Here is an 82292-nt window from a genome sequence, read left to right as displayed (position 1 = left end):
TTTACCCGCGAAAGGGCCGGTTGACCCAACACATCAACCCGCAGATACCGCCGTGATCTCCGCCACACTGATCTCCCGCATCCTGAACTTCTGCACCTTACCCGTCACTGTCATAGGGTATTCGTCAACAAAGCGGATATGCCGCGGCACCTTGAAGTGTGCGATGCGTGCCTTGCACCAGCCCTGCAGTTCCTCGACCGTGGCGCTGTGCCCTGGGTGCAGCTTGATCCAGGCGACGATCTCCTCGCCATAGCGGCTGCACGGAATGCCGATCACCTGTGCATCGGCCACCGCCGGGTGAGTATAGAAGAACTCCTCGAGCTCACGTGGGTAAATGTTCTCGCCACCGCGAATGATCATGTCCTTGTTGCGCCCGACGATGCGCACATGGCCATGCTCGTCCATCACCGCCAGGTCGCCCGAATGCATCCACCCGGCCGGGTCGATGGCATCTGCCGTGGCTTGGGGGTTGTCCCAGTAACCCAGCATCACGCTGTAGCCGCGGGTGCACAGCTCGCCAATCTGACCGCGCGCGACGATGCAGCCGTCGGCGTCCACCAGTTTGTTTTCCAGCTGCGGCTGGGTGCGGCCAACGGTGGTCACGCGCAGCTCCAGGTCGTCGTCGGGGCCGGTCTGCAGCGACACCGGGCTGGTTTCGGTCATGCCGTAGGCGATCTGCACTTCAGCCATGTGCATCTGGTCGATGACCCGGCGCATCACCTCGATCGGGCAGGTGGCACCGGCCATGATGCCGCTGCGCAGGGTCGACAGGTCCATGCCTTGGCGGGCCGGGTGGTCGAGCATTGCAATGAACATGGTCGGCACGCCGTACAGGATGCTGGCACGCTCCTCGGCCACGGCGCGCAGGGTAAGCTCAGCGTCGAAAGCGTCGTTGGGGTAAATCATGGTGCTGCCGTGGGTGATGCAGCCGAGGTTGGCCATGACCATGCCGAAGCAGTGATACAGCGGCACCGGTATCACCATGCGGTCGTTTGCGGTCAGGCCCAGGCTTTCGCCGACCATGAAGCCATTATTGAGAATGTTGTAGTGGCTGAGCGTGGCCCCCTTGGGCGCCCCGGTGGTGCCGGAGGTGTACTGGATGTTCACCGGCTGGTCGAATTGCAGGCTTTGCTGGCGGGCAGTGCAGGCATCGGTCGAGGTCTGCCCTGCCCGCTCGGCCAATGCGTGCCAGGGCAGGAAGCCGGCAGGCGGGTTGGCGGCCAGGCTGATCACGCCGCGCAAGTCCGGCAGGCGCTCACTGACCAGTTCACCTGGCGTAGCGCAGGCCAATTCTGGCACCAGTTCCTGGACCATGGCGTGGTAGTCAGATGTCTTGAAGGCATCGGCGCACACCAGCCAGCGGCACCCTGACTGACGCAACACGTATTCCAGCTCACCCACGCGGTAGGCCGGGTTGATGTTGACCAGGATGGCGCCGACCTTGGCACTGGCCAGCTGCAAAATGCACCACTGGGCGCAGTTGGGCGCCCAGATGCCGACACGGTCGCCGGTGTTCACGCCCAGGGCCATAAGCGCGCGGGCATGCACCTCGACCTGTTCGGCCAACTGCAGCCAGCTGTAGCGCAGGCCCTGGTGGCGCGACACCAGCGCCTCGCCATTGGCACAGCGGGCCACCGTGGCATCGAAGGCCTGGCCGATGGTCTGGGTCAGCAAGGCTTGGTCCTGGCGACCGCGGGTATAGCTCGGTTGACTCATGGGTGTCCCTTCTTGTGGTTGTTCTGGGCACGACTGAAGCAAGCGGGAATACTCTGGCGCAGATTTACGTTTACGTAAAGGTGATGAGTGGATTGACAGTGACCCCATGCAGGTTTACGTTAACGTAAAGGTGATGAACGACACCGGTTTATCGGCACGGCACCGACCCTGTGGGAGCGGGTTCACCCGCGAATGCGACCAGTCAGGCAATGACGGTGGCCCTGCTGACGCATTCGCGGGTAAACCCGCTCCCACAGGGTCGGCGCAAAGCCCTTGAGCTACGGTACAACCCCATTTCAAGAACAAGAAGGTGCCCCAGCATGCATTACCCCTCCCTGAACTTCGCCCTGGGCGAAACCATCGACATGCTCCGCGACCAGGTGCGCACGTTCGTGGCCGCCGAGCTGGCACCCCGCGCCGCGCAAATCGACCACGACAACCTGTTCCCCGCCGACATGTGGCGCAAGTTCGGCGACATGGGCCTGCTGGGCATCACGGTGTCTGAAGAATACGGCGGCGCCGGCCTGGGCTATCTGGCCCACGTGGTGTCGATGGAAGAAATCAGCCGTGCCTCGGCCTCGGTGGCACTGTCCTATGGCGCGCACTCCAACCTGTGCGTCAACCAGATCAACCGCAACGGCACCCATGAACAGAAGCTCAAGTACCTGCCCAAGCTGATCAGCGGTGAACATATCGGCGCGCTGGCCATGAGCGAGCCCAACGCCGGCTCCGACGTGGTGTCGATGAAACTGCGCGCCGAAAAGCGCGGCGACCATTACGTGCTGAACGGTAGCAAGACCTGGATCACCAACGGGCCCGACGCCAACACCTACGTGATCTACGCCAAGACCGACCTGGACAAGGGTGCGCACGGCATTACCGCGTTCATCGTCGAGCGGGACTGGAAAGGCTTCAGCCGCAGCAACAAGTTCGACAAGCTGGGCATGCGCGGGTCCAACACCTGCGAGCTGTTCTTCGATGACGTCGAAGTGCCGGAAGAAAACATCCTCGGCCAGCTCAACGGCGGCGTGCGCGTGCTGATGAGCGGCCTGGACTACGAGCGCGTGGTGCTGTCCGGCGGCCCGACCGGCATCATGCAAAGCTGCATGGACCTGGTGGTGCCGTACATTCATGACCGCAAGCAGTTCGGCCAGAGCATCGGCGAGTTCCAGCTGATCCAGGGCAAGATTGCCGACATGTACACCCAACTGAACGCCAGCCGCGCCTACCTGTACGCCGTGGCCCAGGCCTGCGACCGTGGCGAGACCACCCGCAAGGACGCTGCCGGGGTCATCCTGTACACCGCCGAACGCGCCACGCAAATGGCCCTGGAGGCGATCCAGATTCTCGGTGGCAACGGCTACATCAACGAATTCCCGGCGGGCCGCCTGCTGCGCGATGCCAAGCTGTACGAAATCGGTGCCGGCACCAGCGAAATCCGCCGGATGCTGATTGGCCGCGAGCTGTTCAACGAAACCCGCTGAGCATAAAGGACGGGCGCACATGGCTACCTTGCACACCCAGATCAACCCGCGTTCGGCGGAGTTCGCCGGCAACAGCGCGGCCATGCTCGAACAGGTCCAGGCCCTGCGCGGCCTGCTCGCCCAGGTGGCCCAGGGCGGCGGGCCCAAAGCCCAGGAGCGGCACACCTCGCGTGGCAAGCTGCTGCCGCGCGAACGCATCGACCGCCTGCTGGACCCGGGCTCGCCATTCCTCGAAATCGGCCAGCTGGCTGCCCATGAGGTATACGGCGAAGACGTGCCCGCCGCTGGCGTGATCGCCGGCATCGGCCGCGTCGAAGGCGTGGAATGCATGATCGTGGCCAACGACGCCACGGTCAAAGGCGGTTCGTACTACCCGCTGACGGTGAAGAAGCACCTGCGTGCGCAAACCATCGCCCAGCAAAACCGCCTGCCGTGCATCTACCTGGTGGATTCGGGCGGCGCCAACCTGCCGCGCCAGGACGAAGTGTTCCCCGACCGCGAGCATTTCGGGCGAATCTTCTTCAACCAGGCCAACATGAGCGCCCAGGGCATCCCCCAGATCGCCGTGGTGATGGGCTCGTGCACAGCTGGCGGCGCCTACGTACCGGCCATGGCCGACGAAGCGATCATGGTGCGCCAGCAGGCAACCATCTTCCTCGCCGGCCCGCCGCTGGTAAAAGCCGCCACCGGTGAAGTGGTCAGCGCCGAAGACCTGGGTGGCGCCGATGTGCATTGCCGCACCAGCGGCGTGGCCGACCACTATGCGGATAACGACGAGCACGCCCTGGCCATCGCCCGGCGCAGTGTGGCCAACCTCAACTGGCACAAGCTGGGCAAGCTGCAGCGCCTGGCACCGGTTGCGCCGCTGTATGCCGCAGACGAGCTGTATGGGGTGGTACCGGCGGATGCCAAGCAACCGTTCGACGTGCGCGAGGTGATCGCGCGGCTGGTCGATGGCTCGGTATTCGATGAGTTCAAGGCACTGTTCGGCACCACCCTGGTGTGCGGCTTCGCCCACCTGCACGGCTACCCGGTGGCGATTTTGGCCAACAACGGCATCCTCTTTGCCGAAGCCGCGCAAAAAGGCGCGCACTTCATCGAGCTGGCCTGCCAGCGGGGTATCCCGCTGCTGTTCCTGCAGAACATCACCGGCTTCATGGTGGGCAAGAAGTACGAAGAAGGCGGCATTGCCAAGCACGGCGCCAAGCTGGTCACCGCCGTGGCCTGTGCCCAGGTGCCGAAGTTCACGGTGATCATCGGTGGCAGCTTTGGTGCCGGCAACTACGGCATGTGCGGCCGCGCCTACGACCCGCGCTTTTTGTGGATGTGGCCCAACGCACGCATTGGCGTAATGGGCGCCGAGCAGGCCGCTGGCGTGCTGGCGCAGGTCAAGCGCGAGCAAAGCGAGCGCAGCGGCCAGCCCTTCAGCGCCGACGACGAGGCCCGGCTCAAGCAACCGATCCTCGACCAGTACGAGCACCAGGGCCACCCCTACTATTCCAGCGCCCGCCTGTGGGACGACGGCGTGATCGACCCGGCACAAACCCGCGACGTGCTTGGCCTGGCGTTGTCTGCCGCGCTGAACGCACCGATCGAACAGAGCCGCTTCGGCATTTTCCGGATGTGACCCATGAGCGATTTCAGCACCCTTGAAGTGATCCATGACCCACGCGGCTTCGCCACCCTGTGGCTGAGCCGCGAGGACAAGAACAACGCCTTCAACGCGCAGATGATCCGCGAGCTGATCGTGGCCATCGACCGCCTGGCCGAAGACGCCAGCCTGCGCTTTGTGCTGCTGCGCGGCCGTGGCCGACACTTCAGCGCCGGTGCCGACCTGGCCTGGATGCAGCAGTCGGCGCAGCTGGACTTCAACACCAACCTGGATGACGCCCACGAACTGGGCGAGCTGATGTACGCCCTGCACCGCCTCAAGGCGCCTACCCTGGCCGTGGTGCAAGGTGCAGCCTTTGGCGGCGCGCTGGGCCTGATCAGCTGCTGTGACATGGCCATCGGCGCCGAAGACGCACAGCTCTGCCTGTCGGAAGTACGGATTGGCCTGGCCCCGGCGGTCATCAGCCCGTTTGTGGTCAAAGCCATTGGTGAACGCGCCGCGCGCCGCTATGCCCTCACCGCCGAGCGTTTCAGCGGCGTACGGGCCCGCGAGCTGGGCCTGCTGGCCGAGGTGTACCCGGCCAGTGAGCTGGACGCCCAGGTGGAAGCGTGGGTGAACAACCTGCTGCAGAACAGCCCGCAAGCGTTGCGCGCCACCAAGGACTTGCTGCGCGAAGTGGACGACGGCGAACTCAGCCCGGCGCTGCGCCGCTACTGCGAGAACACCATTGCCCGCATCCGCGTCAGCGCCGAAGGCCAGGAGGGCCTGCGCGCCTTCCTGGAAAAACGCCGCCCCGCCTGGCAAACCGAAGACAAGAAGGAACCGCGCCCATGAGCCGCCCCGCTTTGACCACCCTGCTGGTCGCCAACCGTGGCGAAATCGCCTGCCGGATAATGCGCACCGCCAAGGCCATGGGCCTGACCACTGTCGCCGTGCACAGCGCAACCGACCGCGACGCCCGGCACAGCCGCGAAGCAGATATCCGCGTTGACCTGGGCGGCACCAAGGCCGCCGAAAGCTACCTGCTTGTCGACAAGCTGCTGGCCGCTGCCAAGGCCAGCGGTGCCCAGGCTATTCACCCGGGCTATGGTTTTCTGTCGGAGAACGCTGGCTTCGCCCGTGCTATCGAACAGGCCGGGCTGATCTTCCTTGGCCCACCTGCCAGCGCCATCGACGCCATGGGCAGCAAGTCGGCGGCCAAGGCGCTGATGGACGCCGCTGGCGTGCCGCTGGTGCCGGGCTACCACGGCGAAGCCCAGGACCTGGACACCTTCCGCGCCGCCGCCGAACGCATCGGCTACCCGGTGCTGCTCAAAGCCAGCGCCGGCGGCGGCGGCAAGGGCATGAAAGTGGTCGAAAAAGAAAGCCAGCTGGCCGACGCCCTGGCCTCGGCCCAGCGTGAGGCGCAGTCGTCTTTCGGCGATGCGCGCATGCTGGTGGAAAAATACGTGCTCAAGCCACGCCATGTGGAAATCCAGGTGTTTGCCGACCAGCACGGCAACTGCCTGTACCTCAACGAGCGTGACTGCTCGATTCAGCGCCGCCACCAGAAAGTGGTCGAAGAGGCCCCTGCCCCCGGCCTGTCGCCCGAACTGCGCCGGGCCATGGGCGAAGCGGCGGTGCGTGCGGCCCAGGCTATCGGCTATGTGGGTGCCGGCACCGTGGAGTTTTTGCTCGATGCCCGTGGCGAGTTCTTCTTCATGGAGATGAACACCCGCCTGCAGGTGGAACACCCGGTCACCGAGGCCATCACCGGCTTGGACCTGGTGGCCTGGCAGATTCGCGTGGCCTGCGGTGAGCCCCTGCCGATCACCCAGGAGCAGGTGCCGCTGATTGGCCATGCCATCGAAGTGCGGTTGTATGCCGAAGACCCGGCCAACGAGTTTTTGCCTGCTACCGGTACGCTGGCGCTGTACCGTGAGTCGGCGCCTGGCGAAGGGCGGCGGGTGGACAGCGGGGTCAGCGAAGGCGACGTGGTGTCGCCGTTCTACGACCCGATGCTGGGCAAGCTGATTGCCTGGGGTGAAAACCGCGAACAGGCACGCCTGCGCTTGCTGGCCATGCTCGACGAGTTCGCCATTGGCGGAGTTAAGACCAACATTGCCTTCCTGCGCCGCATTCTCGCCCACCCTGCGTTTGCCGCGGCAGAGCTGGACACCGGCTTCATTCCGCGCCACCAGGATGTGTTGCTGCCGGCGCCCCATGCGCTGCCGGCGGGCTTCTGGGAAGCGGCAGCCGAAGCCTGGCTGCAGGGGCAGCCCGAGAATCAGCGCGATGACGACCGCAGTTCGCCATGGGGTGCGCGCAACGGCCTGCGCTTGGGCCTGCCGGCACGCAGCAGCCTGCATCTGGTAAGCGCCGGGCAGGACCAGGCGGTTGCCCTGGAGCGCAGCGCTGCGTCCACCTGGCAGCTAGCGGGTGAGCAACTGGTGCACGATCAGGCAGGTGTGCGCCGCCAGTACTTGGCCATGCGCCGCGGTGGCACCCTGTACCTGCACTGGGATGGCGAGATGCACGCCATTCAGGCCTTCGACCCGATTGCCGAAGCCGAGGCCAGCCATGGCCATCAAGGCGGCCTGGGCGCGCCCATGAACGGCAGCATCGTGCGGGTGCTCGTCGAGCCGGGGCAGGTGGTTGAAGCCGGTACGGCGCTGGTAGTGCTGGAGGCCATGAAGATGGAACACAGCATTCGTGCGCCGCAGGGTGGGACAGTGAAGGCGTTGTTCTGCCAGGAAGGGGATATGGTCAGCGAAGGGACTGTGCTGGTCGAACTGGCTGAGTGAGCAAAGCAGGGCAACTGCCTTGCTCAGATTGTGAAGGTTTGCGCGATCACTGTGGGAGCGGGCATGCCCGCGAACACCGGCAAAGCCGGTGCCATACACCGCGTTGGATTCTTCGCGGGCGCGCCCGCTCCCACAAGTGATGCGCCAACTTCAGCGCAACGCTGTACCTGTGGGAGCGGCTTTAGCCGCGAACACCGGCAAAGCCGGTGCCATACACCGCGTTGGATTTTTCGCGGGTGAACCCGCTCCCACAGGGCCAGCGCAATGCTTGAGGTCGGCACCGTACTTGTGGGAGCCTGGCTTGCCGGCGATGGGCTGCACAGCAGCCCCGGCAATCTAGAAGGCCCCATGCACCCGCACGACTACTCCCAGGATCTCGCAACCTTCTTCGCATAGTAGCGCCGGGTAGTTGCCATTCAATGCCTTCAAATAACGCTGCCCACCTTCCTCGGCCAACTCGCGGAAAATCGCCGGTTTGCCCGGCTGACGAGCGATGACCAACCGCCCAGCCTCAGCCTCCACACCCGGGTCGACCAGCATCCGCATGCCCTGTGGCACGCTCCGACCACTGACAGCGCTCATCGCGTCATTTTCAACCGTCAGCCAGAAAGCCTTGCCCTGGGCCAGGTAGTCCGTCTGCTCGAACACACCCGGCTCCTCACGCTCTTCAACACCTAGCTCGCTCCAGGCCAACACTGGGTAGCGGAAACACACGATGTATTGCATGAGGTCGAGATCGTCATCGGCGTCATCCATCTGATAAACGCCACGCTCCTCGCCAACCTGCCCCTGAATGCGCAGCTGCAGGCTGACGTTGTAGTGAGGCATGCCAATCTCGACGAACGTGCGGTTCATCGACTCGATCTTCGGCTGACGCCGCTTGTTCACCCAGTGCCCTACGCTGCCTTGAGACACGCCAACGCGCTCGGCAAGCTGCTCTTGAGTGAGCCCAAGCTCCTCCATCCGGTCACGGACGAGGGCAATCCATTTATCCATATTCATCGCTGGCACGATACGGACTGCCTTTAGCCGCTCAATAAACATTCAGTATTATTTATCAAAGGGCATGAAAATACCCTAGGTATTATTATCGGTCGGACCCCTTCCCCTACTGGCTCTAGCAGGTATCAGGATGAAACCACCGAAAAACGACGAAACAGATCTCGACAGCGAAGCCGCCCGCCGCGCCCTCGACTACTACCTCAATCCCAAACCGCAGCGCCCTACCTTGGACAACAAGATCTGGACCCTGCACGACAGCGTCACGGGCGACCAGGCCCAGGAACATGCCATTGCCCTGCTGCGCTGCGCCGCCGCAACGGCGCAGGAAACAGCTAGCCACCAGCACGGCAGCCAGCGCGAGCTGACCTACGCGTTGATGCACATGATGGACATGGCCCGCGCCCTGCTGGAGCACAAGCGCGCCGCAGATCCGGATTACTGAGTAAAAAAGGAGGGAGAGAACGTGATGGCCGCGAACGGCAGAAGCCCCAACTGCCGGGACAAGGAAGCGCATCGGTAAAACTTTTTTACCGAATTAGCGAAAATTCATTTGACTGGCAAATGATAACGATTATTATTGCACTCAGCTGATCGCGAGATCTGCTGGATAACCTGGAGCTTAGGTCGCTCTCAGATTATCTCCTCATCAGGCTAATCACGGTTTTTGACCCGGCTTTTTGCCGGGTCTTTTTTTTTGCTCTTCAGGCTAATGAAGATCGTGATGGCGCGCATGATAGCAAAGGTGTTTCAGGGCGTGAACGCTCATTACAAAACTTTGCGGAATCAGCACTTGAGAATCAATCTCGTTTCGCCTACGCTGGTCTCGCATCAAGGAAGATGCCCCCACCCCTCCCCCTTTCAAGCAAGGAGCTGTCCATGACCCGTCTGCTACTGCCGCTTGAACACCCAACGCCTGTTGCCGAACACGCTGCTGACCACGCCCTGCTGCATGCCCTGAAGCGGCTGCCCCGCCGCGTGCAGCAAGTATTCCTGCTCAACCGCCTCGACCAACTGGATTTCGCCACCATCGCCGCCCGCCTGGACCTGCCCCTGGCGAGCATCGAGCGGAACATGGACCAGGCGCTGCAGGCCGGTCGCTCGCGCCGTGATGTACTGTCGAGTGTGGCCGGACAATGGTATGTGCGCTTGCAAAGCCCACAGGTGACAGCTTGCGAACGGATCGACTTTCGTCGCTGGCTCGATGCGGACCAAGCGAACTTGCAGGCGTTTCACGAGACAGAATTGCGCTGGCGCAGCCTGCTGGCACCGGCTATGCAGCTTGGCCATGACGGCTGGTATCGGCAAGGCCGGGCGGCGCTGTCGCTGGGCGGCTGTTCGGTTGCGGTTGGGCTTGGCGTGGCGGCGTTGGTGCTGCTTGGCTTCTGGGCCTGAGCTACGCACTTCAGTTGTGAAGCGAAGCCCGTGCAGGCGATGGCCTGCCGCGCGAACCCGATCACATCTTTGAACCGAATCCGGCTAAATTCTGCCGAGGATTAGGCAAAACTTTGGGAGGCTTACCGATGAGGCTTTCTCATAGATACACTACTTGGCGCGTCACTCAGTATGATTAAACCCTGCACTGCAGGGCTGGTTGCATATTGGGGTCAAGCCTTTCATTCGAAGTTCTCGAGCATCCAGTCACGCAATCAACAGTAGGCGCTGTCATCTGTCTATTCGTTACCGAACAAAAAATGCGGGCTTTCTGTTTGCTCAAGCTGATTTTCAGCGGGCCTCACCAACAGCCAATGTTGCACCAGAGGATCGATCAGATAGTGCCAAACCAATGCGAGCCTCTAGTGTGCCAACGTCAACGTAATAATTGCATTTTAGCGGCTCACACTTAGGACATTGGCTAAATTACCAATGCGTGCTTTAAGGTTCAACCCACGCACTTCAAAACAGATAACTATTCGACGTGCTCTGCCACCTACGCACGCCCATAAGTGACCTTTTATGCCCTCTAGGATTTGGACTTCCGGGTGCAGTTTCAAGTGCTGCGACGTGCAAATCGGGTATATCATATTGCACACCAGTCTGCGGCTCTGATAACTATCGCGGATCGTCGGAACCTTGCTTAGAAAGATATCCGGGCGAACCCCCGCCAAAAGTCTTGCCCCCCCCGAAGCGAGTGAATTTGAACCAATGACTGATGGGCTCAATGTGCTAGACCACCTCTATACTTTGGATCGCTCACGCCCGCAGGCGTTCTACCCCGGCTGAGATCGCCTCAGAATGGATATCAAGAGTCGCTAGCGCAGCCATGACGTTCTCATGTATGTGGACTGAGCCGCGATGGCTCACCCACAGCGAGAGCTCCTCCAGAGCTGCTCTGATGGCGACTTGGTTCAGATGCAAAAGCTCAAGGGTGTCGGCTGTGGTTGAGGCTTGGTCATCCATGCGCATGCTCCAGATACGAGATTTCTAAGGGCAAATTTAGGGAAGCCCTAGCGTGTAAAGAATATACAGGACATCCGCTAGGGCGAGAATAGCCGTTTCTGCTGGCCTCGGGAGGTCTATTGAGATCGTCGGCGGGTTCAAATCCCTATCCCTAGTTGTGGCAGGATCAGTGATCCAGCTAGCGACCCCTGATCATCCTAGGTAGCGAAGTGGATGTTTCATATTAGTGCTGCATCTCGTAATCAAGGGGGGCAGAGCTTCGATGCTTCCAACAAACTCATCTACTTTGCCATTTAGCTTGCGAACCTTTTCTAGGAGCGGTGTAATCGGGACCATAACGATCTACCGCACGCCTCTGTATGCCAATTAAAACCGCTCGACCGGGTCTGTGGTCATGAGCATCTGCTGGAACCGCTCCAAGAATATCGACTCGGCCTGAGTCAACTTCTGCTCGCGGTTCCAGAGCAGGTACACGTTCACATCGATCACCCCGTCCCATGGCGGCAGACGCCAGAGCTCGTTGGCCTGCACATCCGCCGCAACAATGTGCTCCGGCAGGCAGCCGATGCCATAACCAGCCCCCACCAGCCGAAGAATTTCATCCAGGCTCGGAGACGACGCGACAATGCGCCCGGTAAAGCCCTGCTGATCGCGAAACACCGTAAGCGGCGACAGGTTACCGCCCATCTGGTCACTGGTGAAGCTTACGAAGTTCTCGCCTTGAAGGTCCGCGACGGTCAGGTTCTTGCGACCAAAAAAACGATGGCGCTTGCCACAGAAAAACGCGTAGCGCTGTTCGAGCAGCACCCGTTGCTCCAGCCTTGGCTGGGGTGTGCGACACAGGCTCAAACCGAATGATGCGGTCTTCTGCAACAGGCCACTGACCACATCCGAACTGCGCAGCACATCGATCTCCAGCTCCACCTGGGGGTAGTCACTGTGAAATTGCGCAAGAAAGTCATCGTAGGCGCGGGACTGGATACGGCTGATGCTCAGCAGGCGGATCTTGCCCGTCACTGTCTCGGCCGGGCTGTCCAGCGCAGGCCCCAGGCGCGAGACCGTGCCGTACAGCTCGGCCGCGATCTGCATCACCTCCTCCCCCGCCTGTGACAGGTTGATGCGTGGCCCACGACGTACCACCAAGGCACTGTCCAGTTGCTCCTCCAAACGCCGCAACGCCTGGCTGACGGCCGGCTGGCTCAGGTGCAGACGTGCCGCAGCCCGGCTGATGCTGCCCTCCTGGCCGATTACCAGAAAGGTCCGCAACAGGTTCCAGTCGAGGCGGTCGTTGAGGAAACGCTTGGCTTCCGGGTCTCTTGCCAGGGTCGCTGTCGTCGGCGTCATTATTTGTTGGTCTTATACTTGAGTATTTAAATTAGAAGCTTTTCCTAGCATAGGACTTGGCTCAACATCTAGCAACGCACCGCCAGAGTGCCTTTGCCCTGCCCGTGCAGGGCTCTCCTTCTCCTGCCTATAACAATGACGCCCAGGAGCCTCAGATGAAGAGCAATACCCCCACCCCGCGTCGTGCCGCGGCGGCTGCCTTTATTGGCACCACCATCGAATTCTACGATTTCTACATCTACGCCTTCGCCGCAGCCCTGGTGCTCGGGCAGCTGTTCTTCCCCAGCGAAAACCCGATGCTCAGCACCATGGCCGCGTTCGGCAGCTTTGCCGTGGGCTTTATCGCCCGGCCGTTCGCCGGCATGGTGTTCGGCCACCTGGGCGACCGCCTGGGGCGCAAGAAAATGCTGCTGGTGACCATTGTGCTGATGGGCGTAGCCACCACCTGCATCGGCCTGCTGCCGACCTACGCACAGGCCGGCATCTGGGCCCCCATCGGCCTGATCTTCCTGCGCCTGCTGCAGGGTATTTCAGTCGGTGGCGAATGGGGCGGCGCGGTGCTGATGGCCAGCGAGCATGCGCCCAAGGGCCGCAAGGTGTTCTTCGCCTCGTTCGCCCAGTGGGGCAGCCCGGCGGGCCTGCTGCTGGCGCTGATCGCCTTCCGTTTCATCACGGCAATGGAAACGGAAGACCTGATGAGCTGGGGCTGGCGCATTCCGTTCCTGATGAGCGGGCTGCTGATGATCGTCGGCCTGCTGATCCGCTTTGGTGTGCCGGAGTCGCCAGAGTTTGCCCAGGTCAAGGACAGTGACCAGACCAGCGCCAACCCGGTGCGCGAAGTGCTGCGCAACCACTGGCGCAACATCGTCTTCGCAGCCCTGGCCGTGACCATCGGCTCCGGCGGGTTCTTCTTCACCAACACGTTCATGATCACCTACGTCACCCAGTACCAGGGCATCGCCAAGACCACCATCCTCGACTGCCTGTTCGTGGTCACCATCCTGCAGTTTCTCTCGCAGCCCTGCTCGGCCATGCTCGCCGAGCGCCTGGGCGAAGGGCGCTTCCTGAAATGGGTGGCTGCACTGTGCATGGTGGTGCCGTACCCGATGTTCCTGCTGGTACAAACCGGCAATGTGATCTACATGACCGCCGGCATCGCCTTGGCCGTGGTCATGCTCTCGGCCCTGTATGCCGTGATTGCCGGCTACATGGCCGAAGCCTTCCCGGCCCGGGTGCGTTACTCGGGCATTTCGATCGCCTACCAGCTGGGCAGCGGCCTGACCGGTGGCCTCACGCCGATGCTGGGCACTTTCGTTGCCGGCCAGTTCGCCGGGCAATGGGTACCGCTGGCGCTGTTCTTCAGCGTGCTGGCCTTGATGTCGCTGGCCGGCGTGCTGGGGCTGTCCCACCTGCGTAACGCCAGCGCCAGGCCGGCCGCCCTCTCCACTTCGCAAGGAATCGCCTGATGAGCAAGCCTCACAACATGTCAGACACCGAGTGGCAATCGCGCTGCGAGCTGGCTGCGCTGTACCGCCTGATCGCCTACTACCGCATGACCGACCTGATCGATACGCACATCACCCTGCGTGTACCGGGCCCCGACCGGCACTTTCTGATCAACCGCTACGGCGTGGCGTTCGAAAAGATGCGCGCCAGCGACCTGGTGCTGATCGACCTGGACGGCAACGTGGTCGACAGCCATTTCAACGGCGGCAAGGTCAATGCGGCCGGCTTCGTCATCCACTCGGCGATCCACGAGGCGCGCCCGGACCTGCACTGCATCATCCACACCCACACGGCAGCAGGCATGGCGGTGGCAGCGCAACGTGACGGCCTGCTGCCGCTGACCCAGCACGCGCTGAAGTTTTACGGCAACCTGGCGTATCACACCTACGAAGGCATCGCGCTGTCACTGGAAGAACGCGAACGGCTGGTCGCCGACCTTGGTGCGCACAAGGCCATGATCCTGCGCAACCATGGGCTGCTGGCCGCAGGTAGCACCGTGGCGGCAGCCTTCCACGAGATCTACTTCCTGGAGCGCGCTTGCCAGGCGCAGATTCAGGCGATGTCTGCCGGCGTAGCGCTGAACATCCCCAGCGAGGAAGTGTGCCGGCACACCGCCGCCCAGTTCGGGCGCGATGGCATCGACGGCATCATCGACATGGCTTGGCAGGCCGCGCTCAGCCTGATCGACGAGCAGCGCAGCGAGTGGTGCAGCTGACATGGCCAGCCTTGTATTGCTTTGCCAGAACCCGGCGCTGACTGACTGGCTGGCCGCCCTGTTCGCCGAACACGCCCCACACCTCGACGTACTGCGTCCAGACGAAGCTCGCGCGCAGCACGCCGAAGTGGCCGTGTGCTGGTTCCCGCCCGAAGGTAGCCTTCGCCGCTTGCCGAACCTGCGCCTGGTGCACTCGATCGGCTCGGGCATCGATCACCTGGCGCAGGACAGCTCACGCGATGCGTCGCTGCCCGTGTGCCGGGTGGTCGACCCTGACCACACCCAGGGCATGAGCGAGTACGTGCATTGGGGCGTGCTGCACTTTCACCGGGGCTTCGACCGGGTGATCGCCGGCAATGCCAGCCAGCACTGGCAGCGCCCGGCGCAGCGCAAGGCGGGGGATTTCCGGGTTGGCGTGATGGGCCTGGGCGCGATTGGCGCACCGGTGGCGCAGCGGCTGGCGGCGGCGGGTTATGACGTGCGCGGCTGGGCCCGCACGCCGCGCCAGCTCAATGGCGTAACAACCTTTGAAGGCGCAGGTTCGCTGCATGACTTCCTCACCGGGCTGGATGTGCTGGTCAACCTGCTGCCCCTCACCGCCAGCACACATGGCGTACTGAACCATGCCGTATTCCGGCACATGGCCAAAGGCAGCGCCCTGATCAACTGTGGTCGTGGCCAGCACCTCAACCCGGAGGACCTGCGCCAGGCGCTGGCCAGCGGGCAGCTGCGCGGTGCCTTGCTCGATGTGTTCGAACAGGAGCCGTTGCCTGCCGATTCGCCGCTGTGGCACACGCCCGGGGTGTGGGTGACACCGCACATGGCCTCTGCCGCTTCCGATCTGTGCATCGCCCGGCAAGTGGCCGACAACGTGTCGCGCCTGAGCGCCGGGCTGGCACTGAACAATCTGGTCGATCCCGAACTGGGTTATTGACCGCACGCGTTACCAAGAGGTGATTCATGAAAACGTTTTTCCATCCTGCCCAACGCCTGCACCACCCCCGCTCCTACCTGTCGCGTGGGCAGATGCGCCAACCGCAGGAAGTGCCGGCACGCATCGACCCGCTACTGGCAGTAGTCGAAAAGCTCGGTTACCCGCTTTTCGAACCCGCCGACCACGGCCTGGCCCCGCTGGCGGCCGTGCATGGCCAGGCATACCTGGACTACCTGGGCAGCGCCTACCAGCAGTGGCATGAAGTGCCGGAAGACTGGGGCGATGAGGTGATGTCCAACATTTACATCCGTGAAGGCAACCCCTTGCGCGGCATCCTCGGCAAGACGGCCCGCTACCTGGCCGATGGCAGCTGCCCGATCGGTGAGCACACCTGGCAGGCCGCCTACTGGTCTGCGCAAAGCGCGGTGGCCGCGGCACATGCGGTAATCGAAGGCGATCAGGCCGCTTATGCCCTGTGCCGGCCACCAGGGCACCATGCCCGCGCTGAAGCGGCAGGTGGGTTCTGCTTCCTGAACAACGCCGCAATCGCCGCCCAGGTGCTGCGTGGCAAGTTCGGCAAAGTGGCCGTGCTCGACACCGACATGCACCACGGCCAAGGCATCCAGGAAATCTTCTATGAGCGGGACGATGTGTTGTACGTGTCGATTCATGGCGACCCGACCAACTTCTACCCGGTGGTCGCCGGCTTCGATGATGAGACCGGCGCTGGTGCGGGGGCTGGCTTCAACCTGAACCTGCCCATGGCCCATGGCGCCAGCGAATCGGATTTCTTTGCCTGCATGGACCAGGCGGCAACCGCGCTGCGCGCCTTCGCTCCGGACGTACTGGTGCTGTCGCTGGGCTTTGACATCTACGAAAACGACCCGCAGTCCAAAGTACACGTCAGCCATGAAGGGTTCCGCCTGCTCGGGCAGCGGATCAAGGCGCTGGGCCTGCCTTGCGTGGTGGTCCAGGAAGGTGGCTACGACATTGCAACCCTGGACGAAAATGCCTCGCGCTTCTTTGCCGGCATGACTGCCTGAGGCAAAACCCGATGTGCTCCGGGTTGCCTTAGGCAACCCGGCCTACCGAGCAATACAACAATAAAGAGCGCAACTTGCCGCACCCGCAAGTTAGCGATCAGCCCCCGGCTGCCCGCCGCAGACGCAGGGGCAATAACAATAAATCTTCACGCTGCCGTTCTTGAATCTGGCAATAAGGAAGTGTTCATGTCGCTTAAAACTTTCACCTTGGGGATGGCAGGCGCGAGTGCCTGTCTGTTTGGCTCGATTGCCTGCGCGGCTGAATCGGACCCTGGTTTTATTGAAGACAGTACCACCACGGTCGGCTTGCGAAACTTCTACTGGAACGCCGACAACCGCAACGGCAGCTACCTCAACCCGGCCGGTGAGCGGCAAAGTTATCGCCAGGAATGGGCGCAAGGTGTGCTGGCCAAGTTCAATTCCGGCTATACCCAAGGGCTGGTAGGGTTCGGCCTCGACTTGCATTACATGGGCGCAATAAAGCTCGACGGTGGCAAGGGCCGGGTGGGCGACGGTGTCGGCAATGGCGGCATCGTCGCGCGCGACAACCAGGGCGACCCCAAGCATGAGTACTCCAAGGCCGGTGGCGCGGTAAAGATGCGGGTTGGCAGCACTGAACTGGCCTATGGCGACCTCTTCCCTGATTCACCCGTACTCAAATACGGTGATATCCGCCTGCTGCCGCAAACGCTGCGAGGCTGGAACGTCACCGATCATACCTTCGCCGGGCTGGCCCTCAATGCAGGGCGCTTCACCTCCAGCAGCGACCGGGCAGCCAGCAATCACGGCGGCAAGCTGGGTACCGCTTACGGTGGTCGCCAGGCCGACAGTGACTTTGTCAGTTATTACGGCGGTATCTACACCGGCCTCGACAACGTGAAGGTCAAGCTGTTTGGGTCCGAACTGGACAATATCTGGAACCAGCAATTTGCATCCATCGAATACCGGGTGCCGTTGAAGGTGGGTGGCGTGTTCAATACCGGCGCCAATTACTACCGCACCCGCGACACCGGCACCTCGCTGCTTGGCGAAATTCGCAACGACGCCTGGAGTGCCCGGGTGGGCTACGCACGGGGCGGGCACAAGTTCGAAGTTGCCTATACCCGCATCGATGGTGACCAGCCTTTCGACTATGTATGGAACAGTTTCGACATCGAACTGGATGCGGCCTCACAAGGCAGCGACTTCAACAGCCCCAACGAAAGGGCCTGGAGCGCACGTTACGACCTGGACGCTGCCGTCTTTGGCGTCCCTGGGCTGAGCTTCACGGCGCGCTATATACGCGGTAGCGATATTGATGGCCGCGATGCCGGCGGAGCTTATTCACGGTTCCAGGCGGTGCGCGACGGGTCGCAATGGGAACGGGACTTGTGGGTGAAATACGTGGTGCAGTCAGGGCCTGCGAAAAACCTGTCCGTGCGGGTGCTGCATGCGTCGATGCGCACGGGCGGCGACTACGGCGCAATCGCCAATGACCTGGACCAGACCCGGATCATTCTGGACTACCCACTGGACCTGAACTTTCTGAAATAGCCCGGCAACCCTGCGCGGGGCTATCGGAGCAACGGTCTTGCACCATCACTCAGGCCAACGCATCAACCTGTAGGAACAGCCTTGTGCTGCGAAGAGGCCGGTAAGGCTGAAGATTATCTTCGGCTGCAATGACCTCTTCGCAGCACAAAGCTGCTGCTACAGGGCTTGTGTTTGCCTTGAGAAAGGAGAACATCAATAAAATGCAGGCATAAAAAAAGAGGCCCTATGGCCTCTTCTTTCTTGATCCCAGCGACGCACTGAGGATCGAATTTGGAGCGGGAAACGAGACTCGAACTCGCGACCCCGACCTTGGCAAGGTCGTGCTCTACCAACTGAGCTATTCCCGCGTCGTGATGGGTGCCATTCTAGCGATTTCTAAAACAGCGTCAACCCCTTGATTCAAAAAAAGTTTATTTCTGCTCGGAGCCTTCGCGCAAGTGCGGCCAGGCGGCCAGCAGGTAGTGCACCATCGACCACAGCGTCAGCCCCGCCGCCACCAGCAGCAGCCCGTAGCCCAGAATCACCCAGAACGTTACCGCTGGCGGGTTGGCCAGCAGGATCACTAGCGCCAGCATCTGCGCCGCGGTCTTCCACTTGCCAAGATTGGACACCGCCACATGCGCCCGCGCCCCTAGCTCGGCCATCCACTCGCGCAGGGCCGACACCACGATTTCGCGGCCGATGATGACCGCCGCCGGCAGGGTCAGCCAGAAGTTGGCGTGGGTCTGCACCAGCAGCACCAACGCCACCGCCACCATCAGCTTGTCGGCCACCGGGTCCAGGAACGCACCAAACGGCGTGCTCTGCTGCAGGCGACGCGCCAGGTAGCCGTCCAGCCAGTCGGTGGCGGCGGCAACGGCAAACACGCTGCTGGCTGCCATGTAGCTCCAGTGATAGGGCATGTAGAACAGCAGAATGAAGCACGGAATGAGCAGGACGCGTAGAACGGTGAGCAGGTTTGGAATATTCATCGGTACGACTGGCTGCAAGTTGAGCCCGGCATTCTACTCGCTATGCAGGCTGGCATAAATCGACTCGGCAAGCTTTTTACTGATGCCGGGGGCTTTGGCGATTTCATCGACACTGGCGCGGTTGAGCTCCTGCAGGCCGCCGAAATGTTTCAGCAGGTCGCGCCGGCGTTTGGGCCCTACCCCGGCCACATCCTCCAGGCTGGACACCCTGCGGGCCTTGCCGCGGCGAGCGCGGTGGCCGGTAATGGCGAAACGGTGGGCTTCGTCGCGGATTTGCTGGATCAGGTGCAGGGCCGGTGAATCACCTTTCAGCGTGAACTCGTGGTGCACGTCGTTCAGGTACAGGGTTTCGAAACCGGCCTTGCGGGTTACGCCCTTGGCTACACCGAGCAAGGTCAGGTCGGTGAAGCCCAGTTCCTGCATCACGTCGCGGGCCATGTTCAGCTGGCCCTTGCCGCCGTCCACCAGCAACACGTCGGGCAGCTTGCCCTCACCGTCCTTGATGCGCCCGTAACGGCGGGTCAGGGCCTGGTGCATGGCGGCGTAGTCATCGCCGGCCGTGACGCCTTCGATGTTGAAGCGGCGATAGTCGGACTTCAGCGCGCCTTCTGGGCCGAATACCACGCAGCTGGCCACGGTGGCTTCGCCACTGGAATGGCTGATGTCGTAGCACTCCAGGCGCTGCGGCACTTCGTCCAGGCCCAGCACTTCGGCCAAGGCCTCGAAGCGTGCAGCCATGTGCTGGCGGTTTGCCAGGCGGGCATTCAGCGCCTGCTCGGCATTGGTCACTGCCAGCTGCTGCCAGCGGGCGCGCGTGCCGCGTACCCGGTGGCTGATGGTCAGCTCGCGGCCCCGCAGCGTGTGCAGTGCTTCGGTGATGGCGTCGAAGTCTTCGTGAACAACGTTGACGATCAACTCGCTGGGCAGTTCGCGTTCGGCATTGCCCAGGTAGTACTGGGAGAGGAATGCGGCCATGACCTCGGCCACCTCCTCCTCGATGCCCACCTGTGGGAAGAAGTTCTTGCTGCCCAGCACCCTGCCGCCGCGCACGCTGATCAGGTGCACGCAGGCACCACCCGGGTTGACGAAGGCGGCGATGACATCGACGTCGCCGCTGCCGCCCTCGATGTACTGCTGGTCCTGCACGCGGCGCAAAAGGGCGATCTGGTCGCGCAGCTCGGCAGCTTTTTCGAAATTGAGGGCCATGGCGGCCTTCTCCATCTCGGCATTCAGCTCGTTGCCCAATTGCTGGCTACGGCCTTCAAGGAACATCACCGAATGGCGCACGTCGTCGGCGTATTCCTCGGCGGTGACCAGGTCGGTGCAGGGCCCTTTGCAGCGTTTGATCTGGTATTGCAGGCATGGCCGGGTGCGGTTGGCGTAGTAACTGTCTTCGCACTGGCGTACCGAAAAGGCCTTTTGCAGCAGGCTGAGGCTTTCGCGGATAGCCCCGGCGCTGGGGTATGGGCCAAAGTAGCGGCCCTTGGCCTTCTTCGCCCCACGGTGAATGCCCAACCGCGGAAACTCGCCGTCGGACAGGAACACGTAAGGGTAGGATTTATCGTCGCGCAGCAGGATGTTGTACGGCGGCCGCCATTCCTTGATCAGGTTCTGCTCCAGCAGCAACGCCTCGGTTTCGTTGGCGGTGATGGTGGTTTCAACCTGAGCGATACGGGCTACCAGCGCGGCGGTCTTGGGCGCCAGGCCGGTTTTGCGGAAATAGCTGGCCAGGCGTTTTTTGAGGTTCTTGGCCTTGCCCACGTAAAGCAGCCGGGCTTCGGCGTCGAACATTCGGTAAACGCCCGGGCGACCACTGCAGGTCGCCAGGAATGCGCTGGCATCAAAAGCTTGGGACATGAGGTTTTACAGGCTTGCGTCGACCATACCGTGGCGAACGGCCAGCAAGGTCAGTTCGACGTCGCTGGTGACCGAGAGTTTTTCAAAGATCCGATAACGGTAAGTATTGACGGTCTTGGGCGAGAGGCACAACTTGTCAGAGATGATCTGCACTTTTTGGCAGCCGACGATCATCAGGGCAATCTGGATTTCCCGCTCCGACAATGTGTCGAACGGTGACCCCTGCGGCTGGAACGGCTTCAGCGCCAGCTGCTGGGCGATCTGCGGGCTGATGTAGCGCTGGCCGGCAAATGCCAGGCGGATGGCCTGGACCATTTCGTCAAGGCCTGCGCCCTTGGTCAGGTAACCGGCGGCACCGGCTTGCAACAGGCGGGTGGGGAACGGGTCTTCCTCGCACACGGTCACGGCCACTACCTTGATGTCCGGGTGGCTGCGCAGCAGTTTGCGGGTGGCCTCAAGGCCGCCGATGCCGGGCATTTTCACGTCCATCAGCACCACGTCAGGCTTCAGCTCACGGGCCAGCTTGAGCGCGGATTCGCCCGAGTCACCCTCACCCACCACTTGCAGGCCATCGATGTCGGCCAGCATGCGGGTAATACCGGTTCGTACCAGATCGTGATCATCGACCACTAAGACCCTAATCAAGCACACACCTCGTCAGCAGGGCGATTGGATCCCGCCACCTTAACAAAATTTTTCCAAGCGGGTCTAACGCATTGCTTCTGTAAGAAACGCCTGACGCTCAACAGTGACAGGCCTCACTGTTTGCCGGGGCTTTCTGTCGCTGCTCAAGCGGCCCAGCAGGTGCCAGATGGCCGCCTGGTCGTCGATCGGCAATTGCCGGAAGGCGCCCAGCAGCCCCGACTCATCCGTGCTCAGGCCCTCCAGCGGGGCCGGCGTGCGGATGCCGCTAAGCACGTACAGTGCATCCACCCCCCTGACCGCGAGGGCTGCCAGGTAATCGACCCGTGGCGTGCGCTCGCCGCTTTCGTACTTGCCCTGGGCATTGGGCTCGACCCCACCGATATCGCCAAACACGCGCTGGGTCATGCCCAGGCGCTCACGCTCTTCCCGCAGTCGCGGACCAATCCCGTTCATTGTGGGCTTCTCCTTATCCCCTGATCACGCTCATTCCTAACCGCCCCGTCTGCGGGCGACCGTGAGCGCCTGGGTTTACTATGCCCCTGCGCTTCGGTCGCGACAAGCCATCATTGCGCTACTAGCCAATCGTGCGCTGCATGCGCACAAAGCACCCGTCCTCACCCATTTCGACAAAGCCGTGGCGCTGGTACAACCCGCGCGCCGGGTTGCTGCGAAACACCATCAGCCTCAGCAACGGCAGGCGCCGCTGGCCGGCCCACCACGCCAGCTCCTCCAACACCCAGCTGCCGACACCGCGCCCGCGATGCTCGGGCAACAGGTGCAACTCGCGGATAAACAGTGCCTGACGGTCCTGGCTGAGGCTGCAGAAACCCAACAGGCTATCGCCATCGCTGATCAGCCACTGCTCGCGCCAACCCCAGGCCTGGTCGAAGGCGTCCTCGATCCACAGCAGGTCAAATTCACGGTAGTACGGCAGCATGGCGCGCCGCGTGAGGTCGCGGGCGAACGTACGGTGACTGTCATTGGCGGCAATCAGTTGCAGGGGCATTACCACATCACTCATTGGGCATAGCACACGGGTGAACTGCCAGGCCCACGCCGGTCCAGTTCGCTTTCCAGCCATTCGGCCAGCACTCGGGCATTGTTGTGCTCGGTGTCCTTGCCTGCATAAAGCAGGGTCAGCGGGCCCTTCCCGGCGAGGTCCAGCAGCGGATACCAATACTCCGGGTGAGCGGCGAGCTCTCGTTGGTAGCGCTGGGTGAAACCGGCAAAGTCCACCTCCCCCTGGTGAAACGCCTTACGCAAATCATCCGAGGGTGCCACTTCGCGCAACCACTGCGCGTGGAGGCTTTCCTTGCGCAGGTTGCGCGGCCACAGGCGGTCTACCAGCACACGCTGGCCATCGTCGGCTGCGGCTGCATCGTAGACACGCTTGCAGCGGATCATGGCGTTCTCCTGCATTTACCGTCCGTCTTGAGCCTAGATAAATCATTGATCGAGGTCACGGTCGGGTTACGAATTGTTTCTATGCTCAAGGCCTTCGGCAACTTGCCCAACGCCAACCGGAGCCATCATGGCAACCCCGTCACTGGCCAGCCAGCCGCACCTGGCCCAGCGCGACGCCCGCCCGCAGCTTGCCCACAAGCCTGGGCGCGCCACCCTCGTGTTGTTCTTCGGCCTGCTGCTGGCCGGTATCGCCTACACCGCCTGGAGCCTGAAGCAGGATGTAAACGCCAGCGGCACGGTGATCACCACAGTCACGCCGTTTCTGCTGTTGGGCCTGGCACTGTTGATTGCCCTGGGCTTCGAATTCGTCAATGGCTTCCACGACACCGCCAACGCGGTGGCCACCGTGATCTACACCAACGCGCTGCCGGCACCGGTCGCAGTGGTGTGGTCCGGGCTGTGCAACTTCCTCGGCGTGCTGCTCTCCAGTGGCGCGGTGGCATTCGGCATCATCGCTCTGCTGCCGGTGGAGCTGATTCTACAGGTGGGCTCCTCGGCCGGCTTCGCGATGGTTTTTGCCCTGCTGCTGGCGGCGATCATCTGGAACCTCGGCACCTGGTGGCTGGGGCTGCCGGCGTCATCCTCGCACACCCTGATTGGCTCGATCATCGGTGTGGGTGTGGCCAATGCGCTGATGCATGGGCGTGACGGCACCAGCGGCGTGGACTGGGCCCAGGCCAGCAAGGTGGGCTACGCCCTGCTGTTCTCCCCCCTGATCGGCTTTGCCTGCGCCGCCTTGTTGTTGCTCGCCCTTCGAGCACTGGTGAAGCGTCAAGCGCTATACCAGGCGCCGCAAGGCCAGACACCGCCGCCCTGGTGGATTCGTGGCGTACTGATCCTGACGTGCACCGGGGTGTCTTTCGCCCATGGTTCCAACGACGGCCAGAAAGGCATGGGCCTGATCATGTTGATTCTGGTCGGCACCCTGCCAATGGCGTATGCGCTGAACAAGACCATGCCCAATGAGCAGGCCCTGCAGTTTTCCGCCGTCGCCGAGGTGACCCGCCAGGCGCTGGTGCGCAACGACCCGCAAGCGGCCCCGGCTGACCCGCGCCAGACCCTGACCGCGTTCATCGGCGAGCCCAAGGCCAGCCCGCAACTGGTACCGGCGCTGGCGGCGCTGACCGGGATGATCGGTGAAGAGGTCAAAGGCTACGGCTCGCTCAAGCGTATACCCGCCGAAGCCATGGCCAATGTGCGCAATGACATGTACCTGACCAGCGAAGCCATTCGCCTGATCGAAAAAAACCGTTTGGTGGCATTCGACGCCGACACCCGCAGCCATGTGCAACTGTTCAAGACCCAACTGGACGACGCCACCCGCTACATTCCGCTGTGGGTCAAAGTGGCCGTGGCCATCGCGCTGGGGCTGGGGACCATGGTTGGCTGGCGGCGCATCGTGGTGACAGTGGGCGAGAAGATCGGCAAGGCCCACCTGAGCTATGCCCAAGGCGCCTCGGCGGAGGTGGTTGCCATGTGCACCATTGGCGCAGCGGACATGTTCGGGTTGCCGGTCTCGACCACCCACGTGCTGAGTTCGGGGGTGGCCGGGACTATGGTGGCCAATGGCTCAGGGATTCAGAAGCGCACGCTGTTCAACTTGCTGATGGCCTGGGTGCTGACCCTGCCGGCGGCCATGCTGTTGGCTGGGAGCCTGTACTGGCTGCTGAGCCACATTTTCTAAACCTGTACTGCGCCCTTTGTAGGAGCGGCCTTGTGCCGCGAAAGGGCCGCAAAGCGGCCCCGGCATTTTGTGCATTTTGCTGAAATCCCGGGGCCGCTTTGCGGCCCTTTCGCGGCACAAGGCCGCTCCTACAGGGACCGGTGTACGTGGCTGGTTCTGCGTTATCAGCTCGGGATTTTCAGGCCGCGCTGTACTGCTGGCCGTTCTAGGAAGGTGGCCAGCACCCGCTGCACTTCCTTGAACTGGTCAAAACCCACCAAGTCCCGTGCGTTGTAGCGCTCCACCAGGTTGCGCACCCAAGGGAAGATGGCGATGTCGGCAATGCTGTACTCGTCCACCATCCACTCCCGGCCTTTCAAGTGCCGGTCCAGCACACCCAGCAGCCGCTTGGACTCGTTGACGTAACGGTCACGCGGACGCTTGTCTTCATAGTCCTTGCCAGCAAAGAAATGGAAGAACCCGACCTGGCCGAACATCGGCCCGATACCGCCCATCTGGAACATCAGCCACTGCAGGGTCTGGTAACGCTGCGCAGGCTCCTGGCTGAGCAGTTGCCCACTTTTCTCCGCCAGATACTGCAAGATCGCCCCTGATTCAAACAGCGGCAACGGCTGCCCGCCCGGGCCGTTGGGGTCCAGGATGGCCGGGATCTTGTTGTTGGCGCTGAGCGAAATGAACTCGGGGCTCAACTGGTCGTCGTTGTCGAAGATGACCTTGTGCGCCTCGTAGGCCAGGCCGATTTCTTCGAGCATGATGGACACCTTGACGCCATTGGGCGTGGGCAGCGAATACAGCTGCAGGCGTTCGGGGTGTTTGGCGGGCCACTTGCGGGTAATAGGGAAAGCACTGAGATCGGTCATGATCAACCTTGCCTGGGGAATGAACCTGTCACTCTAGACACATCCCCAGCCGCTGACCATCACCGACCACTCATCAGCGCTGGCTACTCAAGCCTGGCCGTGGGCCTTGAGCTTGAGCTTTTCGGTATCGACACGGACGAACACCGAGTCGGCGGTCACGGTCAGCACATCCTCGGCCCAGACTTCGCAAATCACCCGGCTCTTGCGCCCCACTTCCCCTTCCACTCGGGCCTTGAGCAGAAGCTCGACGCCCATCGGCGTAGGTTTGTGGTAGGTCAGGTTGAGCGTGCCGGTAACGCAGTCGATACGCGGCAGGCTGCCCGGCTCGCGGCCTTCGTTGCGGTAGTGGTAGGCCATGGCCGTCCAGTTGGAATGGCAATCGACCAGCATCGCCAGCAGGCCGCCGTAGACCAGGCCGGGCCAGCCGATGAAGGTGCTGTCGGGTGCATGCCGGCACACCAGGTGGATGCCGTCGGTGTCCCAGTGACTTTGCAGGTGCAGGCCACTGGGGTGGGCGCAGCCGCAGCCGTAGCAGGTGCCTTCAGGCGCGGCGAGGGCCTGAAGAGAAAGTGGGTGATCAGTCATACGCTACCTGTGCTTGTTGGAATGGGGCGCGCAACGCCCCCATTAGAGCAGATACATCAGGCCGCCTGGGCAACTACCTTGGCATGCCGCTGGGTCAGCGAAACCAGCAGGATGAACGCGGTCACCCCAGCGGTCATCAGGGTTTCATAGCGGTAGGCATCGCTGAACAGCATGTAGCCCAGCACCATGACGATGGTACCGATCACCAGCCAGGTCAACCATGGGAACAGCCACATCTTCAGCTCCAGCGGGCGCCCTTCACGGTCGGCGCGGGCACGCATGCGCAGCTGCGACACGGCAATCACCAGATACACCAGCAAGGCGATGGCGCCGGTGGTGGACAGCAAGAAGCCGAAGACCTTACCCGGGAACACATAGTTGACCAGGCACCCGGCAAAACCAGCCAGCGTCGAGAAGATGACCGCCACGGTCGGCACGCCCGAGCCGGAGATACGCTTGGTCATGCTCAGTGCCTGGCCGCGGGCACCCAGCGAATACAGCATGCGCGACGCGGTGTACAGGCCCGAGTTCATGCAACTGGTCACCGCCACCAGTACCACCAGGTCGACCAGCAGCTTGGCGCCCGGCACGTTCAGCACTTCCAGCACGCGCTGGAAGGAACCGACCGCTTTCAGCGCGGGGTCATTCCAGGCTACCAGCGACACCACCAGGAAGATCGACGCCAGGTAGAAGATGGCAATGCGGTACACCACCAGGTTGGTGGCACGGCGGATCTTGTCTTTCGGGTTGGCGGTTTCGTCAGCGGCAATGGTGACGATTTCGGCGCCGAAGAACGAGAAGATGGTGATCAGCACGCCACCGAGCACAGTGCCGAACCCGTTGGGCATGAAGCCGCCGTTTTCCCACAGCCGGCTGACCCCGGACACCTCGGCCAGCGGCCAGAAGCCGAATACCGCCAGGCTGCAGACCACGATGAAGGCAATGATCGCCACCACCTTGACCAGCGCGAACCAGTACTCGAAGGCGCCAAAGTTCTTCACGCTGATCAGGTTGGTACCCGACAGCACCAGCATGATCAGGAAGGCGAACAACCAGGACGGTACGCCTGGGAAGTAAGCATGCAGGATGTCGGCGCCGGCAATCGCCTCGACCGGAATGATCAGCACCCAGAACCACCAGTACAACCAGCCGATGGTAAAGCCCGCCCAAGGGCCGATGGCCTCGGAGGCGTAGGTGGAGAACGAGCCGCTGTTAGGGTTGGCGATGGCCATTTCGCCCAGCATGCGCATCACCAGCAACACCAGCAGGCCGGTCATGGCGTAGGAAATGAGAATGGCCGGGCCGGCGGTGGCGATGGCGTTTGAGGAACCGATGAACAAGCCAGCGCCGATGATACCGGCAATGGAGATCATGGAAACCTGACGGGAAGTCAGGCCGTGCTGCAGGGAACGCTGTTTCTTGTTGTCTTGCGAAGCCATGAAGAACCCTCGAATGGGTCGGCCGCGACAAAGCGGCTGAAGGTCGGAGCAGAATTCTTGTAAATTTCTGATAGTCGTTTTTGTTGTTTTGCAGATGCCGGAAGCGGGTACTGACCTCCTCTTCACATGACCGGTTGTAATCGTTGATCCAGGTCAGTATTAATCTATAGGCCGGGGTCAACAAACGACCTTTTCGAACCACATGATTCCGCTTTGGAATGAACTCCTTCCTTTTTTGCTCGGTATTTGCCTGTCATGTCCAAACGCCTGATGCCTTCGACCACCGCCCTTCAGTGCTTCGAAGCGGCCGCCCGCCACCTCAGCTTCACCCGCGCGGCCCAGGAACTGCACCTGACCCAGAGCGCCGTCAGCAAGCAGGTGGCGCAGCTCGAAGACATGCTGTCGCACTCGCTGTTCCAGCGCATTCGCCGGCGCCTGCACCTGACCCCGGCCGGCGCGCTGTACCTCACCGAAGTGAACAAGATCCTCACCCAGATCGATATTTCCAGCCGCTACATCCTCAGCTACGGCGACGAAACCGAAGTGCTGCGCATCGCCACCCAGCCTACGTTCGGTGCACGCTGGCTAGTGCCCAAACTCAAGGGTTTCGGCGATCGCTACCCACGTATTCACCTGGATGTGCGCAACGAACTGGAGCCATTCGACCTGGTGCAGGCCAAGGCCGACGTGGCCTTTTTCTTCGGCCAAGGCACCTGGCCTGGGGCAACCTGCATCGAGCTGTTCAGCGAAGAAGTGGTGCCGGTGTGCAGCCCGCAGTTGCTGGCCAACCACCCCTTTGAAAGCGCCCAGGCACTGACCGAGCACCGCCTGTTGCAGTGCGTGTCGCGGCCGGAGGCCTGGCATGAATGGTTTCTGGGGCTGGGGCTGCACAGCCAGAACAGCTACCACGGGCCGCGTTTCGACACGTTCTACCTGTGCATTCGCGCGGCGATTGCCGGTTGCGGCATAGCCCTGATTCCGCGCTACCTGGTGGCCGAGGAGCTGAGCGAGGGCAAGCTGGTGGTGGCCTGGGACCACCCGGTGGCGAGCAACGGCAAGCACTTTATCGCGCATGCCGAGCATGCTGCCGAAGTGCCCAAGATCAGGGCCTTTGTGCAGTGGATCCGGGAGCGGGTGGCTGAGGGGGGTTGATATAGCCTGAGCAGACCTCTTCGCGGGTAAACCCGCTCCCACAGGGATCGCACAATGCTCAGGTCCATGGTGAACCTGTGGGAGCGGGTTTACCCGCGAAGAGGCCGGCACAGGCAACACACATTCCGGCCAGATCACGAATTCAGGGAATGACCGCAATCGAATAATTCGTTTGCGGCATAACCCCTCAACACGCTTGGATAATAAGAAACTTGAACAAAGGTCCCGCGTGCCCATGAACCAGGAAAGTATCAGCCAGTCCATCGCCATCGTTCACCCGATCACACTTTCCCATGGCCGTAATGCCGAAGTCTGGGACACCGACGGCAAACGTTACATCGACTTTGTCGGCGGCATCGGCGTGCTCAACCTGGGCCACTGCAACCCCGCCGTGGTCGAAGCGATCCAGGCTCAGGCCACCCGCCTGACCCACTATGCGTTCAACGCCGCGCCCCACGGCCCATACCTGGCGCTGATGGAACAGCTGAGTCAGTTCGTACCGGTCAGCTACCCGTTGGCCGGCATGCTCACCAACAGCGGTGCGGAAGCGGCAGAAAACGCCCTGAAGGTTGCCCGTGGCGCTACAGGCAAGCGCGCCATCATTGCCTTCGATGGCGGTTTCCATGGCCGCACCCTGGCCACCCTGAACCTCAACGGCAAGGTGGCCCCTTACAAGCAACGGGTGGGCGAGCTGCCTGGGCCGGTGTACCACCTGCCCTACCCTGGCGCCGATACCGGGGTTACCTGCGAGCAGGCACTCAAGGCCATGGAGCGCCTGTTCAGCGTCGAACTGGCCGTGGAAGACGTGGCAGCGTTCATCCTCGAGCCGGTGCAGGGCGAAGGCGGTTTCCTCGCCCTCGACCCGGCTTTCGCCCAGGCCCTGCGCCGCTTCTGCGACCAACACGGCATCCTGATCATCATCGACGAGATCCAGTCCGGCTTCGGCCGCACCGGCCAGCGCTTCGCTTTCCCGCGCTTAGGGATCGAGCCCGACCTGCTGCTGGTGGCCAAGAGCATCGCCGGCGGCATGCCGCTGGGGGCGGTGGTCGGGCGCAAGGAACTGATGGCAGCACTACCCAAGGGCGGCCTCGGTGGCACCTATTCGGGCAACCCGATTGCCTGTGCGGCGGCGTTGGCCAGCCTGGCACAGATGACCGACGAGAACATCGCCACCTGGGGTGAGCGCCAGGAGCAGGCCATCGTCAGCCGCCACCAGCGCTGGAAGGCTTCGGGCCTGAGCCCCTACATTGGCCGCCTGACGGGCGTGGGCGCTATGCGCGGCATCGAATTCGTCAATGCCGACGGCAGCCCGGCGCCGGCGCAACTGGCCAAGGTAATGGAGTCGGCACGGGCCAAGGGCTTGCTGCTGATGCCCAGCGGCAAGGCGCGACACATCATCCGCCTGCTGGCACCGTTGACCATCGAGGCCGAGGTGCTCGAGGAAGGGCTGGATATCCTCGAGCAGTGCCTGGTGGAGCTGAACTGAGGCTTACAGGCCCAGTTCTTCAGGGGTCAGCATGTCGGATTCGAAGGCGATCCAGCCGCCTTCGAGTTCGGCGTGGCCGTTGACGATCGGGCCGTAGTAGGTCAGGCCGTTCTCCAGGGTCACGCAGATGTGCGTGGCCTGTTTTTCAGGTGCCGCGAGCGTACCGACGAAATGCACCTTCTTCAGGGTTTCGGTCACCGCTTCCAGCCCCACGCGCATGCTGGGGTTTTCCGAAGCTTCGGTATCTCCGCCACGGTCTTCGGCGCTGATGGTCACGGTGGCGGTGTACGGGTACTTGGTGCTCAAGCGGGGTTACCTCAGTGGGTGTGTAGGCGTAAGGGCGCGTAGAGTACGGCAGGCGGTCTCCGTTGTCTCTACAGGTGATCTGAATGCCCCGATCTGTTAGGGTGCCCGCCGATGCACGCCACACCACACGAGGATCCCGAGTGAGCGCCGAAGAACCCCTGATCGCCGACCTGTTCGATGTCGACAAACGCCTGTCCCTCAAGCCCGTCGTGGACTTCAACAGCTACCTGCGCAACGCCTTCGGCGAAGGCCCGTGCCGCTGCCACCGCTGCACTGAAGGTGGCGACGAAAGCACCTACAGCCACGCCCACACCTTCACCTTCGACAGCCGCCAGTGGCACCGCCGCTTCGCCAGCACCTCGGGCAGCGATGTCGCCCAGGTACTGAAAAAGGCCTGGCTGTCGTACACCAAGGCCGACCTCAACCTGGTCGGCACACTGGACCTGACCACCCTCAAGACCTTTACCGAAGCCGCCCTGCACTCGCGTCTGCTGGCGCTGCTGACGGCCAGCGGGGTAGCCCGTGAAGTGGATGGCCAGTGGATGCTGCAAGCCCAGGCCGACTGACGGCCCGGCGGCAGGGCAGGATTCCACCGGTCTGCTAACGTGGTGGAATCCGCCCATTCGCAGGTAGTCCGCCATGGCCCGCACAACGCCCATCGAGCTGTACCGCAATATCGGCATCGTCGCCCACGTGGACGCCGGCAAGACCACCACTACCGAGCGGATCCTGTTCTACACCGGGGTCAACCACAAGATGGGCGAGGTGCACGATGGCGCCGCGACCATGGACTGGATGGCCCAGGAGCAGGAACGCGGTATCACCATCACCTCGGCGGCGACCACCGCGTTCTGGCAAGGCTCGACCAAGCAGTTTGAGCACAAGTACCGCTTCAACATCATCGACACCCCCGGCCACGTCGACTTCACCATCGAGGTGGAGCGTTCGTTGCGCGTGCTCGATGGCGCAGTGGTGGTATTCAGCGGTGCTGACGGGGTAGAGCCACAGTCCGAGACGGTCTGGCGCCAAGCCAACAAATACCATGTGCCACGCCTGGCCTACATCAACAAGATGGACCGCCAGGGTGCCGACTTCCTGCGTGTGGTCAAGCAGATCGACCAGCGCCTGGGGCACCACCCGGTACCGATCCAGCTGGCCATCGGCAGCGAGGAGAACTTCATCGGCCAGATCGACCTGGTGAAGATGAAAGCCATTTACTGGAACGACGCTGACCACGGCACCAGCTACCGCGAAGAAGACATACCCGCCGAACTGCAGACGCTTGCCGACGAATGGCGCGCGCACATGATAGAAGCAGCCGCCGAGGCCAATGACGAACTGCTCAACAAGTTTCTTGAAGGCGAAGAGCTAAGCATCGAAGAGATCAAGGCCGGATTGCGCAAACGCACCATCGCCAACGAAATCGTGCCGACCATCCTCGGCTCCTCTTTCAAGAACAAGGGCGTACCGCTGATGCTCGATGCGGTAATCGACTACCTGCCCGCCCCGTCGGAAATCCCTGCCATCCGCGGCACCGACCCGGACGATGAAGAAAAGCACCTGGAACGGCACGCCGACGACAAAGAGCCGTTCTCGGCCCTGGCTTTCAAGATTGCCACCGACCCGTTCGTCGGCACACTCACCTTTGCCCGCGTTTATTCCGGCGTGCTCAGCTCAGGCAACGCGGTACTCAACTCGGTCAAAGGCAAGAAGGAACGCATCGGCCGTATGGTGCAAATGCATGCCAACCAGCGTGCCGAAATCAAGGACGTGTGCGCCGGCGACATCGCCGCGCTGATCGGCATGAAGGACGTGACCACCGGCGACACCCTGTGCGACATGGACAAACCGATCATCCTCGAACGCATGGACTTCCCTGACCCGGTGATTTCCGTGGCCGTGGAGCCCAAGACCAAGGCCGATCAGGAAAAAATGGGCATCGCCCTGGGCAAGCTGGCCCAGGAAGACCCGTCATTCCGCGTGCGTACCGACGAAGAGACCGGCCAGACCATCATCTCGGGAATGGGCGAGTTGCACCTGGACATCATCGTCGACCGCATGCGCCGCGAGTTCAACGTCGAGGCCAACATCGGCAAGCCGCAGGTGGCCTACCGGGAAAAGATCCGCAACACCTGCGAGATCGAGGGGCGTTTTGTGCGCCAGTCCGGCGGCCGTGGCCAGTATGGCCATTGCTGGATCCGTTTCGCCCCCGGCGACGAAGGCAAGGAAGGCCTGGAGTTCATCAACGAAATCGTTGGCGGCGTAGTACCGCGCGAGTACATCCCGGCGATCCAGAAGGGTATCGAGGAGCAGATGAAGAACGGCGTGCTTGCCGGTTATCCGCTGATCAGCCTCAAGGCCGCCGTGTTCGACGGTTCGTACCACGATGTCGACTCCAACGAAATGGCCTACAAGATCGCGGCTTCAATGGCCACCAAGCAGCTGTCGCAGAAAGGCGGCGCGGTGTTGCTGGAACCGGTGATGAAAGTGGAGGTGGTGACGCCGGAGGAATACCAGGGCGACATTCTGGGCGACCTCAGCCGGCGCCGCGGGATGATCCAGGACGGTGACGAAACACCGGCCGGCAAGGTGATCCGTGCCGAGGTGCCGTTGGGCGAGATGTTCGGCTACGCCACCTCGATGCGTTCGATGACCCAGGGCCGGGCCAGCTTCTCGATGGAGTTCACCCGCTATGCCGAGGCACCGGCGAGCATCGCCGATGGCATCGTCAAGAAAAACCGCGGGGAGTAAGCGGTTCCCCTGTACCGGCCCCTTCGCGGCTAAAGCCGCTCCCACAAGGGATCGCATACCCCTATGGGAGCGGCTTTAGCCGCGAAGTGGCCGGTACAGGCCACAATCAGGCTCAGTGCTGCTCACCTGCCCGCTTCAACAGCTTCTTGCACCGCTCTGACAAATGCACCACGCGCAAATGCTTGCCCGCCTTCGCATACCGCTCTCGCAAGGTCTTGAGCGCCGCAACCGCCGAATAGTCGACAAAACTCAAATGCTGGCAATCCAGCGTGACCTGGGCCGGGTCCTGGGCCGTGTCGAACTGGTTGAGGAACGAGGCGGTAGAGGCAAAGAACAGCGTGCCATGCACCTGATAACGCTTGCCGCCTTCCCCGTCCTCATGGCTGTCGGCGTACAGCTCCCGCGCATGCTGCCAGGCAAAGTTGAGCGCCGCGATGATGATGCCGAACAGCACTGCCATGGCCAGGTCGGTAAACACCGTCACAACGGTCACCGCAATGATCGCCAGCACATCGTTCACCGGCACCTTGTGCAGCACCCGCAGCGACGCCCAGGCGAAGGTCTGCTGGGCCACCACGAACATCACCCCGACCAGCGCCGCCAGCGGGATACGCTCGATCAGCGGCGACAGGAACAGCACGAACAGCAAGATCATCACCCCGGCCACCACCCCCGACAACCGGCCACGGCCATTGGAGCTGAGGTTGATCACCGTCTGCCCGATCATCGCGCAACCGCCCATGCCACCGCACAGGCCCGAGACCATGTTTGCCGCCCCCAGCGCCACGCACTCGCGGTCCGGGAAGCCACGGCTCTCGGTCACTTCATCGGTCAGGTTGAGGGTGAGCAAGGTCTCCAGCAGGCCGACCATGGCCATCAGCACCGCATAGGGGGCAATGATCTTCAGGGTTTCCAGGTTCCAGGGCACATCCGGCAGCGCCAGCCCCGGCAGGCCACCGGCGATGTGCGCCATGTCGCCCAGGGTGCGGGTAGGCAGGTCGAGCAGGTACACCAGCAGGCCAACGCCCAAGATCGCCACCAGCGCCGGCGGCACCGCACGGGTCAGTTTCGGCAGCACGTAGACCACGGCCATTGTGAGTGCCACCAGGCCGATCATCAGGTACAGCGGCGCGCCACTGAGCCAGTGCTCACCGTCCTTGAAATGCTCCAGCTGCGCCATGGCAATGACGATGGCCAAGCCGTTGACGAAGCCGAGCATGACCGGGTACGGCACCAGGCGCACCAGCTTGCCCAGGCGCAACAGGCCAAACAGGATCATCACCACGCCACCCAGCAGCACCGTGGCCAGCAGATACTGCGCGCCGTGCTGCACAACGAGTGCAACGATCACCACCGCCATCGAGCCGGCAGCGCCGGAAATCATCCCCGGTCGCCCCCCAAACAGCGCCGTAAGGGTACAGATGATGAAAGCGCCATACAGGCCCATCAGCGGGTTGAGGTGAGCCACCAGGGCAAAGGCGATGCACTCGGGCACCAAGGCGAACGAGGTGGTCAGGCCGGCGAGCAGGTCGGCGCGTAGTCGGGCGGGCTTCATGGGTTTCCTGTGGTGCAGTCCTGGCGGACGTTACAAAAACGAGGGGCGCGATGTTACGGAATTTGTCTGACAGCGGCCACCGTTCAGCGCACCCGCTCCCGGCTCTGCACTGCCAGGTCCAGCGCGCGCTGCATGTCCAGGCGCGCCGAACGCCCCAGGTCGGGGTGGTTCAGCCGCCCCCCACGCTCCGAAGGCAGGATCGGCGCCGTCAGGTCTTCGGCATCCATCGCCTCGAAATCCTGCTCGGTGCCCAGGGTCAGGGCACTGCGCCGCAACAGCATGCGCACCTGTTCCGGGGTGAGCGCCGGGTTGATCGACAGCATCGCTGCCACGGTGGCAGTCACCAGGGGCGTTGCGTACGATGTGCCACAATGCGCAGCCGCGGCAGCCGCCGGGCGTATACAGGCAGCAGCACTGACATCCACGCGCATGTCGATGTTGGAACTGTGGCGCTTGCGCACATGGTCAGGGGCTTCGACCGAAGTCGCCTTGTCGCTGCGTTGGTGCCCGCCCACCACCAGCAGTTGTTCGGTGATGAACGACGACGGCAGGCGGTATTCATCGGTACCTGACCACGACGCACCGTTGCCCGCCGAATTCACCACCACCACGTCCGGGTGCTCTTTGCGCAGCCAGAGGAAGAACTCCTCAAGCAACTCCTCGTAGCCACTCATCGCCAGCCCGGAACGCACCAGCGAATCGACCTCATCACCGTTGACGTCGCGTGCGCCAACCCGGTGGATGCCCCAGCTCCAGTTCAGCACCCGCACGCCATCCTCCACCAGGTTCACCGATGCAGCGATGTTGGCGGTGATACCTGCATCCGAATTGCGCTCTACAATCACCTCGAAGCCAGGGCTGTGCTTGCCCAGCCCAGGCAAAAAACCCTCACCCTGCGCGGCGAGAATGCCTGCGACATGGCTACCGTGGCTTGTCGGGCGATCACCGTCGCGAGCATACACGCACGTCTGACCCTGTTCGCAGCCGCCTCGGTATTGGCTGAACCCCGGGGCGTCAAAGTCCACTTCCCGCTCGATTACCCCGACCCGCACGGGCTGCACCGGCAAGCGCGAGGCGCCAATCCGTCGCTGGTAGAAATACAGCGCGTCCATGAAGCGGTTGGCGGCCCATTCATCCGCTTGGTCGATGGCCTTGGTGTCGCGCCCACTTCCCTCTTCCCCACGCTCTGGGGCGGACTCCTCGACAATCACGGCATCCACGCTGACCTCACTGCCCATGCGCAGGATCATCGCGTCACGCTGCACCAGGTCGTCCACCGGCAAGCGCAGCTGGTAGACATTCAGCGGCGGTATGGCACCGACAACCTGGGCGCCGTATTTACCGGCAATGCGCCGGGCCTCGCCAAGGCCGTCGTGTTTTTCTTCGATCAACAGGCTGACCAGGTCGACATAGGTAGTCAGCCCATCCATGTTCTTCGCCACTGCATCAGGCCTTGCGGCAACAACATGACTGCGCTGGCGGGTCAGCCATATCGGGTTGCTGGTGCGGCCATCATATTCCAGCCACAGGGGCGCGCTGCGCTGGGCTTGTTTCGCCAGGTTCAGGGTAAGCCGGTCACCTGTCCGTTCAATATCGGCTGTTGGCAGTCGCACACCGCCCAGCCATACCTTTGGCACATCTGCACCGAGCCCCTCGGCACGCAGGCACCATTGCTGCCCGCCTTCGCCGAGCAGGTCGCCGCAACGCTGCAGTTGCTTGATGCGCAGCGTATCCGGTGCCGCCTGTGCACCAAGGCTGCAAAGCCATAACAGCAGGATCAGGCCACCCTTCATGCAATCACCCCACACGCTCCCTGTGAGTGCGACTGGCGGGACAACTCAAAGGTTCATCTACGGCCACCAACTGCCTTGTCGCGTGCAAGCCATTCAGCCATGGAAGCATCCTCCAGCGCGTACTCGCCACGATTTGCCTTCCACACCAGCTCCTTGTCGCGCAGGGCATCGAGGGCCTTCTGTACGTTAGGCGTATTGGCGTTGACTTCTGCCTGGGCCTGCTCCAGCTTGCGTCTGATGTCGATCAAGGTCTGCTCTGTGAACGGCGAGAATGAATGTCGGCTTAGCGTGCGTTCAGCCATTACCTCAAGCACCGCCTGCTGCAACGGCGAAAGCTCGTTCCAGGCACTTTCGTAGTCACTCCAGACACCAGCCTGATGGTTGAGTGCCCCAGTTCGCAGCAGATCGCCCAAGTTGCCCGCCTCACCCAGGCCGACGCTGACTTCGGCCAACAGCTTGTTGAGCATTTCCGGGCGACGGCCGACCAACTCGAAAGCGTATGCCAGGTCCTCTACCTTGAACTGATTGCTATCGGCCAGGCGCCGGTTCCACAAACCCGTGATGAATTCGACATATTCACGCCCCAGCAACGGGAATGGCGTGATGGTGGCACCAAAGAACGGCTGCTTGCTCTTGAGTACCAGGTTGGCCAGCTTGTCGCGGCTGGAGCCTGTGAACACCAGGCGCAAGCCGTCCGGACGGTCGCCACGGTTGAGGTGGTCACGCGCGGCTTTCAGCGCGAACATGGCATTAAGGCCATCTTCGCTGTTTAGGGCGTGCTGAGCCTCGTCGATGATCAGCACTACCATCTGCCCTGACACTTGATGCAACACGGAAAGTGCCTGCGCCAAGGTAGTACCCGCAGGCAGTTGCGGGCGGGTGAAATCCCAGCTCAGGGTGCGCAGCAGGTTTATTTTTTCGATACCGGCCTTTTTCGCGGTCCTGGCCAGCGCCCCTTCGAAACTGGCCAGCGCAGTGCCGATGGCGCCACTGATGAGCTGCGCCGGGGCCGCGTCGCGGTCCGACCACAGGTCCACGTAAACCGGTCGCCAGCCGCGCCGTACGCATTCCGGTATCAAGTCGTTGTTGAGGAAGGTGCTCTTGCCCGTGCGCCGGGGCGCGGCCAGGAACATGCCAGCGCTGTAATCGATCAGCGACTCACCTGCCAGGTCTTGGGCCAGAGCGTTGGCCAGTTGATCACGGCGCAGGAGCGGGCGAACAGGAGCCATGTCATTATCCTCAATTATCTTGCCTACTATAATTTATAGCTTACAAGATAAATAAGGATAATACGACCTTCTGAACAGCGCCGGCGTGATCCAGATCCGGCAGGAAGCCGGCAAATTTGCCATCATGTTGATTCCACCTGCGGAGATCATGGACATGCCGCTACGCCCCCTTTTCATTTCCCTGCTACTGCTTGCCAGCCTCGCCGCCCAGGCCGCTACCGAGGTGGTGCCACTGCAGCACCGCGCCAGCGCCGAACTACTGCCTGCCGCGCAGGCATTCATCGGCAAGGACGGCACGGTCAGCGCTTTCGAGAACAAGCTGATCGTCAACGCCAGCCCCGAGCGCATCGACGACCTGCGGGCCTTGCTCCAGCAACTGGACACCGCTCCCAAGCGCCTGCTGATCAGCGTCGACAACAACGACAGCAACTTCCAGGACAACCGCGGCAACGCACGCGTCATCCACTACGGCACCAGCAACCGCGACGGCGGCATGCAGCAGGTGCAGGCCAGCGAAGGCCAGCCTGCGCTCATTCAGGTAGGCCAGAGCATCCCGATCACCAGCACCAGCACCGACGGCTACGGGCGCATCCAGAGCAACACCGAATACCGCAACGTGACCCAGGGTTTCTACGTCACGCCAAGCTTGAGTGGTGACACGGTTCGTCTGCAAATAAGCACCAATAATGACCGCATCAGCGAGGAACGTGCAGATGTAGTGAAGGTGCAGAGTACCGACACGACAGTCACCGGCAAGCTCGGTGAGTGGATCACCCTGGCAGGCTACAACCAGCAGAGCCAAGCCGACCGCAGCGGGTCAAGCCGCAGTTACAGCACCCAGCGCGGTGAAAACATGACTTTGCGGGTAAAAGTCGACCTTCTCGACTGATCCCAGGCAATTCAAGGCCTCGACCAAAGGCCTTGAAACTGACTGACAAGTCGCATTAGACCAAAGATGTAGTAAGCGAAAAAAACCACTACAAAACATTTGACAGGGTCTTTTTCCCAAGGGCATGATGGCCTCGCTCCCGCTAATCAGGGGCCCTGGCAAGGGCCTTCGAGGCGTGCTCCTCCCACCCCTGGAGGCGCCTCGTGTCTATACGGCCCACAAGGCGGTTCGACGGGATTGCGACTGCAACGAAGAAGTTGTCCCGAGGGACGGAAGCGCATCACCGCAGTACTGGCAATCGCGTAGCACCGCAGCAAGGCAACCACGAGCCGACCTGCCGGAGCACACCTTCGCCTGGCCTGCCCACCCTTCCCCCTTCGAGCCTTCGCGTTCGCCGCCGCACTCCTTAGAACAGGACAGCCGCCAAGCGCCCTGATCTGCACCCGAGCATCAGCACAATTAACCCAAGATCGATGCGACGAGGTTTATTTCCATGGCACTGACACGCGAACAGCAAATTGCAGCCCTCGAGAAAGACTGGGCCGAGAACCCGCGCTGGAAAGGCGTGACCCGTACCTACACCGCCGCTGATGTCGTTCGCCTGCGTGGCTCCCTGCAGCCAGAGCACACCCTGGCCCGCCAAGGTGCAGAAAAACTGTGGAAGCTGGTCACCCAAGGTGCCCACCCGTCCTTCCGCCCAGAAAAAGATTTCGTCAACTGCATGGGCGCCCTGACCGGTGGCCAGGCAGTGCAACAAGTCAAGGCTGGCATCCAGGCCATTTACCTGTCCGGCTGGCAGGTTGCCGCCGACAACAACTCGGCCGAGTCCATGTACCCTGACCAGTCGCTGTACCCGGTTGACTCGGTACCGACCGTGGTCAAGCGCATCAACAACTCGTTCCGCCGCGCCGACCAGATCCAGTGGAAAGCCGGCAAGAACCCGGGCGACGAAGGCTACATCGACTACTTCGCGCCGATCGTGGCAGACGCCGAAGCCGGTTTCGGTGGCGTACTGAACGCCTACGAGCTGATGAAGAACATGATCGAAGCAGGCGCCGCCGGCGTGCACTTCGAAGACCAGCTGGCCTCGGTCAAAAAATGCGGCCACATGGGCGGCAAGGTGCTGGTACCAACCCAGGAAGCCGTACAGAAGCTGGTGGCCGCGCGCCTGGCAGCTGACGTGTCGGGCGTACCGACCATCATCCTGGCCCGTACCGACGCCAACGCCGCCGACCTGCTGACCAGCGACTGCGACCCGTACGACCAGCCGTTCGTGATTGGCGAGCGCACCCGTGAAGGCTTCTACAAGGTCCGCGCCGGCCTCGACCAGGCCATCTCCCGCGGCCTGGCCTACGCGCCATACGCCGACCTGATCTGGTGCGAAACCGCCAAGCCGGACCTGGACGAAGCCCGTCGCTTCGCCGAAGCGATCAAGAAGGAGTACCCGGACCAGATCCTGTCGTACAACTGCTCGCCTTCCTTCAACTGGAAGAAGAACCTGGACGACGCCACCATCGCCAAGTTCCAGCGCGAGCTGTCGGCAATGGGCTACAAGCACCAGTTCATCACCCTGGCGGGCATCCACAACATGTGGCACGGCATGTTCAACCTGGCGCACGACTACGCCCGCAACGACATGACCGCCTACGTGAAGCTGCAAGAGCAGGAATTCGCTGACGCCAGCAAAGGCTACACCTTCGTGGCGCACCAGCAGGAAGTGGGTACCGGTTACTTCGATGACATGACCACCGTGATCCAGGGTGGCGCATCGTCGGTGACTGCCCTGACCGGCTCGACCGAGGAAGAGCAGTTCCACTGATAGCGGCTTGCCGCTGAAGAAAGGCCCAAGGCTCTCGCGAGCCTTGGGCCTTTCTCTTTGCCGATACAGACCGACCAGGAACATACGGAACCTGTAGGAGCGGCCTTGTGTCGCGAAAGGGCTGCGCAGCAGCCCCAGCAATTTGTGCATCTGCGCCGAAACATTGGGGCCGCTGCGCAGCCCTTTCGCGACACAAGGCCGCTCCTACAGGGGGGATCGTGCAGGCCTGCGGTATGTCAGTGCTTCATGCCCAGCTCTGCGTCATCCATCAGCGCCTTGGCCATTGCACGCAGGTAGTGAGCAGCCCAGATCATCATGGGTTTCTCCTCCATCAGGCCAGTGATGGTCAGCTCACTGACATAGCCCATCAACTCCGACGACTGCTCGCGGGCGTCCCGACAAGGAACGCCTGGCCCGATGCGGAACAGTGGATGGGTGCCGTTTTCGCCTTGATAGAAAGTGGTCTTGCCGACGGTGAGCTGGGTGTCTTCTGTTGTCATTGTTCAATTCCCTGAAAATTCTCTAATGCCTGGGCCGGCCCTTTCGCGGGCACGCCCGCTCCCACAGGTACTGTGCAAGTCTTGAAGCCTGTGGTGATCCTGTGGGAGCGGGCGTGCCCGCGAAGGGGCCGGCCCTGACAACACATTAAGCAGCCTTAGTGCGAAGTCCTGCGCTCACTGGGCGCCATGGCTGGAGATTAATCAAGAGCAGTGATGCAACCTTCAATATCGAAGGGGACAGACAAGGCGGGCAGAGGTAGCTTCACAGGCGTGACTGGCCCGAAACAGATGTAGGAGCAGCCTTGCGCTGCGAAGCGCCGCGCGGGCGGCGCTCGATCTCACAGGCGCCGCATTGCTTTCGCCAAGCCCATGCCAGCCCTAACCCAATCCAAAGGCATCACCAGCAAAACCCAGGATCAGGTCTATGCTTGAGGCAGCACAGCAGCAAGGACCGCCCATGCCTCGTCCAAGCCACCTGATGATTCTGGCCTTGGCCGCCGCCGCCCTCTATATATATGCACTGGCCAGCGACAATACCCTGCTCGGCCTGCTGGCCAAACCCGTTCCCGTCCTGGCGCTTGTCGCCTGGCTGCGCAGGGCCCCGGTCACACCTTATCGCAAGTGGCTCTCAATCGGCCTGGGCTTCTCGGCACTCGGCGACATACTGCTGGCCATCCCCGCAGACCTGTTCGTATTCGGCCTGGCCGCCTTCCTCTGTGCCCACCTGGCTTACCTGCGCGGCTACTGCGGCATCACCCTGCGCCCCGCCCTGCCCGCACTGATCTTCAGCGCTATCACCGGCATCGCGCTGCTCGGCGTACTGGCCAGCCACGGCCTCGGCCCGTTGCTGATCCCTGTCGCGTTGTACGCCCTGGCCATCAGCGCCATGCTCTGGCGCGCCCTGGCCTGTGGCGGGCTGGCCGCAATCGGCGCCGGCCTGTTCGTGCTCTCCGACAGCCTGATCGGCATCGACCGCTTCGTCAGCCCGTTCGCCGCCGCGCCGTACCTGATCATCCTCACCTACTGGCTCGGCCAGTGGGCGATTGCTGCATCAGCCAGTCACCGATCAACCGATAAAGTATTGACCCAGAGCGGTGCGCGCAGCGTCGGAAGCTGCTAAAACAGGAGTCTTTCGCATTTGCAAGTAGGGGGACTCGCCGGATGAACTTTACAAGGCACAGAACAGCCAAATTACATGGCATCAGGTCAAATGATATTAATTATCATTCCGAAACTTGTAATTCGTTACCAGTCGCAAGAAACATAATTAACAAAACCGCACGCAATGCCCGAATTTCAAGGCTTTCAGCCATTTACGAGTGCCTTTTGTTCTTAATCCTACGAATAAATTTGCGACAGAAATTTTACTTGCACCGGGTTTACCCATAAAATCAGCGCGATTGATTCAGCTGCGACATTTGGTCACTGCACCTGCGACACCACGTCGCCGCTTTACTTATTTCAGACTGCAGAGCTGGGTCTCTGTATAAGGATCTCTAGCATGTCCGATTCGGCAGGACTCATCGCCCACAACTGGGGCTTTGCCATCTTCCTCCTGGGTGTCGTCGGCCTGTGTGCCTTCATGCTCGGCCTGTCCAGCCTGCTCGGTAGCAAGGCCTGGGGTCGCGCCAAGAACGAACCCTTCGAATCCGGCATGCTGCCCGTCGGCAGCGCCCGCCTGCGCCTGTCCGCCAAATTCTATCTGGTCGCGATGCTGTTCGTGATCTTCGATATCGAAGCCCTCTTTCTCTTTGCATGGTCTGTGTCCGTCCGCGAAAGCGGCTGGACCGGGTTCGTCGAAGCTCTCGTTTTCATAGCAATTCTGTTGGCAGGTCTTGTCTACCTATGGCGCGTCGGTGCTCTTGATTGGGCTCCCGAAGGTCGCCGCAAGCGGCAAGCGAAGCTGAAACAATGAGGCTTTGGCAATGCAATACAATCTCACCAGAATCGATCCGGATGCGCCCAACGAGCAGTACCCGGTAGGTGAACGGGAAACCGTCACCGATCAGCTGCTAGAGGACCAGGTCCACAAGAACATCTACATGGGGAAACTCGAAGATGTGCTGCGTGGCGCGGTCAACTGGGGTCGCAAGAACTCCCTCTGGCCGTACAACTTCGGCCTGTCCTGCTGCTACGTGGAAATGACCACGGCCTTCACGGCACCCCACGACATCGCCCGCTTCGGCGCCGAAGTCATCCGGGCCTCGCCGCGTCAGGCCGACTTCATGGTCATCGCCGGTACCTGCTTCATCAAGATGGCGCCGATCATCCAGCGCCTGTATGAGCAGATGCTCGAGCCGAAATGGGTCATCTCCATGGGCTCGTGCGCCAACTCCGGTGGCATGTACGACATCTACTCGGTCGTTCAGGGGGTCGACAAGTTCCTCCCCGTGGACGTCTATGTGCCTGGCTGCCCGCCACGCCCTGAGGCTTTCCTGCAAGGCTTGATGCTGTTGCAGGAGTCGATCGGCCAAGAACGACGCCCGCTTTCCTGGGTTGTTGGTGATCAAGGTATTTACCGTGCCGAGATGCCAGCCCAGAAAGACCTGCGTCGTGAGCAGCGCATTGCAGTAACCAACCTGCGCAGCCCCGACGAAGTCTGATCCAGCGACCTGCCGCCCGCTCCCCCTGGAGCCGGCGGCCTGGCTTCATTCTTAACGTTGACCCAAAGCGACCGAGACCATGACAGCGGACAACGCTATTTATATTCCGCCCTACAAGGCTGACGACCAGGATGTGGTCGTCGAACTGAACAACCGTTTTGGCGCCGAAGCATTCGTCGCCCAGGAAACCCGCACCGGCATGCCCGTGCTGTGGGTAAAGCGCGCCCAGCTCAAAGAGGTGCTCAGCTTCCTGCGCGGTGTCGCCAAGCCTTACAGCATGCTGTACGACCTGCACGGCGTCGACGAACGCCTGCGTACCCAGCGCCGTGGCCTGCCGGCCGCCGACTTCAGTGTGTTCTACCACCTGCTGTCGATCGAGCGTAACAGCGACGTGATGATCAAGGTGTCGCTGAGCGAAGGCGACCTGAACCTGCCGACCGTGACCGGTATCTGGCCAAACGCCAACTGGTACGAACGCGAAGTGTGGGACATGTTCGGCATCGACTTTGCCGGCCACCCGCACCTCAGCCGCATCATGATGCCGCCCACCTGGGAAGGTCACCCGCTGCGCAAGGACTACCCGGCCCGTGCCACCGAGTTCGACCCCTATAGCCTGACCCTGGCCAAGCAGCAGCTCGAAGAAGAGTCGGCACGCTTCAACCCGGAAGCCTGGGGCATGAAGCGTCAGGGCGCCAACGAGGACTACATGTTCCTCAACCTCGGCCCCAACCACCCTTCGGCGCACGGTGCGTTCCGTATCGTCCTGCAGCTGGACGGTGAAGAGATCGTCGACTGCGTACCGGACATCGGCTACCACCACCGTGGCGCCGAAAAAATGGCCGAGCGCCAGTCCTGGCACAGCTTCATCCCCTACACCGACCGTATCGACTACCTCGGCGGGGTGATGAACAACCTGCCGTACGTTCTGGCGGTGGAAAAGCTGGCAGGCATCAAGGTGCCGCAGAAGGTCGACGTGATTCGCGTGATGCTGGCCGAGTTCTTCCGCATCACCAGCCACCTGCTGTTCCTGGGTACCTACATCCAGGACGTGGGCGCCATGACCCCGGTGTTCTTCACCTTCACCGACCGCCAGCGCGCCTACACCGTGATCGAAGCGATCACCGGTTTCCGCCTGCACCCGGCCTGGTACCGCATCGGTGGCGTCGCCCACGACCTGCCGCGCGGCTGGGAGAAACTGGTCAAGGACTTCGTCGACTGGCTGCCAAAGCGCCTCGACGAGTACACCAAGGCTGCCCTGCAAAACAGCATCCTCAAGGGCCGTACCATTGGCGTTGCCGCGTATAACACCAAGGAAGCCCTGGAATGGGGCACGACCGGTGCCGGCCTGCGCTCCACCGGTTGCGATTTCGACCTGCGCAAGGCCCGCCCCTACTCCGGCTACGAGAACTTCGAGTTCGAAGTACCGCTGGCCCACAACGGCGATGCCTACGATCGCTGCATGGTCCGTGTCGAGGAGATGCGCCAGAGTATCCGCATCATCGACCAGTGCCTGCGCAACATGCCGGAAGGCCCGTACAAGGCGGATCACCCGCTGACCACGCCGCCACCGAAAGAGCGCACCCTGCAGCACATCGAGACCCTCATCACGCACTTCCTGCAAGTCTCGTGGGGCCCGGTCATGCCGGCCAACGAGTCGTTCCAGATGATCGAGGCGACCAAGGGCATCAACAGTTACTACCTGACGAGCGATGGCGGCACCATGAGCTACCGCACCCGGATCCGTACCCCGAGCTACCCGCACCTGCAGCAGATCCCTTCGGTGATCAAAGGCAGCATGGTCGCCGACCTCATTGCGTACCTGGGCAGTATCGACTTCGTTATGGCTGACGTGGACCGCTAAGCATGAACAGCACGCTTATCCAGACAGACCGTTTCGCCCTGAGCGAAACAGAGCGCTCGGCCATCGAGCACGAGATGCATCACTACGAGGACCCGCGCGCGGCGTCCATCGAAGCCCTGAAGATCGTCCAGAAGGAACGTGGCTGGGTGCCGGACGGCGCCATCCACGCCATCGGCGACGTGCTGGGCATCCCGGCCAGCGACGTCGAGGGTGTAGCCACCTTCTACAGCCAGATCTTCCGCCAGCCGGTTGGCCGCCACATCATTCGCGTGTGCGACAGCATGGTCTGCTACATCGGCGGCCATGAATCGGTCGTCAGCCAGATCCAGAGCGAGCTGGGCATCGGCCTCGGCCAGACCACCGCCGACGGCCGCTTCACCCTGCTGCCGGTGTGCTGCCTGGGCAACTGCGACAAGGCCCCGGCGCTGATGATCGACGACGACACCTTTGGCGACGTGCAGCCCGCTGGCGTCACCAAACTGCTGGAGGGTTACGTATGACCATTACTTCCTTCGGCCCGGCCAACCGCATTGCGCGCTCGGCCGAAACCCACCCGCTGACCTGGCGCCTGCGTGACGACGGCGAGCCGGTATGGCTGGCCGAGTACCAGGCCAAGAACGGCTACGCCGCTGCCCGCAAGGCACTGAGCGAGATGTCGCAAGACGACATCGTGCAGACCGTGAAGGACTCCGGCCTCAAGGGCCGTGGCGGCGCAGGCTTCCCCACTGGCGTGAAGTGGGGCCTGATGCCCAAAGACGAATCCATGAACATCCGCTACCTGCTGTGCAACGCGGACGAAATGGAGCCCAACACCTGGAAGGACCGCATGCTGATGGAGCAACAGCCCCATCTGCTGGTCGAGGGCATGCTGATCAGCGCCCGCGCCCTGAAGGCCTACCGTGGCTACATCTTCCTGCGTGGCGAATACACCACCGCAGCGAAAAACCTCAACCGCGCCATTGATGAAGCCAAGGCCGCCGGCCTGCTGGGCAAGAACATCCTGGGCTCCGGTTTTGATTTCGAGCTGTTCGTGCACACCGGTGCCGGCCGCTACATCTGCGGTGAAGAAACCGCACTGATCAACTCGCTGGAAGGCCGCCGCGCCAACCCGCGCTCCAAGCCGCCCTTCCCTGCCGCCGTGGGCGTGTGGGGCAAGCCGACTTGCGTGAACAACGTCGAAACCCTGTGCAACGTGCCAGCCATCGTCGCCAACGGCAACGACTGGTACAAGTCGCTGGCCCGCGAAGGTAGCGAAGACCACGGCACCAAGCTGATGGGCTTCTCCGGCAAGGTAAAGAACCCGGGCCTGTGGGAGCTGCCATTCGGCGTCACCGCCCGCGAGCTGTTCGAAGACTACGCTGGCGGCATGCGCGACGGCTTCAAGCTCAAGTGCTGGCAGCCAGGTGGCGCCGGTACCGGCTTCCTGCTGCCCGAGCACCTCGACGCGCAAATGTACGCCGGTGGCATCGCCAAGGTCGGCACCCGTATGGGTACTGGCCTGGCCATGGCGGTCGACGACAGCGTCAACATGGTCTCGCTGCTGCGCAACATGGAAGAGTTCTTCGCCCGCGAGTCGTGCGGCTGGTGCACCCCATGCCGTGACGGCCTGCCGTGGAGCGTGAAAATGCTGCGCGCACTGGAAAACGGCCAGGGCCGCGCCGAAGACATCGAGACCCTGCTGGGTCTGGTCAACTTCCTCGGCCCAGGCCGCACCTTCTGTGCTCACGCACCCGGTGCCGTCGAGCCATTGGGCAGTGCCATCAAATACTTCCGCTCCGAGTTCGAGGCCGGTGTCGCACCAGCCAGTGCTGCCGACGCCCTGCGCCCGAACCTGGCCAAGCCAGTGCCGAGCGGGCCGATCGTGGTCGGCGCATAACAAGATGACTAGGCGGGTGGTCCGTGCCACTCGCCAGCTTGCCGGCAGGCCCGATTCATTCGCGGCGTGTCGCAAGCTCACCGATTTCCATTAGCCACGCCCGCTCACGCGGGCCAACGAAGAACTTTGAACAATGGCCACTATCCACGTAGACGGCAAAGCGCTCGAAGTCAACGGTGCAGACAACCTGTTACAGGCGTGTCTGTCGCTAGGCCTCGACATCCCTTATTTCTGCTGGCACCCGGCGCTTGGTAGCGTTGGCGCCTGCCGGCAGTGCGCGGTCAAGCAGTACACCGACGAGAACGACACCCGTGGTCGTATCGTCATGTCCTGCATGACCCCAGCCTCCGACGGCACCTGGATTTCCATCGAAGATGACGAGTCCAAGGCGTTTCGCGCCAGCGTCGTCGAATGGCTGATGACCAACCACCCGCACGACTGCCCGGTGTGCGAGGAAGGTGGTCACTGCCACCTGCAAGACATGACGGTAATGACCGGCCACAACGAGCGCCGCTACCGTTTCACCAAGCGTACCCACCAGAACCAGGACCTCGGCCCGTTCATCGCCCATGAGATGAACCGCTGCATCGCCTGCTACCGCTGCGTGCGTTACTACAAGGACTACGCCGGCGGTACCGACCTGGGCGTATACGGCGCCCACGACAACGTGTACTTCGGCCGCGTCGAAGACGGCGTGCTGGAGAGTGAATTCTCCGGCAACCTGACCGAGGTCTGCCCGACCGGTGTGTTCACCGACAAGACCCACTCCGAGCGCTACAACCGCAAGTGGGACATGCAGTTTGCCCCAAGCATCTGCCATGGCTGCTCCAGCGGCTGCAACATCAGCCCGGGCGAGCGCTACGGCGAACTGCGCCGGATCGAAAACCGCTTCAACGGCTCGGTCAACCAGTACTTCCTGTGCGACCGTGGCCGCTTCGGTTACGGCTACGTCAACCGCAAGGACCGCCCACGCCAGCCACACCTGGCCGACGGCACCAAGCTGGGCCTGGACGCCGCCCTGGACAAGGCCGCCGACCTGCTGCGCGGCCGTACCATCGTCGGTATCGGCTCGCCACGCGCCAGCCTCGAAAGCAACTACGGCCTGCGTGAGCTGGTCGGTGCCGAGTACTTCTACTCTGGCATGGAAGCTGGCGAACTGGCCCGCGTGCGCCTGGCCCTGAACGTGCTGAACAACAGCCCGCTGCCGGTGCCTACCCTGCGCGACATCGAAGACCACGACGCCGTGTTCGTGCTCGGTGAAGACCTGACCCAGACCGCTGCCCGCGTCGCCCTGGCCGTGCGCCAGGCCACCAAAGGCAAGGCCGAGGCCATGGCCGAAGCGATGAAAGTGCAGCCGTGGCTCGACGCTGCGGTGAAGAACATCGGCCAGCACGCGCTGTACCCGCTGTTCATCGCCTCCCTGGCTGAAACCAAGCTGGACGACGTCGCCGAAGAATGCGTGCACGCCGCCCCGGCCGACCTGGCCCGCATCGGTTTCGCCGTGGCCCACGCCATCGACCCGAGCGCACCTGCCGTTGCCGGCCTGGACGACGAAGCCAAGGCCCTGGCCCAGCGCATCGCCGACGCCCTGGTCGCTGCCAAGCGCCCACTGGTCGTTGCCGGTACTTCCCTGGCCGACCCGGCGCTGATCGAAGCCGCCGCCAACATCGCCAAAGCCCTCAAGCTGCGCGAGAAGAACGGCTCGCTGAGCCTGGTGGTGCCTGAGGCCAACAGCATCGGCCTGGCCATGCTCGGTGGCGAGTCCGTCGATGCCGCGCTGGACGCGGTCATCAGCGGCAAGGCCGACGCCATCGTCGTACTGGAAAACGACCTGTACGCCCGCGTACCGGCCGCCAAGGTCGACGCTGCCCTGGCTGCAGCCAAGGTGGTGATCGTTGCCGACCACTCCAAAACCGCCACTGTCGACCGTGCCCACCTGGTACTGCCAGCGGCCTCGTTCGCCGAAGGCGACGGTACCCTGGTCAGCCAGGAAGGCCGTGCCCAGCGCTTCTTCCAGGTGTTCGACCCACAGTACCTGGACAGCAGCATCCTGATTCACGAAGGCTGGCGCTGGATGCACGCCCTGCGTGCCACCCTGCTGAACAAGCCGGTCGACTGGACCCAGCTGGACCACGTTACCAGCGCCTGCGCCGAAGCCGCCCCGCAACTGGCCGGCATCGTCAACGCTGCGCCAAGCGCCGCGTTCCGCATCAAGGGCATGAAGCTGGCCCGTGAGCCGCTGCGTTATTCCGGCCGTACTGCCATGCGCGCCAACATCAGCGTGCACGAGCCGCGCACCCCGCAAGACAAGGACACCGCGTTCGCCTTCTCCATGGAAGGTTACTCGGGCTCCGCCGAACCGCGCCAGCAGGTGCCGTTCGCCTGGTCGCCGGGCTGGAACTCGCCGCAAGCCTGGAACAAGTTCCAGGACGAGGTCGGTGGCCACCTGCGTGCCGGTGACCCGGGCGTACGCCTGATCGAATCGCAAGGCGACCGCCTGAGCTGGTTCAGCGCCATTCCGGGTGCCTTCAACCCCACCCGTGGCACCTGGACTGCCGTGCCGTTCTTCCACCTGTTCGGCAGCGAAGAAAGCTCGTCGCGCGCCGCCCCGGTGCAAGAGCGCATCCCGGCTGCCTACGTGGCCCTGGCCAAGTCCGAAGCCGACCGCCTGGGAGTCAACGACGGTGCCCTGCTGAGCCTGAACGTTGCGGGTGTGGCCCTGCGCCTGCCGCTGCGTATCAATGAAGAGCTGGGCGCTGGCCTGGTCGCGCTGCCGAAAGGCCTGGCCGGCATTCCGCCTGCCATCTTCGGTGCATCCGTCGAAGGCCTGCAGGAGGCAGCACAATGAGCTGGTTCACCCCCGAAGTGATCGATGTGATCATCCAGGTCGTCAAGGCTATCGTGGTGCTGCTGGCCGTAGTGGTCTGCGGCGCCCTGCTCAGCTTCGTCGAGCGCCGCCTGCTGGGCTGGTGGCAGGACCGCTACGGTCCTAACCGTGTCGGCCCGTTCGGCATGTTCCAGATCGCCGCCGACATGCTGAAGATGTTCTTCAAGGAGGACTGGAACCCGCCCTTCGTCGACAAGATGATCTTCACCCTGGCACCGGTCGTGGCCATGAGCGCCCTGCTGATCGGCTTCTCGATCATCCCGATCACACCGGGCTGGGGCGTTGCCGACCTGAACATCGGCCTGCTGTTCTTCTTCGCCATGGCTGGCCTGTCGGTCTACGCGGTGCTGTTCGCCGGCTGGTCGTCGAACAACAAGTACGCCCTGCTGGGCAGCTTGCGTGCTTCGGCACAGACCGTGTCGTACGAAGTGTTCCTGGGCCTGGCGCTGATGGGCGTAGTGGTGCAGGTAGGCTCGTTCAACATGCGCGACATCGTCGAGTACCAGGCGCAGAACCTGTGGTTCATCATTCCGCAGTTCTTCGGCTTCTGTACCTTCTTCATCGCTGGCGTCGCCGTGACTCACCGTCACCCGTTCGACCAGCCGGAAGCAGAACAGGAACTGGCCGACGGCTACCACATCGAGTATGCCGGCATGAAATGGGGCATGTTCTTCGTCGGTGAGTACATCGGCATCATCCTCATCTCGGCGCTGCTGGTAACCCTGTTCTTCGGTGGCTGGCACGGCCCGTTCGGCATCCTGCCGCAAGTGCCGTTCCTGTGGTTCGCCCTGAAGACCGCGTTCTTCATCATGCTGTTCATCCTGCTGCGCGCCTCGATCCCGCGCCCGCGCTATGACCAGGTGATGGACTTCAGCTGGAAGTTCTGCCTGCCGCTGACCCTGATCAATTTGCTGGTGACCGCTGCGATCGTGCTTTACAACACGCCAGCCGTCGCGGCCCAGTGAGGATTTGACCCATGTTCAAGTATATCGGCGACATCGTTAAGGGCACCGGCACACAGCTGCGCAGCCTGGCAATGGTGTTCTCCCACGGGTTCCGCAAGCGCGACACCCTGCAGTACCCCGAAGAACCCGTGTACCTGCCGCCGCGCTACCGCGGCCGCATCGTCCTCACCCGCGACCCCGATGGCGAGGAGCGCTGCGTAGCGTGCAACCTCTGCGCGGTGGCCTGCCCGGTTGGCTGCATTTCGCTGCAGAAGGCCGAGACCGAGGATGGTCGCTGGTACCCGGAATTCTTCCGCATCAACTTCTCGCGTTGCATTTTCTGCGGCCTGTGTGAAGAAGCGTGCCCGACCACCGCGATCCAGCTGACTCCGGATTTCGAAATGGCCGAGTTCAAGCGTCAGGACCTGGTGTACGAGAAAGAAGATCTGCTGATCTCCGGCCCCGGCAAGAACCCTGACTACAACTTCTACCGTGTTGCGGGTATGGCAATCGCTGGCAAGCCGAAAGGCGCTGCGCAGAACGAAGCCGAGCCGATCAACGTGAAGAGCTTGCTCCCATAAGGACAGAAAGATGGAATTCGCTTTCTACTTCGCATCCGGGATCGCCGTGGTCTCCACCCTTCGGGTGGTGACCGGCACAAACCCCGTGCACGCCTTGCTTTACCTGATCATTTCGCTGATTTCCGTGGCCATGATCTTCTTCTCCCTGGGTGCGCCGTTCGCCGGCGCCCTGGAAGTGATCGCCTACGCCGGCGCCATCATGGTGCTGTTCGTGTTCGTGGTGATGATGCTCAACCTGGGGCCGGCTTCGGTCGCCCAGGAGCGCGGCTGGCTCAAGCCCGGCATCTGGGCAGGGCCGGTAATCCTCGGCACCCTGCTGCTGCTGGAACTGCTGTACGTGCTGTTCGTCACCCCAAGCGGCGCTGGCATCAGCGGTACCACCGTGGGCCCGAAAGAAGTGGGCATCAGCCTGTTCGGGCCGTACCTGCTGGTGGTCGAACTGGCCTCGATGCTGCTGCTGGCTGCAGCCGTCACCGCCTTCCACCTGGGCCGCAACGAGGCGAAGGAGTAAATCATGGGTGCTATCCCTCTCGAGCATGGCCTGGCGGTCGCCGGTATCCTGTTCTGCTTAGGTCTGGTTGGCCTGATGGTCCGCCGCAACATCCTCTTCGTGCTCATGAGCCTGGAAGTCATGATGAACGCCTCTGCCCTGGCGTTCGTCGTCGCCGGGGCCCGTTGGGTCCAGCCCGACGGCCAGGTGATGTTCATTCTGGTGATCAGCCTGGCAGCCGCCGAGGCCAGTATTGGCCTGGCCATCCTGCTGCAGCTGTATCGCCGCTTCCACACTCTCGACATCGATGCTGCCAGTGAGATGCGCGGATGAACCTTCTCTTCCTGACTTTCGTCTTCCCCCTCATCGGCTTCCTGCTGCTGTCGTTCTCGCGCGGGCGGTTCTCGGAGAACCTGTCCGCCCTGATCGGCGTCGGCTCGGTGGGCCTGTCGGCGGCTACCGCCGCCTACGTCATCTGGCAGTTCAATGTCGCGCCACCTGAAGGCGGCGCGTACAGCCAACTGCTGTGGCAGTGGATGTCGGTGGACGGCTTTGCGCCGAACTTCACCCTGTACCTGGACGGCCTGTCGGTCACCATGCTCGGCGTGGTTACCGGTGTCGGCTTCCTGATCCACCTGTTCGCGTCCTGGTACATGCGTGGCGAAGCCGGCTACTCGCGCTTCTTCTCGTACACCAACCTGTTCATCGCCAGCATGCTGTTCCTGATCCTCGGCGATAACCTGCTGTTCATCTACTTCGGCTGGGAAGGCGTGGGCCTGTGCTCGTACCTGTTGATCGGTTTCTATTACAGCAACCGCAACAACGGTAACGCGGCACTCAAGGCGTTCATCGTCACCCGTATCGGTGACGTGTTCCTGGCCATCGGCCTGTTCATCCTGTTTGCCCAGCTGGGTACCCTGAACGTGCAGGAACTGCTGGTGCTGGCACCGCAGAAGTTCCAGGCTGGTGACACCTGGATGGTGCTGGCAACACTGATGCTGCTGGGCGGTGCGGTCGGTAAATCGGCCCAGCTGCCACTGCAGACCTGGCTGGCCGACGCCATGGCGGGCCCAACCCCGGTTTCGGCGCTGATCCACGCTGCAACCATGGTGACCGCGGGCGTGTACCTGATCGCCCGTACCAACGGCCTGTTCCTGTTGGCGCCGGACATCCTGCACCTGGTAGGTGTGGTCGGTGGCGTGACCCTGGTACTGGCCGGCTTCGCCGCGCTGGTACAGACCGACATCAAGCGTATCCTCGCCTACTCGACCATGAGCCAGATCGGCTACATGTTCCTGGCACTGGGCGTTGGCGCCTGGGATGCGGCGATCTTCCACCTGATGACCCACGCCTTCTTCAAGGCCCTGCTGTTCCTTGCCTCCGGTGCGGTGATCGTTGCCTGCCACCACGAGCAGAACATCTTCAAGATGGGCGGCCTGTGGAAGAAACTGCCACTGGCCTACGCCAGCTTCGTGGTCGGTGGTGCTGCCCTGGCCGCCCTGCCGATCGTGACCGTGGGCTTCTACTCCAAGGACGAGATCCTCTGGGAAGCCTTCGCCAGCGGCAACACCGGCCTGCTGTACGCCGGCCTGGTCGGTGCGTTCATGACCTCGCTGTACACCTTCCGCCTGATCTTCATCGCCTTCCACGGCGAAGCCAAGACCGAAGCTCACGCGGGCCACGGCATCAGCCACTGGCTGCCGCTGGGCGTGCTGATCGTGCTGTCGACCTTCGTCGGTGCCTGGATCACCCCGCCGCTGGCAGGCGTGCTGCCTGAAAGCGCCGGCCACGCCGGTGGCGAAGCCAAGCACGCGCTGGAGATCACCTCGGGCGCCATCGCCATCGCCGGTATCCTGCTGTCAGCCCTGCTGTTCCTGGGCAAGCGCAGCTTCGTCAGCGCCGTCGCCAACAGCGGCATCGGCCGCGCCCTGTCGGCCTGGTGGTTCGCCGCGTGGGGCTTCGACTGGATCTACGACAAGCTTTTCGTCAAACCGTACCTGCTGATCTGCCACATCCTGCGCAAGGACCCGGTAGACCGCAGCATCGGCCTGATTCCTCGGATGGCGCGTGGCGGCCACGTCGCCATGAGCAAGACCGAGACTGGCCAACTGCGCTGGTACACCGCCTCTATCGCCGTCGGTGCCGTACTGGTACTCGGTGCCGTGCTAGTGGCTGCGGTATGACAATGAATCTTGCGACTTTGCCAAAGGAAACCAACCCGTCATGATTTTGCCTTGGCTGATCCTGATCCCCTTCATCGGCGGCTTCCTGTGCTGGCTGGGTGAGCGCTTCGGCGCCACCTTGCCGCGCTGGATCGCGCTGCTGACCATGTCCCTGCTGCTCGGCATCGGCCTGTGGCTGTGGGCTAACGGCGACTACACCCTCGCCCCCGCTCCGGGCGCCGAGCCGGCCTGGGCCCTGGAATACAAACTCCAGTGGATCCAGCGCTTCGGCATCAGCATCCACCTGGCCCTCGACGGCCTGTCGCTGCTGATGATCCTGCTCACCGGCCTGCTCGGTGTGCTGTCGGTACTGTGTTCCTGGAAAGAGATCCAGCGCCACGTCGGCTTCTTCCACCTCAACCTGATGTGGATCCTGGGCGGCGTGGTCGGTGTGTTCCTGGCCCTGGACCTGTTCCTGTTCTTCTTCTTCTGGGAAATGATGCTGGTGCCGATGTACTTCCTCATCGCGCTCTGGGGTCACAGCTCGGCAGACGGCAAGAAGACCCGGATCTACGCGGCGACCAAGTTCTTCATCTTCACCCAGGCCAGCGGCCTGATCATGCTGGTGGCGATCCTGGGCCTGGTGCTGGTCAACTACAACACTACCGGCGTGCTCACCTTCAACTACAGCGACCTGCTCAAGGCCGAGCTGCCAGCCGGTGTCGAATACGTGCTGATGCTGGGCTTCTTCATCGCCTTCGCGGTGAAGCTGCCGGTGGTACCGTTCCACTCCTGGCTGCCTGATGCTCACGCCCAGGCACCTACCGCAGGCTCCGTGGACCTGGCGGGTATCTTGCTGAAGACCGCGGCCTACGGCCTGCTGCGCTTTGCCCTGCCGCTGTTCCCGAACGCCTCGGCCGAGTTCGCGCCCATCGCCATGACCCTGGGCCTGATCGGTATCTTCTACGGTGCCTTCCTGGCCTTTGCGCAAACCGACATCAAGCGCCTGATCGCCTTCTCCAGCGTCTCGCACATGGGCTTCGTGCTGATCGGTATCTACTCCGGCAGCCAGCAGGCCCTGCAAGGCGCGGTGATCCAGATGCTGGCCCACGGCCTGTCGGCTGCGGCACTGTTCATCCTGTCCGGCCAGCTGTACGAGCGCCTGCACACCCGTGACATGCGTCAGATGGGTGGCCTGTGGCACCGCATCGCCTACCTGCCCGCCATCAGCCTGTTCTTCGCCGCAGCGTCGCTGGGCCTGCCGGGTACCGGCAACTTCGTCGGCGAGTTCCTGATCCTGATCGGCAGCTTCGCACATGTACCATGGATCACCGTGATCGCCACCACCGGCCTGGTATTCGGTTCGGTCTACTCGCTGATCATGATCCACCGCGCCTACTTCGGCCCGGCCAAGGCCGACACCGTGCTGGCCGGCATGGACGGTCGCGAACTGATCATGGTGCTGGGCCTGGCGGTACTGCTGATCCTGCTGGGCGTGTATCCACAGCCGTTCCTCGACACCTCTGCCGCCACCATGAGTGGTGTGCAGCAGTGGCTCGGTTCCGCTTTCACTCAACTCGCTTCGGCCCGGTAAGAGCGCTATGGAATTCACCACTCAACACTTCATCGCATTGGCGCCGATGCTGATCACCACCATCACCACGGTGGTGGTGATGCTGGCGATCGCCTGGAAGCGCAACCACTCGCAGACCTTCCTGCTGTCCACCGTGGGCCTGAACCTGGCCCTGCTGTCGATCCTGCCGGCGCTGAAAGTAGCGCCGCTGGCGGTGACCCCGCTGATCACCATCGACAAGTTCGCCTGCCTGTACATGGCGATCATCCTGGTGGCGACGCTGGCGTGCGTCACATTGGCCCACGCCTACCTCGGCGAAGGCTCCAAGGGCTTCCCGGGCAACCGTGAAGAACTGTACCTGCTGCTGCTGATGTCGGCCCTCGGAGGCCTGGTGCTGGTCAGCGCCAACCACCTGGCCGGCCTGTTCATCGGCCTGGAGCTGCTGTCGGTACCGGTCTACGGCCTGGTGGCGTACGCCTTCTTCAACAAGCGATCACTGGAAGCCGGCATCAAGTACATGGTGCTGTCGGCCGCAGGCTCCGCTTTCCTGCTGTTCGGCATGGCCCTGCTGTACGCAGATGCCGGCAGCCTGAGCTTCGACCAGATCGGCAAAGCCCTGGCAACCACCAGCATGCCAAGCCTGGTGGCCCAGCTGGGCCTGGGCATGATGCTGGTCGGCTTGGCCTTCAAGCTGTCGCTGGTACCGTTCCACCTGTGGACCCCGGACGTGTACGAAGGCGCCCCGGCGCCGGTGGCCGCGTTCCTCGCCACCGCCAGCAAAGTGGCAGTATTCGCCGTGGTCGTGCGCCTGTTCATGCTCTCCCCTGCTGCCAGCAGCGGCGCGCTGAGCACCGTGCTGGCGGTGATTGCCGTAGCCTCGATCCTGGTCGGCAACCTGTTGGCGCTGACCCAGAGCAACCTCAAGCGCCTGCTGGGCTACTCGTCCATCGCCCACTTTGGCTACCTGGTCATCGCCCTGGTTGCCAGCAAGGGCCTGGCCCTGGAAGCCATGGGCGTGTACCTGGTCACCTACGTGATCACCAGCCTCGGCGCCTTCGGCGTAATCACCCTGATGTCCTCGCCTTACGGCGGCCGTGACGCCGATGCGCTGTACGAGTACCGCGGCCTGTTCTGGCGCCGCCCGTACCTGACCGCGGTACTGACCGTGATGATGCTGTCGCTGGCGGGTATCCCGCTGACCGCTGGCTTCATCGGCAAGTTCTACATCATCGCCACCGGCGTCGAGTCGCACCTGTGGTGGCTGGTCGGTGCCCTGGTGATCGGTAGCGCCATCGGCGTTTACTACTACCTGCGCGTCATGGTCACCCTGTACCTGGTCGAGCCGAACCTGCGTCGTCACGACGCCCCGCTGAAGTGGGAACAGCGCACCGGTGGCGTCATGCTGCTGGCCATCGCCATTCTTGCCTTCGTGCTCGGCGTCTACCCGCAGCCGCTGCTGGAACTGGTTCAGCAAGCCGGCCTGCAACTGATCGGCTGATCGCCTCGGCAACACAAAACACCCCGCTTATGCGGGGTGTTTTTTTATCTGCACATTTATTTGCCTGCCCCCTATGAAGCCTCACTCAACCGGGCTGGCCTGGCCTGCCCCAGGCAAGGCGGCCTTGCGCAAATCGCCATTGGCCGAAGGCAGGTACACTTCCGGATTGGGCATCCCGCTGGGGGAAAGTTCATGGGTCATTTCGAATTCGGCGCGTACAGACCAGCCGCACGCTTCAGTGGTGCATTGCAAATAAGCGATACGCAAGAAAATATGGCGCCCTTCGCTAGTGCGTATGCGCATCCGGCTATGGCAATGCGGGCAAACCAGCTTGTAAGTACTCACGGCAAGTACCTGCTAGCATTGCTCAGGCCAACCTGTGTGTCAGTATTGGCTGCAACTGTGGGTGTATTCTTCAATTTGATGGTTCTCATTGCAGAAGTGCTCCTTAAAACGCAGGGCTGTATTCATAACGAGTAGTTTAAGCCCATGGAATATCATTAAACCAGTCATGGATATTTGTTATGAGTACTCACGTACTTGCTGCGGTGCTCACGCGCCTTAAGCTTCTCACTGGTGCCCAGACTGATGCCGAGCTGTCTCGTGCGTTGTCGGTCAGCCCGCAGACGCTGAGCAGCTGGAAAGTTCGCGACAGCGTCCCATACTCACTTTGCATAGAAATCGCCATACAGCATGCGTGCTCCCTTGATTGGTTGCTGTTGGGTGAAGGGGAACAACGCCCGGTATGCCAAAGTGAGCCAGGCTGGGAGTTCGACATGCTCGACCGGCTGCGCACGTTGTCCCCGGTTGATCGCCAAGCCATCCTGCTGCACATCAAGGACAAGCAACGCATCCAGCAGCTGGAACAGCAATTGAGCGAACTGACCAGCCACCTGCCCGAAGCCGCCAGGGGCTAACCTCGGCGGCGCCAGCGCTGGATAAGTTCGCGCGGGTCGAGCGTATCCAGCCAGACCATGACCTTGAGGCTGATGGGGATCACCACCACGGCTGCGACGAATGCCGCCATGCCACGGGTCAACAAGGGCGCCAATGACGAAACCAGCGGCTCGAACAGGTGCCCCACCCCCACAGTCACGAACACCAGCAACAGCTTCTTGCCCAGCGTCAGGCGCCTGGTCGCACTGGTGATCAAGCGGTCGCGCGCCGCGCCCACCAGCAAAGCCCCCAACAGCGCGGCAAACAACACACTGCCATCCACGCTCAGCAGCTCAATCAGCCCCGGGGCCCAGCGGTCGACAACAAATTCCTCATGCATGAGCCGCCCCCCGACGCCCAGTGCGCAGAGATGAGCTTGCACCAAGGCTGTACATGACCGCGGCTTCGACAAAGCGGATGTAGCACACCCGCAAAGCGCGCCCTTGATCATGCCCGGCCACATCCTCCAGGCGCTTGTAGCCCCGCTCTCGCAACACCGCGCGCCAGCGCGCAAATTCCCGCGCTGCATCAATGGCGGCACAACGTGCGGCGACTTCCAGGGCGGCCTCACTGACCGGCCATGTCAGGTTCAGGCGCTCACGCAGCCTGCCAAGGTCCACCCGTGGCCAGAACGGGTCATGGCTGTCGGCATAACGTGGTAACCGAGGGTCGTTGCTCATACCTCACCCCCTCATTGCTCGGCCAGCATGCCGTAGCGAATGGCCTTGATTACCGCCGCCACCCGTGTAGGCACGTCGAACTTGCGCAAGATGTTGGACACGTGGAAGTTCACCGTCGACTCCTTGCATTCAAGGATCCGGCCTATCTCCCAGGAGCTCTTGCCGTAGGCACACCACAACAGCACTTGCCGTTCACGGGGCGTCAGGCGAACCGGGGCGTCCGCCGGGGGTTGCTGCGGGTGTCGTGCGTTGTCAGTCATGCTTGTACTCCACGGGTGATTGAGCGAGGCATCGCTGCCGGTCTGCAGCCACCTTACGAAGCGCATGCCGCCTCGCTCCACCGGTGCGGCTTGTAAAGAACTTTCGTACAAAAGCGTCTGACGAAAGCCATGCAAGATTTGCTGACTTTCTTAGTGCTCCAAGCGGCATTTCGCTCGTCTCAACGCCGTTGTCCATTCGTCTTTCGCCTGGAGTCGTACAATGCGTTCCGTTTTTTCCCCATCGTCCTGCCTTGGCCTGCTGGCTGCCTTTGTTGCCGCCCAGCCCGCCCTGGCGGCATCCGCGGTCGAATTGGGCCAGGTGCTGATCACCGATGAGGAGCAGAACGACCTGACAGCTGCCAGCGAACGCCTGCGGCAGGTGCCAGGCGCCAGCAACCTGGTGGACATGCAACGCGTGGGGCAAGGCCGAGTGGCCAGCAACCAGGACGTGCTGGCCTACCAGCCCGGCGTATTCGCCCAATCGGCGGGCAACGATGGCATCAAACTGTCGATCCGCGGCTCGGGCATCAACCGTGCGCCGGGTGCCCACGGCTCCGGGGTTTACACGATGTTCGACGGCCTGCCACTGACGGGCCCGGGCGGTACGCCCTACGAACTGTTCGAGCCGCTGTGGCTGAGCCGCGCGGAAGTACTGCGCGGTGCCAATGGTTTCGACCAGGGTGCCCTGGCGCTGGGCGGCGCGATCAACTACGTCACCCACACCGGCTACGACGCCGCGCCGCTGCAGGTGCGCTACGAGGTCGGCAGCCGCGGTTACCAGCACCGGCACATCAGCTCGGGGCAAGTGCTGGGCAACCTCGACTACTACGTGGCCCTGACCGACTCGGAATATGACGGCTATCAGGCGCACAGCAGCGGCAGTGCCAAGGGCATTGCTGCCAATGTCGGCTACCGCTTCAACCCGAACCTGGAAACCCGCTTCTACCTGCGCTACCGGGAGACAGAAAACGAACTGGCCGGGCGCCTGACCAAAGACCAGATCAAGCACCACCCGCGTGCGGCCAACCCGGCCTATCTGGCCCGCGACGACAGCCGCCCGCAACCAGGCAGCACCTGGGTGGGCAACAAGACCACGTTCTACCTCGACGACGATGCGCGCCTGGAAGCCGGCCTGGTCTACCACGACTACCCGATGGACCTGCGCGAAGGCCCCATGCGCCTGAAGGTGGCCTATACCGATGTCAGCGGCACGCTGAACTATTTGCGCCGCGACACACTGTTCGGCCACGAGAGCAAGACCACCATCGGCTGGCGCACCACCAAGCACCTGCCCAACAGCGGCGCTTCGCAATTTACCCGCAATGGCGATGTATTCGGCGAGCGCACCCGTGACTTCAGCTACCAGGGCTCGGACACCGTGCTGCATGCCGGCAACGACCTGGAGCTGGCCCCCAACCTGTGGCTGACCAGCGGCCTGGCAATGATCTACACCCGCCGCGAAAGTGACGTGACCTACCCGGCCGAGGGCGGCAAGGTGAGCATGCATGACTGGGACTATGCACCACGCCTGGGGCTGCGCTACGACATCCGCCCGGACCTGCAGGTGTACGGCAACCTCAGCCGCTCGGTAGAGCCACCACACCCGTGGTCGCTGATCTGGAGCGCACCCAGCACAGGCGGCAAACAGATCCAGCCGATCGAGATGCAGAACCAGACCGCCACTACCCTGGAGCTGGGCGCGCGTGGCGACTCGGCGCTTGGCCACTGGGACCTTGCCTGGTATTACTCGCAAGTGCGCCACGAACTGCTGGCCGTGGAAGTGGTGCCAAACTTCACTTCGGAGTTCAACGCCAGCGCTACCGTGCACCAGGGCGTGGAGGCCGGCCTTGACAGCACACTGTGGGAACGCGCCGGTACCGGCAAGCTGAGCTTGCGCCAGGCCTACACCTTCAGCGACTTCCACTACCGTGATGACGACACGTTTGGCGACAACCGCCTGCCGGGCATCCCCATGCACTATTACCAGGCCGAACTGCGCTATGACTGGCCGAGCGGCTTCTACGCCGGGGTCAACACGCAGATGGCGTCAAAGGTGCAGGTGGACTATGCCAACAGCTATCACGCCGATGAATATGCCTTGCTCGGTGCGCGCCTGGGCTGGAACTCACCCAAACAGGACTGGCAGACATGGCTGGACCTGCGCAACCTGACCAACAAGCGGTATGCGGCCACGGTAACGCCAACCTACAACGATGCAGGCAAGGACAACGCCCGCTCTACGCCGGGCGAAGGGTTTGGCGTTTACGCCGGCGTTTCCTACAGCTTCCGCTAGAGCCTGCAGCGCACTGTTTCTGTAGGAGCAGCCTTGTGCTGCGAAGAGGCCGGTACAAATCACGCATCAGTATCGTCTGGGCAGGCGTCTTCGCAGCACGAGGCTGCTCCTACAAAGACCGCGTCAAACCGCCCGGTTCAGCTTCACCCACGAGGCAAACTTGTCGACAAACGCCTGCAAAAACGGCCGGGTCTTGTCGTTGAGCTTGCCCGAGTCCTCGAACAGGCTTGCCGCCCCGCCAATGTAGGCCTCGGGCATCTGCATGCACGGCATGTCCAGAAACACCAGCGACTGGCGCACGGCATGGTTGGCGCCAAAGCCGCCAATGGCCCCGGGCGATACACTCACCACCGCCGTCGGTTTGCCACTCCAGGCACTTTGCCCGTACGGCCGCGAGCCCACATCAATGGCATTTTTCAGGCAGCCCGGCACCGATCGGTTGTATTCTGGGGTGACGAACAACACCGCATCACTGCGGCGGATCTCCTCGCGAAACCGCTTCCACGCCTCCGGCGGCGCTTCGGCCTCGACGTCCTCGTTGTACAACGGCAAATCGCCAATTTCGACGATCTTGAGGGTAAGGCTGGACGGCGCCAGCTCCGAAAGTGCGCGGGCGACCTTGCGGTTGTACGACTCCTTGCGCAAGCTACCCACGACAACCGCTACCGAATACACCTGGCTCATGGCAATTTCCAACCTTTGCTGGGTAAAGGGACGTTGTAGTTATAGATGACCGTTCCTCGGCGCTTTGGTTTTTTTTCCGCAGGGTGAAAACTTCCGAGGCTGTTGCACGGTCTATGCCTTCAGACATTTTCTACGTAATTCAGAGGTTTCCACCCAAATGGCAGCAGTAATGGTCGGCCAATTCCACGCCCGTGACGCCGAAGGCCGTATCTACCCCGTGCACGAGTTCCAGGAATCCACCCTGCAACTCGACGGCAGCACGCTGGGCGCCCCCATCACCACCTACCGCCTGGCCATCGGCGACAAGGTCAACCACCTCGGTGAAAACCGCTTCGAACTGGCCCGCAGCGGCGTCGAGATCATTCGCATTCCGTGATGCAGTCCACGGTGTAACGGCCGTTCTCGTTCTGCAGGCCATGCACATCGGCGACAAAACCGGGGAAGCCCTGGTTGAATGCCCGGGCAAAGGCCAGGTAATCGAGTATCGAGCGGGTCGCCTCGGTGAACCGCTCGCCCGGCATGATCAACGGAATACCAGGCGGATACGGCACCAGCATCACCGCCGCCACACGCCCCAGCAGCGCTTCTATCGGCACCGCCTCCACCTCGCCACGCACCATCTGGTCATAGGCACGGGCCGGGCTCACAGCCACCTCCGGCAGGCGCGTGAACAGCCGCTTCAGTTGCTTGGCCGTGGCATTGGCGCGGTAGCAGTCATGCAACTGGTCACACAGGTCGCGCAGCCCCATCCTCTGGTAGCGTGAAGCATCGGCTGCCACCACACTCGGCAGGCAATCGCTCAGGGCTGTATTGCCATCATAGTGGCGCTTGAACTCCAGCAACTCCGTAAGCAACGTGCTCCACTTGCCTTTGGTGATGCCCATGGAGAACAGCACCAGAAAGCTGTACAGGCCGGTTTTCTCCACCACCAGCCCCCGCTCCCAGAGAAACTTGCTGACCACCGCTGCCGGGATACCATGCTCGCCCAGCACACCCCCCGCGCTCAGGCCCGGCATCACCAAGGTCACCTTGAGCGGGTCGAGCAGCACATAGTCGTCCACCACCTCGCCAAAGCCATGCCACTCCGCTCCCGGTTGCAGCAACCAGTCCTGCGCGGCCAGATGCGGGGTACCTTCGGTGCTCGGCGGCTGCCAGATACTGAACCACCAGTCATCCGCAGCAATGTGCTCACGCAGGTTGGCCAGGGCACGACGAAAACTCAGCGCCTCGTCGAACATCTCTTGCAGCAGTGAATGCCCGGCCGGCCCTTCCATCATGGTCGAGGCCACGTCCAGCGAGGCGAGAATGCTGTACTGCGGCGAGGTCGAAATATGCATCATGAACGCTTCGTTGAAGCGGTCCCGGTCCAGCTGACGCCTGGCCCCGTCCTGCACATGGATCATCGAGGCCTGGCTGAACGCGGCCAGCAGTTTGTGGGTGGAATGGGTACTGAACACCAGCGGGCTGTCTGCCGTGCAGGCAGTGCCCATGGCATAGCGCCCGGTGAAGAAGTCATGGAACGCCGCATAGGCAAACCAGGCCTCGTCGAAATGCAGCACCTCGACACTGGCACCCAGGCTCTGCTTGATCATCCCGGCGTGGTAGCACAGGCCGTCATAGGTGGAGTTGGTCACTACCGCCAGCTTGATGCGCTGCCCACGATCGCGGGCAAGGGGGTTGGCCTGGATCTTCGCCGCGATTGCCTCGGGGCTGAATTCGCTGAGCGGGATCGGGCCGATGATGCCCAGTTCGTTGCGCTCCGGGCACAGGTACAGCGGAATGGCGCCGATCATGATGATCGCGTGCACTACCGACTTGTGGCAGTTACGGTCTACCAGCACCAGGTCGTCGCGGCCGACCATGGCGTGCCAGACGATCTTGTTGGCTGTGGAAGTGCCATTGATGACGAAGAAGGTGTGGTCTGCGCCAAAGTTGCGCGCCGCCCTGGCTTCGGCTTCGGCCAAGGGGCCTGTGTGGTCGAGCAACGAGCCCAGTTCCGGCACGGAAACGGACAGGTCCGAGCGCAGGGTGTTTTCCCCGAAAAATTGGTGAAAAGCCTGGCCCACCGGGCTTTTATGGTAGGCCACGCCGCCACCGTGGCCTGGGGTGTGCCAGGAATAGTTGGACTGCGCGGTATGCTGCACCAGGGCCTTGAAGAACGGCGGCAGCAAGCCATCAAGGTAGGTGTGTGCGGCACGCGCCACCTGGCGGGCGAGAAACGGCACGGTGTCTTCGAACAGGTAAAGAATGCCGCGCAGCTGGTTGAGCTCGCTCATGGCTTCGGCGGGGGCGTTTTCCAGGGTTACCTGCTCGCCCAGGGCGAAAATCGGCAGGCTGGGTGCGCGCAGGCGGGCCAGGCGAATCAGCTCGGCCATGTTCTGCAGCAGGTGGGTGTTCTCGCCCACGCCTTCGGCAGCGATCAGCATGCAGGCCAGCCCGTGGTGGGTGGCGGCAACCAGGCGAGCTTCGGCATGGTCGGCGGCGGCGAGAATGGCGAAGCCATCCTGGCGCAGTTCCTCGGCGATGCCCCGCACGCGCTCGCCGGCAACGCTGTCCGCCTTGATGGCGCGGTGGACGATGAGGATCGGGAACTTGAGGTCCTTGTACATCAGGTGGCTACCTCCGAAGGACATGGCGTCCATTTCAGGGTAGTTGAGCCTTGTATTGCCTGTACTGGCCCTTTCGCGGGTGAACCCGCTCCCACAGGGGCCTCAAAAGGCTTTGGACATGCGAAATCCCTGTGGGAGCGGGTTCACCCGCGAAGAGGGCGGTACAGGCTAAAAATCAGCCAGCCGCTGCCTCGGTAAGGGCCTGCCACATGGAGGGCCCGCCCGCCGACTTGGCAACGGCAGCCAGCCGCTCGGCATGCGCCTCCAGTTCCTCGGCAGTGGCCATGATCACCCGCCCCGGCGTCCGCCCGACAATCCGGCGGATCTCGCTGCCGCCAGCGCCCTGCCCATCATCCTCGGCGTCTGCGCCATGGCCCGCCAGCGACAGGCTGGTCTGGCCACCGGTCATCGCCAGGTAGACGTCAGCCAGCAGTTCCGAGTCGAGCAATGCGCCGTGCAGCTCACGGCCCGAGTTGTCGATGTCGTAGCGTTTGCACAGCGCATCCAGGCTGTTGCGCTGCCCTGGGTGGCGCGAGCGCGCCAGCAACAGGGTGTCGAGGATGGTGCAATGCTGCGAAATGTCAGCGCGATGCTGCTGGCCCAACAAGGCGAATTCGTTGTTGATGAAGCCAACGTCAAACGCCGCGTTGTGGATGACCAGCGTGGCGCCCTGGATGAATTCGAAGAATTCCTCGGCCACATCGCCAAAGCGTGGCTTGCCGACCAGGAAGGTGTCGGTGATGCCGTGGACGTTGATAGCGCCCTCGTCACTCTCGCGGTCCGGCTGCAGGTAGACGTGGAAGTGCCGCCCGGTCAGGCGCCGGCCAAGCACCTCGACACAGCCGATCTCGATGATCCGGTGGCCTTCGCTGACCGGCATACCCGTGGTTTCGGTATCGAGAATGACGAACCGTTTATCTTGCTGCTGCTCCACGCGGGGCGCTCCAACTTGCATCAGTTACAAAGGCCGCGATTGTACCCCAGCTCAACGCTGGGCGCGCACCTCATCGACCCCACGGTTGGCCAGCTGGTCGGCGCGTTCGTTGCCGGGGTGGCCGATATGGCCGCGCACCCACTTCCAGCTCACCTTGTGGCGGTTGACCTGCTCATCAAGCTGCTGCCAGAGGTCGGCATTCTTCACCGGCTCTTTGGCAGCGGTCTTCCAGCCGCGCTTCTTCCAGTTGACCATCCACTCGTTGATGCCCTTCATCACGTACTGCGAGTCGGTGGTCAGCACCACTTCGCATTCGCGCTTCAGCGACATCAGGCCCTGGATCGCCGCCATCAGCTCCATGCGGTTGTTGGTGGTTTCACGTTCGCCGCCCCACAGTTCCTTCTCGACGCCCTTGTAGATCATCAGGACCCCCCAGCCACCTGGGCCAGGATTGCCTTTGCAGGCACCATCGGTAAACATTTCGACGCTATCGCTCATGTACCACTCTTGAATTCAGTGCTTGTCAGTTTCAGGGTTGGCCGCCGTGCGGTTCACCTTGGCCAGCGGCAGCGGCAGCAACTTGCCCATCGGCTCGCGGCGCTCCGGGCGCAACGGCCGCAGGCCCACCACCATCTTGCGGGCCACCAGCAGGTACACCCCACCACCGGAGGTCTGCCAGCCGCCGGCTACCCGTTCCCAGCCCGCCAGACGCTGCTGCCAGGCTGGTGAGGCAAGCGGCGGACGATAGCACCCGAAGCGGCGTTTCTCCAGCGCGAAGCCCAGCAGGTTGAGCCAGTCGCCTACCCGCGACGGCGAGATGCAGCGCGCCTTGCGCAGGGCGCCGTGGCTGAAGAAGTGGCGCATGCCCCAACTGCTCCACGGGTTGATCCCGACGATCAGCAGGTGCCCGCCCGGGCGCACGGCGCTGGCAGCCTCGCGCAGCAAGCCATGGGGCGACAGGCTGAAATCCAGGCCATGCTGCAGCACCACCACATCGGCGGCGTGCTCGCTCAGCGGCCAGGCCTGCTCTTCACAGGCAATTTCCACCCCCGGCAGCGGCGCCCCAAGGCGCACGTTGCGCTGCACCTGGGGGGCGCTGGGCGGCGGCTCCGCACAGGGGCCGTAGTGCACAAGGTAGCCCCCGAAGAAGCGGCCCAGCTCTTCTTCCAGCAGCTTTTCCTCTTCCTTGAGCATCAGTTGGCCGATCGGGCCATTGAACCACTCACGGGCCAGGGTGATCAGCTTGACCCAGTCCGGGTCGGCCTGGGCAAAGGCTTGGTCGGTCATTGCGCTCTCCCTCGAAGGTTCTCCCACCGCGCCATCGCGGCTAAGATGCCTTCATGTGCCACGCTTGGCGAATCGGATCCGCACCATGATACAGATCGATGCTCTCCCCGCTTTCTCCGACAACTACATCTGGTTGTTACAGGATACTGCCAAACGCCGCTGCGCGGTGGTCGACCCGGGTGACGCCGGCCCGGTGGAACGCTGGCTGTCGGCCAACCCAGAATGGGTGCTCAGCGACATCCTGATTACCCACCACCACAACGACCATGTCGGCGGCGTGGAACGGCTCAGGCAACTGACCAACGCACGGGTGTGCGGCCCTGCCAACGAACGTATTCCCTGTCGCGACGTGGCCCTGGACGAAGGCGACCAGGTGACGGTGCTGGGCGTCACGTTCCAGGTACTGGCAGTGCCTGGCCACACCTTGGGGCATATCGCGTTCTTCAGCGACCAACCGGCAACGCCAGTGCTGTTCAGTGGCGACACCCTGTTCGCCGCCGGTTGCGGGCGCATGTTCGAGGGTACACCCGAACAGATGCAACCGGCCCTCGCCCGCCTGGCGGCGCTGCCGCCGCAAACCGAAGTGTACTGCGCCCACGAGTACACCCTCAGCAACCTGCGCTTTGCCAAGGCGGTGGAACCCACCAATCCGCACGTTCTGCAGCGGTTCGATGACGTTACCCGTTTACGCGCCGACAATCGCATCACCTTGCCATCAACGATCGGCCTGGAACGCCTGACCAACCCCTTTCTGCGTACCTCTGAAACATTAGTTAAACAAAAAGCAGACGAATGGAAGGGACATCCAAACGACTCGCAGGTCACTGTTTTTGCTGCCTTGAGGTCTTGGAAGGACACCTTCTGATAACCTCAAGATATATCGCAATCGATGGTCAAAGGTTGACCAGGCCCGGAGCGGTTTCTAGAATCGCCGAAATTTTTCGCCCGGATACCTGTCTCAGCCGATGTCTTCCCGTAGCCGCAGAACCTCTCATTCCGTCGCCCTGACGCGCCTGGCCCAAATCAGTGCGCTGGCTCTGGCCGCCACCCTGGTGGGCTGCCAGAGCACCCGTCAGCTTGACGAATCCGAAAGCGTTCGCGCGCACAATTACCAGGCGCGGATCAAGCACAAGCCTGCACCGCTGCTGGTCAAGCCGGCCGAGCAGGCGCCGCAGGACGTCTGGGAGCGCATGCGCCAGGGCTTCGCCCTGCAGGACAGCATCGACGTCAACCCGCGCATCGAGCAGCAGCGCCTGTGGTTCGCCAGCAACCCCACCTTCATCGAAAGCGCCGGTGAGCGCGGCAGCCTCTACCTGCACTACATTGTCGAGCGTCTTGAAGAGCGCGACATGCCTCTGGAGCTGGCCCTGCTGCCCGCCATCGAAAGCGCCTACAACCCGATGGCCTATTCACGCGCCAGCGCTGCCGGCATGTGGCAGTTCATGCCAGCGACAGGCCGCCACTTCAACCTGCGCCAGACCAACTTCTACGATGGCCGCCGCGATATCACCGCGTCGACCAACGCCGCACTGGACTACCTGACCCGCCTGCACGACATGTTCAATGGGGACTGGCTGCTGGCCCTGGCTGCCTACAACGCTGGCGAAGGCACGGTGAGCCGCGCCATGGAGCGCAACGAACGGCTCGGCCTGCCAACCGACTACTGGAACCTGCCGCTGCCTCAGGAAACCCGCGACTATGTGCCCAAGCTGCTGGCCCTGTCGCAGGTGGTGCTTACGCCTGAAGCCTATGGCGTGAACCTGAACCCGATCGCCAACGAGCCCTACTTCGAAGCGGTCGCCATCAATGATCGCCTGGACCTGTCGCGGGTGGCGGCCTTTGCCAACATCGACGAAGACGAGCTGATCCAGCTCAACCCGGCCTTCAAGAAGCGCATGACCGTAGACGGCCCGCAGCAACTGCTGGTGCCAACCGCCAAGGCGCAGCTGCTGAGCGACAGCCTGTCCAATCTCAAACCTGAGCAGCTGGTGAGCCTGCAGCCTAACAAGGCCGTGTTCGCCCGCGCCGTGGCCGAAGCCAAGGCGCCGGTGGCAGCGCGCAGCTACCGAGTCAAGCGCGGCGACAACCTGGGCACCATCGCCAAGGCCAACCGCGTTTCGGTCGGTGACATCAAGCGCTGGAACCGTTTGTCCGGCAACAGCCTGCGTGCCGGCCAGGTACTGGCCCTGCGCGGTGGCAAAGGGCCGAGCGCCGCGGGCAACCGGGTAGCGGCATCCGGCAAGCGCTCCACCCAGTACAAGGTACGCAAAGGCGACTCGCTGTACCTGGTGGCCAAGCGCTTCAACGTGGAAATGCAGCACCTCAAGCGCTGGAACCCACGCAGCGGCCACGCCCTCAAGCCAGGCCAGACCCTGACCGTCTACCTCTCGCATTAATGCTCGCCAGCGGGATTGACGCGCCCCCCTGTAGGAGCGGCCTTGTGTCGCGATCGGGCTGCACAGCAGCCCCCGATTCTTGAAGCCAATGCCCATATTGCAGGGGCTGCTGCGCAGCCCGTTCGCGACACAAGGCCGCTCCTACAGCTACCGCGTCATCTCCATTAGACCCAAGCCAACCCCTCCTTCAAAACCTCTCTTTTTCCAACCCCACCAAGCTGTTACTGTACCCGATCAAAGCCCAACGCCTCTGGATCGGATGCCGACTTGATACGTCCCCTCCTGCTGTCACTCAGCCTGGCCTTGAGCTTTCCCGCAGCCGCGATGGTGAGCGAAAGCCACGGATACGCGCAGTTCGGCACGCTCAAGTACCCGGCCACATTCACCCATTTCGACTGGGTCAACCCGCAAGCGCCCAAGGGCGGCACCTTGCGCGCCATGGCTTTTGGCACCTTCGATACCCTCAACCCCTACACCTTCAAGGGGTCGAGCCCGATCACCACGCCCAATTTCCAGCAGTACGGCATCAGCGAGCTGAACGAGCCGCTGATGGTCGGCACCGGCCAGTACGACCCGTCGGGTGACGAGCCGACCTCCAGCTACGGCCTGATCGCCCGTTCGGTCGAATACAGCGAGGACCGCAGCTGGGTGGTGTTCAACCTGCGCCCGGAAGCCCGCTGGCATGACGGCCGGCCGATCACCTCGGCAGACGTGGCCTTTTCCTACCGCACGCTGCTCAAGGACGGCCACCCGATCTACCGCACCAACCTGCAGGAAGTGCAGCGGGTAGACATCCTCGGCCCGTTGCGCATCCGCTTCGTGTTCAAGCGCGCGGGCAACCCGCTGCTTATCCTGCGTCTGGGCGAAATGCCGGTGCTGCCCAAGCACTACTGGCAAAAACGCGACTTCAAGGCCACCACCTTCGAGCCCCCCTTGGGCAGCGGCCCCTATCGCATCACCCAGGTACAACCCGGGCGCCGTCTGGTGTTCGAGCGGGTCAAGAACTACTGGGGCAAGGACCTGGCGGTCAACCGTGGCAAGTACAACTTCAAGCGCGTGGAATACGAGTTCTACCGCGACGCCACGGTGGCCTTCGAAGCGTTCAAGGCTGGCGAATTCGACATCTATATCGAGCACCAGGCGAAGAACTGGGCCAACGGCTACAACTTCCCGGCCGTGCGCCGTGGCGAGGTGATCAAGGCGCAGATCCCGCACCAGATCCCCACGCAAACCCAGGGCCTGTTCATGAACAGCCGTCGGGCCACCTTCAGCGACCCGCGGGTACGTCAGGCGCTGGGGCTGATGCTCGACTTCGAGTGGACCAACCGCGCCCTGTTCAGCAGCGCCTACCGCCGTTCGACCAGTTACTACCCCAACAGCGAGTTCGCTGCCAGCGGCCTGCCCACCGGCAAGGAGTGGCTGTTGCTGGCGCCGTTCCGTGACCAGTTACCGGCCAAGCTGTTCAGCGAGCCCTACAGGGTCAGTCACACCGATGGCCGTGGCATCAGCCGACAGACCCTGCGCCAGGCCTTGGGCCTGCTTGCCGAGGCTGGCTGGAAGCTGAACGGCCAGCGCCTGGTCGACAGCAAGGGCCAGCAGCTGCGTATGGAACTGCTGTTGGTAAACCCCAACCTTGAACGCATCCTGCAACCTTATGTCGAAAATCTGTCCAGCATCGGCATCGATGCACGCTTGCGCACCGTGGACCGTGCCCAGTACAAACAACGCCTGGACCAGTTCGATTTCGACATGATTCTGATGACCTTGAACCAGACCCTGAGCCCCGGCCTGGAACAGTGGCTGTACTTCCATTCCAGCCAGGCCGCCACCAAGGGCAGCAAGAACTATGCTGGGGTCAAGGACCCGGTGGTCGACCACCTGCTCGACACCCTGCTGGCCGCACGCACCCGCGACGACCAGGTCGCCGCCGCCCGCGCCCTGGACCGCGTGCTCTCATGGCAGTACTACATGATCCCCAACTGGTACCTCGACAACCATCGCCTGGCCTACCGCAACCGGTTCGCCTTCGTCACCACACCGCCCTACACCCTTGGGCTGAACAGCTGGTGGATCAAGACTTCGGAGAAAGCCCAATGACGCCAACGCACCGTCTGCGCCGGCTGGCATGCAGCCTGTTGCTCGCCTGCCTGAGCCTTCCCACCCTGGCCGCACCGCAGCACGCGCTCACCCTGTACGACGAGCCACCCAAGTACCCTGCCGATTTCAAGCACTTCGACTACGTCAACCCTGACGCGCCCAAGGGCGGCACCTTCCGCCAGTCCAGCTTCGGCGGCTTCGACAGCCTCAACCCGTTCATCAACAAAGGCGTGTCGGCCGAGAACATCGGCAGCATCTATGACACCCTGATGCGCCAGAGCCAGGACGAGCCGTTTACCGAATACGGCCTGGTGGCCGGGAAGATCGAGAAGGCCCCCGACAACAGCTGGGTGCGCTTCTACCTGCGCCCCGAAGCCCGCTTCCACGACGGCCACCCGATGCGCGCCGAGGACGTGGTGTTCACCTTCAACGCCCTGATCAAGGACGGTGCGCCGCTGTACCGCCAGTACTACGCCGATGTCGCCGAAGTGGTCGCCGAAGACCCGCTGAAGGTGCTGTTCAGGTTCAAGCACAAGGGCAACCGCGAGCTGCCGCTGATTCTCGGCCAGCTGCCCGTACTGCCCAAGCACTGGTACGCAAACCGCGACTTCAACCGCGGCAACCTGGAAATCCCCCTGGGCAGCGGCCCGTACAAGGTTGCCGAGGTCAAGGCCGGGCGCTCGGTGCGCTACGAGCGGGTCAAGGACTATTGGGCCAAGGACCTGCCGATCAACCGCGGCTTCTACAACTTCGACTTCATGACCTTCGATTCCTACCGCGACACCACCGTCGCCCTGGAAGCACTCAAGGCCGGGGCGTTCGACTATGCGCTGGAAGTCAGCGCGAAGAACTGGGCCACCGCCTACAACGTGCCCGCCGTGCGCGAAGGCCGACTGATCAAGGAAGAGCTGCCCAACGGCAACCCCACCGGCATGCAGGGCTTCATCTTCAACATCCGCCGCACGGTGTTCCAGGACGTGCGCGTACGCCAGGCGCTGAGCCTGCTGCTGGACTACGAGTGGACCAACAAGCAGCTGTTCAACGGTGCCTACACCCGCACCGGCAGCTACTTCGACAACTCGGAAATGGCCGCCCATGGCCTGCCCAGCCCAGACGAGTTGAAGATCCTCGAGCCACTGCGTGGCAAGGTCCCCGAGCAGGTGTTCTCCGAGCCCTTCAAGAACCCGGTCAGCGACGGCAGCGGCATGATCCGCGAGCAGCAGCGCCAGGCCTACAAGCTGCTGCAGGAAGCCGGCTGGAAAATCGTCGACGACAAGATGGTCGACGCCCAAGGCAAACCGGTAAGCATCGAGTTCCTGCTGGCGCAGACCGAGTTCGAACGCATTCTGCTGCCGTTCAAGCGCAACCTCGCTGACCTGGGCATCGACCTGAGCATCCGCCGGGTGGACGTTTCGCAGTACATCACCCGCCTGCGTTCACGTGACTACGACATGATCGTCGGCGGCTACCCGCAGTCCAACTCGCCGGGCAACGAGCAGCGCGAATTCTGGTCAAGTGCCGCCGCCGACAACCCCGGCAGCCGCAACTTCATCGGCCTGCGCGATCCGGCCATCGACCAGTTGGTGGAAGAGTTGATCAACGCCGACTCTCGCCAGAGCCTGATCGACCACTGCCGTGCCCTGGACCGCGTGTTGCTGTGGGGCTACTACGTGATCCCCAACTGGCACATCAAGACCTGGCGCGTGGCCTACTGGAACCACATCGGCCACCCGAAAGTGTCGCCCAAGTACGACATCGGCATCGACACCTGGTGGATCAAGCCCGGGGTGACCCCGGCGGTCAGCGAAGCCCCTGCGGACGAGGCCAACTAACATGCTGGCCTACATCCTGCGCCGCCTGCTGCTGATCATCCCGACCCTGTTCGGTATCCTTGTCATCAACTTCATCATCGTCCAGGCCGCCCCCGGTGGCCCGGTCGAGCAGATGATCGCCAAGCTCGAAGGCTTCGAAGGCGCCACCAGCCGCATTGCCGGTGGCGGCGCCGAGGTTTCCGTGGCCGGCTCCAACTACCGCGGCGCACAGGGCCTGGACCCGGCACTGATCGCCGAAATCGAGCGCATGTACGGCTTCGACAAGTCGCCGCCCGAACGCCTGTGGATCATGATCAAGAACTACGCCCAACTGGACTTCGGCGACAGCTTCTTCCGCGATGCCAAGGTGATCGACCTGATCGTCGAGAAGATGCCGGTTTCGATCTCGCTGGGGCTGTGGAGCACGCTGATCATGTACCTGGTGTCGATCCCGCTGGGGATCGCCAAGGCAGTGCGCCACGGCAGCCACTTTGACGTGTGGACCAGCTCGGCGATCATCGTCGGCTATGCGATACCGGCGTTCCTGTTCGCCATCCTGCTGATCGTGCTGTTCGCCGGGGGCAGCTACTTCGACTGGTTCCCACTGCGTGGCCTCACCTCCAACAACTTCGACGAACTGAGCACCACCGGCAAGGTGCTGGACTACTTCTGGCACCTGGTGCTGCCGATCACCGCGCTGGTCATCGGCAACTTCGCCACCATGACCCTGCTGACCAAGAACAGCTTCCTCGACGAGATCAACAAGCAATATGTGGTCACCGCCAAGGCCAAGGGCCTCAGCCGGCCGCGGGTGCTGTACGGCCACGTGTTCCGCAACGCCATGCTGCTGGTGATAGCCGGCTTCCCGTCGGCGTTCATCGGCATCTTCTTCACCGGGTCCTTGCTGATCGAGGTCATCTTCAGCCTCGACGGCCTGGGCCTGATGAGTTTCGAAGCGGCCATCAACCGCGACTACCCGGTGGTCTTCGGCACCCTGTTCATCTTCACCCTGCTGGGGCTGGTGGTGAAACTGATCGGCGACCTGACCTACACCCTGGTCGATCCACGCATCGACTTTGCCAGCCGGGAGCACTGACATGGCCTTGTCCCCCCTCAACCGCCGGCGCTTCGAGCGTTTCAAGGCCAACCGCCGTGGCTGGTGGTCGCTGTGGCTGTTCCTGATCCTGTTCGGCCTGAGCCTGGGCGCGGAGCTGATCGCCAATGACAAGCCCGTTGCTGTGCGTTACGACGGCGAATGGTACTTCCCGGCGTTCAAGCGCTACCCGGAAACCACCTTCGGCGGCGAATTCCCGCTGGAGGCCAACTACAAGAGCCCGTACATCCGCGAACTGCTGGCCAAGAAAGACAGCTTTGTGCTGTGGGCGCCAATCCCGTTCAGCTACCAGAGCATCAACTACGACCTGCGCGTGCCCGCCCCGGCGCCGCCCTCCACGGACAACTGGCTGGGCACCGACGACCAGGGCCGCGACGTGCTGGCGCGGGTGATCTACGGCTTCCGCATTTCGGTACTGTTCGCCCTCACCCTGACCGTGGCCAGCTCCATCGTCGGCGTCATCGCCGGCGCCTTGCAAGGCTTCTATGGCGGCTGGGTCGACCTGGCGGGGCAGCGCTTTCTGGAAATCTGGTCGGGCCTGCCTGTGCTGTACCTTCTGATCATCCTGGCCAGCTTCGTGCAGCCCAACTTCTGGTGGCTGCTGGGCATCATGCTGCTGTTCTCGTGGATGAGCCTGGTGGATGTGGTGCGCGCCGAGTTCCTGCGTGGGCGCAACCTGGAGTACGTGCGCGCCGCCCGTGCGTTGGGCATGCGCAACGGCGCGATCATGTACCGGCACATTTTGCCCAACGCCATGATCTCGACCATGACCTTCATGCCGTTCATTCTCACCGGCGCCATCGGCACCCTCACCGCCCTGGACTTTCTCGGCTTCGGCCTGCCCGCCGGTTCGCCATCACTGGGCGAACTGGTGGCGCAGGGCAAGTCCAACCTGCAGGCGCCGTGGCTGGGCATCAGCGCCTTTGCCGTGCTGGCGCTGATGCTGAGCCTGCTGGTGTTCATCGGCGAGTCCGCCCGCGATGCCTTCGACCCGAGGAAGTGACATGAGTGAACAGAACCTGATCGAAGTGCGGGACCTGGCCGTGGAGTTCGTGACCGGGGACCAGGTCAACCGGGTGGTGGACGGCATCAGCTTTGACATCCGCAAAGGCGAGACGCTGGCGCTGGTGGGCGAAAGTGGCTCGGGCAAATCGGTCACCGCGCACTCGATCCTGCGGCTGCTGCCCTATCCCTTGGCCCGCCACCCCAGCGGCAGCATCGGCTACGAAGGCAAGGACCTGCTGCAGCAGAACGAGAAGACCCTGCAACGCATTCGCGGCAACCGCATTGCGATGATCTTCCAGGAGCCGATGACCTCGCTCAACCCGCTGCACTGCATCGAGAAGCAGATCAACGAAATCCTTCTGCTGCACAAGGGCCTGACGGGCAAGGAAGCGACCGCACGTACCCTGGAACTGCTGGACCTGGTCGGCATTCCCGAACCGCACAAGCGCTTGAAGGCCCTGCCCCACGAGCTGTCGGGCGGCCAGCGCCAACGGGTGATGATCGCCATGGCACTGGCCAACGAGCCGGAACTGCTGATTGCAGATGAGCCGACCACGGCGCTGGACGTGACCGTGCAGCTGAAGATTCTCGACCTGCTCAAGGAACTGCAGGCGCGCTTGGGCATGGCGCTGCTGCTGATCAGCCATGACCTGAACCTGGTGCGGCGCATCGCCCACCGCGTGTGCGTGATGCAGCGCGGGCAAATTGTAGAGCAAGCCGAATGCGCCACGCTGTTCAGCTCGCCACAGCACCACTACACCCAAATGCTTATAAATGCCGAGCCCAGCGGGCTGCCGGCGCACAACCCGGTGGGCACGCCACTACTGGAGGTGGATGACCTCAAGGTGTGGTTCCCGATCAAGAAGGGGCTGCTGCGGCGCACGGTTGACCATGTGAAAGCCGTGGACGGGGTCAACTTCAGCTTGCCGCAAGGGCAGACACTGGGGATTGTCGGGGAGTCCGGGTCAGGCAAGTCGACGCTCGGCCTGGCGATCCTGCGGCTGATTTCCAGCCAGGGGGGCATCCGCTTCCATGGTCAAGACCTGCAAGGGCTGAACCAGAAGGCTGTACGGCCGCTGCGTCGGGAAATGCAGGTGGTGTTTCAGGACCCGTTTGGCAGCCTGAGCCCGCGCATGTGCGTGGCGGACATTGTGGGTGAAGGGTTGCGCATTCACGGCATTGGCACCGCGCAGGAACAGGAAGCGGCAATTATCGCAGCCCTGGAAGAGGTAGGCCTGGACCCGCGCACGCGCCATCGCTACCCCCATGAGTTTTCCGGTGGGCAACGCCAGCGCATCGCAATTGCCCGGGCGCTGGTGCTGAAGCCCGCACTGATCCTGCTGGACGAACCCACGTCCGCGCTGGACCGCACCGTGCAGCGGCAGGTGGTGGAATTGCTGCGTAACCTGCAGCAGAAGTACAACCTGACCTACCTGTTCATCAGCCATGACCTGGCGGTGGTCAAGGCGCTGAGTCACCAGCTGATGGTGATCAAGCATGGGCAAGTGGTGGAGCAAGGGGATGCGCAGGCGATCTTCCATGCGCCGCAGCATCCGTATACACGGCAGTTGCTGGAGGCGGCGTTTTTGGAGGTTGAGGCTTCGTAGGGGAATGGTGTGTGTTCGCCTTGATCCTTGCGCCGCGTTTGAGATCGAGCGCCGCCCGCGCGGCGCATCGCGAGCCAAGCTCGCTCCTACATTTGTTTCGGGCCAATTATTCCTGGGGCAGACGCGCGCGTCCCCTTGGCGCTCCCTTCGATATCGTGGGGGACAAACAGGGCGTTCGCGCGCGCAGGCACAGGCGATACTGGCCCGAAACAAACGTAGGAGCGAGCTTGGCTCGCGATGCGCCGCGCGGGCGGCGCTCGATCTGCGCTACACCGCAAAAACCAAGGCCGGCACCTTGCTGCCCTGACGCAATCGGGCGTAGAACGAAAAAAACCGACGATGATCTGGGCTGCCCTCAAAGGCGTCTCAACAGATCCTGCCGCTCGCGCCAGATTTCCTGCACGAAAGGGTCAGTCACCCCGTAGACGCCGTGCCCACGACGCATGATCAGGTTGGCCGCCAGCAACTCGTTGGCAACCGGCTGTATCTCTTCAACCCTAACTTCGCGCCCCACGACTTTCGAATATTCGGCTGCCGCCTCATTGGAAAACACGCCACGCACATCACCTTCGGCCGATGCAATCCGGGCAAAAATCGCTTCAGCCAGAACGCCCAGCTCTTCTACCTTCATTAGCTCCAGATCGGCAGCAGCCGAACACAAAGTGGCTGCGATCACTGGCAGCAAATCATCCGGCCCAACACTCGATGCTGGCGAATGAATCAGCTGGCGAAGTGCACGGATGAATTCCTCTGGCCTGCTACCCAGCGTTTTGAATGCGAGTGCAGCAACATCCAGCGACGGTAAGTTGTCCAGCCCATCATTCGCGAGCCGCTTGAGCCAGAATTCGACATAGTCCCTGCCTAGTACCGGATAGGGCACGTTGGTAGCGCCGGCAAAAGCCTGGTTACGTCGAGCGGTCAATTCGTTGACCATTGCCCGGTGAGAGCCGGTACCGATAAACAGGAAATGCCCTGGTGTATTCGGTCGCGGGTTGATGGCATCACGTGCAGCCTTCAATGCCAGCATCATCTGCTGCCCGGCCTCGGTGGTAATCGCTTGCTGTACCTCATCGACAACCAGCACGACGTCCGCCCGGGCTTGGTCGACGACTTCAGTTAGCGCTTCTGCCAGCGTCACGCCACCTTCGGTGCCCAAGGTATCGAGGTTGAACCCAAACTTGAGCCCGGCCATTTCGACTGCCGCACCGCGCAAGGTTTTCAGTTTTTGCAAGAACGCCGAGCCTGGGTTCTGCAGATCAACAAGGGCTTTACGCACAGCTGCAAGGACAAGTGCCACAGGGCTGGTTTGGGTATCACTCCAGAGATCGACGTAGATCACCAGCGCACCCATTTCCTCCAATGCTGGGATCAAGTCGTTCTTCAGGAAGGTGGTTTTGCCAGTCCGGCGCAGCCCCGAGAAGAACAAACCAGATCGCAGCCCGATATCCAGAGTGGAGGGTTTCAGCAGCTGCCTGGCCATTTCGGCAGCCAGTTCGCGGCGTGGAAATAGATCGAACATGGCTTTATCCAGAATTATTGAATACCAATAATTATTGGCAGATAATAATTCAATGTAAAGTCACGCAGGCTGCCATGCAAACACGATCAAGCGCGCGATAATCAATTTTACTGACAACAATCGTCTTCCATCATCAGCCAGATCAGGCATAAATTCTCCACCGTCCACTCCCAGCAGCAACGGTAGAGCCTCATGTCCAGCCCACAACATTCGTCCGCCTCCCCTGCCCTGACCACGCTAATCAGCCGTTCCGGCCTGCCCAGCCCTACACTCAGCGAGACGCAGGCACACGCCGTATTGCAGGCGCACTATGGTCTGGACGGTGACCTGACGGCATTGGGCAGCCAACAGGACGTCAACTTCCGCGTCGACACGCCACAAGCCCGCTATGTGCTCAAAGCCTGCCACGGCAGCTATGCCCAGCTTGAGCTTGAAGCACAACATGCCGCCCTGGCCTACCTGCGCGAACAGGACCTGCCGGTACCCGCCTTGCGACCCGCCAGCAACGGCGAAGGTTTGCTGGCACTGGACATGGACGGGCACCCCCTGCGCCTGCGCCTGCTCGATTACATCGAAGGCCAGCCCCTGACCCGCCTCAAGCACATGGAGCCGCACCTGATGGCGGAGCTGGGCGGGCTCTGTGCGAAGCTGGACAAGGCCTTGGCCGATTTCGACCACCCAGGCCTTGCGCGCACCCTGCAATGGGACCCGCAACATGCCCAGGCACTGATCGATCATCTGCTGCCGGTGCTGCAGGACAGCGGGCAGCGCGCCCGCATCGAACACGCCACCCGCCATGCCCGCGAGCGCCTGATGCCGCTGGTTGATCACTTGCCGAGTCAGGCCGTGCACCTGGACATCACCGACGACAACACCGTGTGGGCCCGTGATGCCCAGCGCCAGTGGCAACTGCAAGGCGTGATCGATTTCGGTGACCTGCTGCGCACCTGGCGCATCGCCGACCTGTCGGTGACCTGCGCTGCGCTGTTGCACCACGCCGAGGGCGACCCACTACGCATCCTGCCAGCCGTGCAGGCCTACCAGGCGCTCAACCCGCTGACCGAGGCCGAACTACGTGCCCTGTGGCCGTTGGTGCTGAACCGCGCCGCCGTACTGGTGCTGAGCAGCGAACAACAGCTCGCCGTCGACCCGGGCAACCAGTACACCCGCGACAACATTGCCCACGAATGGGAAATTTTCGACACTGGCACCGCCGTGCCCATTGCCCTGATGGAGGCGGCCATCCTGCAGGCTGCGGGCCTGCAACCCAAGGCGCCGGACCTCAACGGTTGCGCCCCCCTGCTCCCCGAGCTGGCCGGGCAGGCCGTAACGCGGGTGGACCTGGGGGTACTCAGCACACACTGCGAGGCCGGCAACTGGGAGCAACCCGGTTTCGACCAGCGTCTGCTGGCTTCGCAAGCCGCTCCGGCCTCCAGCCTGCACGGGCAATATCGCCTGTCGCAAACCCACATCGACCGCCCCGAAGAGCCCGCCACCTGCGCCCTCGGCGTTGAGCTGCACCTGCCCAACGGCAGCCTGGTGCAAGCGCCAGCACCCGGCACCTGGCAGCGCCACGGCGACGGCCGTGGCTGCCTGCGCACAGCGCATTGGGCTATGTGGCTGCAGGGCCTGGAAAACGCACCGGCAGACGGCCAGGCCATGGAAAAAGGCCAGTCCCTGGGCAACAGCTGTGGTTTCCTCAGCGTGCAGTTGTGCCTGGACATCGGCATCCAGCCGCCGTTCTTCGCCACCCCATCACACGCTGCCGCCTGGCTGACCCTGTGCCCGTCGCCAGCCGCGCTGCTGGGCTTCGATTGCGATGCCGAGCCGCTACCCGATCCGCAAGCCTTGCTGGCCCGCCGCGACGCCAGCTTCGCCCGCTCGCAGAAGCACTACTACGCGCAGCCGCCCCACATCGAACGCGGCTGGCGCAACTACCTGATCGACATGCAGGGCCGTTCGTACCTGGACATGCTCAACAACGTCGCGGTGCTGGGCCATGGCCACCCGCGCATGGTCGCCGAGTCGGCGCGGCAGTGGTCGCTGCTGAACACCAACTCGCGCTTCCACTACGCCGCCATCACCGAGTTCTCCGAGCGCCTGCTGGCGCTGGCACCCGAAGGTTTCGACCGGGTGTTCATGGTCAACAGCGGCACCGAAGCCAACGACCTGGCGATTCGCCTGGCCTGGGCCTACAGCGGCGGGCGTGACCTGCTCAGCGTGCTGGAGGCCTACCACGGCTGGTCGGTGGCCACCGATGCCATTTCCACATCCATCGCCGACAACCCACAGGCCCTGGAAACCCGCCCGGACTGGGTGCACCCGGTCGAGGCACCGAACACCTTCCGCGGTCGTTTCCGCGGTGCCGACAGCGCCGCCGACTACCTGCGGGACGTCGACGCCAAGCTGGCTGACCTCGATGCGCGTGGCCGCCAGCTGGCGGGCATCATCTGCGAGCCGGTGTACGGCAATGCCGGCGGTATCTCGTTGCCGGCCGGCTACCTGCGCGACGCCTATGCCAAGGTGCGCGCCCGTGGCGGGGTGTGCATCGCCGACGAAGTGCAGGTGGGTTATGGCCGCCTGGGCGAATACTTCTGGGGCTTCGAGGAACAAGGCGTGGTGCCCGACATCATCACCATGGCCAAGGGCATGGGCAACGGCCAGCCGTTGGGCGTGGTCATCACCCGCCGCGAAATCGCCGAGGCGCTGGAGGCCGAGGGTTACTTCTTCTCCTCGGCCGGTGGCAGCCCGGTCACTTGCCGCATCGGCATGGCGGTGCTGGACGTGATGCAGGAAGAAGGCCTGTGGGACAACGCCCGCGACACCGGGCGCTACTTCAAGGCCCGCCTGCAGGCGCTGGTCGACAAGCACCCGCTGGCTGGCGCGGCACATGGCTCGGGCTTCTACCTGGGGCTGGAACTGGTGCGCGACCGCACAACCCTGGAGCCGGCCACCGAAGAAACCATGACGCTGTGCAATCGCCTGCGTGACCTGGGCATCTTCATGCAGCCGACCGGCGACTACCTGAACATCCTCAAGATCAAGCCACCAATGTGCACCACCCGGGCAAGCGTGGACTACTTTGTCGACAGCATTGACCGGGTGCTGGGCGAAGGGCTGTAGGGATTGGGGTGAGGCTGGAGCGTTGGCCCCTGGAAGTTCGTCGCCTGTGAGATCGAGCGCCGCGCGGGCGGCGCTCGATCTCACAAACACCGATTACTTCAAGCCCTACCTTTGGCAATTCCATCTATTACTATTCGCTCACAACGCCCCAACATCAGGTTCACCGAACATGGCCTTCTCCAGCGACTCCCTGGCAATTTTCCTCGCGGTGCTGGATGCCGGCTCGTTCTCCGCTGCCGCGCGCAAGCTGGGCCGTGTGCCTTCGGCCGTAAGCATGGCAATCGCCCAACTGGAAGCGGAGCTGGACCTGCCGCTGTTCGACCGGGCCACGCGCAAAGCCTTGCCCACCAGCGCCGCCCTGGCGCTGGAGCCTCAGGCCAGGCAGGTGATCTGCCAGCTCAATCTGCT

Annotated in this window: 73 protein-coding genes and 1 tRNA gene (1 of these 74 only partly in view); 45 read left to right on the top strand and 29 right to left on the bottom strand. The window is 62.6% G+C overall.

Translation table 11 applies throughout. The features are described 5' to 3' along the window. Window positions 1-33: 33 nt before the first annotated feature. On the bottom strand, window positions 34-1716 hold the full coding sequence (locus tag ABI582_RS24590) for an AMP-binding protein (RefSeq protein ID WP_442120552.1): 1683 nt from the start codon (window positions 1714-1716) through the stop codon (window positions 34-36). Between the two features lie 320 nt (window positions 1717-2036). On the opposite strand from ABI582_RS24590, the gene ABI582_RS24585 reads away from it, so the two are divergent. The 4 genes from ABI582_RS24585 to ABI582_RS24570 are packed head-to-tail and all read left to right on the top strand — an operon-like array spanning window position 2037 to window position 7595. Then, a complete protein-coding gene (locus ABI582_RS24585; RefSeq protein WP_442120551.1) occupies window positions 2037-3200 on the top strand; it encodes an isovaleryl-CoA dehydrogenase in 1164 nt (387 codons plus the stop codon). 19 nt (window positions 3201-3219) lie between these two features. Continuing rightward, complete coding sequence (locus tag ABI582_RS24580) at window positions 3220-4827, top strand: carboxyl transferase domain-containing protein (RefSeq protein ID WP_132841863.1); 1608 nt, start codon at window positions 3220-3222, stop codon at window positions 4825-4827. A gap of 3 nt (window positions 4828-4830) precedes the next feature. Next, entirely contained in the window at window positions 4831-5646 is an 816-nt protein-coding gene (locus ABI582_RS24575) for a gamma-carboxygeranoyl-CoA hydratase (protein ID WP_442120550.1), read from the top strand. Further along, window positions 5643-7595 carry an acetyl/propionyl/methylcrotonyl-CoA carboxylase subunit alpha gene (locus tag ABI582_RS24570; RefSeq protein WP_442120549.1) on the top strand — a complete coding sequence of 651 codons (1953 nt, stop codon included), beginning with the start codon at window positions 5643-5645 and terminating at the stop codon, window positions 7593-7595. The genes ABI582_RS24575 and ABI582_RS24570 overlap by 4 nt, the downstream gene beginning before the upstream one ends. Before the next feature lie 336 nt (window positions 7596-7931). Here the strand turns inward: ABI582_RS24570 and ABI582_RS24565 are convergent, their stop codons facing one another. Continuing rightward, a complete protein-coding gene (locus ABI582_RS24565; protein ID WP_033692800.1) occupies window positions 7932-8639 on the bottom strand; it encodes a LexA family transcriptional regulator in 708 nt (235 codons plus the stop codon). Between the two features lie 88 nt (window positions 8640-8727). Between ABI582_RS24565 and ABI582_RS24560 the strand changes: the two genes are divergently transcribed. Next, complete coding sequence (locus tag ABI582_RS24560) at window positions 8728-9039, top strand: DUF6124 family protein (protein ID WP_442120548.1); 312 nt, start codon at window positions 8728-8730, stop codon at window positions 9037-9039. A 434-nt stretch (window positions 9040-9473) separates the two neighbouring features. Next, window positions 9474-9989 carry a DUF4880 domain-containing protein gene (locus ABI582_RS24555; RefSeq protein WP_442120547.1) on the top strand — a complete coding sequence of 172 codons (516 nt, stop codon included), beginning with the start codon at window positions 9474-9476 and terminating at the stop codon, window positions 9987-9989. A 798-nt stretch (window positions 9990-10787) separates the two neighbouring features. Here the strand turns inward: ABI582_RS24555 and ABI582_RS24550 are convergent. Continuing rightward, window positions 10788-10994, bottom strand: coding sequence for a hypothetical protein (locus tag ABI582_RS24550; RefSeq protein WP_241799429.1), 207 nt, complete (start codon window positions 10992-10994; stop codon window positions 10788-10790). Window positions 10995-11360: 366 nt separating this feature from the next. Continuing rightward, window positions 11361-12338: a LysR family transcriptional regulator gene (locus ABI582_RS24545; RefSeq protein ID WP_442120546.1), complete on the bottom strand. Its 978-nt coding sequence runs from the start codon at window positions 12336-12338 to the stop codon at window positions 11361-11363. A gap of 155 nt (window positions 12339-12493) precedes the next feature. Between ABI582_RS24545 and ABI582_RS24540 the strand changes: the two genes are divergently transcribed. The 5 genes from ABI582_RS24540 (at window position 12494) to ABI582_RS24520 (ending at window position 18069) form a co-directional block, all read left to right on the top strand. After that, window positions 12494-13804, top strand: coding sequence for an MFS transporter (locus ABI582_RS24540; RefSeq protein WP_442120545.1), 1311 nt, complete (start codon window positions 12494-12496; stop codon window positions 13802-13804). Next, window positions 13804-14559, top strand: a complete 756-nt coding sequence (locus ABI582_RS24535; protein ID WP_442120544.1) for a class II aldolase/adducin family protein — start codon at window positions 13804-13806, stop codon at window positions 14557-14559. Before ABI582_RS24540 ends, ABI582_RS24535 begins: the two co-directional genes overlap by 1 nt. Before the next feature lies 1 nt (window position 14560). Further along, window positions 14561-15493, top strand: coding sequence for a 2-hydroxyacid dehydrogenase (locus ABI582_RS24530; protein ID WP_442120543.1), 933 nt, complete (start codon window positions 14561-14563; stop codon window positions 15491-15493). Window positions 15494-15519: 26 nt separating this feature from the next. Next, complete coding sequence (locus ABI582_RS24525) at window positions 15520-16536, top strand: histone deacetylase family protein (RefSeq protein ID WP_442120542.1); 1017 nt, start codon at window positions 15520-15522, stop codon at window positions 16534-16536. 186 nt (window positions 16537-16722) lie between these two features. Beyond that, a complete protein-coding gene (locus ABI582_RS24520) occupies window positions 16723-18069 on the top strand; it encodes an OprD family porin (RefSeq protein ID WP_442120541.1) in 1347 nt (448 codons plus the stop codon). Window positions 18070-18340: 271 nt separating this feature from the next. Here the strand turns inward: ABI582_RS24520 and ABI582_RS24515 are convergent. The 7 genes from ABI582_RS24515 to ABI582_RS24485 all read right to left on the bottom strand — a co-directional run bounded on the left by ABI582_RS24515 (window position 18341) and on the right by ABI582_RS24485 (window position 22946). Next, window positions 18341-18416, bottom strand: a tRNA-Gly gene (locus tag ABI582_RS24515). 63 nt (window positions 18417-18479) lie between these two features. After that, on the bottom strand, window positions 18480-19040 hold the full coding sequence (gene pgsA / locus ABI582_RS24510; RefSeq protein ID WP_016498771.1) for a CDP-diacylglycerol--glycerol-3-phosphate 3-phosphatidyltransferase: 561 nt from the start codon (window positions 19038-19040) through the stop codon (window positions 18480-18482). 33 nt (window positions 19041-19073) lie between these two features. Continuing rightward, window positions 19074-20897 (bottom strand): excinuclease ABC subunit UvrC, encoded by a 1824-nt coding sequence (uvrC, locus tag ABI582_RS24505; protein ID WP_197863323.1) that lies wholly within the window; start codon window positions 20895-20897, stop codon window positions 19074-19076. Between the two features lie 6 nt (window positions 20898-20903). Beyond that, window positions 20904-21542: a response regulator transcription factor GacA gene (gene gacA, locus ABI582_RS24500; RefSeq protein ID WP_023047491.1), complete on the bottom strand. Its 639-nt coding sequence runs from the start codon at window positions 21540-21542 to the stop codon at window positions 20904-20906. 63 nt (window positions 21543-21605) lie between these two features. Beyond that, window positions 21606-21995 (bottom strand): helix-turn-helix domain-containing protein, encoded by a 390-nt coding sequence (locus ABI582_RS24495; RefSeq protein WP_049276675.1) that lies wholly within the window; start codon window positions 21993-21995, stop codon window positions 21606-21608. A gap of 121 nt (window positions 21996-22116) precedes the next feature. Beyond that, a complete protein-coding gene (locus ABI582_RS24490) occupies window positions 22117-22548 on the bottom strand; it encodes a GNAT family N-acetyltransferase (protein ID WP_442120540.1) in 432 nt (143 codons plus the stop codon). Window positions 22549-22559: 11 nt separating this feature from the next. After that, window positions 22560-22946, bottom strand: a complete 387-nt coding sequence (locus ABI582_RS24485) for a DUF488 domain-containing protein (protein ID WP_442120539.1) — start codon at window positions 22944-22946, stop codon at window positions 22560-22562. 127 nt (window positions 22947-23073) lie between these two features. Here ABI582_RS24485 and ABI582_RS24480 point away from each other — a divergent pair, with 127 nt between their 5' ends. Then, window positions 23074-24690: an inorganic phosphate transporter gene (locus tag ABI582_RS24480; RefSeq protein WP_442120538.1), complete on the top strand. Its 1617-nt coding sequence runs from the start codon at window positions 23074-23076 to the stop codon at window positions 24688-24690. A gap of 164 nt (window positions 24691-24854) precedes the next feature. Here ABI582_RS24480 and ABI582_RS24475 read toward each other — a convergent pair whose 3' ends face one another. From ABI582_RS24475 to ABI582_RS24465, 3 genes are all read right to left on the bottom strand, one after another. Further along, entirely contained in the window at window positions 24855-25550 is a 696-nt protein-coding gene (locus ABI582_RS24475) for a glutathione S-transferase N-terminal domain-containing protein (RefSeq protein ID WP_442120537.1), read from the bottom strand. An 87-nt stretch (window positions 25551-25637) separates the two neighbouring features. Further along, window positions 25638-26135 carry a PaaI family thioesterase gene (locus tag ABI582_RS24470; protein ID WP_338744637.1) on the bottom strand — a complete coding sequence of 166 codons (498 nt, stop codon included), beginning with the start codon at window positions 26133-26135 and terminating at the stop codon, window positions 25638-25640. Window positions 26136-26191: 56 nt separating this feature from the next. Continuing rightward, window positions 26192-27574 (bottom strand): amino acid permease, encoded by a 1383-nt coding sequence (locus tag ABI582_RS24465; RefSeq protein WP_063424918.1) that lies wholly within the window; start codon window positions 27572-27574, stop codon window positions 26192-26194. Between the two features lie 255 nt (window positions 27575-27829). Here ABI582_RS24465 and gcvA point away from each other — a divergent pair, with 255 nt between their 5' ends. Together gcvA and ABI582_RS24455 are read left to right on the top strand one after the other, a co-directional pair. Beyond that, window positions 27830-28726 (top strand): transcriptional regulator GcvA, encoded by an 897-nt coding sequence (gcvA, locus tag ABI582_RS24460; RefSeq protein WP_442120536.1) that lies wholly within the window; start codon window positions 27830-27832, stop codon window positions 28724-28726. A gap of 235 nt (window positions 28727-28961) precedes the next feature. Continuing rightward, window positions 28962-30212: a 2-aminoadipate transaminase gene (locus ABI582_RS24455; protein WP_442120535.1), complete on the top strand. Its 1251-nt coding sequence runs from the start codon at window positions 28962-28964 to the stop codon at window positions 30210-30212. Between the two features lie 3 nt (window positions 30213-30215). On the opposite strand, the gene ABI582_RS24450 is transcribed toward ABI582_RS24455, so the two are convergent. Beyond that, entirely contained in the window at window positions 30216-30518 is a 303-nt protein-coding gene (locus ABI582_RS24450; protein ID WP_016488209.1) for a hypothetical protein, read from the bottom strand. A 140-nt stretch (window positions 30519-30658) separates the two neighbouring features. Between ABI582_RS24450 and ABI582_RS24445 the strand changes: the two genes are divergently transcribed. After that, the gene (locus ABI582_RS24445) at window positions 30659-31084 is read left to right on the top strand and encodes a hypothetical protein (RefSeq protein WP_442120534.1); all 426 of its coding nucleotides are present in this window, start codon (window positions 30659-30661) and stop codon (window positions 31082-31084) included. A 73-nt stretch (window positions 31085-31157) separates the two neighbouring features. Next, window positions 31158-33269 (top strand): elongation factor G, encoded by a 2112-nt coding sequence (gene fusA / locus ABI582_RS24440; RefSeq protein WP_338744641.1) that lies wholly within the window; start codon window positions 31158-31160, stop codon window positions 33267-33269. A gap of 112 nt (window positions 33270-33381) precedes the next feature. Here the strand turns inward: fusA and ABI582_RS24435 are convergent, their stop codons facing one another. From ABI582_RS24435 to ABI582_RS24425, 3 genes are all read right to left on the bottom strand, one after another. Then, window positions 33382-34824 carry a SulP family inorganic anion transporter gene (locus ABI582_RS24435; protein ID WP_258908141.1) on the bottom strand — a complete coding sequence of 481 codons (1443 nt, stop codon included), beginning with the start codon at window positions 34822-34824 and terminating at the stop codon, window positions 33382-33384. A gap of 83 nt (window positions 34825-34907) precedes the next feature. Next, entirely contained in the window at window positions 34908-36617 is a 1710-nt protein-coding gene (locus tag ABI582_RS24430) for a S8/S53 family peptidase (protein WP_442120533.1), read from the bottom strand. A 53-nt stretch (window positions 36618-36670) separates the two neighbouring features. Next, window positions 36671-37846: a hypothetical protein gene (locus ABI582_RS24425; RefSeq protein ID WP_442120532.1), complete on the bottom strand. Its 1176-nt coding sequence runs from the start codon at window positions 37844-37846 to the stop codon at window positions 36671-36673. A gap of 124 nt (window positions 37847-37970) precedes the next feature. Between ABI582_RS24425 and ABI582_RS24420 the strand changes: the two genes are divergently transcribed. Together ABI582_RS24420 and aceA are read left to right on the top strand one after the other, a co-directional pair. Beyond that, entirely contained in the window at window positions 37971-38735 is a 765-nt protein-coding gene (locus tag ABI582_RS24420; RefSeq protein ID WP_442120531.1) for a secretin N-terminal domain-containing protein, read from the top strand. A 493-nt stretch (window positions 38736-39228) separates the two neighbouring features. Beyond that, a complete protein-coding gene (aceA, locus tag ABI582_RS24415) occupies window positions 39229-40554 on the top strand; it encodes an isocitrate lyase (RefSeq protein WP_012273289.1) in 1326 nt (441 codons plus the stop codon). A 236-nt stretch (window positions 40555-40790) separates the two neighbouring features. Here aceA and ABI582_RS24410 read toward each other — a convergent pair whose 3' ends face one another. Then, window positions 40791-41054, bottom strand: a complete 264-nt coding sequence (locus ABI582_RS24410; RefSeq protein ID WP_442120530.1) for a DUF3077 domain-containing protein — start codon at window positions 41052-41054, stop codon at window positions 40791-40793. 457 nt (window positions 41055-41511) lie between these two features. Here ABI582_RS24410 and ABI582_RS24405 point away from each other — a divergent pair, with 457 nt between their 5' ends. The 14 genes from ABI582_RS24405 (at window position 41512) to nuoN (ending at window position 57529) form a co-directional block, all read left to right on the top strand. Then, window positions 41512-42174: a lysoplasmalogenase gene (locus ABI582_RS24405; RefSeq protein WP_442120529.1), complete on the top strand. Its 663-nt coding sequence runs from the start codon at window positions 41512-41514 to the stop codon at window positions 42172-42174. A gap of 381 nt (window positions 42175-42555) precedes the next feature. Then, on the top strand, window positions 42556-42969 hold the full coding sequence (locus ABI582_RS24400; RefSeq protein ID WP_003251427.1) for an NADH-quinone oxidoreductase subunit A: 414 nt from the start codon (window positions 42556-42558) through the stop codon (window positions 42967-42969). Between the two features lie 10 nt (window positions 42970-42979). Next, complete coding sequence (locus tag ABI582_RS24395) at window positions 42980-43657, top strand: NuoB/complex I 20 kDa subunit family protein (RefSeq protein WP_012313769.1); 678 nt, start codon at window positions 42980-42982, stop codon at window positions 43655-43657. Between the two features lie 79 nt (window positions 43658-43736). Next, window positions 43737-45518: an NADH-quinone oxidoreductase subunit C/D gene (gene nuoC / locus ABI582_RS24390; RefSeq protein ID WP_019470487.1), complete on the top strand. Its 1782-nt coding sequence runs from the start codon at window positions 43737-43739 to the stop codon at window positions 45516-45518. A 2-nt stretch (window positions 45519-45520) separates the two neighbouring features. After that, window positions 45521-46018, top strand: a complete 498-nt coding sequence (gene nuoE / locus ABI582_RS24385) for an NADH-quinone oxidoreductase subunit NuoE (protein ID WP_019470486.1) — start codon at window positions 45521-45523, stop codon at window positions 46016-46018. Beyond that, a complete protein-coding gene (nuoF, locus tag ABI582_RS24380; protein ID WP_442120528.1) occupies window positions 46015-47394 on the top strand; it encodes an NADH-quinone oxidoreductase subunit NuoF in 1380 nt (459 codons plus the stop codon). Before nuoE ends, nuoF begins: the two co-directional genes overlap by 4 nt. 133 nt (window positions 47395-47527) lie before the next feature. After that, complete coding sequence (gene nuoG, locus ABI582_RS24375) at window positions 47528-50242, top strand: NADH-quinone oxidoreductase subunit NuoG (RefSeq protein ID WP_368976095.1); 2715 nt, start codon at window positions 47528-47530, stop codon at window positions 50240-50242. Next, window positions 50239-51246 (top strand): NADH-quinone oxidoreductase subunit NuoH, encoded by a 1008-nt coding sequence (nuoH, locus tag ABI582_RS24370; protein WP_012273297.1) that lies wholly within the window; start codon window positions 50239-50241, stop codon window positions 51244-51246. The genes nuoG and nuoH overlap by 4 nt, the downstream gene beginning before the upstream one ends. A gap of 11 nt (window positions 51247-51257) precedes the next feature. After that, window positions 51258-51806 (top strand): NADH-quinone oxidoreductase subunit NuoI, encoded by a 549-nt coding sequence (nuoI, locus tag ABI582_RS24365; protein WP_016488223.1) that lies wholly within the window; start codon window positions 51258-51260, stop codon window positions 51804-51806. 10 nt (window positions 51807-51816) lie between these two features. After that, window positions 51817-52317: an NADH-quinone oxidoreductase subunit J gene (nuoJ, locus tag ABI582_RS24360; protein ID WP_086978409.1), complete on the top strand. Its 501-nt coding sequence runs from the start codon at window positions 51817-51819 to the stop codon at window positions 52315-52317. A 3-nt stretch (window positions 52318-52320) separates the two neighbouring features. Further along, entirely contained in the window at window positions 52321-52629 is a 309-nt protein-coding gene (gene nuoK / locus ABI582_RS24355) for an NADH-quinone oxidoreductase subunit NuoK (RefSeq protein WP_003251446.1), read from the top strand. Continuing rightward, window positions 52626-54479, top strand: coding sequence for an NADH-quinone oxidoreductase subunit L (gene nuoL / locus ABI582_RS24350; RefSeq protein WP_338744650.1), 1854 nt, complete (start codon window positions 52626-52628; stop codon window positions 54477-54479). Before nuoK ends, nuoL begins: the two co-directional genes overlap by 4 nt. Before the next feature lie 40 nt (window positions 54480-54519). Further along, a complete protein-coding gene (gene nuoM, locus ABI582_RS24345; RefSeq protein WP_258653377.1) occupies window positions 54520-56052 on the top strand; it encodes an NADH-quinone oxidoreductase subunit M in 1533 nt (510 codons plus the stop codon). A 7-nt stretch (window positions 56053-56059) separates the two neighbouring features. Continuing rightward, window positions 56060-57529, top strand: coding sequence for an NADH-quinone oxidoreductase subunit NuoN (gene nuoN / locus ABI582_RS24340; RefSeq protein WP_132841961.1), 1470 nt, complete (start codon window positions 56060-56062; stop codon window positions 57527-57529). An 81-nt stretch (window positions 57530-57610) separates the two neighbouring features. Here nuoN and ABI582_RS24335 read toward each other — a convergent pair whose 3' ends face one another. Further along, a complete protein-coding gene (locus tag ABI582_RS24335; protein WP_338747519.1) occupies window positions 57611-57826 on the bottom strand; it encodes an ogr/Delta-like zinc finger family protein in 216 nt (71 codons plus the stop codon). On the opposite strand from ABI582_RS24335, the gene ABI582_RS24330 reads away from it, so the two are divergent. Continuing rightward, window positions 57722-58009, top strand: coding sequence for a hypothetical protein (locus ABI582_RS24330; RefSeq protein WP_338747547.1), 288 nt, complete (start codon window positions 57722-57724; stop codon window positions 58007-58009). The genes ABI582_RS24335 and ABI582_RS24330 overlap by 105 nt on opposite strands. A 44-nt stretch (window positions 58010-58053) precedes the next feature. Next, on the top strand, window positions 58054-58446 hold the full coding sequence (locus ABI582_RS24325) for a helix-turn-helix domain-containing protein (RefSeq protein ID WP_338744651.1): 393 nt from the start codon (window positions 58054-58056) through the stop codon (window positions 58444-58446). Here ABI582_RS24325 and ABI582_RS24320 read toward each other — a convergent pair. From ABI582_RS24320 to ABI582_RS24310, 3 genes are read right to left on the bottom strand one after another with little or no spacing between them, the layout of a single operon-like run. Beyond that, window positions 58443-58805 carry a hypothetical protein gene (locus ABI582_RS24320; RefSeq protein WP_019470479.1) on the bottom strand — a complete coding sequence of 121 codons (363 nt, stop codon included), beginning with the start codon at window positions 58803-58805 and terminating at the stop codon, window positions 58443-58445. The two genes, ABI582_RS24325 and ABI582_RS24320, sit on opposite strands and share 4 nt — an antisense overlap. After that, window positions 58798-59145, bottom strand: coding sequence for a head completion/stabilization protein (locus ABI582_RS24315; RefSeq protein ID WP_442120527.1), 348 nt, complete (start codon window positions 59143-59145; stop codon window positions 58798-58800). Before ABI582_RS24315 ends, ABI582_RS24320 begins: the two co-directional genes overlap by 8 nt. An 11-nt stretch (window positions 59146-59156) precedes the next feature. After that, the gene (locus tag ABI582_RS24310; RefSeq protein ID WP_019470477.1) at window positions 59157-59405 is read right to left on the bottom strand and encodes a helix-turn-helix domain-containing protein; all 249 of its coding nucleotides are present in this window, start codon (window positions 59403-59405) and stop codon (window positions 59157-59159) included. Window positions 59406-59625: 220 nt separating this feature from the next. Between ABI582_RS24310 and ABI582_RS24305 the strand changes: the two genes are divergently transcribed. Continuing rightward, the gene (locus ABI582_RS24305) at window positions 59626-61698 is read left to right on the top strand and encodes a TonB-dependent receptor family protein (RefSeq protein ID WP_442120526.1); all 2073 of its coding nucleotides are present in this window, start codon (window positions 59626-59628) and stop codon (window positions 61696-61698) included. Window positions 61699-61821: 123 nt separating this feature from the next. On the opposite strand, the gene chrR is transcribed toward ABI582_RS24305, so the two are convergent. Beyond that, window positions 61822-62382 carry a class I chromate reductase ChrR gene (chrR, locus tag ABI582_RS24300; RefSeq protein ID WP_442120525.1) on the bottom strand — a complete coding sequence of 187 codons (561 nt, stop codon included), beginning with the start codon at window positions 62380-62382 and terminating at the stop codon, window positions 61822-61824. A 157-nt stretch (window positions 62383-62539) separates the two neighbouring features. On the opposite strand from chrR, the gene ABI582_RS24295 reads away from it, so the two are divergent. Further along, window positions 62540-62758: a hypothetical protein gene (locus ABI582_RS24295; RefSeq protein WP_016488235.1), complete on the top strand. Its 219-nt coding sequence runs from the start codon at window positions 62540-62542 to the stop codon at window positions 62756-62758. On the opposite strand, the gene ABI582_RS24290 is transcribed toward ABI582_RS24295, so the two are convergent. The 4 genes from ABI582_RS24290 to ABI582_RS24275 all read right to left on the bottom strand — a co-directional run bounded on the left by ABI582_RS24290 (window position 62742) and on the right by ABI582_RS24275 (window position 67212). Beyond that, a complete protein-coding gene (locus ABI582_RS24290) occupies window positions 62742-64991 on the bottom strand; it encodes an Orn/Lys/Arg decarboxylase N-terminal domain-containing protein (RefSeq protein WP_442120554.1) in 2250 nt (749 codons plus the stop codon). The two genes, ABI582_RS24295 and ABI582_RS24290, sit on opposite strands and share 17 nt — an antisense overlap. A gap of 175 nt (window positions 64992-65166) precedes the next feature. Then, window positions 65167-65925, bottom strand: coding sequence for a DNA polymerase III subunit epsilon (gene dnaQ, locus ABI582_RS24285; RefSeq protein WP_442120524.1), 759 nt, complete (start codon window positions 65923-65925; stop codon window positions 65167-65169). A gap of 51 nt (window positions 65926-65976) precedes the next feature. Beyond that, on the bottom strand, window positions 65977-66423 hold the full coding sequence (rnhA, locus tag ABI582_RS24280) for a ribonuclease HI (protein ID WP_016498736.1): 447 nt from the start codon (window positions 66421-66423) through the stop codon (window positions 65977-65979). Window positions 66424-66438: 15 nt separating this feature from the next. Continuing rightward, window positions 66439-67212 carry a class I SAM-dependent methyltransferase gene (locus tag ABI582_RS24275; RefSeq protein WP_442120523.1) on the bottom strand — a complete coding sequence of 258 codons (774 nt, stop codon included), beginning with the start codon at window positions 67210-67212 and terminating at the stop codon, window positions 66439-66441. 85 nt (window positions 67213-67297) lie between these two features. On the opposite strand from ABI582_RS24275, the gene gloB reads away from it, so the two are divergent. From gloB to ABI582_RS24240, 7 genes are all read left to right on the top strand, one after another. Further along, on the top strand, window positions 67298-68077 hold the full coding sequence (gloB, locus tag ABI582_RS24270; protein WP_258653384.1) for a hydroxyacylglutathione hydrolase: 780 nt from the start codon (window positions 67298-67300) through the stop codon (window positions 68075-68077). A gap of 100 nt (window positions 68078-68177) precedes the next feature. Then, window positions 68178-69608 (top strand): transglycosylase SLT domain-containing protein, encoded by a 1431-nt coding sequence (locus ABI582_RS24265; protein WP_442120522.1) that lies wholly within the window; start codon window positions 68178-68180, stop codon window positions 69606-69608. Between the two features lie 267 nt (window positions 69609-69875). Then, entirely contained in the window at window positions 69876-71705 is a 1830-nt protein-coding gene (locus tag ABI582_RS24260; RefSeq protein WP_442120521.1) for an extracellular solute-binding protein, read from the top strand. Further along, complete coding sequence (locus ABI582_RS24255; protein ID WP_442120520.1) at window positions 71702-73537, top strand: extracellular solute-binding protein; 1836 nt, start codon at window positions 71702-71704, stop codon at window positions 73535-73537. Before ABI582_RS24260 ends, ABI582_RS24255 begins: the two co-directional genes overlap by 4 nt. Window position 73538: 1 nt before the next feature. Continuing rightward, complete coding sequence (locus tag ABI582_RS24250) at window positions 73539-74612, top strand: microcin C ABC transporter permease YejB (RefSeq protein WP_016498730.1); 1074 nt, start codon at window positions 73539-73541, stop codon at window positions 74610-74612. A 1-nt stretch (window position 74613) separates the two neighbouring features. After that, complete coding sequence (locus ABI582_RS24245) at window positions 74614-75633, top strand: ABC transporter permease (protein ID WP_016488246.1); 1020 nt, start codon at window positions 74614-74616, stop codon at window positions 75631-75633. A gap of 1 nt (window position 75634) precedes the next feature. Beyond that, the gene (locus ABI582_RS24240; RefSeq protein ID WP_338744660.1) at window positions 75635-77242 is read left to right on the top strand and encodes an ABC transporter ATP-binding protein; all 1608 of its coding nucleotides are present in this window, start codon (window positions 75635-75637) and stop codon (window positions 77240-77242) included. 355 nt (window positions 77243-77597) lie between these two features. On the opposite strand, the gene ABI582_RS24235 is transcribed toward ABI582_RS24240, so the two are convergent. Continuing rightward, a complete protein-coding gene (locus ABI582_RS24235; RefSeq protein WP_442120519.1) occupies window positions 77598-78761 on the bottom strand; it encodes an ATP-binding protein in 1164 nt (387 codons plus the stop codon). Between the two features lie 192 nt (window positions 78762-78953). Here ABI582_RS24235 and ABI582_RS24230 point away from each other — a divergent pair, with 192 nt between their 5' ends. Next, on the top strand, window positions 78954-81884 hold the full coding sequence (locus ABI582_RS24230) for an aminotransferase (RefSeq protein WP_442120518.1): 2931 nt from the start codon (window positions 78954-78956) through the stop codon (window positions 81882-81884). 169 nt (window positions 81885-82053) lie between these two features. Beyond that, window positions 82054-82292: the 5' portion of a LysR family transcriptional regulator gene (locus ABI582_RS24225; RefSeq protein ID WP_019470164.1), read on the top strand. The gene runs 667 nt beyond the window's last position; the window shows 239 of its 906 coding nt (coding positions 1-239); its start codon is at window positions 82054-82056; the stop codon falls past the right edge of the window.

It is taken from the genome of Pseudomonas sp. SAS7, assembly GCF_052112345.1.
GTDB classification, from domain to species: Bacteria; Pseudomonadota; Gammaproteobacteria; order Pseudomonadales; family Pseudomonadaceae; genus Aquipseudomonas; species Aquipseudomonas putida_Q.
The sequence above is the reverse complement of the archived record's forward strand: the minus strand, read 5'-3'. Positions and strand labels throughout refer to the sequence as shown.

What these genes read in the sequence shown, in the direction of transcription:
- ABI582_RS24240 (WP_338744660.1), top strand. Translation starts at nt 75,635, where the DNA reads ATGAGTGAACAGAACCTGATCGAAGTGCGGGACCTGGCCGTGGAGTTC.
- ABI582_RS24585 (WP_442120551.1), top strand. Translation starts at nt 2,037, where the DNA reads ATGCATTACCCCTCCCTGAACTTCGCCCTGGGCGAAACCATCGACATG.
- nuoF (WP_442120528.1), top strand. Translation starts at nt 46,015, where the DNA reads ATGACCATTACTTCCTTCGGCCCGGCCAACCGCATTGCGCGCTCGGCC.
- ABI582_RS24530 (WP_442120543.1), top strand. Translation starts at nt 14,561, where the DNA reads ATGGCCAGCCTTGTATTGCTTTGCCAGAACCCGGCGCTGACTGACTGG.
- nuoI (WP_016488223.1), top strand. Translation starts at nt 51,258, where the DNA reads ATGTTCAAGTATATCGGCGACATCGTTAAGGGCACCGGCACACAGCTG.
- ABI582_RS24560 (WP_442120548.1), top strand. Translation starts at nt 8,728, where the DNA reads ATGAAACCACCGAAAAACGACGAAACAGATCTCGACAGCGAAGCCGCC.
- ABI582_RS24555 (WP_442120547.1), top strand. Translation starts at nt 9,474, where the DNA reads ATGACCCGTCTGCTACTGCCGCTTGAACACCCAACGCCTGTTGCCGAA.
- ABI582_RS24565 (WP_033692800.1), bottom strand. Translation starts at nt 8,639, where the DNA reads ATGTTTATTGAGCGGCTAAAGGCAGTCCGTATCGTGCCAGCGATGAAT.
- ABI582_RS24420 (WP_442120531.1), top strand. Translation starts at nt 37,971, where the DNA reads ATGTTGATTCCACCTGCGGAGATCATGGACATGCCGCTACGCCCCCTT.
- gcvA (WP_442120536.1), top strand. Translation starts at nt 27,830, where the DNA reads ATGTCCAAACGCCTGATGCCTTCGACCACCGCCCTTCAGTGCTTCGAA.
- gloB (WP_258653384.1), top strand. Translation starts at nt 67,298, where the DNA reads ATGATACAGATCGATGCTCTCCCCGCTTTCTCCGACAACTACATCTGG.
- uvrC (WP_197863323.1), bottom strand. Translation starts at nt 20,897, where the DNA reads ATGTCCCAAGCTTTTGATGCCAGCGCATTCCTGGCGACCTGCAGTGGT.
- nuoK (WP_003251446.1), top strand. Translation starts at nt 52,321, where the DNA reads ATGGGTGCTATCCCTCTCGAGCATGGCCTGGCGGTCGCCGGTATCCTG.
- ABI582_RS24410 (WP_442120530.1), bottom strand. Translation starts at nt 41,054, where the DNA reads ATGACAACAGAAGACACCCAGCTCACCGTCGGCAAGACCACTTTCTAT.
- chrR (WP_442120525.1), bottom strand. Translation starts at nt 62,382, where the DNA reads ATGAGCCAGGTGTATTCGGTAGCGGTTGTCGTGGGTAGCTTGCGCAAG.
- nuoM (WP_258653377.1), top strand. Translation starts at nt 54,520, where the DNA reads ATGATTTTGCCTTGGCTGATCCTGATCCCCTTCATCGGCGGCTTCCTG.
- ABI582_RS24490 (WP_442120540.1), bottom strand. Translation starts at nt 22,548, where the DNA reads ATGCCCCTGCAACTGATTGCCGCCAATGACAGTCACCGTACGTTCGCC.
- nuoG (WP_368976095.1), top strand. Translation starts at nt 47,528, where the DNA reads ATGGCCACTATCCACGTAGACGGCAAAGCGCTCGAAGTCAACGGTGCA.
- ABI582_RS24540 (WP_442120545.1), top strand. Translation starts at nt 12,494, where the DNA reads ATGAAGAGCAATACCCCCACCCCGCGTCGTGCCGCGGCGGCTGCCTTT.
- aceA (WP_012273289.1), top strand. Translation starts at nt 39,229, where the DNA reads ATGGCACTGACACGCGAACAGCAAATTGCAGCCCTCGAGAAAGACTGG.
- ABI582_RS24575 (WP_442120550.1), top strand. Translation starts at nt 4,831, where the DNA reads ATGAGCGATTTCAGCACCCTTGAAGTGATCCATGACCCACGCGGCTTC.
- ABI582_RS24310 (WP_019470477.1), bottom strand. Translation starts at nt 59,405, where the DNA reads ATGACTGACAACGCACGACACCCGCAGCAACCCCCGGCGGACGCCCCG.
- ABI582_RS24485 (WP_442120539.1), bottom strand. Translation starts at nt 22,946, where the DNA reads ATGATCCGCTGCAAGCGTGTCTACGATGCAGCCGCAGCCGACGATGGC.
- ABI582_RS24230 (WP_442120518.1), top strand. Translation starts at nt 78,954, where the DNA reads ATGTCCAGCCCACAACATTCGTCCGCCTCCCCTGCCCTGACCACGCTA.
- ABI582_RS24435 (WP_258908141.1), bottom strand. Translation starts at nt 34,824, where the DNA reads ATGAAGCCCGCCCGACTACGCGCCGACCTGCTCGCCGGCCTGACCACC.
- ABI582_RS24315 (WP_442120527.1), bottom strand. Translation starts at nt 59,145, where the DNA reads ATGAGCAACGACCCTCGGTTACCACGTTATGCCGACAGCCATGACCCG.
- ABI582_RS24465 (WP_063424918.1), bottom strand. Translation starts at nt 27,574, where the DNA reads ATGGCTTCGCAAGACAACAAGAAACAGCGTTCCCTGCAGCACGGCCTG.
- fusA (WP_338744641.1), top strand. Translation starts at nt 31,158, where the DNA reads ATGGCCCGCACAACGCCCATCGAGCTGTACCGCAATATCGGCATCGTC.
- ABI582_RS24525 (WP_442120542.1), top strand. Translation starts at nt 15,520, where the DNA reads ATGAAAACGTTTTTCCATCCTGCCCAACGCCTGCACCACCCCCGCTCC.
- nuoH (WP_012273297.1), top strand. Translation starts at nt 50,239, where the DNA reads ATGAGCTGGTTCACCCCCGAAGTGATCGATGTGATCATCCAGGTCGTC.
- ABI582_RS24495 (WP_049276675.1), bottom strand. Translation starts at nt 21,995, where the DNA reads ATGAACGGGATTGGTCCGCGACTGCGGGAAGAGCGTGAGCGCCTGGGC.
- ABI582_RS24470 (WP_338744637.1), bottom strand. Translation starts at nt 26,135, where the DNA reads ATGACTGATCACCCACTTTCTCTTCAGGCCCTCGCCGCGCCTGAAGGC.
- nuoC (WP_019470487.1), top strand. Translation starts at nt 43,737, where the DNA reads ATGACAGCGGACAACGCTATTTATATTCCGCCCTACAAGGCTGACGAC.
- ABI582_RS24425 (WP_442120532.1), bottom strand. Translation starts at nt 37,846, where the DNA reads ATGGCTCCTGTTCGCCCGCTCCTGCGCCGTGATCAACTGGCCAACGCT.
- ABI582_RS24520 (WP_442120541.1), top strand. Translation starts at nt 16,723, where the DNA reads ATGTCGCTTAAAACTTTCACCTTGGGGATGGCAGGCGCGAGTGCCTGT.
- ABI582_RS24295 (WP_016488235.1), top strand. Translation starts at nt 62,540, where the DNA reads ATGGCAGCAGTAATGGTCGGCCAATTCCACGCCCGTGACGCCGAAGGC.
- ABI582_RS24265 (WP_442120522.1), top strand. Translation starts at nt 68,178, where the DNA reads ATGTCTTCCCGTAGCCGCAGAACCTCTCATTCCGTCGCCCTGACGCGC.
- ABI582_RS24430 (WP_442120533.1), bottom strand. Translation starts at nt 36,617, where the DNA reads ATGAAGGGTGGCCTGATCCTGCTGTTATGGCTTTGCAGCCTTGGTGCA.
- ABI582_RS24320 (WP_019470479.1), bottom strand. Translation starts at nt 58,805, where the DNA reads ATGCATGAGGAATTTGTTGTCGACCGCTGGGCCCCGGGGCTGATTGAG.
- ABI582_RS24330 (WP_338747547.1), top strand. Translation starts at nt 57,722, where the DNA reads ATGGGTCATTTCGAATTCGGCGCGTACAGACCAGCCGCACGCTTCAGT.
- nuoJ (WP_086978409.1), top strand. Translation starts at nt 51,817, where the DNA reads ATGGAATTCGCTTTCTACTTCGCATCCGGGATCGCCGTGGTCTCCACC.
- rnhA (WP_016498736.1), bottom strand. Translation starts at nt 66,423, where the DNA reads ATGAGCGATAGCGTCGAAATGTTTACCGATGGTGCCTGCAAAGGCAAT.
- ABI582_RS24455 (WP_442120535.1), top strand. Translation starts at nt 28,962, where the DNA reads ATGAACCAGGAAAGTATCAGCCAGTCCATCGCCATCGTTCACCCGATC.
- ABI582_RS24400 (WP_003251427.1), top strand. Translation starts at nt 42,556, where the DNA reads ATGTCCGATTCGGCAGGACTCATCGCCCACAACTGGGGCTTTGCCATC.
- ABI582_RS24480 (WP_442120538.1), top strand. Translation starts at nt 23,074, where the DNA reads ATGGCAACCCCGTCACTGGCCAGCCAGCCGCACCTGGCCCAGCGCGAC.
- ABI582_RS24475 (WP_442120537.1), bottom strand. Translation starts at nt 25,550, where the DNA reads ATGACCGATCTCAGTGCTTTCCCTATTACCCGCAAGTGGCCCGCCAAA.
- ABI582_RS24290 (WP_442120554.1), bottom strand. Translation starts at nt 64,991, where the DNA reads ATGTACAAGGACCTCAAGTTCCCGATCCTCATCGTCCACCGCGCCATC.
- nuoN (WP_132841961.1), top strand. Translation starts at nt 56,060, where the DNA reads ATGGAATTCACCACTCAACACTTCATCGCATTGGCGCCGATGCTGATC.
- ABI582_RS24250 (WP_016498730.1), top strand. Translation starts at nt 73,539, where the DNA reads ATGCTGGCCTACATCCTGCGCCGCCTGCTGCTGATCATCCCGACCCTG.
- ABI582_RS24550 (WP_241799429.1), bottom strand. Translation starts at nt 10,994, where the DNA reads ATGGATGACCAAGCCTCAACCACAGCCGACACCCTTGAGCTTTTGCAT.
- ABI582_RS24325 (WP_338744651.1), top strand. Translation starts at nt 58,054, where the DNA reads ATGAGTACTCACGTACTTGCTGCGGTGCTCACGCGCCTTAAGCTTCTC.
- ABI582_RS24590 (WP_442120552.1), bottom strand. Translation starts at nt 1,716, where the DNA reads ATGAGTCAACCGAGCTATACCCGCGGTCGCCAGGACCAAGCCTTGCTG.
- ABI582_RS24255 (WP_442120520.1), top strand. Translation starts at nt 71,702, where the DNA reads ATGACGCCAACGCACCGTCTGCGCCGGCTGGCATGCAGCCTGTTGCTC.
- ABI582_RS24395 (WP_012313769.1), top strand. Translation starts at nt 42,980, where the DNA reads ATGCAATACAATCTCACCAGAATCGATCCGGATGCGCCCAACGAGCAG.
- pgsA (WP_016498771.1), bottom strand. Translation starts at nt 19,040, where the DNA reads ATGAATATTCCAAACCTGCTCACCGTTCTACGCGTCCTGCTCATTCCG.
- ABI582_RS24275 (WP_442120523.1), bottom strand. Translation starts at nt 67,212, where the DNA reads ATGACCGACCAAGCCTTTGCCCAGGCCGACCCGGACTGGGTCAAGCTG.
- ABI582_RS24245 (WP_016488246.1), top strand. Translation starts at nt 74,614, where the DNA reads ATGGCCTTGTCCCCCCTCAACCGCCGGCGCTTCGAGCGTTTCAAGGCC.
- ABI582_RS24235 (WP_442120519.1), bottom strand. Translation starts at nt 78,761, where the DNA reads ATGTTCGATCTATTTCCACGCCGCGAACTGGCTGCCGAAATGGCCAGG.
- ABI582_RS24580 (WP_132841863.1), top strand. Translation starts at nt 3,220, where the DNA reads ATGGCTACCTTGCACACCCAGATCAACCCGCGTTCGGCGGAGTTCGCC.
- ABI582_RS24305 (WP_442120526.1), top strand. Translation starts at nt 59,626, where the DNA reads ATGCGTTCCGTTTTTTCCCCATCGTCCTGCCTTGGCCTGCTGGCTGCC.
- ABI582_RS24570 (WP_442120549.1), top strand. Translation starts at nt 5,643, where the DNA reads ATGAGCCGCCCCGCTTTGACCACCCTGCTGGTCGCCAACCGTGGCGAA.
- ABI582_RS24545 (WP_442120546.1), bottom strand. Translation starts at nt 12,338, where the DNA reads ATGACGCCGACGACAGCGACCCTGGCAAGAGACCCGGAAGCCAAGCGT.
- ABI582_RS24535 (WP_442120544.1), top strand. Translation starts at nt 13,804, where the DNA reads ATGAGCAAGCCTCACAACATGTCAGACACCGAGTGGCAATCGCGCTGC.
- nuoL (WP_338744650.1), top strand. Translation starts at nt 52,626, where the DNA reads ATGAACCTTCTCTTCCTGACTTTCGTCTTCCCCCTCATCGGCTTCCTG.
- nuoE (WP_019470486.1), top strand. Translation starts at nt 45,521, where the DNA reads ATGAACAGCACGCTTATCCAGACAGACCGTTTCGCCCTGAGCGAAACA.
- ABI582_RS24405 (WP_442120529.1), top strand. Translation starts at nt 41,512, where the DNA reads ATGCCTCGTCCAAGCCACCTGATGATTCTGGCCTTGGCCGCCGCCGCC.